The sequence below is a fragment of the Pedobacter sp. NJ-S-72 genome (genome assembly GCF_053890575.1).
The window spans coordinates 5,634,713-5,746,339 of record NZ_CM132681.1; the positions used below are offsets into that span (position 1 = coordinate 5,634,713).

138 protein-coding genes, 1 tRNA gene, 1 other RNA gene and 9 pseudogenes (1 of these 149 running past the window's edge) are annotated in these 111,627 nt (G+C 37.4%); 95 read left to right on the forward strand and 54 right to left on the reverse strand.

The window, feature by feature from the left end:
- Positions 1–435, forward strand: partial view of a 3-oxoacyl-ACP synthase gene (locus tag ACWYN3_RS37030; RefSeq protein ID WP_456218657.1) — the 3' portion only. The gene continues 33 nt to the left of window position 1, outside the view; the window shows 435 of its 468 coding nt (coding positions 34–468); its start codon lies off the left edge, out of view; its stop codon occupies positions 433–435.
- A 95-nt stretch (positions 436–530) separates the two neighbouring features.
- On the opposite strand, the gene ACWYN3_RS37035 is transcribed toward ACWYN3_RS37030, so the two are convergent.
- Positions 531–1,418 (reverse strand): polysaccharide deacetylase family protein, encoded by an 888-nt coding sequence (locus ACWYN3_RS37035; RefSeq protein ID WP_456218658.1) that lies wholly within the window; start codon positions 1,416–1,418, stop codon positions 531–533.
- Between the two features lie 126 nt (positions 1,419–1,544).
- A complete protein-coding gene (locus ACWYN3_RS37040; protein WP_456218659.1) occupies positions 1,545–2,171 on the reverse strand; it encodes an outer membrane beta-barrel protein in 627 nt (208 codons plus the stop codon).
- A gap of 377 nt (positions 2,172–2,548) precedes the next feature.
- Between ACWYN3_RS37040 and ACWYN3_RS37045 the strand changes: the two genes are divergently transcribed.
- On the forward strand, positions 2,549–4,057 hold the full coding sequence (locus ACWYN3_RS37045) for a glycoside hydrolase family 130 protein (RefSeq protein ID WP_456218660.1): 1,509 nt from the start codon (positions 2,549–2,551) through the stop codon (positions 4,055–4,057).
- 5 nt (positions 4,058–4,062) lie between these two features.
- On the opposite strand, the gene ACWYN3_RS37050 is transcribed toward ACWYN3_RS37045, so the two are convergent.
- From ACWYN3_RS37050 to clpB, 8 genes and pseudogenes are all read right to left on the reverse strand, one after another.
- Positions 4,063–4,845, reverse strand: a complete 783-nt coding sequence (locus ACWYN3_RS37050) for a glycosyltransferase family 4 protein (RefSeq protein ID WP_456218661.1) — start codon at positions 4,843–4,845, stop codon at positions 4,063–4,065.
- Positions 4,797–5,063: a hypothetical protein gene (locus tag ACWYN3_RS37055; protein ID WP_456218662.1), complete on the reverse strand. Its 267-nt coding sequence runs from the start codon at positions 5,061–5,063 to the stop codon at positions 4,797–4,799. The genes ACWYN3_RS37050 and ACWYN3_RS37055 overlap by 49 nt, the downstream gene beginning before the upstream one ends.
- Positions 5,063–5,299, reverse strand: coding sequence for a hypothetical protein (locus tag ACWYN3_RS37060; protein ID WP_456218663.1), 237 nt, complete (start codon positions 5,297–5,299; stop codon positions 5,063–5,065). The genes ACWYN3_RS37055 and ACWYN3_RS37060 overlap by 1 nt, the downstream gene beginning before the upstream one ends.
- A gap of 14 nt (positions 5,300–5,313) precedes the next feature.
- Positions 5,314–6,258, reverse strand: a complete 945-nt coding sequence (locus tag ACWYN3_RS37065; RefSeq protein ID WP_456218664.1) for a hypothetical protein — start codon at positions 6,256–6,258, stop codon at positions 5,314–5,316.
- Between the two features lie 23 nt (positions 6,259–6,281).
- Positions 6,282–6,743, reverse strand: coding sequence for a glycosyltransferase (locus tag ACWYN3_RS37070; protein ID WP_456218665.1), 462 nt, complete (start codon positions 6,741–6,743; stop codon positions 6,282–6,284).
- 28 nt (positions 6,744–6,771) lie between these two features.
- Complete coding sequence (locus tag ACWYN3_RS37075) at positions 6,772–7,338, reverse strand: hypothetical protein (protein WP_456218666.1); 567 nt, start codon at positions 7,336–7,338, stop codon at positions 6,772–6,774.
- A gap of 449 nt (positions 7,339–7,787) precedes the next feature.
- Complete coding sequence (locus ACWYN3_RS37080) at positions 7,788–8,036, reverse strand: hypothetical protein (protein WP_456218667.1); 249 nt, start codon at positions 8,034–8,036, stop codon at positions 7,788–7,790.
- 141 nt (positions 8,037–8,177) lie between these two features.
- Positions 8,178–10,793 (reverse strand): annotated as a pseudogene (clpB, locus tag ACWYN3_RS37085) (ATP-dependent chaperone ClpB).
- Between the two features lie 278 nt (positions 10,794–11,071).
- On the opposite strand from clpB, the gene ACWYN3_RS37090 reads away from it, so the two are divergent.
- From ACWYN3_RS37090 to ACWYN3_RS37135, 10 genes are all read left to right on the forward strand, one after another.
- Entirely contained in the window at positions 11,072–11,443 is a 372-nt protein-coding gene (locus ACWYN3_RS37090; protein WP_456218668.1) for a hypothetical protein, read from the forward strand.
- Positions 11,433–11,984, forward strand: coding sequence for an EamA family transporter (locus tag ACWYN3_RS37095; protein WP_456218669.1), 552 nt, complete (start codon positions 11,433–11,435; stop codon positions 11,982–11,984). The genes ACWYN3_RS37090 and ACWYN3_RS37095 overlap by 11 nt, the downstream gene beginning before the upstream one ends.
- Before the next feature lie 42 nt (positions 11,985–12,026).
- Positions 12,027–12,827 (forward strand): endonuclease/exonuclease/phosphatase family protein, encoded by an 801-nt coding sequence (locus ACWYN3_RS37100; protein WP_456218670.1) that lies wholly within the window; start codon positions 12,027–12,029, stop codon positions 12,825–12,827.
- 208 nt (positions 12,828–13,035) lie between these two features.
- The gene (locus tag ACWYN3_RS37105) at positions 13,036–13,473 is read left to right on the forward strand and encodes an NUDIX domain-containing protein (RefSeq protein WP_456218671.1); all 438 of its coding nucleotides are present in this window, start codon (positions 13,036–13,038) and stop codon (positions 13,471–13,473) included.
- On the forward strand, positions 13,425–13,745 hold the full coding sequence (locus tag ACWYN3_RS37110) for an NUDIX hydrolase (protein ID WP_456218672.1): 321 nt from the start codon (positions 13,425–13,427) through the stop codon (positions 13,743–13,745). The genes ACWYN3_RS37105 and ACWYN3_RS37110 overlap by 49 nt, the downstream gene beginning before the upstream one ends.
- 114 nt (positions 13,746–13,859) lie before the next feature.
- Complete coding sequence (locus tag ACWYN3_RS37115; protein WP_456218673.1) at positions 13,860–14,366, forward strand: ribose-phosphate pyrophosphokinase-like domain-containing protein; 507 nt, start codon at positions 13,860–13,862, stop codon at positions 14,364–14,366.
- A 20-nt stretch (positions 14,367–14,386) separates the two neighbouring features.
- Positions 14,387–14,617, forward strand: coding sequence for a phosphoribosyltransferase family protein (locus tag ACWYN3_RS37120; RefSeq protein WP_456218674.1), 231 nt, complete (start codon positions 14,387–14,389; stop codon positions 14,615–14,617).
- A gap of 107 nt (positions 14,618–14,724) precedes the next feature.
- A complete protein-coding gene (locus ACWYN3_RS37125; RefSeq protein ID WP_456218675.1) occupies positions 14,725–14,838 on the forward strand; it encodes a nicotinamide phosphoribosyltransferase domain-containing protein in 114 nt (37 codons plus the stop codon).
- A 10-nt stretch (positions 14,839–14,848) separates the two neighbouring features.
- Positions 14,849–15,871 (forward strand): hypothetical protein, encoded by a 1,023-nt coding sequence (locus tag ACWYN3_RS37130; RefSeq protein WP_456218676.1) that lies wholly within the window; start codon positions 14,849–14,851, stop codon positions 15,869–15,871.
- Positions 15,865–16,179, forward strand: a complete 315-nt coding sequence (locus tag ACWYN3_RS37135) for a hypothetical protein (RefSeq protein ID WP_456223283.1) — start codon at positions 15,865–15,867, stop codon at positions 16,177–16,179. Before ACWYN3_RS37130 ends, ACWYN3_RS37135 begins: the two co-directional genes overlap by 7 nt.
- 96 nt (positions 16,180–16,275) lie before the next feature.
- Here ACWYN3_RS37135 and ACWYN3_RS37140 read toward each other — a convergent pair whose 3' ends face one another.
- Together ACWYN3_RS37140 and pyrE are read right to left on the reverse strand one after the other, a co-directional pair.
- Positions 16,276–16,674, reverse strand: coding sequence for an SRPBCC family protein (locus tag ACWYN3_RS37140; RefSeq protein ID WP_456218677.1), 399 nt, complete (start codon positions 16,672–16,674; stop codon positions 16,276–16,278).
- Between the two features lies 1 nt (position 16,675).
- On the reverse strand, positions 16,676–17,338 hold the full coding sequence (gene pyrE / locus ACWYN3_RS37145) for an orotate phosphoribosyltransferase (protein ID WP_456218678.1): 663 nt from the start codon (positions 17,336–17,338) through the stop codon (positions 16,676–16,678).
- Positions 17,339–17,867: 529 nt separating this feature from the next.
- Between pyrE and ACWYN3_RS37150 the strand changes: the two are divergent.
- Positions 17,868–18,200 (forward strand): annotated as a pseudogene (locus ACWYN3_RS37150) (NUDIX domain-containing protein); the annotation flags it as partial.
- Positions 18,201–18,311: 111 nt separating this feature from the next.
- On the opposite strand, the gene coaD reads toward ACWYN3_RS37150, so the two are convergent.
- From coaD to ACWYN3_RS37165, 3 genes are all read right to left on the reverse strand, one after another.
- Complete coding sequence (gene coaD / locus ACWYN3_RS37155) at positions 18,312–18,635, reverse strand: pantetheine-phosphate adenylyltransferase (RefSeq protein ID WP_456218679.1); 324 nt, start codon at positions 18,633–18,635, stop codon at positions 18,312–18,314.
- Positions 18,636–18,638: 3 nt separating this feature from the next.
- Positions 18,639–19,178: an RsmD family RNA methyltransferase gene (locus ACWYN3_RS37160; RefSeq protein WP_456218680.1), complete on the reverse strand. Its 540-nt coding sequence runs from the start codon at positions 19,176–19,178 to the stop codon at positions 18,639–18,641.
- Between the two features lie 157 nt (positions 19,179–19,335).
- Positions 19,336–20,001: a DUF3822 family protein gene (locus tag ACWYN3_RS37165; protein ID WP_456218681.1), complete on the reverse strand. Its 666-nt coding sequence runs from the start codon at positions 19,999–20,001 to the stop codon at positions 19,336–19,338.
- A 52-nt stretch (positions 20,002–20,053) separates the two neighbouring features.
- On the opposite strand from ACWYN3_RS37165, the gene ACWYN3_RS37170 reads away from it, so the two are divergent.
- Together ACWYN3_RS37170 and ACWYN3_RS37175 are read left to right on the forward strand one after the other, a co-directional pair.
- Entirely contained in the window at positions 20,054–20,869 is an 816-nt protein-coding gene (locus ACWYN3_RS37170) for an ATP-dependent DNA helicase (RefSeq protein ID WP_456218682.1), read from the forward strand.
- A gap of 95 nt (positions 20,870–20,964) precedes the next feature.
- Positions 20,965–21,510 (forward strand): ATP-binding domain-containing protein, encoded by a 546-nt coding sequence (locus tag ACWYN3_RS37175; RefSeq protein ID WP_456218683.1) that lies wholly within the window; start codon positions 20,965–20,967, stop codon positions 21,508–21,510.
- A gap of 17 nt (positions 21,511–21,527) precedes the next feature.
- Here the strand turns inward: ACWYN3_RS37175 and ACWYN3_RS37180 are convergent, their stop codons facing one another.
- On the reverse strand, positions 21,528–21,704 hold the full coding sequence (locus tag ACWYN3_RS37180; protein ID WP_456218684.1) for a hypothetical protein: 177 nt from the start codon (positions 21,702–21,704) through the stop codon (positions 21,528–21,530).
- A gap of 128 nt (positions 21,705–21,832) precedes the next feature.
- Positions 21,833–22,048: a hypothetical protein gene (locus tag ACWYN3_RS37185; protein WP_456218685.1), complete on the reverse strand. Its 216-nt coding sequence runs from the start codon at positions 22,046–22,048 to the stop codon at positions 21,833–21,835.
- A gap of 336 nt (positions 22,049–22,384) precedes the next feature.
- Here ACWYN3_RS37185 and ACWYN3_RS37190 point away from each other — a divergent pair, with 336 nt between their 5' ends.
- Both ACWYN3_RS37190 and ACWYN3_RS37195 read left to right on the forward strand, forming a co-directional pair.
- Positions 22,385–22,543, forward strand: a complete 159-nt coding sequence (locus tag ACWYN3_RS37190) for a hypothetical protein (protein ID WP_456218686.1) — start codon at positions 22,385–22,387, stop codon at positions 22,541–22,543.
- Positions 22,544–22,592: 49 nt separating this feature from the next.
- Positions 22,593–23,231, forward strand: coding sequence for a hypothetical protein (locus ACWYN3_RS37195; protein WP_456218687.1), 639 nt, complete (start codon positions 22,593–22,595; stop codon positions 23,229–23,231).
- A gap of 23 nt (positions 23,232–23,254) precedes the next feature.
- Here the strand turns inward: ACWYN3_RS37195 and ACWYN3_RS37200 are convergent, their stop codons facing one another.
- Entirely contained in the window at positions 23,255–23,653 is a 399-nt protein-coding gene (locus ACWYN3_RS37200) for a nuclear transport factor 2 family protein (RefSeq protein ID WP_456218688.1), read from the reverse strand.
- 154 nt (positions 23,654–23,807) lie between these two features.
- Here ACWYN3_RS37200 and ACWYN3_RS37205 point away from each other — a divergent pair, with 154 nt between their 5' ends.
- Positions 23,808–24,815, forward strand: a complete 1,008-nt coding sequence (locus ACWYN3_RS37205) for an AraC family transcriptional regulator ligand-binding domain-containing protein (RefSeq protein WP_456218689.1) — start codon at positions 23,808–23,810, stop codon at positions 24,813–24,815.
- Here the strand turns inward: ACWYN3_RS37205 and ACWYN3_RS37210 are convergent.
- The 4 genes from ACWYN3_RS37210 to ACWYN3_RS37225 are packed head-to-tail and all read right to left on the reverse strand — an operon-like array spanning position 24,812 to position 27,230.
- Positions 24,812–25,846, reverse strand: coding sequence for an outer membrane beta-barrel family protein (locus tag ACWYN3_RS37210; RefSeq protein ID WP_456218690.1), 1,035 nt, complete (start codon positions 25,844–25,846; stop codon positions 24,812–24,814). The two genes, ACWYN3_RS37205 and ACWYN3_RS37210, sit on opposite strands and share 4 nt — an antisense overlap.
- A complete protein-coding gene (locus ACWYN3_RS37215) occupies positions 25,830–26,390 on the reverse strand; it encodes an outer membrane beta-barrel protein (protein ID WP_456218691.1) in 561 nt (186 codons plus the stop codon). The genes ACWYN3_RS37210 and ACWYN3_RS37215 overlap by 17 nt, the downstream gene beginning before the upstream one ends.
- Positions 26,308–26,850, reverse strand: coding sequence for a hypothetical protein (locus ACWYN3_RS37220; protein WP_456218692.1), 543 nt, complete (start codon positions 26,848–26,850; stop codon positions 26,308–26,310). The genes ACWYN3_RS37215 and ACWYN3_RS37220 overlap by 83 nt, the downstream gene beginning before the upstream one ends.
- On the reverse strand, positions 26,808–27,230 hold the full coding sequence (locus tag ACWYN3_RS37225) for a carboxypeptidase regulatory-like domain-containing protein (RefSeq protein WP_456218693.1): 423 nt from the start codon (positions 27,228–27,230) through the stop codon (positions 26,808–26,810). Before ACWYN3_RS37225 ends, ACWYN3_RS37220 begins: the two co-directional genes overlap by 43 nt.
- Before the next feature lie 201 nt (positions 27,231–27,431).
- Between ACWYN3_RS37225 and ACWYN3_RS37230 the strand changes: the two genes are divergently transcribed.
- The 4 genes from ACWYN3_RS37230 to ACWYN3_RS37245 all read left to right on the forward strand — a co-directional run bounded on the left by ACWYN3_RS37230 (position 27,432) and on the right by ACWYN3_RS37245 (position 29,473).
- Positions 27,432–27,797, forward strand: coding sequence for a VOC family protein (locus tag ACWYN3_RS37230; RefSeq protein ID WP_456218694.1), 366 nt, complete (start codon positions 27,432–27,434; stop codon positions 27,795–27,797).
- A 143-nt stretch (positions 27,798–27,940) separates the two neighbouring features.
- Positions 27,941–28,234 carry a hypothetical protein gene (locus ACWYN3_RS37235; RefSeq protein ID WP_456218695.1) on the forward strand — a complete coding sequence of 98 codons (294 nt, stop codon included), beginning with the start codon at positions 27,941–27,943 and terminating at the stop codon, positions 28,232–28,234.
- 185 nt (positions 28,235–28,419) lie between these two features.
- Entirely contained in the window at positions 28,420–28,632 is a 213-nt protein-coding gene (locus ACWYN3_RS37240; protein WP_456218696.1) for a hypothetical protein, read from the forward strand.
- A gap of 34 nt (positions 28,633–28,666) precedes the next feature.
- Positions 28,667–29,473 (forward strand): acetolactate decarboxylase, encoded by an 807-nt coding sequence (locus ACWYN3_RS37245; RefSeq protein ID WP_456218697.1) that lies wholly within the window; start codon positions 28,667–28,669, stop codon positions 29,471–29,473.
- A 41-nt stretch (positions 29,474–29,514) separates the two neighbouring features.
- On the opposite strand, the gene ACWYN3_RS37250 is transcribed toward ACWYN3_RS37245, so the two are convergent.
- From ACWYN3_RS37250 to ACWYN3_RS37265, 4 genes are all read right to left on the reverse strand, one after another.
- Positions 29,515–29,760, reverse strand: a complete 246-nt coding sequence (locus tag ACWYN3_RS37250; protein ID WP_456218698.1) for a hypothetical protein — start codon at positions 29,758–29,760, stop codon at positions 29,515–29,517.
- A 79-nt stretch (positions 29,761–29,839) separates the two neighbouring features.
- The gene (locus tag ACWYN3_RS37255; RefSeq protein ID WP_456218699.1) at positions 29,840–30,013 is read right to left on the reverse strand and encodes a hypothetical protein; all 174 of its coding nucleotides are present in this window, start codon (positions 30,011–30,013) and stop codon (positions 29,840–29,842) included.
- A gap of 31 nt (positions 30,014–30,044) precedes the next feature.
- Entirely contained in the window at positions 30,045–30,554 is a 510-nt protein-coding gene (locus ACWYN3_RS37260; protein ID WP_456218700.1) for a GNAT family N-acetyltransferase, read from the reverse strand.
- A gap of 177 nt (positions 30,555–30,731) precedes the next feature.
- Complete coding sequence (locus ACWYN3_RS37265) at positions 30,732–30,950, reverse strand: hypothetical protein (RefSeq protein WP_456218701.1); 219 nt, start codon at positions 30,948–30,950, stop codon at positions 30,732–30,734.
- A gap of 497 nt (positions 30,951–31,447) precedes the next feature.
- Here ACWYN3_RS37265 and ACWYN3_RS37270 point away from each other — a divergent pair, with 497 nt between their 5' ends.
- Positions 31,448–32,362 carry an ATP-binding protein gene (locus tag ACWYN3_RS37270; protein WP_456218702.1) on the forward strand — a complete coding sequence of 305 codons (915 nt, stop codon included), beginning with the start codon at positions 31,448–31,450 and terminating at the stop codon, positions 32,360–32,362.
- 495 nt (positions 32,363–32,857) lie between these two features.
- Here the strand turns inward: ACWYN3_RS37270 and ACWYN3_RS37275 are convergent, their stop codons facing one another.
- Positions 32,858–33,169 carry a hypothetical protein gene (locus ACWYN3_RS37275; RefSeq protein ID WP_456218703.1) on the reverse strand — a complete coding sequence of 104 codons (312 nt, stop codon included), beginning with the start codon at positions 33,167–33,169 and terminating at the stop codon, positions 32,858–32,860.
- Between the two features lie 108 nt (positions 33,170–33,277).
- Positions 33,278–33,642: a transfer-messenger RNA gene (ssrA, locus tag ACWYN3_RS37280) on the reverse strand.
- Between the two features lie 553 nt (positions 33,643–34,195).
- Between ssrA and ACWYN3_RS37285 the strand changes: the two are divergent.
- From ACWYN3_RS37285 to ACWYN3_RS37295, 3 genes and pseudogenes are all read left to right on the forward strand, one after another.
- A pseudogene (locus ACWYN3_RS37285) lies at positions 34,196–35,366 on the forward strand (peroxidase family protein).
- 5 nt (positions 35,367–35,371) lie between these two features.
- Positions 35,372–35,866 (forward strand): peroxidase family protein, encoded by a 495-nt coding sequence (locus tag ACWYN3_RS37290; protein ID WP_456223284.1) that lies wholly within the window; start codon positions 35,372–35,374, stop codon positions 35,864–35,866.
- The gene (locus ACWYN3_RS37295) at positions 35,856–36,161 is read left to right on the forward strand and encodes a hypothetical protein (protein WP_456218704.1); all 306 of its coding nucleotides are present in this window, start codon (positions 35,856–35,858) and stop codon (positions 36,159–36,161) included. Before ACWYN3_RS37290 ends, ACWYN3_RS37295 begins: the two co-directional genes overlap by 11 nt.
- A gap of 138 nt (positions 36,162–36,299) precedes the next feature.
- Here ACWYN3_RS37295 and ACWYN3_RS37300 read toward each other — a convergent pair whose 3' ends face one another.
- Both ACWYN3_RS37300 and ACWYN3_RS37305 read right to left on the reverse strand, forming a co-directional pair.
- Complete coding sequence (locus ACWYN3_RS37300) at positions 36,300–36,704, reverse strand: SRPBCC family protein (RefSeq protein ID WP_456218705.1); 405 nt, start codon at positions 36,702–36,704, stop codon at positions 36,300–36,302.
- 147 nt (positions 36,705–36,851) lie between these two features.
- Positions 36,852–37,070, reverse strand: a complete 219-nt coding sequence (locus tag ACWYN3_RS37305; protein ID WP_456218706.1) for an ArsR/SmtB family transcription factor — start codon at positions 37,068–37,070, stop codon at positions 36,852–36,854.
- Positions 37,071–37,235: 165 nt separating this feature from the next.
- Here ACWYN3_RS37305 and ACWYN3_RS37310 point away from each other — a divergent pair, with 165 nt between their 5' ends.
- The 5 genes from ACWYN3_RS37310 (at position 37,236) to ACWYN3_RS37330 (ending at position 40,387) form a co-directional block, all read left to right on the forward strand.
- Positions 37,236–37,391 carry a hypothetical protein gene (locus ACWYN3_RS37310; RefSeq protein WP_456218707.1) on the forward strand — a complete coding sequence of 52 codons (156 nt, stop codon included), beginning with the start codon at positions 37,236–37,238 and terminating at the stop codon, positions 37,389–37,391.
- Between the two features lie 4 nt (positions 37,392–37,395).
- A complete protein-coding gene (locus tag ACWYN3_RS37315) occupies positions 37,396–37,908 on the forward strand; it encodes a response regulator transcription factor (RefSeq protein WP_456218708.1) in 513 nt (170 codons plus the stop codon).
- 19 nt (positions 37,909–37,927) lie between these two features.
- On the forward strand, positions 37,928–39,211 hold the full coding sequence (locus ACWYN3_RS37320; protein ID WP_456218709.1) for a sensor histidine kinase: 1,284 nt from the start codon (positions 37,928–37,930) through the stop codon (positions 39,209–39,211).
- Positions 39,212–39,284: 73 nt separating this feature from the next.
- On the forward strand, positions 39,285–39,884 hold the full coding sequence (locus ACWYN3_RS37325) for an MFS transporter (protein ID WP_456218710.1): 600 nt from the start codon (positions 39,285–39,287) through the stop codon (positions 39,882–39,884).
- Positions 39,885–39,922: 38 nt separating this feature from the next.
- Positions 39,923–40,387, forward strand: coding sequence for an MFS transporter (locus ACWYN3_RS37330; RefSeq protein WP_456223285.1), 465 nt, complete (start codon positions 39,923–39,925; stop codon positions 40,385–40,387).
- 370 nt (positions 40,388–40,757) lie between these two features.
- Here the strand turns inward: ACWYN3_RS37330 and ACWYN3_RS37335 are convergent, their stop codons facing one another.
- Positions 40,758–41,648: a DUF3078 domain-containing protein gene (locus ACWYN3_RS37335; protein ID WP_456218711.1), complete on the reverse strand. Its 891-nt coding sequence runs from the start codon at positions 41,646–41,648 to the stop codon at positions 40,758–40,760.
- Between the two features lie 299 nt (positions 41,649–41,947).
- Here ACWYN3_RS37335 and ACWYN3_RS37340 point away from each other — a divergent pair, with 299 nt between their 5' ends.
- The 21 genes from ACWYN3_RS37340 (at position 41,948) to ACWYN3_RS37440 (ending at position 56,725) form a co-directional block, all read left to right on the forward strand.
- Entirely contained in the window at positions 41,948–42,469 is a 522-nt protein-coding gene (locus ACWYN3_RS37340) for an RNA polymerase sigma factor (RefSeq protein ID WP_456218712.1), read from the forward strand.
- A gap of 136 nt (positions 42,470–42,605) precedes the next feature.
- Positions 42,606–43,412, forward strand: coding sequence for a FecR family protein (locus ACWYN3_RS37345; protein ID WP_456218713.1), 807 nt, complete (start codon positions 42,606–42,608; stop codon positions 43,410–43,412).
- Positions 43,366–43,809 carry a FecR family protein gene (locus ACWYN3_RS37350; protein WP_456218714.1) on the forward strand — a complete coding sequence of 148 codons (444 nt, stop codon included), beginning with the start codon at positions 43,366–43,368 and terminating at the stop codon, positions 43,807–43,809. The genes ACWYN3_RS37345 and ACWYN3_RS37350 overlap by 47 nt, the downstream gene beginning before the upstream one ends.
- A gap of 234 nt (positions 43,810–44,043) precedes the next feature.
- Positions 44,044–44,418, forward strand: coding sequence for a hypothetical protein (locus ACWYN3_RS37355; protein ID WP_456218715.1), 375 nt, complete (start codon positions 44,044–44,046; stop codon positions 44,416–44,418).
- A 37-nt stretch (positions 44,419–44,455) separates the two neighbouring features.
- On the forward strand, positions 44,456–45,937 hold the full coding sequence (locus ACWYN3_RS37360; protein WP_456223286.1) for a SusC/RagA family TonB-linked outer membrane protein: 1,482 nt from the start codon (positions 44,456–44,458) through the stop codon (positions 45,935–45,937).
- Positions 45,882–47,504: a SusC/RagA family TonB-linked outer membrane protein gene (locus ACWYN3_RS37365; RefSeq protein WP_456218716.1), complete on the forward strand. Its 1,623-nt coding sequence runs from the start codon at positions 45,882–45,884 to the stop codon at positions 47,502–47,504. Before ACWYN3_RS37360 ends, ACWYN3_RS37365 begins: the two co-directional genes overlap by 56 nt.
- A gap of 23 nt (positions 47,505–47,527) precedes the next feature.
- Positions 47,528–48,427 (forward strand): RagB/SusD family nutrient uptake outer membrane protein, encoded by a 900-nt coding sequence (locus ACWYN3_RS37370; RefSeq protein ID WP_456218717.1) that lies wholly within the window; start codon positions 47,528–47,530, stop codon positions 48,425–48,427.
- Positions 48,391–49,032, forward strand: coding sequence for a RagB/SusD family nutrient uptake outer membrane protein (locus ACWYN3_RS37375; protein ID WP_456218718.1), 642 nt, complete (start codon positions 48,391–48,393; stop codon positions 49,030–49,032). Before ACWYN3_RS37370 ends, ACWYN3_RS37375 begins: the two co-directional genes overlap by 37 nt.
- Before the next feature lie 52 nt (positions 49,033–49,084).
- On the forward strand, positions 49,085–49,432 hold the full coding sequence (locus tag ACWYN3_RS37380; RefSeq protein ID WP_456218719.1) for a fibronectin type III domain-containing protein: 348 nt from the start codon (positions 49,085–49,087) through the stop codon (positions 49,430–49,432).
- A complete protein-coding gene (locus ACWYN3_RS37385; RefSeq protein ID WP_456218720.1) occupies positions 49,405–50,673 on the forward strand; it encodes a glycoside hydrolase family 16 protein in 1,269 nt (422 codons plus the stop codon). Before ACWYN3_RS37380 ends, ACWYN3_RS37385 begins: the two co-directional genes overlap by 28 nt.
- Positions 50,670–51,974, forward strand: a complete 1,305-nt coding sequence (locus ACWYN3_RS37390) for an alpha-N-acetylglucosaminidase (RefSeq protein ID WP_456218721.1) — start codon at positions 50,670–50,672, stop codon at positions 51,972–51,974. The genes ACWYN3_RS37385 and ACWYN3_RS37390 overlap by 4 nt, the downstream gene beginning before the upstream one ends.
- Entirely contained in the window at positions 51,962–52,429 is a 468-nt protein-coding gene (locus ACWYN3_RS37395; RefSeq protein WP_456218722.1) for an alpha-N-acetylglucosaminidase C-terminal domain-containing protein, read from the forward strand. Before ACWYN3_RS37390 ends, ACWYN3_RS37395 begins: the two co-directional genes overlap by 13 nt.
- Before the next feature lie 13 nt (positions 52,430–52,442).
- Entirely contained in the window at positions 52,443–52,820 is a 378-nt protein-coding gene (locus ACWYN3_RS37400) for an alpha-N-acetylglucosaminidase C-terminal domain-containing protein (protein WP_456223287.1), read from the forward strand.
- 136 nt (positions 52,821–52,956) lie between these two features.
- Positions 52,957–53,349 carry a hypothetical protein gene (locus ACWYN3_RS37405; RefSeq protein ID WP_456218723.1) on the forward strand — a complete coding sequence of 131 codons (393 nt, stop codon included), beginning with the start codon at positions 52,957–52,959 and terminating at the stop codon, positions 53,347–53,349.
- Between the two features lie 50 nt (positions 53,350–53,399).
- A complete protein-coding gene (locus ACWYN3_RS37410; RefSeq protein WP_456218724.1) occupies positions 53,400–53,927 on the forward strand; it encodes a penicillin-binding protein activator LpoB in 528 nt (175 codons plus the stop codon).
- Between the two features lie 10 nt (positions 53,928–53,937).
- The gene (locus ACWYN3_RS37415; RefSeq protein ID WP_456223288.1) at positions 53,938–54,000 is read left to right on the forward strand and encodes a hypothetical protein; all 63 of its coding nucleotides are present in this window, start codon (positions 53,938–53,940) and stop codon (positions 53,998–54,000) included.
- 111 nt (positions 54,001–54,111) lie between these two features.
- On the forward strand, positions 54,112–54,438 hold the full coding sequence (locus tag ACWYN3_RS37420) for a hypothetical protein (protein WP_456218725.1): 327 nt from the start codon (positions 54,112–54,114) through the stop codon (positions 54,436–54,438).
- Positions 54,435–55,448 carry a COG3014 family protein gene (locus tag ACWYN3_RS37425; protein ID WP_456218726.1) on the forward strand — a complete coding sequence of 338 codons (1,014 nt, stop codon included), beginning with the start codon at positions 54,435–54,437 and terminating at the stop codon, positions 55,446–55,448. Before ACWYN3_RS37420 ends, ACWYN3_RS37425 begins: the two co-directional genes overlap by 4 nt.
- A 49-nt stretch (positions 55,449–55,497) precedes the next feature.
- Positions 55,498–55,914 carry a hypothetical protein gene (locus ACWYN3_RS37430; RefSeq protein ID WP_456218727.1) on the forward strand — a complete coding sequence of 139 codons (417 nt, stop codon included), beginning with the start codon at positions 55,498–55,500 and terminating at the stop codon, positions 55,912–55,914.
- A gap of 85 nt (positions 55,915–55,999) precedes the next feature.
- Positions 56,000–56,170, forward strand: coding sequence for a hypothetical protein (locus ACWYN3_RS37435; RefSeq protein ID WP_456218728.1), 171 nt, complete (start codon positions 56,000–56,002; stop codon positions 56,168–56,170).
- A gap of 306 nt (positions 56,171–56,476) precedes the next feature.
- Positions 56,477–56,725, forward strand: a complete 249-nt coding sequence (locus ACWYN3_RS37440) for a GNAT family N-acetyltransferase (RefSeq protein WP_456218729.1) — start codon at positions 56,477–56,479, stop codon at positions 56,723–56,725.
- A gap of 59 nt (positions 56,726–56,784) precedes the next feature.
- Here the strand turns inward: ACWYN3_RS37440 and ACWYN3_RS37445 are convergent, their stop codons facing one another.
- Positions 56,785–57,384, reverse strand: coding sequence for a class I SAM-dependent methyltransferase (locus tag ACWYN3_RS37445; protein ID WP_456218730.1), 600 nt, complete (start codon positions 57,382–57,384; stop codon positions 56,785–56,787).
- A gap of 216 nt (positions 57,385–57,600) precedes the next feature.
- Between ACWYN3_RS37445 and ACWYN3_RS37450 the strand changes: the two genes are divergently transcribed.
- On the forward strand, positions 57,601–58,485 hold the full coding sequence (locus ACWYN3_RS37450; protein ID WP_456218731.1) for a LysR family transcriptional regulator: 885 nt from the start codon (positions 57,601–57,603) through the stop codon (positions 58,483–58,485).
- 107 nt (positions 58,486–58,592) lie between these two features.
- On the opposite strand, the pseudogene ACWYN3_RS37455 reads toward ACWYN3_RS37450, so the two are convergent.
- Together ACWYN3_RS37455 and ACWYN3_RS37460 are read right to left on the reverse strand one after the other, a co-directional pair.
- A pseudogene (locus tag ACWYN3_RS37455) lies at positions 58,593–59,793 on the reverse strand (pyridoxal phosphate-dependent aminotransferase).
- 69 nt (positions 59,794–59,862) lie between these two features.
- Positions 59,863–60,249, reverse strand: coding sequence for a DUF1573 domain-containing protein (locus tag ACWYN3_RS37460; protein ID WP_456218732.1), 387 nt, complete (start codon positions 60,247–60,249; stop codon positions 59,863–59,865).
- Between the two features lie 130 nt (positions 60,250–60,379).
- Between ACWYN3_RS37460 and ACWYN3_RS37465 the strand changes: the two are divergent.
- Positions 60,380–62,808: pseudogene (locus ACWYN3_RS37465) on the forward strand (alpha-ketoacid dehydrogenase subunit alpha/beta).
- Between the two features lie 79 nt (positions 62,809–62,887).
- Here ACWYN3_RS37465 and ACWYN3_RS37470 read toward each other — a convergent pair.
- The 9 genes and pseudogenes from ACWYN3_RS37470 to ACWYN3_RS37510 all read right to left on the reverse strand — a co-directional run bounded on the left by ACWYN3_RS37470 (position 62,888) and on the right by ACWYN3_RS37510 (position 71,671).
- Complete coding sequence (locus ACWYN3_RS37470) at positions 62,888–64,519, reverse strand: S8/S53 family peptidase (RefSeq protein ID WP_456218733.1); 1,632 nt, start codon at positions 64,517–64,519, stop codon at positions 62,888–62,890.
- A 166-nt stretch (positions 64,520–64,685) separates the two neighbouring features.
- Positions 64,686–65,780 (reverse strand): annotated as a pseudogene (aroC, locus tag ACWYN3_RS37475) (chorismate synthase).
- A 105-nt stretch (positions 65,781–65,885) separates the two neighbouring features.
- A complete protein-coding gene (locus ACWYN3_RS37480; protein ID WP_456218734.1) occupies positions 65,886–67,067 on the reverse strand; it encodes a 3-phosphoshikimate 1-carboxyvinyltransferase in 1,182 nt (393 codons plus the stop codon).
- Between the two features lie 70 nt (positions 67,068–67,137).
- Positions 67,138–68,280, reverse strand: a complete 1,143-nt coding sequence (locus ACWYN3_RS37485; protein WP_456218735.1) for a chorismate mutase — start codon at positions 68,278–68,280, stop codon at positions 67,138–67,140.
- Between the two features lie 62 nt (positions 68,281–68,342).
- A complete protein-coding gene (locus tag ACWYN3_RS37490; RefSeq protein WP_456218736.1) occupies positions 68,343–69,176 on the reverse strand; it encodes a prephenate dehydratase in 834 nt (277 codons plus the stop codon).
- A 328-nt stretch (positions 69,177–69,504) separates the two neighbouring features.
- Complete coding sequence (locus ACWYN3_RS37495) at positions 69,505–70,410, reverse strand: sterol desaturase family protein (protein WP_456218737.1); 906 nt, start codon at positions 70,408–70,410, stop codon at positions 69,505–69,507.
- A complete protein-coding gene (locus tag ACWYN3_RS37500) occupies positions 70,400–70,933 on the reverse strand; it encodes a 3-dehydroquinate synthase family protein (protein ID WP_456218738.1) in 534 nt (177 codons plus the stop codon). Before ACWYN3_RS37500 ends, ACWYN3_RS37495 begins: the two co-directional genes overlap by 11 nt.
- Positions 70,926–71,465, reverse strand: coding sequence for a 3-dehydroquinate synthase (locus tag ACWYN3_RS37505; RefSeq protein WP_456218739.1), 540 nt, complete (start codon positions 71,463–71,465; stop codon positions 70,926–70,928). Before ACWYN3_RS37505 ends, ACWYN3_RS37500 begins: the two co-directional genes overlap by 8 nt.
- Positions 71,465–71,671: an RNA-binding S4 domain-containing protein gene (locus tag ACWYN3_RS37510; protein WP_068402357.1), complete on the reverse strand. Its 207-nt coding sequence runs from the start codon at positions 71,669–71,671 to the stop codon at positions 71,465–71,467. The genes ACWYN3_RS37505 and ACWYN3_RS37510 overlap by 1 nt, the downstream gene beginning before the upstream one ends.
- Positions 71,672–71,871: 200 nt before the next feature.
- Between ACWYN3_RS37510 and ACWYN3_RS37515 the strand changes: the two genes are divergently transcribed.
- Complete coding sequence (locus ACWYN3_RS37515) at positions 71,872–72,504, forward strand: proline dehydrogenase family protein (protein ID WP_456218740.1); 633 nt, start codon at positions 71,872–71,874, stop codon at positions 72,502–72,504.
- Complete coding sequence (locus tag ACWYN3_RS37520) at positions 72,467–72,952, forward strand: proline dehydrogenase family protein (protein WP_456218741.1); 486 nt, start codon at positions 72,467–72,469, stop codon at positions 72,950–72,952. Before ACWYN3_RS37515 ends, ACWYN3_RS37520 begins: the two co-directional genes overlap by 38 nt.
- Positions 72,953–73,302: 350 nt before the next feature.
- Here the strand turns inward: ACWYN3_RS37520 and ACWYN3_RS37525 are convergent.
- The 4 genes and pseudogenes from ACWYN3_RS37525 to ACWYN3_RS37540 form a co-directional block, all read right to left on the reverse strand.
- Positions 73,303–74,822 (reverse strand): annotated as a pseudogene (locus ACWYN3_RS37525) (catalase).
- Between the two features lie 116 nt (positions 74,823–74,938).
- Positions 74,939–75,274: an Mpo1-like protein gene (locus tag ACWYN3_RS37530; protein WP_456218742.1), complete on the reverse strand. Its 336-nt coding sequence runs from the start codon at positions 75,272–75,274 to the stop codon at positions 74,939–74,941.
- Positions 75,275–75,436: a hypothetical protein gene (locus ACWYN3_RS37535; RefSeq protein ID WP_456218743.1), complete on the reverse strand. Its 162-nt coding sequence runs from the start codon at positions 75,434–75,436 to the stop codon at positions 75,275–75,277. It lies immediately after the preceding gene.
- Entirely contained in the window at positions 75,415–75,915 is a 501-nt protein-coding gene (locus ACWYN3_RS37540) for an HAD family hydrolase (protein WP_456218744.1), read from the reverse strand. Before ACWYN3_RS37540 ends, ACWYN3_RS37535 begins: the two co-directional genes overlap by 22 nt.
- Positions 75,916–75,981: 66 nt before the next feature.
- On the opposite strand from ACWYN3_RS37540, the gene ACWYN3_RS37545 reads away from it, so the two are divergent.
- The 7 genes from ACWYN3_RS37545 to ACWYN3_RS37575 all read left to right on the forward strand — a co-directional run bounded on the left by ACWYN3_RS37545 (position 75,982) and on the right by ACWYN3_RS37575 (position 79,968).
- A tRNA-Ile gene (locus ACWYN3_RS37545) sits at positions 75,982–76,055 on the forward strand.
- Between the two features lie 231 nt (positions 76,056–76,286).
- On the forward strand, positions 76,287–76,499 hold the full coding sequence (locus ACWYN3_RS37550) for an AAA family ATPase (protein ID WP_456218745.1): 213 nt from the start codon (positions 76,287–76,289) through the stop codon (positions 76,497–76,499).
- 5 nt (positions 76,500–76,504) lie between these two features.
- On the forward strand, positions 76,505–76,951 hold the full coding sequence (locus ACWYN3_RS37555) for an AAA family ATPase (protein WP_456218746.1): 447 nt from the start codon (positions 76,505–76,507) through the stop codon (positions 76,949–76,951).
- Entirely contained in the window at positions 76,917–77,645 is a 729-nt protein-coding gene (locus ACWYN3_RS37560) for a DUF4143 domain-containing protein (RefSeq protein WP_456218747.1), read from the forward strand. The genes ACWYN3_RS37555 and ACWYN3_RS37560 overlap by 35 nt, the downstream gene beginning before the upstream one ends.
- 229 nt (positions 77,646–77,874) lie before the next feature.
- The gene (locus tag ACWYN3_RS37565; protein WP_456218748.1) at positions 77,875–79,002 is read left to right on the forward strand and encodes a helix-turn-helix domain-containing protein; all 1,128 of its coding nucleotides are present in this window, start codon (positions 77,875–77,877) and stop codon (positions 79,000–79,002) included.
- A gap of 133 nt (positions 79,003–79,135) precedes the next feature.
- The gene (locus tag ACWYN3_RS37570) at positions 79,136–79,480 is read left to right on the forward strand and encodes a hypothetical protein (RefSeq protein ID WP_456218749.1); all 345 of its coding nucleotides are present in this window, start codon (positions 79,136–79,138) and stop codon (positions 79,478–79,480) included.
- A gap of 47 nt (positions 79,481–79,527) precedes the next feature.
- Positions 79,528–79,968: an alpha/beta fold hydrolase gene (locus tag ACWYN3_RS37575; RefSeq protein ID WP_456223289.1), complete on the forward strand. Its 441-nt coding sequence runs from the start codon at positions 79,528–79,530 to the stop codon at positions 79,966–79,968.
- 287 nt (positions 79,969–80,255) lie between these two features.
- Here the strand turns inward: ACWYN3_RS37575 and ACWYN3_RS37580 are convergent, their stop codons facing one another.
- A complete protein-coding gene (locus ACWYN3_RS37580; protein WP_456218750.1) occupies positions 80,256–80,432 on the reverse strand; it encodes a winged helix-turn-helix transcriptional regulator in 177 nt (58 codons plus the stop codon).
- Positions 80,390–80,650, reverse strand: a complete 261-nt coding sequence (locus ACWYN3_RS37585) for a hypothetical protein (protein WP_456223347.1) — start codon at positions 80,648–80,650, stop codon at positions 80,390–80,392. The genes ACWYN3_RS37580 and ACWYN3_RS37585 overlap by 43 nt, the downstream gene beginning before the upstream one ends.
- 67 nt (positions 80,651–80,717) lie before the next feature.
- On the opposite strand from ACWYN3_RS37585, the gene ACWYN3_RS37590 reads away from it, so the two are divergent.
- A complete protein-coding gene (locus ACWYN3_RS37590) occupies positions 80,718–81,575 on the forward strand; it encodes an enoyl-CoA hydratase/isomerase family protein (protein ID WP_456218751.1) in 858 nt (285 codons plus the stop codon).
- 361 nt (positions 81,576–81,936) lie between these two features.
- Here the strand turns inward: ACWYN3_RS37590 and ACWYN3_RS37595 are convergent, their stop codons facing one another.
- Together ACWYN3_RS37595 and ACWYN3_RS37600 are read right to left on the reverse strand one after the other, a co-directional pair.
- Positions 81,937–82,599 (reverse strand): hypothetical protein, encoded by a 663-nt coding sequence (locus ACWYN3_RS37595; RefSeq protein WP_456218752.1) that lies wholly within the window; start codon positions 82,597–82,599, stop codon positions 81,937–81,939.
- Between the two features lie 70 nt (positions 82,600–82,669).
- Positions 82,670–83,649, reverse strand: a pseudogene (locus ACWYN3_RS37600) (GlxA family transcriptional regulator).
- A gap of 139 nt (positions 83,650–83,788) precedes the next feature.
- On the opposite strand from ACWYN3_RS37600, the pseudogene ACWYN3_RS37605 reads away from it, so the two are divergent.
- From ACWYN3_RS37605 to ACWYN3_RS37615, 3 genes and pseudogenes are all read left to right on the forward strand, one after another.
- Positions 83,789–84,210: pseudogene (locus tag ACWYN3_RS37605) on the forward strand (SRPBCC domain-containing protein).
- A 23-nt stretch (positions 84,211–84,233) separates the two neighbouring features.
- On the forward strand, positions 84,234–84,605 hold the full coding sequence (locus ACWYN3_RS37610; protein ID WP_456218753.1) for a DoxX family protein: 372 nt from the start codon (positions 84,234–84,236) through the stop codon (positions 84,603–84,605).
- Positions 84,606–84,616: 11 nt separating this feature from the next.
- Positions 84,617–84,907 carry a hypothetical protein gene (locus ACWYN3_RS37615; protein ID WP_456218754.1) on the forward strand — a complete coding sequence of 97 codons (291 nt, stop codon included), beginning with the start codon at positions 84,617–84,619 and terminating at the stop codon, positions 84,905–84,907.
- A gap of 285 nt (positions 84,908–85,192) precedes the next feature.
- On the opposite strand, the gene ACWYN3_RS37620 is transcribed toward ACWYN3_RS37615, so the two are convergent.
- Positions 85,193–85,900 (reverse strand): hypothetical protein, encoded by a 708-nt coding sequence (locus ACWYN3_RS37620; protein WP_456218755.1) that lies wholly within the window; start codon positions 85,898–85,900, stop codon positions 85,193–85,195.
- A 757-nt stretch (positions 85,901–86,657) separates the two neighbouring features.
- Here ACWYN3_RS37620 and ACWYN3_RS37625 point away from each other — a divergent pair.
- The 28 genes from ACWYN3_RS37625 to ACWYN3_RS37760 all read left to right on the forward strand — a co-directional run bounded on the left by ACWYN3_RS37625 (position 86,658) and on the right by ACWYN3_RS37760 (position 110,454).
- Positions 86,658–87,614, forward strand: coding sequence for an N-acetylmuramoyl-L-alanine amidase (locus ACWYN3_RS37625; protein ID WP_456223290.1), 957 nt, complete (start codon positions 86,658–86,660; stop codon positions 87,612–87,614).
- 158 nt (positions 87,615–87,772) lie between these two features.
- Positions 87,773–89,056, forward strand: a complete 1,284-nt coding sequence (locus tag ACWYN3_RS37630; protein WP_456218756.1) for a DUF5977 domain-containing protein — start codon at positions 87,773–87,775, stop codon at positions 89,054–89,056.
- Between the two features lie 125 nt (positions 89,057–89,181).
- On the forward strand, positions 89,182–89,817 hold the full coding sequence (locus ACWYN3_RS37635; RefSeq protein WP_456218757.1) for a hypothetical protein: 636 nt from the start codon (positions 89,182–89,184) through the stop codon (positions 89,815–89,817).
- A gap of 7 nt (positions 89,818–89,824) precedes the next feature.
- Positions 89,825–89,995 carry a hypothetical protein gene (locus tag ACWYN3_RS37640; RefSeq protein ID WP_456218758.1) on the forward strand — a complete coding sequence of 57 codons (171 nt, stop codon included), beginning with the start codon at positions 89,825–89,827 and terminating at the stop codon, positions 89,993–89,995.
- Positions 89,955–90,494: a DUF5977 domain-containing protein gene (locus ACWYN3_RS37645; protein ID WP_456218759.1), complete on the forward strand. Its 540-nt coding sequence runs from the start codon at positions 89,955–89,957 to the stop codon at positions 90,492–90,494. The genes ACWYN3_RS37640 and ACWYN3_RS37645 overlap by 41 nt, the downstream gene beginning before the upstream one ends.
- Entirely contained in the window at positions 90,470–91,003 is a 534-nt protein-coding gene (locus ACWYN3_RS37650; RefSeq protein WP_456218760.1) for a hypothetical protein, read from the forward strand. The genes ACWYN3_RS37645 and ACWYN3_RS37650 overlap by 25 nt, the downstream gene beginning before the upstream one ends.
- 102 nt (positions 91,004–91,105) lie before the next feature.
- On the forward strand, positions 91,106–92,371 hold the full coding sequence (locus ACWYN3_RS37655) for a hypothetical protein (protein WP_456218761.1): 1,266 nt from the start codon (positions 91,106–91,108) through the stop codon (positions 92,369–92,371).
- A 36-nt stretch (positions 92,372–92,407) separates the two neighbouring features.
- Positions 92,408–93,547 carry a hypothetical protein gene (locus tag ACWYN3_RS37660; protein WP_456218762.1) on the forward strand — a complete coding sequence of 380 codons (1,140 nt, stop codon included), beginning with the start codon at positions 92,408–92,410 and terminating at the stop codon, positions 93,545–93,547.
- Positions 93,520–93,828: a hypothetical protein gene (locus tag ACWYN3_RS37665; RefSeq protein ID WP_456218763.1), complete on the forward strand. Its 309-nt coding sequence runs from the start codon at positions 93,520–93,522 to the stop codon at positions 93,826–93,828. Before ACWYN3_RS37660 ends, ACWYN3_RS37665 begins: the two co-directional genes overlap by 28 nt.
- Positions 93,795–94,547: a hypothetical protein gene (locus ACWYN3_RS37670; protein WP_456218764.1), complete on the forward strand. Its 753-nt coding sequence runs from the start codon at positions 93,795–93,797 to the stop codon at positions 94,545–94,547. The genes ACWYN3_RS37665 and ACWYN3_RS37670 overlap by 34 nt, the downstream gene beginning before the upstream one ends.
- Positions 94,548–94,551: 4 nt before the next feature.
- Positions 94,552–95,508: a hypothetical protein gene (locus ACWYN3_RS37675; RefSeq protein WP_456218765.1), complete on the forward strand. Its 957-nt coding sequence runs from the start codon at positions 94,552–94,554 to the stop codon at positions 95,506–95,508.
- Positions 95,509–95,611: 103 nt separating this feature from the next.
- Positions 95,612–95,995 (forward strand): hypothetical protein, encoded by a 384-nt coding sequence (locus tag ACWYN3_RS37680; protein ID WP_456218766.1) that lies wholly within the window; start codon positions 95,612–95,614, stop codon positions 95,993–95,995.
- Between the two features lie 49 nt (positions 95,996–96,044).
- Positions 96,045–96,557 carry a hypothetical protein gene (locus ACWYN3_RS37685; protein WP_456218767.1) on the forward strand — a complete coding sequence of 171 codons (513 nt, stop codon included), beginning with the start codon at positions 96,045–96,047 and terminating at the stop codon, positions 96,555–96,557.
- Positions 96,527–97,000, forward strand: a complete 474-nt coding sequence (locus tag ACWYN3_RS37690; protein WP_456218768.1) for a hypothetical protein — start codon at positions 96,527–96,529, stop codon at positions 96,998–97,000. Before ACWYN3_RS37685 ends, ACWYN3_RS37690 begins: the two co-directional genes overlap by 31 nt.
- Positions 96,997–97,371 carry a hypothetical protein gene (locus ACWYN3_RS37695; RefSeq protein ID WP_456218769.1) on the forward strand — a complete coding sequence of 125 codons (375 nt, stop codon included), beginning with the start codon at positions 96,997–96,999 and terminating at the stop codon, positions 97,369–97,371. The genes ACWYN3_RS37690 and ACWYN3_RS37695 overlap by 4 nt, the downstream gene beginning before the upstream one ends.
- A 9-nt stretch (positions 97,372–97,380) precedes the next feature.
- The gene (locus ACWYN3_RS37700) at positions 97,381–97,875 is read left to right on the forward strand and encodes a hypothetical protein (RefSeq protein WP_456218770.1); all 495 of its coding nucleotides are present in this window, start codon (positions 97,381–97,383) and stop codon (positions 97,873–97,875) included.
- 172 nt (positions 97,876–98,047) lie between these two features.
- Complete coding sequence (locus tag ACWYN3_RS37705; RefSeq protein ID WP_456218771.1) at positions 98,048–100,015, forward strand: hypothetical protein; 1,968 nt, start codon at positions 98,048–98,050, stop codon at positions 100,013–100,015.
- Positions 100,016–100,074: 59 nt separating this feature from the next.
- A complete protein-coding gene (locus ACWYN3_RS37710; protein WP_456218772.1) occupies positions 100,075–100,503 on the forward strand; it encodes a hypothetical protein in 429 nt (142 codons plus the stop codon).
- Complete coding sequence (locus ACWYN3_RS37715; RefSeq protein ID WP_456218773.1) at positions 100,475–104,029, forward strand: hypothetical protein; 3,555 nt, start codon at positions 100,475–100,477, stop codon at positions 104,027–104,029. The genes ACWYN3_RS37710 and ACWYN3_RS37715 overlap by 29 nt, the downstream gene beginning before the upstream one ends.
- Before the next feature lie 34 nt (positions 104,030–104,063).
- Positions 104,064–104,396 carry a hypothetical protein gene (locus ACWYN3_RS37720; RefSeq protein WP_456218774.1) on the forward strand — a complete coding sequence of 111 codons (333 nt, stop codon included), beginning with the start codon at positions 104,064–104,066 and terminating at the stop codon, positions 104,394–104,396.
- 188 nt (positions 104,397–104,584) lie between these two features.
- On the forward strand, positions 104,585–105,001 hold the full coding sequence (locus ACWYN3_RS37725) for a hypothetical protein (protein WP_456218775.1): 417 nt from the start codon (positions 104,585–104,587) through the stop codon (positions 104,999–105,001).
- 5 nt (positions 105,002–105,006) lie between these two features.
- Complete coding sequence (locus ACWYN3_RS37730; RefSeq protein WP_456218776.1) at positions 105,007–105,381, forward strand: hypothetical protein; 375 nt, start codon at positions 105,007–105,009, stop codon at positions 105,379–105,381.
- A 110-nt stretch (positions 105,382–105,491) separates the two neighbouring features.
- Complete coding sequence (locus ACWYN3_RS37735; protein ID WP_456218777.1) at positions 105,492–106,070, forward strand: hypothetical protein; 579 nt, start codon at positions 105,492–105,494, stop codon at positions 106,068–106,070.
- A 20-nt stretch (positions 106,071–106,090) separates the two neighbouring features.
- Positions 106,091–106,543 carry a hypothetical protein gene (locus tag ACWYN3_RS37740; RefSeq protein WP_456218778.1) on the forward strand — a complete coding sequence of 151 codons (453 nt, stop codon included), beginning with the start codon at positions 106,091–106,093 and terminating at the stop codon, positions 106,541–106,543.
- A 95-nt stretch (positions 106,544–106,638) separates the two neighbouring features.
- Entirely contained in the window at positions 106,639–107,013 is a 375-nt protein-coding gene (locus ACWYN3_RS37745; protein WP_456218779.1) for a hypothetical protein, read from the forward strand.
- A gap of 25 nt (positions 107,014–107,038) precedes the next feature.
- Entirely contained in the window at positions 107,039–109,495 is a 2,457-nt protein-coding gene (locus ACWYN3_RS37750; protein ID WP_456218780.1) for a hypothetical protein, read from the forward strand.
- A gap of 18 nt (positions 109,496–109,513) precedes the next feature.
- Positions 109,514–109,909, forward strand: coding sequence for a hypothetical protein (locus tag ACWYN3_RS37755; RefSeq protein WP_456218781.1), 396 nt, complete (start codon positions 109,514–109,516; stop codon positions 109,907–109,909).
- 71 nt (positions 109,910–109,980) lie between these two features.
- Positions 109,981–110,454: a hypothetical protein gene (locus ACWYN3_RS37760; protein WP_456218782.1), complete on the forward strand. Its 474-nt coding sequence runs from the start codon at positions 109,981–109,983 to the stop codon at positions 110,452–110,454.
- Positions 110,455–110,636: 182 nt separating this feature from the next.
- Here the strand turns inward: ACWYN3_RS37760 and ACWYN3_RS37765 are convergent, their stop codons facing one another.
- Both ACWYN3_RS37765 and ACWYN3_RS37770 read right to left on the reverse strand, forming a co-directional pair.
- Positions 110,637–110,993, reverse strand: coding sequence for a hypothetical protein (locus ACWYN3_RS37765; protein ID WP_456218783.1), 357 nt, complete (start codon positions 110,991–110,993; stop codon positions 110,637–110,639).
- Positions 110,990–111,379, reverse strand: coding sequence for a DJ-1/PfpI family protein (locus ACWYN3_RS37770; RefSeq protein WP_456218784.1), 390 nt, complete (start codon positions 111,377–111,379; stop codon positions 110,990–110,992). The genes ACWYN3_RS37765 and ACWYN3_RS37770 overlap by 4 nt, the downstream gene beginning before the upstream one ends.
- Positions 111,380–111,627: the final 248 nt, after the last annotated feature.

Below are 111,627 nucleotides of genomic sequence, written 5' to 3' on the forward strand. Positions count from 1 at the left end.
TATCAGTCTTGTATGGATTTTATCATGCAAAGAATAAATACTGCAGAAACTGCTTTACAGCAAGCACAGGAAGCAAGTAATGATGATACGAAGAGCAGTGCGGGAGATAAGTTCGAAACGACTCGTGAGATGATGCAGCAGGATATAGCAAGGAATAAAAACCTTTTGCTTGATGCGAAGCAGAACTTACAATTGTTAACTTCACTGGAAGAAGCTGTCCATAGTGATGTGGTTAGAAACGGTGCGCTTGTGTATACATCTAACGGGATATTTTATATCTGTATCAGTGCAGGACAATTGAAGGCAGATGATCAGTGGTATTTGCTATTTCGGCAGTTTCTCCGATCGGACAATTGCTGGTGGGTAAAAAAGCCGGAGAGTCTTTCAGTTTTAATAAAAACGAGTATACGATCAAAAAGATCGACTAGTTTTTAAATTGTTAATCAGGATCTAAGAATATAGCTAATCTGATAAAAAGGAAGCCGCGCCATATTAATATGACGCGGCTTCCCTTTTATCAGATTTTTTGTTTAGAAACTATTCTTAATGCTGTTACTTAATGTTTTTGGTGTCCAGTAACCACTGGCGATAATTCTTCTGATTGTGAACAGTGGATCTTTCTCATCGCGTTTAGTAGATAGAATAAAGGCACTTTTAAATCCTCTTTTCTTTAATTCCGGGATAGCCTCTGGGTTCCATAAACCAAATGGGTAAGCAAAATGGTGGATATTTTTCCCGGTAATTGCTTCAAGGGTTTTGGTTGGTTTGTCAATTTGAATTTCCCAGTCTTTACCCTGATATTTTTTCACGTTGTGGTGATCCCAGGTATGCGAACCAATATCATTTCCTTTATCTGAAAGATCTTTTACCTGAGCTTTGCTCATATAATTTGGTCTGCCCAAAGAAACAGTCATTACAAAGAACGCACCTTTGAAACCATATTTTTTCATGGTCGGTTCAGCAATAGTGTATTGATCAAGGTCTGTATCATCAAAAGTTAACAGGATAGGTTTTGATGGAAGAGGAGTACCATTGTTCAAATAATCATATAACTGATCAAGCAGGATGGTATGGTAACCGCTATCTGCAAGCATTTTCATATGTCCCTTAAATACATCAATTGGTATGATATAATCTTTAGCGGCTTTTGAATCTTTTGGTCTCCAGTCACGGATCTGATGATAACATAATACCGGAACCTGTTTACGGGCCAGAATTGTTTTTGCATCAGCTACTTTGATTTTTGAAATATCTACCGCTTTATTAGGAGTAGAAGGGCCGGTTGATGCAGTGGTGGTTAAAGTTAAAGTTGTTGTGTCTTTAACGTCGTCTTCCTTTTTATTGTTTTGGGATTTGGATTGGCAGCCGGCACTTAAAAACAGTGCAGCAGCAGTCAGGGTTAAGATATAGTGTTTCATTCGGGCATTTTATGTGTCGGTTGCTAAATTAGGAAATCAACTGACATTTTTTTTATTAAATACAAAAAAGGCCAGACAATATTGCCTGGCCTTTTTTGTATAAAAATTATGTAAAGTATCTACATACTATAAGTAGAACTGAACACCGATTTTTGGAGCAAAGAAATTAGCTGCAACATTGAACTCTTTGTTACCACCAATTTTATTGTCATTGTTGTCTTTTATAGTGATGTCGTTGTAGTTGATACCTCTAACAGAGAATTCTATACCGAATTTTTTGCTTGGGAAGAAAGCGAAACCTGGAGATAAAGCAACACCTATTTCAGTAGATTTACTAACTTTAGCGTAGTTGTTACCATCGTTATCACCTAATTTGTTGTTACCGAATGCCATTGGAACTGATTTGTCCGAAAAAAATTTGAACTGCTCAGTGATACCTTTGTAGTAACGTGCGAATGGAGCAACTACAAATGCTTGTTTTTTTGTAGTGAAACCTGCAACTGTACCAGCTACATCTACATGGTTTTTTGAAGTTTGGAAACCAACACCAGTACCGATTGCTAAGTTGTCAGTTACAAAGTAACCTACACTTGGAACGATATTGAAAGTAGTGTTTGCTTTGCTTGCGCCATTTGCTTTATTTGAATCAAATTCAACGTTACCACCTAACATGAATTTACCTTTTTCAGTTTGTGCCTGAGTTGTGAATGCTAATGCAGAAACTGCGATTAATGATAATAATAATTTTTTCATTTTGTTGCTTTTTTAATTAATACTAAGCCAGAATTTTTGTTTTTAGTATCTGACTATGTTTGGCATATAGTCAATACCGGTGCCAAACAAATATTTGTCATACAAACAGGAAATGGCGTTTTTTGTAAATGCTTATCTGATAGTGAGATAAATTGTTTTAGGTTTTTCTTTATTATTTTGTGATGACAATTAACAAAATGCTCACATTAAATTAACATTAAAATGAATAAGACAATTTGACTTTCTTTGTTAGAATGTCAGTTTTTTTATTGCCATTTCTGTCAGTTTTCAGGACAGTTGAGACAGTTGTTAGTTATTTCATTAAAAAAAAACTAAATTCATTAAACCTTTATGTGTGTTTAAAACGTTATTTAATTATGAGACTATTAATAGAACGCAAACCGATAAAAGTTTATCCTGATCCTAAACGTGTCATTGCCAGATTCTTTTTTAATGGAGAGGAGAGAGCTAAAGAAGTTATTAAGAGGGTTTTGGAATTATCCGATAAAGATGTTTTTGGTCTGATCTCGCCAATTTTGCAGGAATATTCAAAAAGACACAGGAATATCACCAAGATCCTGGCACGTCACTGTAAAAAGATAAAGGACTATATAGATGAGATGGAGATCGATTATGAGTCTCTGAGCAAATATCGGCGTCTTCTGTTAGGATCATATTTTACACACGAATATTCTATCGAGTCTGCCGCGTTTTTCAACCCATCAGTAGTCGAAGACCCGGATCAATCAGAACTTGTAGAGGGCGAGAAAAGATTAATCATCAGTTTCAGGGCAGTAGGAGAAGGACATATTTCGTCTGTGGTCTTCAGGAGAGCCCTGATAGACAGCAATGGAAACATCACGGTTAATCCTTCAGGAAACTATATTGATGAGGCAGAGGTAGTCAGGAATGCGGTATATAATAAAAAATTATTCCTCAAGAGGGCAGCGGATGCGATGATCGACCTGAATATTCTGAATGAGGTAGATTTAAAGCTGGATGAGAAATTTGATTATGCCGTTCTTAGAAGGATTATTATAGATTCTAAAAACCTCCAGTCAGATGATTTGAAGAAACTGGAATATGATAAAATTCTCTGGCTTTCGGATACTTACCATGAAATAAGTTTTTCAAGAGACACAGATATTTCTGACCGTGTTATCTTTCCGATATCAGAATTTGAACGCAAAGGAATAGAAGACGCACGTTTTGTCCGTTTTATTAAAGAAGATGGAACCGTTATTTATTATGCTACCTATACCGCATTTGATGGCGCTATGATTCTTCCTAAATTATTACAGACAACCGATTTTTATGATTTTAAAGTAAGCCCGCTTCACGGAGCCGGGGCACAAAATAAGAACTTAGCCTTGTTCCCACGTAAGATTAACGGAAAGTATGCCATGATGTCAAGAATAGACGGGTGGAACAATTACCTCATGTATTCAGATAAACTTACGGTATGGGATCACCCGGTTAAATTACAACAGCCACAATTTCCATGGGAATTTATTCAGATTGGTAATTGCGGGTCTCCGATAGAAACAGAAGCTGGCTGGTTAATCATTACTCATGGTGTAGGGCCAATGCGCAGATATTGTCTGGGCGCTAGTTTACTGGATCTGGAAGATCCTTCTAAAGAAATCGGAAGGCTTACAGAGCCTTTGGTAATCCCTAATAATGATGAAAGAGAAGGTTATGTACCAAACGTATTGTACTCTTGTGGTTCAATTATCCATAATGGGGAATTGATTATCCCTTATGGGCTATCTGACTATTGCTCTTCTTTTGCTTCAGTGAAAATTGACTTGTTACTGGCCAAGCTGTTAAGTTCAGCGAGTGAACGCGAAGAAACATCTGGCAGTAAAGACGAAAATAATATATAGTGTATTTATAAAATACGATGGTAGAGGTTTAGATAATCCTTTACCATCTTTTCTTTGGAGAACCTCTGTTTGGCCCAGTTGTGACAATGGAGTCTGTCAATCCCTGATATTTGTGTAACTGCCTCTGTAGCTTCTTCGACGTTGCTTACCAGGAAACCCGTTTTCTCATGTTGAATTAATTCTGGCATTGAACCCCTGTTAAAAGCAATTACAGGAGTGCCACATAATAAAGCTTCAGCCACGCTTAATCCAAATGGCTCTTCAAAACTGATAGGATGGAGTAAAGCCAATGCTCCGCTCAGCAATTCATTACGCTTCTTTGGCCCTGCAGAGCCCAGAAAAACAATTTCTTCATTCAAATAAGGTTCCACTGCCTCTTTATAGTAACGTTCATCCTGAATGATCCCGGCAATTAATAGTTTTTTCTTACTTTTCAATGCAATTTGTATAGCCTCCGCTGTTCCTTTATCCGGATGTATCCTTCCAAAAAACAAGAGATAGTCATCAGCGGATGCATTAAACTGAAAATCTTTAGTATTTAGCCCATTATATACTGTCCCGAGGTAATTGAGTAATGGATGACGGTTTGCATCGCTGATCGCTGCATAATGGTTATGCCGGTTATACCGTTGATAAACCTGGACAATTTTTTCTGATGAAAACCCATGAATAGTAGTTAACACCGGAGTTTTAATCAACCCCGAATAACTTAGTGGCAGGAAGTCAAAATGATTATGGATCAAATCGAAGTCGTCGGCCTGCTCCTCAGGTTGCTGATATGAAGACACTCTATAACTTTTGCATCCTGATTGCGGTCTTCCTCATAACCAGTTTTAACCACGCTTCTTAATTTTGCTGAAGTGACAGAATCGCCGGTGGCAAATAAAGTCACTTCTATTCCTGCTTCATGTAAACCTTCAGTTAAATTAGAGGCCATTTGTTCCCAGGGGCCATAATGGCGCGGTGGCGTTCTCCATGCCACGGGCGATAAAACAGCTATCTTCATTATAGTGCCTCTTCTTTAACTGGTACGACGTCCGGTTTAACACTATATTCATACTCGAATTCCAATGATTTCAGTATTACCAAATGTGAAATCCAATAAGCTAACGTACTTTCTGCTCCCTGGTTTCTATTCACACCATAATTTTGCAATCCATCTCCACAACCTTTAGTTTCATAATCATATAATGGAAGTCTGAGGCTATTCTCGCCTAAGAACCATTGATAACTTAAATACATTTGTCTGATGTATTTTAAATCGTGGTAATCTCATAAGCTTTGAAATATAACAGAACCATAGCCATAGTCTCAATAGCCTGCTGATCGTATAAAGCCATATCTTTACCATTGAATAACCAGCCATCATTGCCCACCGGGTTTAAATAACCCTTATCGAGCGTTTTGGAGGTAAGAAATTCCATAGTTTCGAGTCCTATGGCCAGAGAATCCTGATCCTGAGTGGTCTCATAATGACAAAGAAGAGCTAAAGGTAGAATAGCATTGTCATAGGTCATTTTTTCTTCAAACCAACTCCACTGCTCCCCTTTATTTGCCTGATAGGCGGTTTTCAATGGTACTGCCAGTTTATTGAGTTCATCAATGATATGTTCATCATAAGGGTGAGCTTTTAAAAAACTGCTTAGCCCAATCATTGTATTGGCCAAACCTCTTAAGTGTTTAAGCTTGCTGAAATGGGGGATAGATTTGATAAACAGCTCAGTAGCAAACTCTCTGTAAGAATTGTTTGGAGCATTGTTAATCAGATAACCCAATGCCCAGATCGTTCTGCCAAATGAGTCTTCTGAACCCACCTCATCGAGATATTCTCTTTTGAAACTTAAGAAGTTTCTGAAATTACCGTCATCGCACTGCATGTACTGGATATAACTCAGGTAGACGGGTAATAATTCCAGCGCAGTTTTATTCTTGTTTTGCTGCCAGGCCAGAATAACCATAATCAGGGCACGGGCATTGTCATCCAGACAGTATCCTTCTTTTAGATTTGGAATGCCATATTTTGCATGCTGAACAATTCCTGTATCATCTGTTAATCTTTTAATATGGGCCATGCTAAAAGCAGGCATCATATCAGGATCGATAATAGGCCTGATTTCTTCTTTAGCCTGGTTAGCATCGAGTATAGCCTCTTCTAAAGTCTCAATAAAAACATTACCTGTCGTTGGCCAGCGTAAATGCAAACCATAATTATAGGCGTTATCTTTTAGTTCTTTGAGTTGCTGCTGATTTGAAAATAAGTCATTACAGTTTCTGATAAAGTATCTGAATCTTTGAAATCGAATAGCTTTCCGCGGTTGTCAGCCAGTAATTCCTGGGCATGCCAGTAGGGAGTAGAGATGACCGCAGCTCCGGCACCTATAGCATAGGATAATGTTCCGCTGGTAATTTGTGCTTCGTTCAGATATGGAGTAATATACATATCTGACGCTGTCAGGTAGTCATATAATTCTTCTTCTGAAACAAATTTATTGATAAAAAGAAGATGGTTTTCTACGTCTAGTTTTTTTGCAAGGCGTTTCAGACTGTCCCTGTATTCTTCTCCTGAATTCCTGATTACACCAGGATGTGTAGTACCTAATATAGCATAAAGTACATCAGGATTTTTCTCCACTATTTTGGGTAATGCTTCAATAACAGTTTCTAAACCTTTATTTCTGCTGATCAAACCAAAGGTAAATAGTACCTTTCTATTTTTAAAAGCAGGTGAATTTTTGATTTGATTGTTGTCTTTTGGTTCCAGATTGGTACACCATGTTCAATAAGTTTTTTATTTTATCTTCTGATATACCATAGATAGTGGTCAGAAAGGTTACAGCCCTGTTACTCATCACCACAATTTTTGAGGAGTACTTTGCAATTTCCCTGATAATGGTCAGTTGCATGTAGGATGGATCTTTAAGAATAGTATGGAGAATTGTGATCAGGGGCTTTTGTAAACGGGCGATCAGGGGTAAAATATATACACCATTGTCTCCCCCATAAATGCCAAATTCATGTTCTAAAATGCATACATCCGTCAGACTAATATTAATATAGTCTGCTGCCCTTGCATAATCTTTTTGATTGTCCTGTCTGATGATATACTGAACTTCCGGAGGGTATTCATAAGTAGTCAGATCTTCAGAATCCGTCATTGCTACTACGAAGCTTTCTTTAGATACTGCTTCTGTATGGTGACCTATTGCTTTTAAAAGATTATTATTGAATGTAGCGATACCACATTCGCGCGGAGGATAAGTCGATATATATGCTATTTTCATCTGTAGATAATTGTTTTTAATTTACTGGGCCATTGTAAGATTCGGTTTTTAATGTTTTTATAAAAAAAAAAGAGTTATCTGGTACAGATTGCTGAACAAAAACACGGAATAAAAAGTTTTTGTTTAATTTTTGCTTTTATGGGGACAGATTTCTCGTATAAAAGAAGAACCTACGCTCTTTACTCTCTTATAAAGCAAAATTTAGAGTTATTGTTTTGAATATTTTTTGCGGTTGATCAAATTAAACAGTAATGTGACACCCAAGGCGACAAGGCAACCAGCAACAACGCAGGATACCCGCTCTAATGCTACATACCAGTGTTTTTTCGTGTTCTTCTTGCAACGTTATAATTACAACAGCAGCTAAAGCTGTTTTTAGGGTATTGGTCATGCGAAGAGAGATGCCAATGAAGATCGTTAAGGCCACACCCAGGCATAAGATAACTATGTTAGGCAGCGGAAACGGATAGAGACAAATACCAGCCACAACCAATCATATTAGCTTTCATCCGGTCGTAAGCAAGCGTGTTACTGTTATCAGGAGAAAGTGATACGACTACAGAAACCAGCGACCAGTAAAAGGGATATTGAGGGAAATATTTATAAAGCGCATAGCAAATGATAACCCCGGTCAGACATTTTAATAAATAGATGAAATTGGTAGCATATGCATCCGTGTTTATCTCTATTTTGCTCATTAACCCTGATCTTTGTTTGAATCAATTGTAAATGCAATTTAACAAAAAAAGAATGCTGATCCCGTATGCTGCAGCCTGCAAAATTGCAGAATATAGAATATAAGACCAGCATTCCCTGGTTTTAATTATTTACTGGAAACCTTATGAAGCAGGTGTTTCCTTTTTTGTATTGATGAATACGAATTTATTATCGAACATATCCAGCTTGATTTTACTGTCTTTATCAATTTTTCCAGCTAGTATCTCTTTTGATAACTCATTCAGGACACGTTTTTGAATTACTCTTTTTAATGGACGGGCACCAAACTGAGGATCATATCCCAGTTCTGCCAGCCAATCCAATGCTTCAGGAGAGGCTTCGATCTCAACACCCATTTCAGCTAATGTTTCCTGCACATGTCTGAACTGCAATTCTGCAATATTTCGTACTTCGCTGCGGTTTAAAGGAGTGAACATAATCAATTCATCGATCCTGTTTAAAAACTCTGGTCTGATGGTTTGTTTCAGCAACTCAAACAGCTCATTTTTAGTTTTAGCAATGACTTCATCTCTATTGGAGTCGTCAAGATCCTTAAAGTTCTCCTGAATCAGGTGTGATCCGATATTTGAAGTCATAATAATGATCGTATTCTTAAAGTTGACTAAGCGGCCTTTATTATCTGTTAAACGTCCATCATCCAGTACTTGCAATAATATGTTAAACACGTCGGGGTGCGCTTTTTCAATCTCATCCAATAAGACTACAGAATAAGGTTTACGACGAACTGCTTCAGTAAGCTGTCCACCTTCATCATCATAACCTACATATCCCGGAGGCGCTCCGATTAATCTTGAAACAGAGTGTCTTTCCTGGTATTCACTCATATCAATACGCGTTAAAGCGTTATCATCATTAAACAGGAATTCTGCCAGAGCCTTAGCCAGCTCAGTTTTACCCACACCAGTTGTACCTAAAAAGATAAAGGAACCGATAGGTTTGCGTTTATCCTGTAAACCAGCACGGGAACGACGAATAGCATCAGATATCGCTTCAATTGCTTCATCCTGACCAGCTACACGTTTATGCAGCTCATCTTCCAGGTTCAGTAATTTTTCACGTTCACTGGCCACTAATTTCGTTACTGGAATTCCTGTCCAGCGCGCTACTACACCAGCGATATCATCAGCAGTAACCTCTTCTTTCAGCATACGGCCTTCGCCCTGCTGACTTTCCAGTGTTACTTTTAATTTCTCAACTTTATCCTGTGCCTCTTTAATTTTACCATAACGGATCTCAGCTACTTTTCCATAATCACCCGCACGTTCTGCCTGATCAGCTTCCAGTTTATAATTCTCTATTTGCTCAAGCTCAGTGTTAATACCATCAACCACATCTTTTTCACCCTGCCATTTTGCTTTCAGTTCATCGCGTTCAGCAGAAAGATTTGCAATTTCTTCACCAAGAGATTTTACTTTTTTATCATCATTTTCTCTTCTTATTGCTTCCCGTTCAATCTCTAACTGCATAATTTTACGATCCAGCTCATCCACATTTTCGGGAACACTGTCCATCTCCAAACGTAATTTAGAAGCGGCTTCGTCCATTAAGTCGATAGCTTTATCCGGCAGAAAACGATCACTGATATAACGTTGTGACAGTTCTACAGCTGCAATGATTGCCTCATCTCTGATCCTTACTTTATGATGGGTTTCATATCTTTCTTTTAAGCCTCTTAAGATGGAAATTGCATCCTGTGTATCAGGTTCATTAACTACCACCTTTTGAAAACGACGCTCCAGAGCCTATTTTTCCAGGTATTTCTGATATTCATTTAAGGTTGTTGCACCAATAGCGCGCAGTTCACCACGGGCTAAAGCAGGCTTCAGGATATTTGCAGCATCCATTGCACCTTCGCCACCACCAGCACCTACCAAAGTGTGGATCTCATCAATAAACAGGATAATATCACCTTCACTCTGTGTTACCTCTTTCACTACGGCTTTTAAACGCTCTTCGAATTCGCCTTTATATTTTGCACCAGCGATCAGAGAACCCATATCCAGAGAGAAAACAGTTTTTGTTTTTAGGTTTTCTGGTACGTCTCCCTTGATAATTCTGAAAGCGATACCTTCTGCAATGGCAGTTTTACCTACCCCAGGTTCACCAATCAGAATAGGGTTGTTTTTTGTTCTCCGGGAAAGAATCTGAATCACCCGCCTGATTTCTTCATCTCTGCCGATAACAGGGTCAAGTTTTCCGGACTCAGCGTATTCATTTAAATTTCTTGCGTATTTATTTAAAGCATTATAACTTGCTTCTTCAGCATTCTGATCAGTTACTCTATTGTCACCACGTAAAGCTGAAATAGCTTTTTTCAAATCTTTTTCGGTTACACCCTGATCTTTTAACAGTTTAGAAGTATTGTCGTTAACGGATAAAATCCCTAACAAAAGATGCTCTACAGAAACAAACTCGTCCTTAAATTCTTTCAGGTAAGATTGTGCTTTTTGCAGGACAGAATTAGCTCCGGATGATAAGTATCCGTTACTTCCGCTTACTTTTGGGAATTTAGCGATTTGCTCATCCAGATGCTGATTGAGCGTATTTAAATTTACATTTAGCTTCTTTAAAACATAAGAAACTACATTTTCATCAACAGTAAGCAGCCCTTTAAGCAGATGGGCCGTTTCAATAGCCTGTTGCTGGTTGCCCTGGGCTATTTCGGAAGCCTGTTGAACGGCTTCCTGGGCTTTTATAGTAAAGTTGTTAAAGTTCATGCAAATGTCCGAACAAAAGAAATGCCATAAGCCAGTATCTCCCAGGATCGGAAATTATGTCGCTAAAAGATATTTTTTACTGAATAAATGTCTGGTATTTAACGGGTTGTGCTGAATTTTTGTCTGAATTTAATAAAAAATTGCGATTGATTACCGGGTTTGTCCTTATTTTGGAATACCAGACCTTTATTCAGGATTCTAGTATCTTTCCACAAATATGACGCGTTTTTAGTTTTGAATGAGTTTCTTTGCATCAAAATTATTACGAATACAATATAATGGAGAAAAACTTACTAAAAGGTGCCTTATTAGTCGGACTTGGCGCCTCAAGTTATGGTGCGTTGGCAACAGTGGTTAAGATGGCTTATGAACATGGATTCAATACTGCGGAGGTAACAACTTCCCAGTTTACTATTGGATTTACAGGCATGCTTTTATTAAATATACTGATCAAAAATAAATCAAAAGCAAAAGAAGAAGCTCAGCAGGAAAAGGGGGCTATCTGGAAATTGATGCTTGGCGGAACCTCTCTGGGGACTGACCAGTGTGTTCTACTATTTTGCAGTAAAGTTTATTCCGGTATCAGTAGGAATAGTACTGTTAATGCAATCTGTCTGGATGGGTTTATTACTGGAAGCTGTGTTAGATAAAAAGATGCCTTCAGGCAGGAAAATTGTGGCTACAGTGATCGTTTTAATGGGAACTGCATTGGCAACAAATATATTTTCTGACGTACATGAACTGGATTGGAGAGGAGTAGCCTGGGGATTAGCCGCTGGTGTATCCTATACCATATCATTGTATTCTTCTAACAGTATCGCGACACATATGCGTCCGCTGAAAAGAAGTCTATGGTTACTTGCAGGTGGATTAGTTGCTATTATACTGATTTTCTGTACCAATTCTTACTCGAATTTTAACTTTGGTATTTTCTGGCCATGGGGCTTGTTCCTTGCTTTTTTCGGAACTATTCTTCCTCCGCTGCTTTTTACCAGCGGGATGCCGCATACAGGAATCAGTCTGGGTACAATTGTAGCCTCTGTAGAGTTGCCTGTATCTGTAATGTTCGCTTATATCCTGTTAAGAGAACCTGTTAATCTGCTTCAGTGGATAGGAATTTTAATGATCATCAGTGCCATTGTATTAATGAATGTGCAGAATTTAAAAAAGAAGCCGGTACCAGTAATTTAGACGCTGTTTATATTTTAAACAGCCATTAGAGATAGCTACGATTTGAAAAGATTTACAATTGTGGTTTTCCTTCTTTTTGCGTTTTCAGCATTTGGACAGACTATAACTGTCTGTTCGTGGAACCTAAAAGATTTTGGAAAATCAAAGACCGATATACAAATAGACTTTATTGCTCAAACCCTGAAAAAATGTGATGTAATTGCAATTCAGGAAGTGGTAGCAGGGCCCGGAGGCCCAATGGCAGTTGCGCGTTTAAATGATGCGCTGAACCGGACAGGGGCCAAATGGGATTATACCATTAGTCATGGTACTTCCAGTGACAGATACAGTAAAGAGCGTTATGCTTTTATGTGGAAAACCAGCAGAACCGAAAAGATAGGAGAGGCATGGCTGGAAAAAAAATATAATCTGGAAATTACCAGAGAGCCTTACTTTGCAAGATTCAGATTAGGCAAAAAACAGTTTACTCTGGTGACTATGCATGCGATCCCAAAATCGAAGCAACCGGAAACTGAAATTAAATACCTGAAATACCTGCCGGAAAATTATGCTTCTGATGTACTGATTTTTTGCGGTGATTTCAATTTGCCTGAATCTCATTCGGTATTTAATCCTTTAAAGAATGCAGGGTATCCACCTGCTTTTACTAATCAGAAGACCTCATTAAGACAAAAATGTGTAAATGGTGATTGTCTTGCTTCTGCTTATGATAACTTTTTCTACAATCAGTCGAAGGTCAATTGTATCAATGCTGGTATTATTCCTTTTTATACTGCGTTTGATGAGCTGAAGGAAGCCAGAAAGATTTCTGATCATGTACCCATTTTTCTGAAGTTTTCGTGATGTAACAGGAAAGCCCAGCTGTTGTTTAACATGCGTAAGGGATTTATGTTGGAAGGGGGTTGGTAGGGCGATTAGCCCTACCAACCCCCTTCCAACATAAATGACCTCCCGGCCACAACCCGGTTCGTAACTTATCTTGACCCGCTATTGCGACAATCTTTCTCAATTGATAGATTAATGTTATTACTTTGTAGCAAAATCTGTTTAAATGAATAAAGTTACGCCTAACATCAACCAGGACATTAAAGTTACTGTTGATGCCATTGTTTTTGGATATAATCAGGAAAATGGTATCTCTGTACTGCTGATTAAGCGTAAGATTGAACCTTTTTTAAACGAATGGGCGCTCCCGGGTGGATTTGTACTGAACCACGAAACGCTGGAAGAAGCCGTGGAAAGGGAATTACTCGAAGAAGCAGGCGTTTCGATAAACTATCTGGAGCAGCTATTCACTTTCGGTAAACCGTCACGTGACCCACGCATGCGCATTATTTCTGTGTGGCTTATTTCGGGCTGGTCAAATCTGCTGACTTTAGCTTGTTTGCTTCCACAGATGCGTCTGAAGCAGCATGGTTTAACATCTATGATCTTCCACTATTGGCTTTTGACCATAAGGAGGTCGTTGAAAAAGCTATTGCCCGCCTAAGAGCAAAAATCACCTATGAACCAATCGGTTTTGAACTGCTTGATCCTAAATTTCTTTTCTCTCATCTTGAGCAATTATACATGGAATTATTAGGCCATGAGATTGACCGTCGTAATTTTAAACGTAAGGTGATGTCTTTAGGCCTGGTTATTGAACTAGATGAAAAGGCACCTGTTTTAACGGCAGGAAGGCCAGGAAAACTTTACTCTTTTGACAAAGAGAAATATAAGCAGCTTAAAGTCAATGGTTTTGATCTTAATAAACTCCTTTAGTATCAGTTGTTTAGCATTGTATTTTTAATTTGCGTTAAAATAACGCAAATTAAATTTGTATAAGAAAAAAAATAAAGACTTTAATTTGTGTCATTCATTATAACGCAAATAGATATGAAAGTATTAAATTTATCAAACGGATTTAAACCCTTCAACTCCTCTTTAGAGGAAATAGAAAGTAAAAGCTTTTTATTTAGCGGTGGGGAAGTACACATCAAACTACAAGGTCATGCAGAAGAGGTCATGATTTCAGCCAGACTAAATGACTCTAATGAGGTTATGAAGTTGTTATTGGCCACAGATGCATTACGCCGTAACGGCAGTAAAAATATCAGCGTGTTTATACCTTATTTACCTTATGCCCGTCAGGATAGGGTGATGGTTGGCGGAGAGCCATTATCTATTAAGGTAATGTGTAACCTGATCAATAGCTGCGGTTTTGATAAGGTATATATTTTTGATGTACACTCAGAAGTGTCCCTGGCTTTGCTTGACAATTGTGAACTGATCAGTAATTCAAGCCTGGCTAAACAAGTACTCCATGAACGAACTGATTATCTGTTGGTTTCTCCGGATGCTGGTGCGCTTAAAAAAAAATATATAAACTGGCAGAAGCTTTAGTATATACCAGTGATATCGTTTTGTGTAACAAGGTTAGAGATGTAAGCAATGGAAAGATCAAACAGATTACTGTTGATCAGGATGATCTTGGAGGCAAAGATTGTTTTATCATTGATGATATTTGTGACGGTGGTGCCACCTTCATCGGTGTAGCCAAAGAATTAAAGAAACGTAATGCTGGTAAAGTTAGTCTGATTGTTTTTCTCATGGCATCATGTCTCATGGAGAAACAGAACTTACAGAATGGATAGATCATATCTATACCACAGACTCCATTAAAGATAGTGAATCGGCGTTAATCACCAGGATTCCACTTGCAGATTTAATCGAATTATAACACCTACAAAAACTTATTAAGATGAATAATATCCTACTTCAAACCGACGTATATAAAATGGGACATATGGAGCAATATGCTCCAGGATGTAATAAAGTATATTCTTATTTAACTGCCAGAAGCGATAAGAATTGATGATGAAACTGTGTTTTTTGGACTTCAGTATTATATCAAACAATATCTGTCTGAACCAATCACCAAAGAAATGGGTGAAGAATTCCTGACTTACCGTAAACTGATTTTAGGAAGTAACTCTCCGGAGGTTGAAACTAAAATCAGGGCACTTTGTGAATTGGGTTATCTGCCAATCGAAATTAAAGCTGTTGAAGAAGGTACAATTATGCCTGTCCAAAATGTGCTGATGACCATTACCAATACCCATCCTGATTTTTACTGGGTAGTAGGATTTATGGAAAGTCTGCTGTTAAAATTATGGTACACTATTACTGTGGCTACCTGTAGTCATCAGTACCGTAAAATTGTAACCCGTTATTTCAATGAAACCGATGAAGTGGAAATGGAAGGAGCGAAAGACTTCCAGGTACATGATTTTGGTTACCGTGGAGATGCTTCAGAAGAAGGGGCTGCTATTAGTGGAGTAGCCCACTTATTATCTTTCCTGGGCAGCGATAATGTACCAGCTCTGCCTTGTGCAGTAGAATATTATAATGCAGATATCAACGGAGCTCCTATTATGCTTTCTGTACCAGCTAGTGAACATAGTGTAATGTGTTCTTTTGGAAGAGAAGATGAGATCGGTGCTTTCCGTCATATGCTGGAGTTATATCCAACGGGAATAGTATCTATAGTTTCTGATACTTTTGATGTATATAAAGTATTGACAGAATTTGCTGAGATCCTTAAAGAAGAGATTCTGAAAAGAGATGGTAAAGTTGTCTTCAGACCAGATAGTGGAAACCCTGAATATATTATATGTGGTAATCCTGATGCACAGCCTGGAAGTAATGAATGGAAAGGTGCAATCCGTTTACTGGACGAGAAATTCGGGTCATCTTTAAATAGCAAAGGGTATAAAGTGTTAAATCCAAAAGTAGGTTTGATCTACGGAGATGGAATGTACCTGGAAAGATATATAAGAACGCTTGACCGTTTGAAAGATATGGGCTATGCAGCAGCAACCTGGTCATTGGTGTTGGTGGTATTTTAAGAAATCATAGCCGAGATACTTTAGGTTTTGCGATCAAAGCAACTTATGTGGAGGTTAACGGAGAGCCAAGAGAAATCGAGAAAGATCCGATTACTGACCATAAAAAGAAATCACTGAAAGGAATGCTTTGTTTGAAAAAAAAAGAGGGTAATCATTACATTACTAAAGATCAATGCAGGGTAGCAGAAGAAGAAGAATCTTTGCTTCAAGTAGTGTACAGAGACGGAAAACTTATGAAAGAAACCAGTTTATCTGCTATTAGACAATTGGTTAAAGCACAGAAAGAGGTTTTAATAGCACAGTTATAACACCAATACTACAAAATTCTATATTATAAAAAGAGCAAATAACTTATTCAGCTATTTGCTCTTTATCGGAAATACCTTCTTAAAGGAGGTATTTCCTTATTTTAAAATCTCGCTTAAACGTTCAGTCTGATGATCTGCAAGTTTCTTTAAAGGTCCTCCTGCCAGCATTTTCATCATCATATTCAAATCCGCTGAAATGATATGAGAAGCTGTAGTTGTACCATCACCATTATCCGCAACTGTCCATTTCAATTCTAAATCGAAAGGAGCTTTCTCAGAAGGAATAGCAACCAGTTCCTGGTTCTCAACACGGCTGGAAATCTTAATTGCCAGTTTTGCCATGTTTTGGATGGTAAAATTAGCATCATCTGTTGTAGAAGTCCAGTTATAAATATTTTCAGGCATCAATTGCTGATGATTGTTCATATCGGCTAAAAAAGCATAAACTTTCTCTACCGGCTGGTTTACTGTGGTGGTACTTTCAATAACGGTCATTTTATACTGGGTTTTGGTCAAAATTTTGTCCCCATTCAGATGGGTTTCTGCGCCATTGGTTAAGTATATCCACATCACTTTGTGCGATAAAACTATTTTCAGCAGCGTACTGTATTAAGGTATTGTAGTTAGATAACGTTGCAAAACGACATTTAGCCTCTTTAAAGTTTTCTTCAGCAATGTCAAAGCCATAAGTGAAGATAGAAACTAAACCTGCAACAGATAAACCTGCGTCTTTTAACGCATGTACCGCCTGTAAACTACTTTTGCCAGTAGAAACTAAATCTTCTACCACTACTACACGCTGACCTTCAATGATCTCTCCTTCAATTAAGCTACCCGTTCCATGTTCTTTAGCTTTCGCTCTTACATAAACAAATGGTAATCCTAATTCCTGAGCTACTAATACACCCTGAGGAATACCTGCGGTTGCAACTCCTGCAATTACATCAACAGAACCAAATTCTTCCTGTATCAGCTGCGTAAGTTTTTGCCTGATGTATGTTCGTACTGACGGATGGGAGAGCGTTATCCTATTATCGCAATAAATTGGAGATTTCCAGCCTGAAGCCCAGGTAAAGGGGTTATTCGGCTGTAATTTTATTGCTTTAATTTGAAGTAAAAATTCAGCTACCTTTAATTCAATATCACTTTTATTATACATGCTCCAAAATTACTCAAAATAATACCTTTATTCCACAAAGGATTTGTCCTTTTTTTGCCACCAATTGATACTCAATGTGATAATTAGAAAGAAGGGCGATTAAAACTAAATAATATTAGATTCCTCTTTGTATAGTACATAATTTTTATACTTTTATTTCCGAAAAACCACTCGAGAGTAGCTTTTATGAAGCTAGCTTATTAATGATCAGACCAATGAAAACGTACAATATCTACATAAACGATAATACCCTGCTAATTGCGAACAAATTGCCGTCGCATACAGAGCCCGTAGAACTGCTGGAAGAAAATCAATTTAACTTTGAAGTCTTCTATGAGGGGCTGAGTAAATCATCTGCAAAACAATATGCATTGATTACTACAGACCCAAAAGCACTTTTTCAGCAGATAAAATCAGGCTTGACTGTAATTAAAGCGGCGGGCGGTTTAGTGATGAATGCCAAAGAAGAGTACTTGTTTATTTTTTTAGAAATAAAAAATGGGACCTCCCAAAAGGTAAGGTTGAAAAAGGCGAAGGCATTAAGGACGCAGGCAGACGTGAAGTCGAAGAAGAATGCGGCGTTAAAATCAGTACGAATGATGAGCGCTTATGTAAAACTTATCATGTTTATGAGATGGGCACAAAATTAGTACTGAAGAGAACAAACTGGTACAGTATGACTGTTAAAGGCAGTCCTAAGCTTATTCCACAGAAAGAAGAAGGCATTACCAAAGCAGAATGGCTTACAGCTGCTGAGCTTAAACCGGTGCTTAAGAATACCTATCCCTCTATCATTGATGTACTGAAAGCAGGCAAATTGATTAAAGAAAAAGTATCTAAAGAAAAAATAAAGCTTCCTTAGGAAGGAAAGGCGTCACATCACCATGGTTACGGAGAATATCCCTGACTATGGTGGAGCTGATTGCTGAATATTCTGGTTTACTCAGAATAAATATCGTTTCCATTTCCGGCATCATCGTCTGATTGATCTGTGCAATAGCCTTTCATATTCAAAATCACCAACCGAACGGATTCCACGGATCATATAGGTTGCTTTGATTTTTCTGCAAAAATCTACTGTTAAGCCTTCATAAGATTGAACTTCAATATTGTCATAATCTGCAAAAACAGCTTTTACAATTTCTTCGCGGACCTGTCCTGATAAGAAACTTTGTTTTGAACTGTTTAAGCCTATACCAACAACTACTTTGTCGAATAATGGAAGTGCACGTTTCAGAATATCCGCATGTGCGATTGTCAATGGGTCAAATGAACCGGGGAAGAGGGCTATCTTCATAATCTATGGTGTGTATTCAAAAAAACTGAAAGAAGAATTACCATAACGGCGGGTTTCTTTATAGCCTGGCTGATCTTTTAATTTTAATAACGAAGGATGTTCTACAACCAATAATCCGTTTTCAGTCAGCAGCTTATTTTTCGCTACTAATTGCGGGATAAGTGGAATATTAGTTAAATCGTAGGGAGGATCTGCAAAGATGATCTGGTAATTTTTAGTGTGTGATTCCAGAAATTTGAATACATCAGCTTTTTGCAGACTGATTTGATTCAGCTCATATTTTTCGATAACTGATTTAAGCCAGAATATACAGCCTGAATGTTTGTCCACAGCTGTAACTTCCTGTATCCCGCGTGAAGCGAATTCAATACTGATGTTTCCGGTGCCGCTGAATAAATCAAGTACTCTGCAACTATCAAAATCGTAAGTATTATAAAGAATATTAAAAAGGGCTTCTTTAGCCATGTCTGTAGTAGGTCTTACAGGAAGACTGGCAGGCGCATTCATGCGGATACCTTTTAATTTACCGCCGATTATACGCATAAGTCAAGAGCTAATAAGCTGCTGTAATAATGGGCAGGCATATCGTCTAAGATAGCATGATCAATATCATCAGCAGGAGGAAGGTTAAAATGGATGTGATTAAAATATTTATGCAGACAGGTATGAAATTCATCGTTCTGATGAATAATCCCGCTGATTAAACAGGTGTGGTTGCCGGATCTAATTTTAGTTCCTGGATCAGTAAAACCAGGTAATAGTTGAATTCTTCAGAATTCTCCATTTGACAGGTATTCTGAAAACGCATTTTGCCTTCATCCAGCAATAATGCATTAAAAGAGCCGGCTGTGAAATCAAGTAATAAAGATGTTTCCTGTACAGTTGATGCCAATGCTAAAACTGGTGCATTTTGCTCATAGCGCGCGGCACTGGCCAGAAAAGTATTTAAAGTCTGTTCTGTGAATTTCTCCAGGTTGAATACAGAGGTAAAACCAAAGCGGGCAAAAGCACGGGTATATAAAGTACCTGATTGATCTTCGCTGAAAAAATTAGTGTAAGCATTTAAATCCTGCGTGCAGAAAAATTCATTGGGTACAGCAATAGTATTTGGCGTATAAACAGAAACCTTAATCTCTTTGAAAGGAAGTTTAAGATAGCTGTTTTTTTTTAAAATAGCAGCCAGATCAGCACTGATGTCTTCACATTCCTGCTGGTCAAAAACAGCCTTTAACTGCCGGGTGTTTTTATCAATTATGGCATAAGAAAAACTATCACCAGTAATTTTTAACAACAAATTACAGTCTGAGGCAGTATTAGGATCAAATTCCGGATCCACTAATAAAATGCTGTTTTTACGATTGTTCATCTTAGCAAAATTAATTCTTTTTTCTATAACAACACCATTGCATATTTGTAAAATGGATAAAGCCTCAATTATTGCCCAGTCTTACCAATTTCAACCTACTGCTGAACAGTTAATTTTTTGTCAGCAAATGGCCGATTTTCTGTCTGGAGAGCTGGATAACAGGTGTTTCATCCTCAGAGGGTATGCTGGAACAGGTAAAACTACATCCGTTGCTGCGCTTGTAAAGGTTTTGCCGAAATTTAAGCTCAGATCGATTTTACTCGCTCCAACAGGTCGTGCGGCGAAGGTAATGACAAGTTATTCGGGCAGAACAGCATTAACTATTCACAAAAAAATCTATAGAAAACGCTCGGCGGTGTCTACTGATATGTCTTTTCAGCTGGCGCCAAATCTGGCAGAGCACACTTTATTTATTATTGATGAAGCCTCGATGATTGCTGATGAATGGAATACCCGGAACGGGTCGTCTTTTTTGAAGGATGTCATGGAGTTTATTTATAATCGTAAAAATTGCGCTGTACTTTTTGTTGGGGATACTGCTCAGCTGCCTCCTGTTGGCAGCCTTGATTCTCCGGCATTAAATAAAGCTTACATCGCGCAAAATTTTGGGTTGCAGGTAACAGAGACAGAACTTAGAGAAGTTGTGCGTCAGGGGCGTGAATCAGGGATATTAGCTAATGCTTCTATGTTACGTGATTTGATTAATACACATATAGAAACTATAGCAGAGGGAAGTGGAGACGAGAAAGTAAATTTACCGCAGTTTTTCACTAAGGGGTATAAAGATATTTTCAGAATGACAGGTTTGAAACTTGTCGAAGGACTAGAGTATGCTTACGGAAATTTGATATTGAAAACTCGCTTGTAGTTTGCAGATCTAATAAATCTGCTAATGTTTATAATCAACAGATCCGTGCCCGGCTTTTATACCGTGAAGAAGAGCTGACTGGTGGTGATCAGATTATGGTCGTAAGAAATAATTATTTCTGGCTGCCTGATAATGAGTCAACCTCTTTTATTGCCAATGGCGATATGGCCAGGATTGTAAGGGTAAGAAATGAAGAAGAACGTTATGGGTTCAGGTTTTCTGAAGTACAGCTTGAATTTCTTGATTATCCAGAGGCCGGTCAGGTTACTTGTAAGGTGATGCTGGATACCTTGCAGGCAGAAACACCGAACTTACCTTATGAGGACAGCAAAAAATTGTTTGAAGGTGTAGCTGAAGATTATGAACACATCACGAACAAAAGAGAGCGTATGCTGGCTATTAAGGAAGATCCTTATTATAATGCGCTTCAAATTAAATTTGCCTATGCTGTTACCTGTCATAAAGCGCAGGGCGGGCAATGGGATGCTGTATTCGTAGATCAGGGGTATCTGACCGATGAAATGGTAGATCTTGAATTTCTGCGCTGGTTGTATACTGCCATTACCAGGGCTAAACAGGAATTATTCCTGGTTAACTTTGCGCAGAATTTATTTAGAGATCCATCCGAAGAGCAGTATTGAGTTTCTAAAGAAACAGATTAGTGTTTTGCCCCACCATCAGCAGTATCGGCAGGTTTTCTAAGAAAAGAAAAGTAAATTGCCGTTGTAGCGATAATGATGCATAAAGCAAGAACAATGAACGTAACTTCTTTAGTTCCTAAACGTTCTGGTTGTGCTAATAGTTCGTGATTTTCTAAAACTGTGCAAATAGTCATATTTTTTTTTTTTGGTGAAGGTAATAAATATAAATTATTACCCTGTTATAAATAATGCAATATGGGTATTATGGAGAACAAACTGGGAAAGAAAGTCAACGTTATGTGGTTGATTAAGATTTAGTTCACTATCCTAATTTTTCTTCTATTGCTCTTCCAATCGGGGCAACCGGTAAGGTAACCGACTTATTTGTTTGTATCAGGACCTTCCATTCTCCAGTATATCTTGTCCTTGTAATCTCAAATGAACCCTTTGGATGGATAATTTTGTAAAGATTAATAGTAGAGATAGGGTGCAATATACTGTATACATCGTCTTCGATATTGATTTTTAAACTTCTCATAGAGTTTTGTTAAAAAGTTGATTCCCATAGATATATGCAGGAACCTTGCCATGATCAGATTTCTTAATATGACCGCTACAGTATATTAGTATTAATTTGCGCATTTTTGTTACGAGTATTGGAGAGCTATAATGTTTTAGCTTTTTCGATTTAATTATAATCCTGTTAAGCATATATAAAACTAGAAAGATAAATTGAAATTTTCTCAAATGTTACCACTCCTATGAATAAGAAATTATACTTCCTCCTTTTTATCCTGTTAAGCCCTGTTTTTAATCAGGCTTACGCAAAAATCAGAGTTCTTTTAAAGTAATTCCGCTGGGTACTAAGGGCGGATTGGATGAAAGTAACCTGTCTGCCTATATGATAGCTCCCGCAGGGAGTGAGAATTTCATTAGTGCTGATGCCGGGACAATAAGACATGGGATAGATGTGGCGATCGGTAATCAATTGTTTAAAGGCCCCGCAGATGAAGTTCTAAAAAAAAAATATTAAAGGTTATCTGGTTTCACATGCCCATTTAGATCATGTTGCCGGGTTGATTATGAATTCTCCTGACGATTCAAAAAAGAATATTTATGCGATCCCTTCTGTGATTGAAGTTTTGAGGGATAAATATTTTACCTGGAAAGCCTGGGCTAATTTTGCCAATGAAGGCGATTTACCGCGTTTGAGCAAATATACTTATGCTCCGTTGCAGGAAAGTGTGAAAAGGGATCTTGAAGGCACTGAAATGCAGGTTACACCGTATATATTAAGTCATGGCCCGGGCTATGAAAGCACAGCTTTTTTAATCGGACATGAGGATGCTTACCTGTTGTATCTTGGAGATACAGGGGCAGACGAAAAAAAAAAAAACACACAGCTTGAAAAACTATGGAAACAAGTAGCTCCGCTTGTGACTAAAAATCAGCTGAAAGCTATATTTATTGAAACATCTTTTTCAAATAAACAGCCTGAAAATCAATTGTTCGGACACTTAACGCCACGTTTGCTAATGGTAGAATTAAACAAGCTGAGTAAATTGAGCGGGATAAAGGCTTTACAAAAAGTAGCTGTGGTAATTACCCATATGAAAGCCTGGGGGCAGGATGAAGAATATTTAGTCAATGAACTCAAGCAGGTAAATTCGCTTGGTTTGAAGCTTGTTTTTCCTGAACAGGGGAAGCTGCTGGAGTTTTAATCCAGCAGCTATTTGCGAATTAATTAATTTCCCCAAAACTCATCTTCTTGTGCCTGATCTGCGGTGAAGACTTCGGCAGTGATAATTTTCCCATCTTCAACAGTGTAAACATCGATGTTTTCTACATCGAGAACTTTACCGGAAGGGCTGGTTCCATTCCATTGCAGCAGACAAGCTACACTGTTACCATTTACACTAATCGATTTTATAGCTGTTAACCTGATGGTATTGGCTGATAATTCAAACATTTTTCCAACCATTTGAAATACTTCTCCGCTGGATTTTTTCAGGCCGGATAACTGGTTGGTTCCAGGTTGAATCCATTCTACGTCAGGATGTAATAACTGGCCTAATTTTTCTGTGTTAACTTGTTGAACTGCATTTAAGAATTCAGTAACTACTTCTTGAGCTTGATTTTTCATAATCTTAATATTTTGATTTTCTGATTGTTGTTAAACAAATGTCCCTCTAAATCATAGTTTAGATCTTACCTTTTGACGCCATTGATTTACCTTATTGCGCCAATCTTTCTTTTCTGATTAGTTTACTGTTACCTTTAGTTTATAACCAAAAAACATGAAAGATCAATTGAAGAAACTAGTATTGAGTATACTTGCTTATGCCGTACAAAGGGATGTCCCGGCTGTGACTTTATGCAGGTTGTCAAATATCACACTGGAAGAATTACAGGATGACAGCCAGCCATTAAGCTCCAAACAAGCAGGGGATTTATGGCTGAATGTTATTCATTTGAGTAAGGACTCTTCGTTTGGTCTTCATTTTGGAGAATCATTGCAATTATCAGCTTTAGGGATAGTTGGTGAACTCATCAAAACGAGTGAGACGGTTGGTGATGCATTAACTGTGGCTGCTTCATTAACGCATTTGATTACTGCTGCATTTAAGCTGGAAGTGGTTAAATACGAACATAGTTTTACGGTGCAGTTTATTCCTCTTCTACCTGATTGGGAAAATTCAGTTGCAGCAAAACAGACACTCGATTTATTGATGGTGTTTGTAATCCATGAACTTGATGGGCTATTGCTAAAAAAAATAAAACCTTTATCAGTTGCATATAGTGGTGTAATAACCGATCTGGATGAATATACACGTATTATGCGCTGCATGCCGGTTATGAGTTCAACTGAGAATGCTATTGTATTTGATATGAGTTATTGGGATGAAAAAATTATCACAGCCAATTATGAGCTACAGCATATTTTGCTCCAAAAGGTAACACCTGAAGTTATGCCTGCAATGGAAAAACAGAGCCTCCATAGCCGTATTACCAGTTATTTACTGGCCAATTCTTATTTGGGTATTGTTTCATTAGAGGATATCGCTGCAAATTTTAATGTGAGTGCACGTACTTTGCAGCGCAAATTAAAAGAAGAAGGGATCAATTTTCAGCAGCTGGCTGATGATGTACGCAAGACCTTAGCTATCAATTATCTCAAATCAGGAACCTACCAGGTAAAAGAGATTTCTTACCTGTTAGGTTATAATGAATTAAGTGCATTTACCCGGACGTTTAAGCGCTGGACAGGAATCACGCCCGGGGTATATCAGAAAAGTAATAATTAATGATTTCTTCCCCGCTCGTCTTCATTACCGGTTTCACGGGTTTTAGTTGGTTTACTTCCAAAGCGATAGCTCATACTTAGCTGGGCATAACGGTTAATCTGGAAGTTTGTAAATTTTTGTTTGATTCCATTCACATAAGTAGTTACAGAAGTCGCACTGCTTCTGAAAACATCATTTACGTTGAAAGTGATATTCAGGTTCTTTTTAAGTGCAAGGGCAGTAACACCTAAGTCTAATTTATAAGTTGTTCCTGACCTGCCTATATGATCAATCTCAGGAAACTGATACCAGAAATTAGCTGCCACGGCAAAGGTTTTTGCTGTATTCAAATAGATTGTGTTGTTAGTGGCCAGATACATTCCATAGCCTTTAATGTTATTGAAACTACTGTTGCTGGAATTGGCATTGGTATGATAAAATGTAGCCTGATTATTGTTTTCTAACCATGGAAATAGTTTTAAAGAATAACTTTCTGAAATACCAAATCTATACGTTTTAAGAAAGTTTATCGGGGTAGTATAAACAACAAGGTTAGTATCGGCTTTGGCGATGATAACATTGTTAAAGCCATTTTCGGTTATATTTAAGAATATGGAAGAAGTCAGATTACTTTTATAGGTATGGGACAATTCGAAATTGTTGTTGTATTCAGGTTGTAAATAGGGATTGCCCTGACCATAGCTATAAGCAGTATATAGTGATTTAAATGGATTGAGGCTCCAGAAGGTAGGTCTGTTGATTCTTCTTCCAAACGTAAATGAGAAACTATCATCCTGATCTGCCTGATAAGAAATAAGGAAGGACGGAAAAAGTTTAACATAGCTGTTCTTCGTAGTTTGATTTATTGTATAGGAATAGCCCTTAGTTTGTGTTAATTCTGCTCTAAGCCCTCCCTGATACTTCCATTTGCCACTTTCTTTACTCAGGTTCGCATATAATGATTGTGTGTTCTCCTTATAGTTGAACTCATTGCTGAGGTTGGTATTGTAAACCAAATCCTTCTCATTAATTTTATTATAGTAAAAGGGCATTGCTATAATTATCAATAAAACTCAGTTTACCACCAAATGATAAAGCTCCATACCTGGTAGGCAGTTCTGCGTCTGCCTTAAAGGTATAGATATTGATATCTTGTTTATTAGTGTCAAAGTACCGCGTATTGTTTACCGCATTGTTAAGCCCGGGTAAATAGCTGTTACTTTCAAAATCAGAACGGTCTGTGCGGTAATAACTGTAATAGTCAGCATTTAAGGAAAGCTTTTTCCCTGTAGTATCAAAATTGATAATCGTATGCATATTAATAGAGTTACTCACTGCGACAGGATGATAAGTTGCATAAGTTTTTAGCGTTGAATCCAGCTTTCCAGTATTGTTATAGATAGGATTATTTACATGATCAGATCCGTCATAGACGTTCCGCCCACCCAGATAAGACAACCCTATAGTCGTTTTGGAGCTGAGTTTATAATCTGCACCTGCAATAAGGTTAATATTACGATAGGTGTAGTCCCCGGTATCTGTTTGTAACCAGGTTTGTTTTTTTAGGATAGTACAAATCAGTTTGAAATCCTTCAAGATGATGATCTTTATCCAGGTTAAGACTGCTGTAAACAGAAAGCTTTTCAGCATTATAGTTAAGACTGGCACTGCCGTTTAGTGCATAAAAGTTACTGGTTCCGTAAACGGTCTTTTGGTCATGTATCCAGTGTTTACCATTGAATTGTACGTTTCCGGAATACCCTTGTTTTTTACTCTGTTTAGTCACAATGTTGATGAGACCAGCATTTCCATCGGCATCAAAACTAGCAGAGGGGTTCTTAATGAGTTCTATTTTTGAAATCTGATTGGCTGACATAGATTTTAAGTATCTCATTAAATCTAAACCAGCAAGCTGAATTGTTTGCCCGTTGACCATGACTTTAAGCTGTCCTTTACCTGCACTGGTGATCTCATTACCGCTAACTTTTACACCGGGAATCTGGCTTACTGCCGTTAATCCATCGGTTCCGGTCGCGGTAACGCTGTTTTGAAACATTGTAAGTAAGTTAGTTTCTCTGTGTTGTTGACCAGCGTAGTTTTTCCAGCTGTAACGGTAACTTCACTTAGCTGATTATTTGATGATTGTAACACTATTTTTATAGAAGTGTCGGCCAGAATTACGAGATCGACACTGATTTTTTGAAAACCAGTGTATGATGTGGTGAGCTGGTACTTGCCTGGTTTTAAGTTCTTAAAGCTGAAGTAACCAGTGCTGTCTGTGGTTGTTGTCTGATGACCAGATAGATTTGATAATGTTAAGCCTGAATAGGGCAGGGGCAGTTTTTGATTGTCATTTACAGTACCTGTAAGTTTAAACTGTGCGATAAGGCTGCTATTTATAAGTAATAAAAGGGCAACGGAAAGTATATATTTCAAGAGAGTTAATATTTGGTTTTTAATCAATAAAAATTAAATATATAAAAAAAAGGCAAATTAATTGTCCCGGTTGCACCCGGATTTTGCCTCATCCGCACCCTTGAAATTTTAGTGATTAACGCTAATTTTTTATTTATAGTGCTGGTTCAGATTTATTATCTGAATTTAATGGGTCATAAATTTATTCTAAATCATAAAACGATGAACAGAGTCACACATTTTGAAATACCTTCTAATCATCCGGAGACAACTATGAAGTTTTTTGCAGACGTGTTTGACTGGAAATTCCAGCAATTCTGTGAAGAGCAATACTGGCTTGCCATTTCGGGCGATGAGACAACTCCCGGGATCAATGGGGCGATTATGAAACCAGTTGAAATTAATCAACCTCTTTGCAATACAATCACGGTAGCAAATCTGGAAGAAACGATTCAGAAGATTGAAAAGGCGGGCGGAAAGATTGTTAAACCTAAATTTGCGATTCCTGCTTACGGATGGTTGGCATTTTTTATGGATCCCGACGGAAATTGTCATGGGATACTGGAAGAAGATAAAGCTGCAAAGTAAATTAGAGAATCATTTGCAAAATGCTGTAATATAGGTGTTAACAATAATTAACACTATGGTTAAATAGTGTTAATTATTGTAAAATATTTTCCTCCTGTGCTTATTTTTGGGTTATGAGGCGAAATTTTAAGCGGCTATTACTGATGAGTGTATTTATAATGCTTTTTATAGCAGTGAAAGGGCAATCTCAGCAAATGCTGAAAGGAGTCATATTTGAAGAAGGGACAAAGACCAGGCTGGGGAGTGCTGCTGTTCATAATAAAAGAACAGGTTATACTAATACAACCAATAATTTTGGTTTGTTTGATATTCTTGCTCAGGAGGGGGATACACTTCAAATTTCAATGGATGGATATTTAAACAAGGAATTGCACGTAAGTAATTTAAAAGATCTGATCATTTATCTTCGGGTTGGGTCCAATCAAAAAAAGAAGTAAAGATAACCAGCCAGTCTTTACTGCAAAATCTTAGGGAAAATCAGGCAGCTTTCAGAGATAAGGGGATTTTTTACAATGGAAAACCACCTATAGGGGCATTATCGCCATTAGGTGGCAGTCCGCTTACTTTTTTATATGAAACTTTTAGCCAGGATGGAAAACGGGCCAGAAGACTGGGGAGATTCATGGAACGTGAATCTAATTATACTGAAGTGGCCAGCAGATTCAATAAGGAAAAGATTAAAGGGGCTGTTCCGATTAAAGAAGAAGATATAGAAGAATTTAAATCTGCTTACTGGCCAAAGAACGAGGACATCAGGAAATGGGCAGATTATGACCTTCATAATTATATCAAGAAATCTTTCGAAGAATTTAAAAAGACTAAAGGCTATATGTAGTTCTGTTTGTACATTTACCGAAAATGTAAATCTGATGCGTATCAATAGTTTAACTGCCATTTTTATACTAATTACTGGCTTAATTACTTTAGTGGGCAGTCCTTCTGTTAGTTTAGCAAACAAACCTTTTCAGGATAGTATACCTCGTACGTTATTCACAGTTGGTATAGGCGGTGGACTCATTGGTGGGCTTTATGATGGTTTTTATCCTTATAAACAGCTTAAAAAACATGGGAATTTTGGTCTTGGGGCGCCTGATAAACTTGATGGTGAGATTATGGTGTTCCAGGGGAAAGTTTACAAAACACAACATACCGGTAAGACTATACCAGTAGACGATAATGATCTGACTTCTTTTTCAATGGTTAATTTTTTTCATGCTGACAGGACGATTACTCCTCCTAAGGGTTTGAATAAAGCGGCTCTTTTTCATTACCTGGATAGTGTGTTGACTAATGTAAATGGAATGTACGCCATCCATATCAAAGGGAAATTCAAAACAGTTAAGACGAGAGCTTTTCCACCAGTCAAAGCACATCAGCATACACCATTGGCTGAAATGCTGGATCTGCAGCAGTTTTTTAATCATCAGGATTGTAAGGGAGATCTGATAGGGTACCGTTTGCCATATTTTATGGATAACACGAATATCTCAGGTTATCATTTTCATTATTTATCTGATCAGAAAGATGCTGGTGGCCATATCATTGATCTGCTAAGGATGATGATATTATTATTGAAATTAATGTACTGGACAGTTATACCATACAGCCCGCCGCAACCAAAGACTTTGAACATTTTGATTTTAGAAAGAACCGGGAAGAAGATATTAAAAGTGTAGAGCGTGGAGGAAAGAATTGATTAATAGCCTATCAGGAAGATTTAGTGTTTGAAATAAGTGGTAGTATAGATTTCTGTTGTTATCCCCGCAGGATAAGGTAAAGAATACAAAGAGGTTGAGGTAAGGATCAATTTATTTTTATCTGCTTTAACCTTGCTATGAGGGAAAAAATAATAGGTCTGACCACCTGCATATAATTGCAGGCTAGTAAAGAGCAATTGCATTTCATTTTTATAATCCCAGGTTGATTCGATTGAATTGAGCCAGTCTTTATAAGTTAACTTCACTTTTAAGTTTTTATCAAATGTTAAAATAGCACCATTTACTGTGTTTTCTTTGATTATGTGATCAGGTATAGTATTTAATTCATTTTTTTTTAGTTATCTGATGAAAAGTCGTTGTTGAATAATCTTCTACCCATGTTCCGGTACAGAGCAAACTTTCTATTGTTTCAACAGGAGCGGGCTCATCTTTCTCTTTTTTACAGGACAGGATAAAGAGAAGAAAGGTAATGGCTAATAAATAGGAGGTGCGTTTCATTTATATACGAATTGCTGCGAAATTAATAAAACTATCCTGTTATTTTATAGATTAAACTATAGGGTTTACCCGGTACGTCGTCAAGTGCATCTATGTTAAGCATACCAATTTTTTTTAGAACCTTTATTGAAGCAGTATTTTCGGGACGGACAACTGCATAAACAACTGATTGTTTGAGCTGCTGGAAAGCATAGTCAAGATTTGCTAAACACATTTCTGTTGCATATCCTTTTCCCCATGCTGTTGTGGCAAAGCGATAACCGAGATTAAGCCGTTCTTTAATGCCGTATTTTTTTAATGATAAGCCTCCAAAACCTATGATAGAATCGGGATCTTCTTTTAAAGATATTGCCCACGTTCCAAATCCTTGTGTGTTCCAATGGGCGATCCATTTTTGTAATACCTTTTCTGCTTCTTCTAAGCTTGTTAACGGACCCGCAGGATTGCTTAAATTAGTTTCTGGATCACCATAAATATCAAATAAGCTTTGCAGGTCATCGGCTGTTGCCCGTCTTAACAGAAGTCTTTGAGTCTCTAACATATTTTGCAATTTTCGAATCTGCGTAAAACAAAGGAAATATTATTAATTAGAGAAATGTCGCAGGAAATTAATAAGATATAAATCAAAATACAATAATCAGCCAGATCAAATTATTTGTGACTGGTTAAAAACTGCTGATAATTCTTTTCATTTGCAAAATAGGCAACATTTCCTTCTTCAATGAGCCATTTGAACAATGAAATCTGGATTTTCTATATTCATCTGATCTGTAAAGGCTGATAAACGCTCTATACCGTCATGCATGATGTCGTGATGGAGATCGGCAATAACTCCAAATCTGATTGTTTTATTTTGTGGTTCTAATTCCGGGTAACGCGTAAGTAGAATTGCACCTCCTGCAAGCCCCGTTTTTGATAAAAACTCTTTTCTATCCATGTTTTAATTTATGTATGGTGGCGGTTAGGATTTAGCATGGCCGAAGGGAATTTCTTCTCTTACCAATGGAATGCGTTGATGGAGCTAAATTAATTATTTATAAATACTAAACAAATGTTTAATTGTTTTTGGTTGGATAATTTAGAGGGGCGTTAATAAGGAAAATGTTTTGGGAAAAGAGTAAATTGAATATTGAGCAGTTTAGAAGGTAAGCGGGATTATATCAAACACATATTTTTAAAATGTATCTTCTTTTCAAGCTCTTTCTTACTAGGTAGCTCTGTCCAATATTCCGCCACCATAATATATTATGGGCATTTCGGCAAAAGAAGTCGCGCGTTCCGCATTTAAACTGGTAATTGTCAGAAACATCTTTTGATTAAAACTTTTCAAATGGTTGAATGAGATTGCAAGATCAGTATATAAACAAAAAACGTTCTGATTGAAGAACGTTTTTGTTTATTTTTGTTATATTAGTATTACGAAATGAAACAGGAATGGAAAAGCTAAGAGAAAAATCTGCCATATTGGTTAGCCAGCAAACATTAGAATTTGAAAGATACCTTTTAAAAGAAATCAATTGGAAAAATAGATTGATCTGTATTCTTGGCGCTAGAGGTACTGGGAAAACTACTACTTTATTGCAAAGGTTAAAAATAATGGCTTCAGCACCAGATGAATCTTTGTATATCAGTCTTGATGATATTTATTTTTCTACGCATAGTCTAATAGAAACAGCCGAGGCCTTCAGACAGCAAGGTGGAAAGTATCTTTTTATCGATGAAGTACATAAATATCCTGGATGGGCTAGAGAGATAAAAAATTGCTATGATTTTTATAAAGATTTGAATATTGTAATCACTGGATCATCAATTATCGAAATGCTTGGTCTTGAAGTCGATTTGAGCAGGAGGGCCAGGGTTTATGAGTTAAACGGCTTATCGTTCAGGGAATTTCTCTCATATAACCAGAATGTAATTCATCCGGTTGTTAAACTGGATGATGTGCTAAAAAATCATACAGAAATTGCTAGTGGGCTTAATCACATTAAGCCCATTAAAGCGTTCAAAGAATACCTTAATTTTGGTTATTACCCGTTTTTTAAGGAAGATCCTGAAAGTTATTTTATACAATTAACACAAGTGGTAAATCTGATTATTGGATACGACCTTGCTTTTATACAAAGTGTTGACAAGCATCAGATTAGAAAAATATATCAGCTTCTAGGCATTTTAGCAGCTCAGGTTCCTTTTAAGCCAAATATTACCAGCCTGGCCAATACATTAGAGATGGGTAGGGCCACACTAATCCAATGCCTGCATTATTTGGAAAAAGCAAAATTGATACAACAGGTTTATTTAGAAGGTAAGGGAATGGGGGCTCTGGAAAAACCTTCAAAACTATTACGATAATCCAAATCTATTTGATGCGCTTTCATCAAATCCGGCAAATGAAGGTAGTAGAAGGGAGTGCTTTTTTGTAAATCAACTGAGAAATACTGGTCATCAGGTCAGCCTTGCTAAAGCAGGTGATTTCATTGTTGATGGGCGGTATGTTTTTGAAGTTGGTGGGGCTAAAAAGAAATTTGACCAGATTGCAGGTCTTTCAAACGGATTTATAGCGGCAGATGATATCGAAATTGGAGCTGGAAATCGGATTCCTTTATGGATACTTGGTTTAATGTACTAATAATAGGCTTACGTTTTACAGATTTTTTTTTTTTTTTTTTTCATTTTTTATTGCGAATAATAAGCGGATTTCTTGATAATTTGAGGTCGCTTGTCGAACCCTTCAATATTACCTGTTTTAATATGTACTATATTGAAGGGATTTGTATCAGAATGAAATATCCAAAATCCTTGAGCCCAACTATGAAAGAGGAGTGTTTGATAGACACCTTGGATTAATCAAAGGGGAAAAGTAGAATAGGGTAAAGAATAGAGCTTCAAATCATGAAGCATATTTTTAGCTTTAGAATATTCAGAAGTAATATCTCTATTTTTGTTAGCTGAATTTCTATCTGAACTCTTAACTCTGCAGTTTTTCAAATTCCAGTCATCTTTTGCACACCGCGTTATAACTTTCTTTATCTTTTTATCATCTATTGTGTACATAAGTATCACAGGATGAGTGTTATCTGTGTAAATCTTTGATGTGTATAAGTGGACCCGAATGTTGATTTTCATAGTGTGCAGCTTTAACTTTAGAGTGGTGTGCATAATGTTGCACACTTTTAGTGTGGAGGATTGTTACTGATAGTGGTTGTTTGATTTAAAAATAGTCTTTAAATAGCAAAGGAGCGACAATTGCCACTCCTTGCTTTTAATCCGTGGAGCCGAAGGGGTTCGAACCCTTGTCCAGTTGCGTGGCAAATTATGCCTTCTACATGCTTATTTTCCACTCTATTTTCGGATCAGACGGGCCGGAAACCTACCTTGCCTTTCTCCTTAGGTATTTTATCTTACAACTGTACCATACCTTACAATTGCCAGCGTAATTATTTCGATGCCCCTGATTCCGGCCTAAAAACGCAGCAGCCAGAGGGACAAAAGCTATTTAATTCTAAATTAAGCAGCTAAGGCGTAGTTATTTTCGCCAATCAAAGTGTGAACGTTCACTTTTAAGTGCTCCCCGTACAACGCACTGCATGCTAACATACGTACCTCCGCCCTGTCAAATCCAAAACGGCCCCAATACGTACAAATATTTGTGGTTAACTACTCCTTTTCAAATATCCGTTGCGAATTTACGAAATATTATGCCAATTTCTATATAAAAGAGTCATTTAAGCCATTAATCGAGAATTCGGTTAATAATCAGTAGCTTACATTATAGATTTTAACTATTTAATATAGAAATAATTGATTGTGATTATTTCATTCAATATCCTAAATTTATGGTGCTTTGATTATCGAGGCGTAAGAATTATTTGATATATAAACTTATAAAATATGGAAAGTGAATCAAATGACATCAGCAAATGTCCATTTCATAATGGCAGCATGAAGCATAATGTTGGCGGTGGCGGCACCCGGAATAACGATTGGTGGCCCAACCAGTTAAAGCTGAGTATCCTGCGTCAGCATTCTTCTTTATCAAATCCGATGGGTGAAGATTTTAATTATGCCGAAGCTTTTAAAAGCCTCGACCTTGCAGCTGTGAAAAAAGACCTTCATGTGCTCATGACAGATTCACAAGACTGGTGGCCTGCAGACTTTGGTCACTATGGTGGTTTGTTTATACGCATGGCATGGCATAGTGCGGGAACTTATCGTGTGGGTGATGGACGTGGAGGTGCTGGTGCAGGGCTACAGCGTTTTGCTCCGCTTAACAGCTGGCCCGATAACGTAAGTCTGGATAAAGCCCGCAGATTACTCTGGCCAATTAAACAAAAATATGGCCGTAAAATTTTCATGGGCTGATCTGATGATCCTCACCGGTAACATCGCACTTGAATCAATGGGGTTTAAGACCTTTGGCTTTGCCGGTGGACGTGAAGATGTCTGGGAAGCAGACGAGTCTGTGTATTGGGGCAATGAGACCACCTGGCTGGGTGGCGACCTGCGTTATGCACATGGTTCACCCGGTGTGGATGGGCATGGAGTATTAGTGTCAGAAGACGATGCTGATGGTGACATCCACTCCCGCAATCTGGAAAAACCACTTGCTGCTGTACAAATGGGGTTAATCTATGTGAACCCTGAGGGGCCCGATGGTAATCCTGATCCTATAGCTGCGGCCAAAGATATCCGCGATACATTTGGCAGGATGGCCATGAATGATGAGGAAACGGTAGCACTAATAGCTGGTGGCCATAGCTTTGGGAAAACTCATGGCGCAGCGTCTGCTGATCATGTAGGCAAAGAGCCTGAAGCTGTTGATACTGAAATGCAGGGCTTAGGCTGGAGCAACAACAGTTATGGTTCTGGTAAAGGTGCAGATGCGATTACCAGCGGACTGGAAGTAATATGGACTAAAACACCCACTCAATGGAGCAATAATTTTTTCGAAAATCTGTTTGGCTTTGAATGGAAATTGTCTAAAAGTCCGGCTGGTGCACACCAATGGGTGGCTAAAGACGCAGAAGCTATTATTCCTGATGCGTTTGATAGCTCAAAAAGACATCTGCCGACTATGCTTACTACCGACCTTGCTTTAAGGCTTGATCCGGTTTACGAAAAAATATCGCGTCGCTTTTTCGAAAATCCTGAAGAGTTTGCAGATGCTTTTTCGCGTGCATGGTATAAATTAACGCACCGTGATATGGGGCCTATTGCACGTTATCTGGGGCCGGATGTGCCACAGGAGGAATTGCTTTGGCAGGATCCTATTCCAGCGGTTGATCATATACTGATAAATGAAAATGATATTGCAGCATTAAAAGCAAAAGTATTGGAATCAGGTTTAAGCATATAGCTGAGCTGGTTTCCACAGCATGGGCTTCGGCTTCCACCTTCCGTGGTTCTGACAAACGTGGTGGTGCCAATGGTGCCCGCATTCGCCTTGCTCCACAGAAATACTGGCAGGTGAATAATCCGGCACAATTACAAAAAGTATTGGATATCCTGGAAGGTATTCAGAAGGAATTTAATGCCGCACAGACAGATAATAAAAAAGTTTCGCTAGCAGATTTGATCGTACTGGCAGGTTGTGCGGGTGTTGAAAAAGCAGGGAATGGCATTAAGGTTCCTTTTACACCCGGCCGTATGGATGCCTCGCAGGAACAAACTGATGTAGAATCATTTGGTTACCTGGAGCCTGCTGCTGACGGTTTCCGTAACTACCGTAAATCTAAAATACCTGTATCTACCGAAGAACTACTGATAGATAAGGCTCATCTGCTCACACTTACAGCACCTGAATTAACCGTGCTAGTGGGGGGGATGCGTGTACTTAACACTAATTTTGAGATCTGAATATGGTGTTTTCACATCACGTCCGGGTCAGCTTACCAACGATTTCTTTGTAAATCTGCTCGACATGGGCACAGTATGGAAAGCAGTATCAGAGGATAGAGAACTTTATCAAGGCAGCGACCGTACCACTGGTGAAATGAAATGGAAAGGTACCCGTGCGGATCTTGTTTTCGGTTCTAATTCAGAATTGAGAGCTGTTGCTGAAATATATGGAAGCGCAGATGCTCAGGACAAATTTGCGGCGGACTTTGTGGCCGCGTGGAATAAATTGATGAATCTGGACAGATTTGATTAATAATAAAAAAGGCACCGGATTACGGTGCCTTTTTTATTCTGTTGAGTGGAGCCGAAGGGGTTCGGACCCTTGTCCAGCTCATACGTAAATTGTGCTAATTGATAATCAAACCTTACGCACCCTTCTCCACATACTCTTTCAAAGATTTGCCAATAATTCCAGTCCATCCTGCAGCAAAACTTTCCTTAGCAAAAGAAGGTTGTTTTGTGGGAAGGTTTCCAATCCTTCATGAGTAAGTTTTAATCTTGTCTGATCTCCCTCAGGAAATAACTCAAAACTAACATGTGAATCACCGTGGTAATCTTTATATTTCCAGCTATAACTCAGTTTCTTATTAGGTATAACCTCCGTTATTTTACACAAATGTGTGTACAGTTTGCCTTTATCTCCGGCATCAAAAGTAAACTCAAAACCTTTTTCAAGCTTAAATTCTGACAGATCAAAATACCACTGCTTCATCTCATTTTTGTCAGTAATGGCTTTCCAGACTTTTTCTACAGGTGCATTATAAGTCCTTTCAATTACAAATGGTTGGTTTTTCATGTTATTGATTTTTAGATTTATTTTTGTTTTTAGTTTTATCTGATTCAATAGGAGCAGAGGATATATCCTTCGCTAAGAAAGTTCCCAGAGCATCCAGTTTTGCTGTCCAGAATACGCGGTACTGCTCAATCCACTCAGAAACTTCATTCAGTTTTCCAGTTTTGCTTCACAGATTCTTTCTCTTCCCTGCTGTTTGATGGAAACCAGTCCGCATTCTGTCAATATTTTTATATGTTTTGAAATTGCAGGACGGCTAATTTCAAAATTATCAGCTACTGCATTCAGATTTAAAGACTGATTTGCAATCATGTTCAAAATCTCTCTGCGCGTAGGGTCGGCAATTGCCTGGAAAACATCTCTTCTCATTGGTGTTTGATTAATTATGTAATCGTTCGGTTACAAATATAAATGAAACCTTTTGGTTACGCAAGTAATAAGATGAAAAAATAAATGTTATATGATAACCTGTAAGTTATTAATTGATACTTCTCTGTTTATTTTTCTTATGTTGCGATTAGAGATCATTTGCATATGAAATTATTATTGGTGGAAGACACATCTGAGCTTGCAAAAAGTATAGCCGATTACCTCAAACAAGAAAATTATATCTGTGAGATTGCAAAAACTTTTGATCAGGCCAGAGAAAAGCTGGTGCTTTTTTTTTACTTACGACTGCATTATACTTGATATTATGCTGCCCGATGGGAACGGAATTAACCTGCTTAAACTGATCAAAAAAGAAGGTATCGAGAGTAGTGTAATTATCATTTCTGCACAGAATGCACTTGATTTTAAAATTACCGGGCTTGATGAGGGGGCTGATGACTATATCACAAAACCTTTTCCTTTACCAGAATTACATAGCCGGATAAAAGCTGTAATGCGCAGAAAAGTTCCGGGAAAGAATCACCAGCTTACATTTGCAGAAATCACAGTTGATCTTCAATTATTGGAATGTCAGGTCAATGAGACCCCAATTAGCTTAACAAAAAAAGAAATAAATCTTCTAATCTACTTGATTAATAATCAAGGGAGAGTACTTACCCGTCAGGCAATAGCTGAGCATTTATGGGGTGATTATACGGATAACCTTGATAGCGTAGATTTTGTTTATCAGCATATCAAAAACCTCCGTAAAAAAATTACTGATGCAGGTGGCGTTGATTATATATCAGTACAGTTTATGGCTTTGGCTACAAGTTGAATCCGCGTAAAACTTAAACATGAAAATCAATTATAAATATACAATAGCCTATACAGTTATCACCTTTGTGGTGTTAAATATAGGGTTTGCTATTGTGTATTCAGCCATTCGTCGTGGAGCAGTCCAGTCTGTTGCGGGTAAATTGGAAAACCTCAACCAGATTATTGCGCGGCATATGGGACAGCAAAGTGTACCTCTTGATTTCGTTCCCGGGAAAAATGTAAAGATTAAACTTTTTGCTGTTCAGGATTCATTAACTAATCCTGAATCGGTAAAGATTCAAAAAGAGTGGAGTGATGAAGTAGAAGCTATAGTTCCTATGGTTTATTTTTCCTCTTACCCAATGGTTAATGGAAAACAGTATACAATTTCCAGCAAGGCAATGCTTGTAGAACCGGATGATATCTATCTTACGGGTATTATTCTTGTCTTTGCCTGGACTTTCGTTTTTTTTTTAATAGCATTAGTTATCCTTCTTAGTGAATTGATATCATGGCATATATTAAAACCTTTCAATGATACCCTTGATGCTATTCAGCAATTTGAAATCGATCAGGAAAATACAATTAATATACAGGAAACGCAGACAACGGAGTTTCGTGAACTCAATAATTTCCTGGTTAAAATGTCTGGTAAAGCGAAGAACAGTTATATTGCACTTAAGGAATTTTCAGAAAATGCGTCTCATGAACTTCAAACGCCAATAGCGACTATGAAGGCCAAAATAGAATTACTCATGGAGTCTGAGTTAGAAGAAATGCAGGCTGCAATGCTTTCAGACATCCATGATGAGCTGGAAAAACTGGCCAAAATAAACCATTCACTAACCTTACTGGCAAAATTAGAAAACTACAATTCCGATTTAAGCAGCCGGATTGATCTGAGTGCTATCCTATCCGGGAAAATTATAGGGTTCACTGATTGGATGGAAATGAGAGAAATTAATCTGGAAATAGCTATCGAACCTCAGGTGACAATTGCTTTGGATGAGTCGCTCGCTGTATTAATGCTCAATAATCTGATTAGTAACTCAATCCGTCATAATGTCCCTTCTGGTAAAATTGTAATCCAGTTAACTTCAACAGAACTGAAGATCAAAAATACTGGTAAAGCACCCGGGATTCCTATCAGTGAATTATTCGGACGATTCAAAAAAGGGAATAGCGAACGCGATTCTATAGGTATTGGACTGGCTATCGTTAAAAAGATATGTGAGTTGTATGGTCATCAGATTAGTTATGAATATGCAGGTGGATGGCATTCTCTCACTTTAGTATTCAATCAAATTTCAAAGGTTTTATAAGTTTTCTTCAAAATTTCTATAAAATCATTGCTTTACTTTATATGGTAAACCATACTACTAAAAATATTAACCTATGAAACGACAGACCGATTTACCAGCTATCAAACAATTAACTGATGAAAATCAGGAATCTCCTAAAATTTCGAAACAAAGATTGAAAGCTATTTTCGGTGGTTCTGTAGGAAACCTGGTTGAATGGTATGACTGGTACGCTTATTCTGCATTCGCAATATATTTTTCTTCCTCCTTTTTTCCTTCCGGTAGTTCAACTGCACAGTTATTAAACACTGCGGGCATTTTTGCCCTGGGTTTTCTAATGCGCCCGATAGGCGGATGGATGTTTGGTCGTATTGCTGATAAAGTGGGTCGTAAACAAAGTATGACACTATCCGTATTACTGATGTCTTTAGGATCATTACTGATTGCATTGACTCCCACATTCAAAACAATAGGGCTTTTAGCGCCGGTATTATTATTGGTGGCGAGATTATTACAAGGATTGAGTGTTGGTGGTGAATACGGGGTGTCCGCAACGTACCTGAGTGAAATGGCAACTAAAAACAGACGTGGCTTCTATTCCAGTTTCCAGTATGTTACGCTAATTGGCGGACAGCTTATTGCATTAGGTATACAGATCATCCTTCAAAGAATAATACTTACGAAGAACAGCTGATTTCATGGGGATGGCGCATTCCTTTTGTCATTGGGGCGATACTTTCTGTAGTCGCTTTATATCTTCGTAAAAGTCTGCATGAAACAAAAGCGTTTGAAGCGCAGAAGAGTAAAAAGGATGATAGCAGCGGAACAATCAGAGAGTTGTTGAAACATCCTAAAGCTATATTTACTGTAATAGGGCTTACACTGGGAGGAACACTTGCATTTTATACTTACACAACTTACATGCAGAAATTCTTAGTCAATACCGTGCATCTTTCCAAAGGAGAAGCTACATTACTATCTTTTTTCTCCCTATTTATCTTTGCAGTATTACAACCTTTATTTGGTAGTCTTTCTGATCGTATTGGCCGTAAACCATTACTGATTGGTTTTGGTGTTCTGGGGACTATTTTTACTGTGCCTTTACTGACAACGCTTAGCCATACAACTTCACAATGGGGGGCCTTCTTTCTTTTATTGGCAGCATTGATTATTGTAAGGGATATATACAAGTATTAATGCAATTGTGAAAGCAGAGTTGTTTCCGGCACAGATCAGGGCGCTGGGAGTAGGATTACCTTATGGGATTACGGTAGCCATATTTGGAGGTACAGTTGAGTATTTAGCCTTATGGTAAAAAAAGATAGGACATGAACCTTACTTCTACTGGTATATTACTGGTTGTATATTTATGTCACTGGTCGTTTATGTATTTATGAAGGATTCAAAAGAAACATCAAAATTGAACGAGGATCAGGATGGCTAAATAAATACTAACCTATTTTGTGTGGGTCAGATGTATAAAAAAGGTGCTGTCTTTAAAAGACAGCACCTTTTTTTTTTATACATCTGACCAGTTTTCTGAGATCGGAATTTATGTTGTAATATCTTAGAATTTATAAGTTACCCCAGCTCCAAAAATCTGTTTTACCTGTAAAGCTTTTTTGTCTCTCTTTACTCCATTGTCAAGATAAGGGATTTTAGTTTTATCATCATAGATCAATTGTACACCCGCATTAACAGTTACAAATTTGTTCACTTTCATAAAAAGATTAGCGGTATAATCAGTATAAATATTTCCTGGTTTATCTAAGTAATCAGAATATAGTTTTAAAGTGTTTTCTAAACTGATGTTCTCAAGCAGATTTACTTTATAGTAAGCATCTAATGAGGCACCAAATTGGAATTTGCTCTTTTTACCAGGGTCAACACCAAAAGCACCAGCGTTAGAAAGGCTATCATTTTGAACAATAATCACACGTGCAGCAGCAGGCGAAATATTAACTCTGAAATTATCAGAACGTTTATAAGCAAAACCAGGCCCGAAGGTCAGGTAAGCAGGTGCAAGAAAATCAGAGATTATACTTCTTGAATTTCCTGTATAATTATACCCCTTTGCAAACTGAGTCTGGAAATTCGCATAAAAAGTATACAACCAATATTTAGATGCCTGACGCCCCAGCAAACTATTCAAAATGATTCTGTCATCATTTTTACGTGTACCAATATCCTGTTGTTTACTCAGCCCGTAACCTAAAATCACTTTGTTATCCCAACTCCAGACATCCTTTTTATAATTGAAATCATAGTTAAACAGAATATTTCCTGCAACTGAATTTACACCACCAGAAGACCAGTTAGAGAAGGAACTCTGATTAATTAATAGTGTATTTTCCCCATGAATAGTCCACGTTTTTGTGGTATCAATTTTAGGGGCGACCTGTGCGTAGCCAATCAGACTGATGCCAGCAAATGCTAATGATAGGATAAGTTTTTTCATGATGCAGATTTAATTTTTGAAATTATTATATGTAATAGATGGGCCAAATATCACTATTTATTATTATTTCTCCCAATCAGCCAATGTTTTGAACAATTTGGATAGGTTGAAATGGATGTTGATGAAATAAATATTCTAATTATATAACTTATAATCTTAATTACTAAATCGAATTTTAAAGACTCCGTTATGTTCCTTAAAATTTCAATCATCAACGCTTCAATTTTTTTTTTTTGATAGAAATTTCCATTAGATTGCTTCTAATTGGTTGTCGAAATCAATCTGCTGTTTTTATTATAATGTCTGACACAACTCTTATTATATCCTTTCAAAATGGAGATAGAAATGCCTTCAAGCATTTCTATGATTCATTTTACAAGCATCTGTGCCTTTTTGCAACTGGTATAACAAATGATGAAATTGCAGAGGATATCGTACAGGATTCTTTTGTTAAGTTATGGGAGCGAAGAGAGAAATTTGAAACTCAGGATGCTATTAAAGCTTTTTTTTTTTTATATCTCACTACAAAAAATGCCTGTATTAATAGCTATAAACATCAGCAGGTAATACACAAACACCAGGAGTCAATTCCAGATGATATAGAACATATTAATATTTCTCATCGGATAATTGAAGCAGAAGTCCTGTATGAAATTCAGACCGCAATAAATCAATTACCAGAAGGGTATAGAAAGGTCATCTATTTGGGTTATTATAAAGGAATGAGTAATCAAGAAAATAGCAGACCATTTAAAAGTATCAATCAATACCGTGAAAACCCAAAAAGTTCGGGGTCTAAGGATTCTGAGAAATATACTTAAGAATCCATTCTGCTGGCTTTTTCTGCTGGAAAGACTCCGATAATCTATCTTTTTTTTTTTATAATTTATTTCTATAAGCTGTCACCCGTTTGGAGTGTGATGCTGTTTGTATAACAAATCAACCAATATAAGCCCAATGGAAACAAACGAATATGATTCTCATATCGCCATATTAATCAGTAAACTTTTAAAAGGTGAAATCACACCTGATGAAAATGTATTGCTGGGAAATTGGGTAAATAATCAAGATGAAAACCGTCAGCTTTTTAATAAACTTTTAAACCCGGAATATCTTCAGGCACAGCTTGACCATACAGCTCTCATTGATACTAAGACTGCCTGGAATAAGATAGAAGATAAAATAGAAAACAAAGTAAAAGATCAGCTCTCTGTAAATAAACCATATTCAAGATTACTTAAATATGCAGCTGTAATTTTCCCATTTCTTTTAGTTACCGCTTTGTTATTTTATGTAAATAATAAAAAGCAAGAGCAATTGAAAAATGGCCGTGACCAGCAAACGGTTCAGGTTCCTCAAATTCAACCAGGTGGTAAACATGCAGTTTTGATATTGAGCAATGGAAGGAAAGTCGAGCTAGGATCAGAGAATAAACAAACTATCAAAGAAGAAGATGGGACATCTCTAAATAATAGAAATGAGATTCTTGCTTACAACGGGAGACATGAGCCTGTTGCAAATCGTAAAATATTGTTCAATACGATCGCTATTCCCAGAGGAGGAGAATATCAACTCATTTTAGAAGACGGAACTAAAGTCTGGTTGAATTCTTCATCATCACTCCGTTATCCTACAAAATTTACCAAAACTGACCGTATCGTTTATTTAACCGGTGAAGCTTATTTTGAGGTCGCTAAAAACAAGTCTGCTCCTTTCCTTGTCAAAACCAGTAGAACGTGTACAAGTATTAGGTACTCACTTTAACGTTGCAGCTTATGATGATGAGCCTGTGGTTAAAACGACTTTACTGGAAGGTTCAGTAAAGTTAAGAAGTCAAAATACTTCGGGCTTATTGAAACCCGGTGAGCAGGGGAGTATTAATGCTAATGGAGAACTCAAAGTGATCCAGAGAGTTGATCTGGAAGAGGTAACTGCATGGAAGAATGGCTTCTTTCAGTTTGAAAATGCAAATATTGTGCAGATTATGACTAAAGCAGCCCGCTGGTATGATATCAATGTTAAATATGAAGGTAAAATTCCAACTACACTGCTTTCTGGAAAAGTATCAAGGAATGTAGACTTGTCCGGACTAATCAATATCATGCAATTCGAGGGGATTCACTTCAGAATTGAAAAGAATAATATTACAATTATCAATTGATAGAAATGCTCATGAAACAAGGCTAGTCTATCGAAAAAAGAATCAACAAAACCAGTTATAAACCTAAACCAAAGTCCATGAAAAGAAAACTACTACCAGTCCGCTAAAATTTCCGGGTGCTCTTAAATAAAAAAAACCGGGAGGTGTTCTCAGCACTTTCCCGGCTAAAATCTGGGCTCCCTAATAAAGGAATGACGAATTAGAACTCACGTTTAACCCAAACTTCACGAAATTATGAAATTTAAATCTAAGTCTACGGCTGTGGAATGGCCCGGCGTACCTAAAATTTTACTGGCTATGAAATTACTTGCTATTATAATGTTTTTAGCGCTTACACAAGTGAGTGCCAAAAGCTATAGCCAAAATATCACACTCAATGAAAAAGATGTAAACATTGGGAAGATTATACATCTTATAGAAAAGCAAAGTGGTTATCATTTTATATATGATAATAAACTTGACCTGGTGAAATTAAGAGTATCCAAAATATTTCTCCAGAGTACTTCGATAGATAAAGTCCTTGATGCATGTTTTGCAGATCTGCCTATAAGCTATAAAATAATTCAGAACACCATTGCTCTGAAAATGAAAGAAAGAAGAAGTAGTTGATCGAGAGATAGTCCGGATAAAAAAGATTACAGGAGTTATAACTGATAATAAAGGACAAGGTATTCCCGGTGTAAGTGTGAAGGTCAAGGGAACTACTACTGTCGCTGTTACAGATAGCAAAGGGTTATATGCTATTAATGTCCCTGATGTTTCCAGCGTACTTGTTTTTACTTATATAGGTTTTACTGCTCAGGAACTCATTGTAGGGAACAAATCGGAAATTAATGTTGTGCTGCAAGAGTCCCAGGTTGCATTGGATGATGTGGTAGTGGTCGGTTATGGAACAACCAAACAAAGAAACCTGACTACAGCAGTTGTTAGAGTGAAATCTGAAGATCTGAATACCAGTACGGCGTCTAATTTTCAACAAAGTTTACAAGGTAAAGCCGCAGGGGTTCAGGTTATACAAGCAACCGGCCAACCGGGAGCAGGAGTTGCTGTTCAGATACGTAGTAATCCTTCTAAAGCAAATGCAGGCGTATTATATGTGATTGATGGTGTGCCAGTTAATGATGCTGCAGAAACACCAAATGGTGTTGGTTATTATGGAAAGGGAGGGGTAGATCAGTCTCCGCTTAACTTCATCAACCCAAATGATATCGAATCCATTGATTTCCTGAAAGATGCAAGTTCTGCTTCTATCTATGGTGCCCGGGCAGGTGCTGGTGTGGTTTTAATTACGACAAAAAAAGGTAAAGAAGGTAAAACGAGAGTTGATTACTCTGTATCGTATGGTATACAGAATGTCGATAAGATGTACAAAGTCCTGAATGCAAAAGATTATATGAATCAACGTAATCTTCTTGCTGAAGAGGTATGGTACAGAACAAATAAAATAGCGCCTTATTATGGTACAGTAGATCCTGCATCTGTGACTCCTTTTAAACAGCTGTACTCCGCCTCAGAAATTGCTGCGACAGTAAATGGAAAGTCAGCACCTGATGCCATTACAAGGGGAGGATATACAGAACAGCAGCATAACCTATCTATTTCTGGCGGGACTAATAAAACCAGTTACTTATTATCTGCAAATTATTTCAATCAGAAAGGCGTAGTTATAGGTAGTGATTATAAAAGATATAATGGGCGCTTAAATCTTGAGCAAAGTGTATCTGATAAAATTAAAGTCGGTGGGAATGTGATCATCTCTAATTCTACGACTGGTAATGTGATTACCGGTGGGGAAAATGAGGGAGGAGGTATTCTTACAGCAGCTATTTACTGGCCGGCAAATTTGCCTTTAAGAGACGAAAATGGGGGATATCCGCTAAATCCATTTTATAAAAAAAACATACCTAATCCATTATCTTATGAAACAGTAACTGATAACACAGATGCACTACGTTTACTGGCAAATGGGTATGCAGAATGGAGTATTCTGCCGGAGTTAAAGGCCAGGATGAATGCTAGTTTTGATCAGTCAAATTCCAAAAGATCGGCCTATTTGCCTATCACATTTTTATATGGGAGTACTGCCAATGGGCGATGCGAGCATAACACAGACCTCTGCCAAAACTAAACTATTTGAATATACCTTAAATTACAATAAGGTGTTTGGAGAAAGACACAGTTTTGGTGCTCTTGCAGGGTATTCTTATAATAATACAGTTTGGCAGGGCTTTAGTGCAGGCAATAAGTCGTTCTTTTCTGATGTACAGAAGTATTATAATCTAGGCGCAGGCCAAGCCGCTCAGCCAACGGTCGGTTCTTCACAAAAAGAAAAAACCTGGGCCTCTTATTTTGCCCGGATAAATTATACCCTGGATAGTAAATACTCCGTACAGGCTTCTATTCGTCAGGATGGTGCGTCGAATTTTGCAGACAATAAAAAATGGGGTTATTTTCCTTCTGTTTCGGCGAGCTGGTTAATTTCTGAAGAAGATTTCATTAAGCCTATTCATCAAATTACTTCCATAAAGCTTCGTGCAGGATATGGAGAGACAGGAAACAGTAATTTTGATGGTTCAGCTTTTCAGCAATATGGAACGGCATTAACGGGATATTTTGGTCAGGGTGTACCAGTTACCGGCGTTAATATATCCCAGGCAGCGAATCCTAATCTGACATGGGAAACTGTAGGTGAATTTAATATTGGTTTAGACCTTGGTCTATTTAATAACCGAATTACAGGCTCAGTAGATTATTTCAATAAATCTATCAGAAACATAATCTCATTTGTTTCCTATCCATCTGATTTTATCATTGGAGGGGTTTACGCCAACTCTGGAACTACTAAATCTGTAGGGTATGAATTCGGCTTACAAACAAAAAACATTGTTTCAGCGGATAGAGGTTTTACCTGGTCTACAAATCTGAACTTCTCTCACTACTTAAATTACTGGAAAAAAAGAGCCGATATAGCTTTAAAAACATTACCTAAATATCTTCCGGTTTCGGGTAAAGATGCTTTATTTAATGCAATTGAAGGATATCAGGCTGGCGGTTTATTTACTGGCAAATACGGTACTGCACCAGCATGGATGCCAGGAATGCTGCCGGGAGGAATAATCCTGAATGATACTAATGGCTTTGATACCAGTGGAAACCTGACCGGAAAGCCGGATGGTTTAATATCTGCTGCTGACCTATCCATTATAGGAAACTTAGACCCGAAATTTAGTTTTGGAATAGGAAATACTTTCACTTACCGGAATTTCGACTTAAGTATTTTCATGTCCGGTGCTAAACAAATGAAATATTCGCCCTATGCAAGCGCAAATGCCGATTTAGAGAAGTCGTTATTCTCTTTTGGCTGGAACACGATGCCTGTAGTAGCAGAACGATGGAGTGTTAATAATCCTGATGGTAATTTTCCAACAGCTTTATCAGATAGCTATAAGCATCAGGAAAATACTTATTGGCTGGTTGATGCTACCTATTTACGATGCAGAAATATAACACTAGGGTATAAAATGCCTCAAAGTCTGATTGCGAGACAAAAAATAGTATCAAGTATCAGATTATCATTTGATGTGCAAAATGCATTCACTATTACTAAATACCCAGGTTTAGATCCTGAATTAGATGCGAAGAATCTATACCCATTAGTGAAAAGTTATGTTTTTGGTCTAAGTGCTTCATTTTAATTTAATTAACCATGAAAAAATATATGAATAAAAGAGGTCCGGCTTTTTTACTGTCACTCTTTATAGTTTTAGGCGCTACCTTGTTTTCTGGCTGTAAAAAACAATTGGATAACGTAGTTTACGGGGATTTATCATCTACGGTTACCACCCCTCAGTTTGCCAATGCCACAGTCGTTGCAGCCTATACAGGTTTAGTCGGTGGAGATGCCTGGCAAGGCGGATGGGGGGCTGCTTATCCAGGTTGGAGAGTTCAGGCTATGGAAATGACAGATGAAGGGGTTTGTGCATGGGGGCCTACCTGGGGAAGATTAAATAATCTGGATATGGACCCTGACTTTGATTGGGTACAGACACCATACCTGGCATTAATGCCTTATTTATCCAGAATTACTATTGGAATTGATCAGGTACAGAAAATCAGCATGGATGAAAGTCTGAAGAAACAATATATTGCTGAAATGAAGGCGCTGAGAGCTAATTACGCACAGACCTTATATTTGATTTACGGCCCTTTAACTATAAAAACAGATCCGGCTATTGCAATTAACCCTGACGCTCCGGCTACAGCAAGACCTTCGAATGCAGACATGGTTAAACAGATTATAGCGGACTATACTGATGCTATTGATATATTACCAGTTAAATTTTCCGGGAACGATTATGGAAGATTTACAAAAGGGGCTGCTTTAACAGGGCTGATGAAATTGTATATGCAGGAAAAAAGATGGGGTGAGGCGGTAACAACTGGCGAAAAAATAAAAGCTTTAGGTTATAGCCTGACCCCAAACTACGAAGATGTTTTTAGCATGAAAGCAAAAAATGGGGCAAACGCTGAAATTATCGCAGCAGTAGTCTGCAGTTCAAAACCTAATAACTATACAAAAATATGTGGCTTGCACATGTCTTGCCTGGTGATTATATAGACCCATCCGGTACTGCATTAATGGCATGGGGAGGCTATAAAATGCCATGGAAAACTTATGATAAGTTTGATCAGAATGATAAAAGATTAAAAGTATTATTAAGTAAGTATCCGATAGGCAAAGATGCGCAGGGGAATATCATTTATAAAGATGCGAGGGCAGCTGGTGATCTTGGTGCTATACCGATGAAATATAATCCTGATGGATGGAAAGAAAATAGTCAGAACGGGACTACCGATTATCCGGTTTACCGTTACGCAGATGTTTTGTTAATGCTGGCAGAAGCAAGAAATGAAGTTAGTGGCGGGCCAGTTCCGGCAGCTTATGAGGAGATAAATGCAGTCAGGACAAGAGCAGGATTACCAAATTTACCTCAAGGACTTAGTAAAGACGATTTCTTGAAAAAAATTCAGAATGAAAGACTGTTTGAACTTTGGTCAGAAGGCACAAGAAGAGATGATTTGATCCGTTGGGGGCTATTTATTAAAAGAGCTCAGGATGATGGATCTGCTTTTGCTACGCCCAATAAAGTCCTGTATCCTTTGCCAAGGTCAGTAGTCAATCAGAGTAACGGTGTAATTGTACAAAACCAAGGTTATAACTAATATTTTTCAGGGAGGATTATTTATCTTCCCTGATTTTTAATCCTCATTATATATGAAGTTTTTTACGGCTTTTTCTTTATACATGCTGCTTACACTTACGGCATTTTCCAAATCCGTACCTTTTCAGTTAAAGACCGTTGCTACCAGAAGCTGGATACGGTTATGCTGGAATGATAATTCAAATGTTAAAGAATATAAAATTTACTGGTCAGCTAAGAATATCAAACCCAAAAATGCTAATATTACTCTTCACGGTTATCAAACCCGATATTATATACAAGGCGTAAAACCAGAGACCAATTATTATGTTTGGTTAACTGCAATCAATAAAACGGCCGCTACCAAAATCATATCCGTAACTGCTTTTCAAAAGTGTTCACCTCTAAAAAGTGGAAACTAGATCAGGATGAGGTCAATCACCTTTCAATACCTTCTTCAGTAGCCGTCCCCGAAGGAATGAAGTTATTCTGGCATGATGAATTTAATGATGCCGTGCTGAATAAAAATAAGTGGTTTACCCAATACTATTCGAATCTGGATTACGTAGAAAAATACAATTGGACAGCCTTTAAAGCAGATACGCTGCCGGAACCTGGATTAATATTTAATGGTAATACCTTACATCTTGTCACCAATGATTCTATTCCTGTAAAACCTTACTGGACATCGGGGCGAAAAATATCGTCCATACAAACTTATGATTGGAACAGTAATGAAAATCTGCTGGACAACAAACGCGGTGGTTATTTCGAAGTCAGAGTTAAAAGAAAAGCATCAAAGAATGCTGAACTTGTGAATACAGCCTATTGGTTTGATTCACCGGGCCCGAAACCAAAATACTACATTGAAGATGGCTATCTGGCAAAAGATGTTACTGGTATTAGACCACATGGTCAGGTATTTGAAATAGATGTGTTTGAAAACCTGAATTCCGAAGTTGTTTTACATGGTAATGTAGATTCTACAGGTAAGTTTTTGCATAACATAGGGCAGCATGATGTTAAAGACGTCGTTTTTTTTGATCAATGGGTAACACATGGACTATTATGGACACCAGCCGGGTTAAAATTCTATGTAAATGGAGAACTAAAAAAGGAGTGGAGCGATCCCGCTGATATCAAGTCTCCTGATCATTTCATGAATCTGCTGTTAGGTACTTATGGTAAAAATGGAGAGGTAGATATGGAAGTAGATTATGTGAGGGGTTATCAGTGGCCCGTAGAAAAAGGTAATGAACTTGCCAATTCATCATTTGAATTTAAGCAATTGTTTCCGTGGACTGGTACAGCACAGTTAACCAGCTCAGCAAGAAGAACCGGTAATCAAGGGTTATCAATTACTCCCGGACAAGTTATTGTACAATATTTGTATTTGGAACCACAAACACCTTATAAATTAATGTACTGGAGCAAAGGCAAAGGAAGTCTTCAAATGAATATAGACAACCTTGTCCCTGTAAGTGGAAAGGTCGAAAAGGGAGTTCAGGAAATAAATAAGGCGGGACAAAGTTTCACCGGACACACCATAGATTTTTTAACCACTACGGGTAAGCCTGGTCAGATGAAAACTGTTCGTGTCAGGTTCATCAACAATAGCTCAGAAGAAGTAATTATAGACGATATCAAATTACACAAGAAATGAAAAAAAGTATCATTATCCTTTTCCTGATTTATCAGGCGTTACAGGTAAAGGCAGACGGTTTTAATGGCGTAAAAGAGCTGGTTGATAGAAGAATTGGATGGTTAGCACCGCATATAGAATTTAAGGAGCTTAAAAAAGAGGCCGGAGCTGAAGATATTTTTACGCTTCAAACTCAAAATAACACTTTACATGTAGGTGCTACGTCGCCCAGCGCTGCGGCAATGGCAGTAAACTGGTATTTGAAATATTACTGTCATCAATCTTTATCACTGCAAAGCAGTAATATTAAACCCTTAAAAACAATCCCGGTAATTCTAAAAGAGATCAGACAGCAAACCCCCTTTAAATACAGGTATAGTTTGAATTACTGTACAATTAGTTATACGATGTCTTTTTATAAATCTGGTCAATGGGATTATTTACTGGATTGGCTCGCTTTGAATGGAGTAAATATGGCCCTTACTCCAGTTGGGAATGAAAAAGTATGGGACTTAACTTTAAAGGATTTTGATTTCAATAAACAAGATCGCGAAACTTTCATTGCCGGCCCTGCTTTTTCGGCCTGGTGGTTAATGGGTAATTTAGAAGGTTGGGGAGGTCCTATGAGTGAAGGGATGATGAATCAGCAGGCAGACCTGCAAAAAGGTATTCTCAATAGAATGAAAGAACTGGGGATCCAGCCTGTGATGCAGGGTTTTTATGGTATGGTTCCTAATAGTTTAAAACAGAAATATCCGAATGCGAAGATTATTGATCAGGGACGATGGGCGGGAGACTTTAAACGTCCAGCGATATTATCACCTTTAGACCCACTGTTTGAAAAAATGGCAGCTAGTTTTTACAAAAACATGAAAACACTATATGGAACTGATTTTCTCTTTTTTGGGGGCGATCCTTTCCATGAGGGTGGGATTTCAAAAGGTGTAGCGCTAGACTCCGCAGGCTTGAACATCTATACGATGATGAATAAATCATTCCCTGAATCCGCCTGGGTTTTGCAGGGATGGGGAGGGAATCCGAGTGATCACATTATCTCTAAAATACCTGCAGATAAAGTGCTGATCCTGGATTTAATGGGGGAAAGTAATGAAAATTGGGTCAAGAGAAATGGATATAACGGGCATCAGTGGATTTTAGGGTCTGTTAACAATTTTGGGGAGAACTCTGGCCTTTATGGTAAACTGGAAAGGCTGGCAAATCAGCCCTTTGATGTATTAAAGAGTCCTTATGGTCAAAAAGTCTTTCTGGAATTGGGGAAATTCCTGAAGGTTATTATAATAATCCTGTTTTGTATGATTTGATTTACGATGCGGCATGGCAAAAGCAACCCTTTAATGTTAGTAGCTGGTTAAATAGCTATGCTGATTTCAGATATGGGAAAGCTGACGCTAATATTAAAGCAGCATGGCAGGGATTTTTGAAAACTATTTACAATAGCAATAAAAGTGATTTTCAGGGTGCACCAGAAAGTGTATTTTGTGCAAGACCTTCTTTAAATGCTGAACATGCAAGAACATGGGGTGGCTTAAAACGAAACTACGATACTAAAGCTTTTGAACAAGCAGTACGGCAATTTTCTAAATCGGCCGCTGTGTACCGGCAAAATGAGAATTATCAATATGATCTTGTTGATTTGGTCAGACAGGTATTAAGTAATAAAGGGCAGGATCTATATCAGCAAATGGTTCAATCCTATCAGGCAGCTGATCAAAAAGAATTTAAAAAAAGATGTTACTCAATTTCTGGACCTGATTAGGCTACAGGATGAGCTGCTCCAGACACATCCTTCTTTCCGTCTGGATACATGGGTTAGAAGTGCTGCTGATTTTGGGCAGACACCTGCGGATAAAACACAAGCAGTCTGGAATGCTAAAACACAGATTTCCTATTGGGGGCCGGATAACGCGAAAACAGACCTGCATGAATATGCCAATAAAGAGTGGGGTGGGTTAATGGGAACTTTATATCTAAACCGCTGGGAAGTTTATACTGCTTATTTAAGCAGAAAATTAAAGGGTGAAAACCCTGCTGAACCAGATTTCTTTGAGATGGAAAAGAAATGGGCAAATGCTGCTGAAGTCCCTGAAAAACCAATAACGAAAAATGCGGTGACAATGGCTTTAAGTATCCTTGAAATGAAACGCTGACGAAATAAGAGATCAATTTAATGTCAATTATCAAAGTTTCGTTAAAAAACGTTAAATTAACTCAAACATGGCAGTAGATTTGTAGTACACCTAATCTTAAAATTGCTTATTTTTGTTATACTTTAAATTTAAGGTCATGAAAAGGAATCTAATCGTTATCTCAAGCCTGTTGTTCGGTGCGCTACACGCTGGAACAGCAAGTGCACAGCAATCTGGCCTGGCTCCGGATCAGAACCCAAGGTATAAAGAAAGCCAGGAGAAATATTTTAGAGTTGCAGACTCTCTGATTAGTCAGCATGGAACCACTGTACAGAATACATATAAAGCGTATGACTGGTATGAAGCGAAACTAGAACGCCGCCGTCAAAGACGGGAGTGGAGACATGAAGAAAGAATGAATGGCTATTATGGTGATTTTTATCCTTCGCTGAGCCTTGGTGTTGGTTATAATCCTTTTGGCGGCTATAACTACGGAAACTATTATGGCGGCCGCTACGGTGGACGCAGCAATTTTTGGTTTGGCTGGTAACAATTCCTGAAAATACGATCTAACAATTATAAAAAAACAGAATAACACAGATGAAATTCATAAATTATTATTTACGGTTTACTGCGCTTGCCGCTTCAGGAATGATGATTGCATCATGCTCATCCAGACAAGTAACACGTGTGAGTACAGATCAAACAATAGATGTCAGCGGTTCATGGAATAACAGTGATTCCAGAATGGCAGCAGATGAACTGACTAAGAACATTTTGAATGCAGGCTGGATAGGTACTTACCAGGAAGAGCATCAGGGTAAAAAACCAGTAGTGATTGTTGGATTTGTTCAGAATAAAAGTCATGAGCATATTGAAGCTGAAACTTTCGTGAAAGACATAGAAAGTGCTTTTGTTCAAACACAAAGAGTACGTTTAGTACAAGGGGGTAAAAAACGTGAAGAATTACGTGCAGAAAAAGCTGATCAGCAGACTAACTCTTCTACTTCAACTATCAAAAAATTCGGTTTGGAAAATGGAGCTGATTTTATCCTTCAGGGATCTATAAACTCTATCGTTGATGCACACAAACGTCAGAAAGTAGTTTATTACCCAGATCAATCTTGAACTGACTAATATCCAGACCAACGAAATCGTTTGGATCGGTGAAAAGAAAATAGCCAAGTACGTTAAAAACTAATCCCGTAATTTCCCATTGCCCTGAAGATCATATTCTTGATGTTCAGGGTAGTTTATAACTCATATGACAACCATTCGTACGTATATTCTTCGGGCATCAGTTGTAGGATTGATGCTTTTTTTATTTGGTTGCGCAAGTTATAACGACCGTATTACTCCTTACTATAAGAATATTTCTACAGGAAATTACAAGGAGGCACAAATTGAACTCGATAAAAACAGCCTGATCCAGAAACCGAGAAATAAACTGCTTTTCCTGATGGAAAAGGGAAGGATCAGTCATTTGCTTGGAGAATACGAAAATAGTAACAGGTATTTTAATGAGGCCGATCAGATGCTGGAAATAGGTTTGACGGGTACATTGGACGCGACTGTTGGCGTATTGGTTAACCCGATGACACAGCGTTATAAAGGAGAAGATTTTTTGAGAAATTTATGATCCATTATTACAAGGCGCTTAATTACCTTTATCTTCATGATACAGAAGAGGCTGTAGTAGAAGCCAGACGTATCACTTTGCAAGCACAGGAACAGGGAGATAAATTCAATAATAAGGATAAACGTTATGCTCAGGATGCCTTCTCTTTAACCTTGCAGGGCATGATTTATGAGAGTAATAATGATGTGAACAATGCCTTTATCTCTTATCGGAATGCAGTAGAAATTTATCAGAAAAGTCCGGATAAGACTTATTATGGTACACAAATGCCTTTAGGCCTTCAAAAGGATGTAATCAGAACTGCTTATTTAAATGGCTTTACTTCTGAAGCGGTGCAGTTTGAAATTGCATTTGGTATCAAATACAAACCTGAAAAAACTCCGGAAGGTGGTGAACTGATTTTCTTTTGGGAGAATGGTTTAGCACCGGTAAAAAAACAAGAAGATTTATTTTTCACCTTAACCAGAGGTGTTGGTGGAAACCTGTTTTTTAGTAATGTAGCTGGTGGTTTACTGATCCCATTTAATTATAGTGGTGATCGTGATAAATTGAACATCAATGCGGTTGAGAGTTTAAGAGCAGCCTTTCCTAAATATGTTGCACAACCTTCCTACTATTCCAGCGCTGTAATTAATAGCACGCAGGGCGATGTTACATTAGAGAAAACGGAAGATATTAACGAACTTGCTTTTAGAACGTTACAGCAGCGTACATTAAAGGAGATGAGTAAAGTGCTTTCCAGATTGGCAGTGAAGAAAATTGCAGAGTATGCTTTACGTGAAAGTGCCAAAAGAGATAATCAGAAAAATAATACTTTACTTGAAGGTCTTGGATATGGTATGCAACTTTATAGTCTGCTGTCAGAGAAGGCAGATACACGTAACTGGCAATCCTTACCAAGTAGTATTTCCTATGCGCGTATTCCATTGAAGATGGGGGAGAATGAAGTTACTATAACGCTTAAGAATGCTCAGGAACAGAATGAGATGAAACCAAAACTATTAAAGTGAATGGGAGTGGGAAGATTCAGTTTTATAATTACTCAACACTGCGCTAAAGATGATGAATTTAACAGCTATAGATCTTAAAACGAAAGCGTCCAAATGGACGCTCGTCGTTTTATTGTTTATAAGTCTGTTTACTATTTCCGGCGGATTGGGGCACAGCCCGATAACTGATCAGAAAACCACCACAAGTAAACTAGCGGGTAAAACGGATGCTGTTCGCCGCACCCAGATCTTCTACAAAAGTTTTATTCAGAAAATAAGGGCTGTAAACTTTCTGCATATCTTTCTATCCTGTTCAAATAACTTATTGCTTTTAATAAAAAGCATGCTCGTACAAATACAGTTTAGCCTCAGTTTAATGAGGATGCTGGTTATTCTTCCAATCGGGTATTTATTCGTTAGAACTACCCTTAATTATAACAGGAGAAGGTTAAACTCTCTGCTGGCTCCGATATATATTAAACAATAGCGTTTTTAATATAATCCCTATATAATTATACTTATTTCTTCACGAAAGCCGGAGCTGAAAATGCTATGGCTTATGATCATTTTATATGCAACGCATCAAGAAAGTATTGCGCCTGATCAGTATGATATTACTGATCGGATTAGCATGTTTTGGACTTGGTATTAGTGGCCCTCCACCTGTCCCGGCACGGAGAGAAAAATACCCGTCAGAGAATGTAGAAACTAAAGAAGAGAAAGACGAAGATTTGAAGCCTTAAAGATTTGAATTGCACTTCATCTGCTTATTGCTCTGTTTCGGTTGTAACAATAAACGATTCGGGCATCTAAACTTAAATGGCTCTCTGCATTTTCTTAATTTTAATTTATTATGCCAGTTTTATATCAAATAGATGTTCCAAACGAGTCAGAATTCTCTCAGATGGGTGAATTATGGGAAGCGTCAGTCAGAGCCACTCACCATTTCTTAAATGAACAGGATATCGCTTTTTTTAAGTCATTATTACTAAAACGAATATTTTAAACTGGTTGAACTGTTTTGTATCAGAGATCAGGAAGGTCTGATTATGGGTTTTATGGGGATAGAAAGTGATAAGCTGGAAATGCTGTTTATACATCCTGCGGCTATGGGAAAGGGGATAGGGAAAAACCTTCTGGAACATGCGATACAAGCTTTTAAAGTGAGCAAAGTTGATGTTAATGAAGATAACCGGCAGGCTGTAGGATTTTATGAGAAGATGGGTTTCAAAACCATCAGTCGTTCTGCACTGGACGGTATGGGGAAACCTTTTCCAATACTCCATATTACAATTTAAGTAACAATGAGCCCGGTTTGATTTCGGGCTCATTGTCGTTTAGTCTATGAATAGCATTGTTACTTTATTCCTCCAAAAGCTGCGAAGCAGGAGTTTTTATGTAGAATTTCAGTCTCTTTAAAGCCTGCTTTTTTTAACAAATCCAGCTGGTAACTTATGGAGCGCGGTGTATCCTCATATTCGATATAATCAAATACTTTTTGTCCATATTCCGGGCCACCCAGCGTTTCAAGATATATTCTGTATTTGTCTTGAAAAAGTTTACTGATCAGTTTGGAATCATGCGTAATTAAGTCAGAAATCCAAATACTCCCACCAGGTTTCAGTGCTTTGTATACTTTGGTGAAAACAAGATTCCAGTCATCATCAGTACGTAAGTGATGGAATGTAGCAGCGGCCAGTACAATGTCAAAATGATTATCAGGTAAATCAAGGTTACGCATATCATCTTGTATGATTGTTATCTTGCCATTGGTTTTTGCAGATACTCTTTCTTTTGCTCTGATTAGCATTGGCATACTTAAATCATTCAGGGTACAATTCAATCCGGGAATTTTACTTAGCATTTTCAATGAATAATTACCGGCACCACAACCTATATCAAGTAATTCTGTTGCATTGGGGGTAATGTATTTTGCAGCCTCAGTGCATAATTCCATGGTAAGTGGAGCATCTATTGTTGTTTGTTGCCCGGTCAAGATTTGAAAAGCGTTTCTACATCATTATCGAATCTTGTCTTGATCTCTTCATTAGTGGCTTTTTGTGGGGATTCAGTATTCATGTTTTCATATTTATTTTGTCAAAACTAATTGCTTTTATCATATTTGAAAAATACCATTTTTATCAATTTATGATACTTAATAGCTATTATACTTATGGAGCTTAGACATCTTTTATATTTTAAAACTGTTGCAGAAGAATTGCATTTTACAAGGGCTGCGGCAAAACTTTTTATTTCTCAGCCCCCGTTAAGCCGCCAGATTAAAGAATTGGAAGAGGAATTAAATGTGCAATTATTTGCACGCAATAATAAACGTGTTGCATTGACGGATGCAGGGAAATATTTCAAAACTGAAGTGGATGCGATTCTCTCCAGATTAGAAGAAAGTAAAAGTATAGCCCGTCAAATTCACTTAAGTGTCAGTGGAGAATTAAAGATAGGTTATATAAGTTCAGTATATCAATCTTACCTGGCGGAGATTTTAAAATTGATGCGGAAAGAATTTCCTTACGTAAAAACCGGTTTATTTGAAATGCCAACTATAACTCAAATAGAAGCATTAGAGCAGGGGAAATTAGATGTAGGTATTTTAAGGGCACCTGTCCTTTCTGAAAAACTAGTTGTTGAGACCTTGTTTTTTGATCCCTTCGTTGTTGTTATTCCTCTTTCAGAGCAAAAATTCAAGACAAGTGAGGAATTGGCTGATTTATTAAAGAAGAGTCCATTTATCTTTTTTAATAAGGAATTTGCACCCCATTATAACAATAAACTGATTGAAATTTGCAAACGTATGCAGTTTACACCTGATATTACGCATGAGGCTAATAATGTACACTCCATATTACAGTTAGTGGAAGCAGGTCTTGGTGTATCTATATTGCCTTTATCACTTAAAAAACAGTACGATTATTTAAAAATTTCATTTATTGAATTAGATGATATTCCTGTAAATACTGAAGTCGTGGTAGCTTATAAACACGCCAATAGAAATCCAGCATTGAAATGGTTTGTTGATAATTATAGTAATACAAGTAACTAATTAATTTCAGCTTCATGGTTTTTGTTCATAAAAATGCCTCCAAATAGTGTCTGACTTTTTGGAGGCATAGTCGTATAGATTGAAGTGCTTTTCTCTATTAAAAGATACTAGTTCGTTTTACCAGGATATTGTTTCAAGGCTAACGTTAAGCAATCCATTGCTTTGTTTAAATCATCAGTGTTTAATACATAAGCCATTCTCACTTCATCTTTACCAGAGCCAGGGCTTGAGTAAAAACCAGTTGCAGGAGCCATCATTACGGTTTCTCCATTATTGTCAAAACTTTCCAGCATCCATTGGCAAAATACATCTGCATCGTCAATTGGGAATTTTGCAACCACATAGAAAGCGCCGCCCGGATTAGGGCAGAAAACACCATCAATAGCATTTAACCTTGATACTAAAGTATCTCTGCGCAAAGTATATTCTTTGTTTTACTTCTTCAAAATAACTATCAGGAGTATCGACAGCAGCAGTTCCAGCAATTTGTTCAACCATTCCAGGACTTAATCTTGCTTGTGCAAACTTTAATCCGGACTTGATCACTTCTTTGTTTTTAGTGATTAAACAACCTAAACGAGCTCCACAAGCACTGTATCTTTTAGAAACAGTATCCATGATAACCACATTTTCTTCTAAACCATCAAAGTGCATTGGAGAAATGAACGCTCTGCCATCATAGCAGAATTCACGATATGCCTCATCAGAGAATAAGAATAAGTCATATTTCAGACATAAGTCTTTCAACGCCTGTAACTCTTCTCTTGAGTAAAGGTATCCCGTAGGGTTATTTGGGTTACAGATAATGATAGCTTTTGTTTTATCAGTGATCAGTTTCTCAAACTCTGCAATCGCTGGTAAAGCAAAACCATTCTCAATATGAGATAAAATTGGTTTTACAACTACATTACTCATGCAGGCAAATCCATTGTAGTTAGCATAAAAAGGTTCAGGAATGATAATTTCATCACCTTCATTTACACAAGTTTGCATAGCAATTGTAATTGCTTCTGACCCACCTACAGTGACTAATATATCTTCAGGAGTGATATTGTACCCCAATTTATTATAATATTCAGTAAGTTTTGTTCTGTAGCTTAATGTTCCTTCAGATGGGGTATAAGCCCAAACATTGAAATCAATATTTTTAATTGCATTTAACATGCCCTCTGGAGTGGCAATGTCCGGCTGGCCGATATTTAAATGATAAACTTTTTTACCGTCCTTTTTTGCTTTGTCTGCAAATGGAGTTAGTTTTCTTATAGGCGATGCGGGCATTTGTACCCCTTTTTCTGAAATATGTGGCATGGGTCAAAAATAAAAAAAAACCTCGTTGATTTAACGAGGTTTAGTTGATAATAATATTTTTTTTGCAGATTATTTACCTGATACAGTTTCTCCTTTAATGTATAACACTTTAGTAGGTGTTTTAGCATTAGAATTGATTGTGATGCTTTTGCTGAAAGGCAATGGTGAACCTGCAGGAGTGTAAGTAACTTTAATTAAGCCAGACTCTCCTTTTTTAATAGGTGTTTGTGTATAGGTAGGTACAGTACATCCGCAAGTTGTTTCAACTTTTGTTAAAATCAATGGCTCATCACCAACGTTTGTAAACTTGAATTCTACTGAAACAGGTGCAGTCAATGGAATTTTTCCAAAGTCATACGTCTCTTTTTCGAATTTAAATTCAGCTGGTTTGCTCTGTGCAAATGAAGTAACTGTAACACCTAAGACAAAGGTTAATAGTATAATTAGCTTTTTCATATTTCAATCTTTTGAACAAATTTAATCTTTTCATTAACATTTCAAAGTCAAAAGCTAATATATATATTACACAGTGTTAAGGGACGGAAATTAGAAAATACGTATATTTGCCCAATAAACTTTTGTGCTTATGATGCTAAATAACAAACTTACGACGAACCCCATCGATGCCTCAGAATTAAGTTTTGACGACTTCAAAACTATAGTAATCGATGATTACAGGATTGCTTTCGAGAGCAGACAGGCTAGTTTACTAGGCCGTAAAGAGGTTTTAACAGGTAAGGCTAAGTTTGGCATTTTTGGTGACGGGAAGGAACTTCCTCAGATTGCAATGGCTAAAGCTTTTAAAAATGGCGACTGGCGTTCGGGTTATTATCGTGATCAGACCTTCGCTTTTGCTACAGGAATATGTACCATTAAAGAATTTTTTGCCCAGTTATATGCAAATCCAAGTGTAGAAGCAGATCCTGCTTCTGCGGGCCGTCAGATGAATTGCCATTTTTCCACACGTTCACTAAACGAGGACGGTTCATGGAAAAATTTAACAGAGATGAAGAATTCTTCTTCTGATATCGCACCAACCGGCGGCCAGATGGCACGTTTGGTAGGTTTAGCCTATGCTTCTAAATTATACAGACAAAATCCTGAATTAAATTATCTGAAAAACTTCTCCGTTAACGGAAACGAAGTTGGTTTTGGCACAATCGGAAACGCTTCAACTTCTGAAGGTGTGTTTTTTGAGGCTATCAATGCAGCAGGTGTTTTACAGATTCCTATGGCAATGTCTGTTTGGGATGATGCTTACGGAATTTCTGTTCCGGCTAAATATCAGACTACTAAAGAAGATATTTCAGAGATATTAAAAGGTTTCCAGCGAGATGAGAATAATCCTGGTTACGAAATATATAAAGTAAGAGGCTGGGATTATCCTGCCCTTTGTGAAACTTATCAGCAGGCCATTCAGATCTGCCGTGACGAACATGTACCTGTATTAATCCATGTGACTGAGGTTACACAGCCACAGGGACACTCTACTTCGGGTTCACATGAGCGTTATAAAGACAAAGCAAGACTGGAGTGGGAGAAGGAATTTGACTGTATCCGCCAGATGCGTATCTGGATGCTTGAATCTGCTATTGTTACTGAAGAAGAGCTTGCTGTATTAGAAGATACTGCTGCTAAAAAACTTGTTCGTGAAGCACAAAAAGAAGCATGGAATGAATTCCTTGGAGATATTAAAATAGAAAAAGACGAGGTGATCAGTTTGATCAATAACCTTTCTGATACGAATCAGGCTTTATCAAAAATTGCTGGTACGCTTGCCGGAACACCGGATGCACAGCGTAAAGAGGTAGTTTCTTCTGCAAGAAAAGCGCTTCGTATAACTTTGAATAAACCTTCTGATGCAAGAACCCAGTTATTAAACTGGTATGCAAGAGAGAAAGCAAACAATGAAGAACGTTATAATTCCAAACTGTTTACAGATGGAAACGAAAGCCCTTCTTTGGTCAACATCATACCGGCATCTTACCAGGATAACAGTAAAATGGTAGATGGCCGTGAATTGCTGAATGCTTGTTTCGACGCTAACTTTGCACGTGACCAGCGTTTAGTCGCATTTGGTGAAGACTTAGGAAGCATCGGTGATGTAAACCAGGGATTTGCAGGCTTACAGGCTAAATATGGTGAACTAAGAATTACTGATACAGGTATCAGGGAGATGACCATTGCAGGACAGGGGATAGGATTGGCTTTGCGTGGTTTAAGACCAATTGCAGAGATTCAATATCTCGATTACCTGTTATATGCATTGAATGTTCTAAGTGATGATCTGGCAAGTTTGTCATACCGTACCAAAGGCGGACAAAAAGCACCAGTGATTATCAGAACACGCGGACACCGTTTAGAAGGAGTTTGGCATTCAGGCTCACCAATCGGTATGATCTTAGGCTCATTACGCGGATTACACCTTTGTGTGCCACGTAATATGACTCAGGCTGCAGGAATGTACAATACGTTGTTCAGAGCTGATGAACCTGCTTTAATGATCGAGTGCCTGAATGGATACCGCTTAAAAGAGATGTTGCCTGATAATGTAGGGGAATATACAGTGCCTTTAGGAAAAGCTGAAATCATCAGAGAGGGATCAGATATTACCGTTGTTTCTTATATGGTTCAACACTAAGAATTGTAGAAGAAGCGGCAGAAGAACTGGCAGCTTACGGAATCTCAGTAGAGATTATTGATCCGCAAACTTTACTTCCGTTTGATACGGATCATTTATGCGTGTCTTCTTTACAGAAAACAAATAAATTATTAGTGGTAGATGAGGATGTTCCGGGTGGTGGAACAGCCTATATCCTGCAACAGATTTTAGAAGTTCAGGGTGGATATTACCATTTAGATGCACAGCCACAAACTTTATCTGCGAAAGCCCATCGTCCTCCTTATGGATCTGACGGAGATTATTTCACTAAACCATCTGTAGATGATGTAATAGAAATGATTTATCAGATGATGAATGTACATAACGAAGCAAAATATCCTGCGATTTTCTAGTTAGCGGATTGTATTTTAAAGACAAAGCCTGGTTCTCTTGAAGAACCAGGCTTTGTCTTTTTCAGGGTGAAATCAGGCCTTAAGGTTGTACTGCCTTTAAAACATTGATTGGTCCATAACCCAGTTTTGAATCTTTGTTAGGGTATAGCTTTGCGGATTCTACCATTCTCTGTAATACCTGTTTGCTATTCCAGCTTGGGTGAGCAGACCATACCAATGCCGCAATACCTGCATTAATTGCTGTCGCTGCAGAAGAAGATCCTGAGAAACCATATTTACCGGGTGTTTCATTATAAACCGGTACAGCGTTATTCACACCTGGCGAAGTAGCTGTAGTACTTGTAAAATAAACTTTATCTCCTTCATGACACTCTTTACAGCTTACCAGTTTTCCGGTTTCGTTGTAATCTGTACCAGTAACAGCTACTGTTTCACTCATTGAAGCTGGAAATATAACACCAACACTTTTAGGGATATCAATAACGATGAAGCCCAGATCAATTGGTTTGATAGAAGTTCCGGCAGCAGCGAAAATCAGTTTGCCTTTACCTTTAGCATATTTTACCGCATCTGCCAAAACAGATATGTCGAAAATCCAGCCATTTGACATGGATATAATCTTTACCTGATCATTATCTGCTAATTTAGTCAGGGCACTAGCAACACCTTGTTGTTGTTTTGAACTCCATAAAGCCACAAAATCTGTTCCTCTATAGCTGATCAGATTACAGCTATAAGCAATCCCTACAGGAAGTTTCGCTTTTTTCGGTGCAGAAATTAGAGTAGCCATACCTGTACCATGACCGATAGTCATATCATCTGAGGTTGCATAAACACCATCGTTTGAACCCGATGAATTGCCCTTGAACGTACCAAATAGTGAAATACTTCTTCCCGAACCAAATTCAGTTGAGGTAAATGCTGTTTGTGACTGATAAATACCATTGTCAATTAAGCCGATAGTAATCCCTTTACCCGTACTTACTTTCCAGGCTTCAGGAATCTTCTGATCACCATAACTTTTAGGAATTAATGGTTCTCCGCTGCCCTGAATGAACCAGCCTGGAAGTTCAGCAGGGTCGCCACCACCAGAGCTCAGACTTTCTGTTTTAGCAGTTGTACTCTTTATTAAGTTCCTATTATATTCAGCTGGTTCTGCATAACGGATTGCTTTTGATTTACGCAGATCCTGGAGTGTGCTTAATTTGCCTATTTTGATCACCATATTAGTTAGTACGGGACTTTCATATTGCAGTACATCCTTATAAGACTCAGTAGTAACAGCATTGGATTTAATTCCTTCATCGTTTCTTACCTGCTGTAAGATTTCCGTTTTGATACCATCAATATTTACACCAGCTCTTCTGGCTTCTGATAAACTGATATTGGTTAATTGTGGTTCGGAATTAATACTTTCGGTATTGGTGTTGCTATTGGTCTGCGGATTTCCATAGCCTACAGAAACTAAACTATCTCCATGCATGATCGCGCTGAATAATAGCTCATCACTTTGTTCCTGCCAGTTAAACCTGCCATTTTTTTTTTGCAGACTGGATTGAATTACTGCATTAATCTCCTGCACGGTATACAGTTTGTCTTTTTGGTGAGCAGGATCCTGATTGTTGTTAGAGAGGTTATCCTTGCGACAGGATGCCAGAGCGACTAATAATGTGGCGCATAGGATCGCCATTTTGCTTGTTTTGGTTTTCATAGTTTTTGTTTTATAGATTAGATGGTACTTAATAGATAACTGTAAAATAGAAATAAATATTCATTTAATTTAAATTAAGGTAGTTAAAGTGAAAGATTTAACATAAAAAAAACGCCCTGTTATTTTTTAGATAACAGGGCGTTTGAATTAGAGTAGATTTATTAACTTATAACCTGGTCGATTTATTTCTGAGTAACTGATCAGCAAGTACTAAAGCTGCCATCGCTTCAACAATAACTACTGCTCTTGGCACCACACATGGATCATGTCTTCCTTTTCCTTTAATCTCTGCTGCTTCACCTGCTGCATTTACGGTTTGCTGATTATGCATAATGGTCGCTACCGGTTTAAAAGCTACAGTAAAGTTAATTTCCATACCATTAGAAATTCCTCCTTGTATACCACCAGAGAAAATTGGTCAGTGTTTTTGGCCCTTTGTCTCCATCAGTCAGGAAGATATCATTATGTGCTGATCCCCTCATCTCACTTCCTGAAAATCCTGAGCCATATTCAAAGCCATGTACCGCGTTGATGCTTAACATGGCTTTGCCTAAATCAGCATGCAGTTTATCAAAAACTGGTTCCCCTAATCCCGGTGGGCAGTTATGAATGATGCAACTGATTTTTCCACCTACTGTATCGCCGTCTTTTCTAACGCTGTCAATAAATTCAATCATTTCATTTGCTGTAGCCGGGTCTGCACAACGTACGATATTCTCTTCACGCTGAGCTAATAATTCAGCAATAGGTAATGCTTCCAGGTTAGGTGCATTAATTGTACCTACAGCAGATACATGGGCGAAAATGCCGATACCATAATGCGCAAGTAATAACTTGGCAATAGCACCTGCCGCTACCCGTGCAGCAGTTTCTCTGGCTGATGAACGCCCGCCTCCGCGGTGATCGCGCGGATACCATATTTAGCATCATAAGTATAATCTGCATGCGAAGGACGATAAACAGTTTTATTGTGCTCATAATCTTTAGAACGGTGATCTTCGTTCGGGATTAAAAGTGCAATCGGTGTACCAGTACTTTGTCCTTCAAAAATTCCTGATAAGATTTGTACCGTGTCACTTTCTTTGCGTTGCGTAGTGATTTTTGATTGTCCCGGACGACGTTTATCTAATTCCGACTGGATAAATTCCAGATCAATGGGCAGTCCGGCAGGACAGCCATCTACGATAACACCAATAGCCTCACCATGTGATTCTCCAAAAGTTGAGATCCTGAATAAATGTCCGAAGGTATTCCCTGCCATATTTTTAATTTAAATGGTGTATGTTATAATTCCTGAACTGTGAAACCTGCTTTTTGCAAATGTTTCCAGAAATCAGGATATGACTTCTCAACAACCTGAAAATCTTCAATTTCTACTTCTTTGATCAGTAAACTTAACGGCGCAAATGCCATAGCCAGCCATCCTGTGGTCATCATAAGTTTCAAAACATACCTTTTCAGGGAAGTTTAATCCTTCACAATTTAAAGTATATACCTCGTTTTCTTCATTTAAAATAACGCCAATTTTAGCCAGTTCATTCTGTAAAGCCAGAATTCTGTTGGTTTCTTTGATTTTAAGCGTTTCCAGACCAGTGAAAGCAAGGTTCAGCCCTTTCGCTGCTGCGCAAACAATAATAGTTTGGGCGAGATCAGGACAGTCTTTTAAGTTTAGGATTTCTTTAGGTTGTGGTTCATTTTTACTGGCTAATAAAGCTATGCCATCAGCTGTCCTTTGTGTATTTACACCAAGGGCAACCATGATTTCCTGGATTTTGCTATCACCCTGCAGGCTTTCTTCTTTCAGGTTAGGCAGTTCAATAGCTGCCTGATCTGCCAGCGCAGCAATGCTGTACCAGTAAGAAGCAGCGCTCCAGTCAGGTTCTACTGTCAAAGTAGCTTCCTGATATTGTTGTGGGCCTATATAGATATTATCACCTTTCCAGCTATGTGAAACTCCTGCCGAAGCTAATAAAGCCAGCGTCATTTCTACATAAGGTCTTGAAGTTAATCCGCCTTCGATATTCAGCGAAAGACCAGCAAGCAGTTTTGGTGCAACAATCAGCAAGGCCGATAAATACTGACTGCTTACATTTCCTTTGATGGAAACTTCGGCACGTACATTATTTAAACCTCCATTGATCAACAAGGGAGGAAAACCTTCGTTTTTTGCGTACGAAATATCCGCACCCAGACTTTTTAAAGCATCTACTAAGATTCCGATAGGGCGTTCCTGCATCCTGGATGAACCAGTAAGCAAAAACTGCTGAGGAATAGTAGACAGATAAGCTGTCAGAAAGCGCATTGCAGTACCGGCATGGCCTACATCTACAGTCTTTCTTTCTTCTTTGTTAGCATTGTTTAAATCGGCAAGAATTCTGTTTAATGTTACTGTATCAGCAGCGTCAGACAGGTTATTCACCTTCACCAACCCTTTACTTATTGCAGCAATAATCAAAGCCCTGTTGCTCTCACTTTTAGAACCCGTCAGGTTAATAGTTGCATGGATATCCTTTTGTCCCTTAAAGGAAACAACTGCATTCTTTCTCATTAGTATTTATGTTTTTGAATTCAGGATTTACGGGAGAATTTCTTAGAAAATCTCCCGTAAATACTAATGATTAAGATTTTACAGCTGCTGAAGCTTCAACGATTTCCTCTTCAGTTTTACCTTCGTTCATAATCTCAGTTTGTTTTCTGATTGATTCACCGTGAACCAGTTCTAAGAATTTCTCTGTGAAACCAAGATCTAATTTAAGTGCTTTTGCAAAAGCAGTTCCTTTTTTAAGGATCTCATCCCAACGGTTAACCTGCAGGATGGTTACTTTACTATCTCTTTTGTACTGACCGATTTTCTCAACGATAGCCATACGCTCACTTAATTTCTGAAGCATAACATCATCGATTTTATCAATTTGTTTACGTAATAATTCAGCTAATTTATCAGCAAAGGCTTCGTTGTTAGATTCTGGATCACGTAAGCTTAATTTAGCAATCAACTCTTCTAAAGCAGCAGGAGTAACCTGTTGTTTAGCGTCAGTCCATGCTACAGAAGGGTCAATATGTGACTCAATCATTAATCCCTGCATGTCAAGATCAAGCGCTTTTTGTGCGATGTAAGGGATCAGTTCACGGTTTCCACAGATATGTGAAGGGTCGTTAATGATTGGTAATTCAGGGCAAAGTGTTTTTAACTGGATAGCCAGTTCCCACATTGGTTCGTTACGGAAAGAGCTTTTTTCGTATGAAGAGAAACCACGGTGAATTGCACCTAATTTAGTGATACCTGCATTGTTGATACGCTCTAAAGCACCAATCCATAAAGAAATATCTGGATTTACAGGGTTTTTAACCAATACAGGGATGTCAACACCTTTTAAAGCGTCAGCAATTTCCTGTACTGTGAACGGGTTAGCTGTTGATCTTGCACCGATCCATAAAAAAATGTCTACGCCAGCTGCTAATGCTTCTTCAACATGTTTAGCGTTAGCTACTTCTACTGCTGTTGGTAATCCGGTTTCGGCTTTAGCTTTTTTCAACCATTCTAAACCAATACTTCCGATTCCTTCGAATTCTCCCGGACGGGTACGTGGTTTCCAGATTCCTGCTCTTAACACAGATACTTTACCTGTTGCAGCTAATAAATGTGCTGTAGATAATAATTGATCTTCAGTTTCTGCGCTACATGGTCCAGAGATGATTAGTGGCTCGTTTTTCACGTTGATCCAGCTCGATAATGGCTGAATGTTTAAGTTTAATTTCATGATGAGGGGGATTTTAATGTGGGTATGTGTTAAATATTTTATATAGTTATTTTTGTTGTAATCTAGGCGATGTCATTTTTTAGATATTCGCCCATTATGTTAAAGTTTACTGTGTATTTCAGTGCTTTACGGATTGCGATGTCATACTTTTCATTTTCTGTCCATTCCATATCTACATAGAAATAATACTCACTTCTTTTGCCTAAAACTGGCATAGACTGGATCTTGCTTAAATTCACATTCTGTTCTGCGAAGATGTTCAGTACTTTAGATAGTGCGCCTACATGGTTGCCGACCTGGAAACAGATGGAAGCTTTGTTGATATCGGTCAAATCTTCAGTTTTATCGTTTTTAAGAATCAAAAAGCGGGTGTAATTCTTTTTGTTGGATTCAATTCTTCTCTCTATTATATTTAAGCCATAAAGCTCGGCAGCTAATGTATTTGCAATGGCAACTGTATCAGTTAATTGTTCGTCTCTGATCTTTTTTGCACAAGCAGCTGTATCAACACTTTCCACTACTTTAAGATGAGGAAACTCGTCAAAGAAATCAATGCACTGACGGATGGCAATAGGGTGAGAAGTAACAAATTTTACATCTTCCAGTTTTACACCCGGCAGGGCCATTAAGTGCAATTGTATAGGTAAATAAACTTCTCCTGTAACTGCAAAATTGTATTCTCTGATCAGCGTGTAGTTTGGTAAAAGACTACCGGCAATAGAGTTTTCAATAGCCATCACTACGTAGTCAACCTCCCGTGCTTCAAGCACTTCACATGTTTGTTTAAAGGAATTGCATTCGACAGTTTTAATGTCAGTACCAAAGAATTTGAAAGCAGCTTCTTCATGAAAGGAGGCTTTGATACCTTGTATTGCGACTCTTGTTACTTTTTTCATCTTATTAATCTTCTGCGTTAATTTTTGCTTTAAAAAAAAAAAAAAGTCCCGGCAGGATGCCGGGACTTTTCATATACAATTTATGTTGTTTCTTTTGATTGCATATCAGTCCCGGCTCTTACTAAAGTAGTAGAAGTAGCTAAACCAATATGTAGTGATGTTTCTCATTTTTTTATGTGGTGGATGCTGAAAACAGAATCCTGTATTTTTATTATTTGTTTTTTCAAATGTAGCAACAAAATTTAATTTGTCAAATTTAATTTAAAAAATTATTTATTGTGGCTCAGGCATCTGGAATGGGCATGCGGAACAATAAGGCGGCGTGATTTTAGCCTGCTTTTTGATGTTGTTCGGCATCTTTTAATTCCTTTTGCATCACTTTAGCGATCTGTGTACTTCCATCATGGCTCCATCCCGGAGGATTAAACATATACCTGAGTTTATTTTTTAACCCTGGTGCGCGTTTCATATCGGCTGTCATGGCTTTAAATTCGTGAAATACAATATTTAAAGGCCCTGTGTCTTCTGGTTGATGAGTCAGGCCATATACAATCTCATCCTCAGGCAGTTCTTCCTGAAAAGTACCAAACATCCTGTCCCAGATAATGAGGACCATACCCATGTTTTTATCCAGATAGCGGATATTACTGGCATGGTGTACCCGGTGATGAGAAGGGGTAACCAGGAAATATTCTATGATCGGATGTAATTTTCCGACCGCTTGTGTATGTACCAGGTTTCCATATAATTGTGTAACCAGATAGGCAAACAATATATCTATAGCCGTGAAACCCATAAATGCCAGTGGCAGATAAAAGAATACACGATATAGCGGTTCAAACACAGTAGACCGGAATCCTGTAGTCAGGTTAAACAATGGAGATGAATGATGTGTGACATGCATCGCCCAGAAAAACCTGATATAATGACCTGAAGTATGGAGTATCCAGTACAACAGGTCTTGAGCAAATACCAGAACTATCCAGTAAACAAATATATTTTTGATTTCGAATAACCGGAACTGATAACAGTAATTCAGCAAAAAAAAAGTTGCTGTTTTTGTTGATATATTGATTAAAAAGGCTAACCCCATCAGGTATACGTTAGTCCACGTATCTTTTTTGGCATATAGCTTCCTGTCATGCATGTAGCTGATATACATTTCCACGATGGAGATGAGAATCAACAGGCCGAACAGGAGTGAAAGGGTTATATTTCTAGGATCATTTAGCATAAGTTAAATTGTAATATTCCAAACTCCCGACGATGTCGCTTTCTGAAACCCTACAGTTATAGGTGCATTTTCCAATGCTTTGCAATAATGAGAACAGTACATTACCATGTTCATTTTTCTTATCGCTCTGCATTAATACAGAAAGTTGGGCGAACGATTTCTCTTTAATTTTATAAGCAGGGTATACTTTGGAAATATACTGACGTATTTCTTCCAGTTCTTCTGCTGTAAGCGTACTGTTTTTATGAGAAAGATAAGCTTCACATATCATCCCTATGGCAATTGCTTCACCATGGGTCAGTGGTTTTTTATCTTTGCTCAATGAATAACTCTCTACAGCATGCCCGATCGTATGACCAAAGTTTAAGATCTTGCGTAAACCTTTTTCCTGCGGATCGGCGGTTACAACCTCATTTTTGATCTCTACTGAACGATGTATTGCAGCAGTTGTAATGTTTTTATAGTCCGCTGCCTTTAATTGCTGATAGTATTCCTGATCTACAATTAATCCGTGTTTAATCATTTCTGAAATCTGAAAGCAGTTCCCTTTGTGGTAAGGTTTTCAAAAATTCTGCTTCAATGAATACAGCTTGTGGTAAACTGAAAGTACCGACCATATTTTTTACATTATCGATGTCAATACCAGTTTTTCCACCTACAGAGGCATCAACCTGTGATAACAAAGTAGTTGGGATATTAATGAAATCCACCCCGCGTTTATACGTAGAGGCAACAAATCCACCCATATCCGTAATCACACCACCACCTAAATTAATCACCAGGCATTTGCGGTCTGCTCCAAAATCAAGTAAAGTTTTCCAGATGCCGATACAAAAATCAATGTTTTTGTTCTCTTCACCAGGATCAGTCTCGATCAGGTCAAATCCGCTGAAATCATCAAGCATCTCTCTGAATACAGGTAAACATAGTTCAGCCGTATTCCTGTCTGCGAAAACAAATACATTGCTGTATTTTCCGTTTTCGATGATTTCTGCTAATGGTGCTAACCTGGTATCAAAATATATATTGTGACCAGCACTTTCCAGTTTATTCATTATACTATTTTAATTTGGTTGCCCATAAAATCAACAACGTCACCGATGCGTACTTTCAGACGCTTCCGGTAATCTACATTGCCATTATATTTAACCAGACCGTCTTCTACTACTGTTTGCGCTTCACCACCACTTTGAACAAGTCCGGTAGCTTTTAACAAAGAAATAAGGGGAATAAATTCGCCTTCTAATTTAAATTCTATCATTGTACTGCAAATTTACAATTATTTATAAAGGGTTTAGCAAATGATAGTCCCGGAATTTATATTTTTGCGTCCGTTTGACTAATATATCAATCCAAATGCAAGTATCCCCAGGGAAAAAACTAAATTTTGACAATACGGAGATAGCTTTTCGTAATAAATCGAAATCAGAACTAAACAGCGCATACTGGTTATTCAAAATAATGAGTAGCAATTTTTTGACTCAGGTGGGGCCACCTGTGACAAATTTATTCCTGAACATCGGACTACCGATTCAGGGAATTATCAAAGCAACAATCTTCAAACAATTTTGCGGTGGCGAGACTATTGCCGAATGCGAGCATACTGTCGCTCTGCTGGCCGATGGTAAAGTAGGTACGATCTTAGATTACTCTGTTGAGGGGGAAGATGAGGAACATGTATTTGATTTTACCTGTGCTGAGATTATCAGAACGATAGATCGTGCAGCAGGAGATAAGCGTGTACCTATTACTGTTTTTAAAGTTACAGGTATCGGACGTTTCGCTTTACTGGAAAAAATGGATGCTAAAGCTGAGCTTTCGGCTGACGAGCAAAAAGAGTTTGAAAGGGTAAAACACCGTTGTGAGCGTATTTGCAGGACAGCATTTGAAAAAAATGTACCTGTGATGATTGATGCAGAAGAGACCTGGATTCAGGATACTATTGATGCTTTGGCTTTAGACATGATGATTCTGTTTAATAAAGAGAAACTGATTGTATATAATACTTATCAATTATACCGCCATGATAAATTTTGCTCATTTAAAGGCCGACCATTTGGTAGCTGCAAAAGCAGGATTTATTCTGGGTACTAAGATTGTTCGTGGTGCTTATATGGAAAAGGAACGTAAAAGAGCAGCCGAAAGAGGTTATGCTTCGCCGATCCAGCCAGATAAAGAGGCTACAGACAGAGACTACGATGAGGCAATTACTTACTGTGTAGCTCATATTGAGCAGATTGGTGTAGTTTGTGGTACGCATAATGAAGCAAGCTGCCGGGTTTTAGCAGAATTGCTTGATACACATCAGATTAATCATAATCATCCTCATGTTTATTTTGCCCAGTTATTGGGAATGAGTGATAATTTAAGTTTCAATTTATCTGATGCAGGATATAATGTAGCTAAATATGTGCCTTATGGGCCTATTAAGTCTGTTATGCCGTATTTATTCAGACGTGCACAAGAGAATACATCAGTAGCAGGACAAACCAGCAGAGAGCTTGATTTGATTACAAGAGAAAAACAGAGAAGAAACGGATAGTTTTCCGGAATTATATAGAGAAACCGCCTTACTAATTAATGTAGGGCGGTTTTTCTTTTATAAAGGATTCTGTTTAATCATATGTTAATCCTGTAAGGTAGCTATATACCGACTGAGTCTGAAGCGGGTTTGATACGGGTTTGATACGGGTCTGATACGGGTCAACCCGTTTCAGACCCGTATCAGACCCGCTTGAGATGCGTTTCAAAGAGAGGTTGTATACAGCCTTTGATATAGCTTCTTATAGGATTTACATCAGGTTAATCCATATTCATCTATAACTAAAAACCCCCTGTTTAACTCAATAAACAGGGGGTTAGAAAAAAAAAACTAATTAATATATTATAAAGCTAAATTTTAGCCTGGTGTTTCTGTTGTTGCATTGCCTGATTGGCGTCAATGCCTAATCCGCTTGCAATCGCCATGCCTAAGCCAATATCGGCTCTGAACCAATGGCAAAGCTGCAGGTTGATAATCTGATCTCTTCTGGGGCCGCTAATGCCGCTCATCGCACCAACAATATTGCTGATTAGATTTTTACGATCATCTTCGCTTAATACTTTACGATAAAGATCGCCTGGTTGTGTATAGTGGTCATTATCGCCTTCGCCTTCATTCCTGTCGTACCAGTCTGCAACATTAGATTCTAATTCCCATGCTGGTTCTTTATAACTTTGATCAGGTATTACATCCCCAAAGCTATTTGGATAGTAATTAGGTTCTTCATTTCCGTTATCATCTATTCGCATCTGGCCGTCGCGGTGATAATTGTTCACCATGAAAGGGCATGCATTTACAGGAATCTGTTCATAATTTACACCTAAACGATGGCGGTGAGCATCAGCATAGGATAATATGCGTCCCTGTAACATCTTGTCAGGAGAGAAACCAATTCCGTCAATCAGGTTAGAAGGTGCAAACGCAGCCTGCTCCACATGTGCGAAATAGTTTCTGGGTACCTGGTTTAATTCAATTTCACCTACTTCTATCAATGGGAATTCTCCATGTGGCCATATTTTAGAAAGATCAAAAGGATTCCATCTGAAGGTTTTAGCTTCTTCTTCTGTCATCACCTGGATTTTTATGGTCCATTTTGGGAATTCTTTATTGTCGATCGCTTCTACTAAATCACGTTGTGAGTGATCCATATCCTGCGTACGCATGGCATCTGCTTCTGGTCCTGTAAAGTTTTTAATTCCCTGCTGAGTTTTAAAATGGAATTTAACCCATACACGTTCGTTGTCAGCATTGATCATGGAATAAGTATGGCTACCAAATCCATCCATATGGCGATAAGAGAAAGGTGTACCTCTGTCAGACATCAAAATCATTACCTGGTGAAGACTTTCGGGGTTGAGTGACCAGAAATCCCACATCATTGTTGGGCTTTTCAGGTTACTTCTCGGATCGCGTTTTTGGGTATGAATGAAATCACTAAACTTTTTAGGGTCTTTGATAAAGAAGACAGGCGTGTTGTTACCTACCAAATCCAGTTACCATCTTCGGTGTAAAATTTAAGTGCGAAGCCACGAGGATCTCTTTCAGAGTCGGCGCTTCCTTTTTCACCACCTACAGTAGAAAAGCGCAAAAACATTTTACAGGTATTACCTATTTTATTGAAGATTTTTGCTTTTGTATACTTTGATATATCATGGGTGATCGTCAGGGTGCCGTATGCGCCTGTTCCTTTGGCATGTACCACTCTTTCGGGGATACGTTCACGGTTAAAATGAGCCATTTTCTCATGTAAGACAAAGTCTTGTAATAATAATGGACCTCTTTTACCTACAGACTGAGTGTTTTCATGTTCAGCGTAAGGCCTGCCGGATGCTGTCGTTAATTTGCGCGTTGGTTTGTTCGTTTCTTCCATGGTTATTTCGTTTTGCTTTTATAAAAGTAGAGAGTATTAACATGGTATCCCAACACCTAATTTCTATAGTGATATAGAGATTATCTATGATGATCTATAAGTAATATCAATATCAGCTATTTAACTTTGAAAGGTTGTCTTCCCATCATTAAATCACCAAACAATAAAAAATCACTTGCAAGGCTAAACAAGGGGTGTTTAAAGGTTGCTGGTTTATTTTTCTCAAAAAAGAAATGTCCTGTCCATGCAAATCCATACCCTACAACTGGTATTAAAGCGAAGAAAATGAAGTCATGGAAGAGCATAGCGGTAATAAAGCATAGGCCGATAAGGCCGGTACCTACGAAATGTAATATCCTATTGGTGGTATTCTGATGTTCCTGCAGGTAAAACGGGTAAAATTCTTTTAAAGTTTTGTATTTCTGATGTTGCATTTGCTGATTATCGTTCATTTATGCTAATATACCGTTACTTTTTAAGAAGGCTCCAAGGTTTTCAGGCTTCTCTGTCATCAATAAAGTTTGCAGCCCTGTCTTTTTCGCACCTTCCAGGTGACCTGGGGTGTCATCTATAAACAACGTCTCTGCGGGGTTTAGATTGTTTTCTTTAAGCACTTGTTCAAAAAATTTTCTACATGTGGCTTACGAAGCTTCATTAACTGGGAATAATAAGCTTTTTCAAATAAATGGTCATTGTTGGGTACGTCATGTTCTTTTTGAAGGTAATCCATGATGTAGTCGTAGTGGATCTGATTGGTGTTACTCAAAAGGAAGGTTCTGTAGTTTTTCTTTGTTTCCAGTAAGACTTTATGTGTATCCGGGTGTACACCGATCAATAAACTGTTCCAGGCAGCGTCAATTTGTGTATCGGTAAGCGCTGAATTTTGTGCGATTTCTCTGATTCCGTCTCTAAATTGGGCAGGAGTGATGGCTCCGGTCTCTAAATCGTTAAATAAATTATGGTGTCCTGAGTGTCCGAAAAAAGTTTCTATATTTGGTATACCTAATTGCTTTAGAGAGTTTTGCGTAATTCTGAAATCAATTTCAAAGATGACATTTCCGTAATCGAAGATTATATTTTTAATTTTTTGCATAAAGTATTTTTAAAATTCGATACAAATATGTAACATTGCACTCGCAAAATCTAATAGATTTTACGCGGGCCATTAGCTCAGCTGGTTAGAGTAGAAGACTCATAATCTTTTGGTCGATGGTTCGAGCCCATCATGGCCCACTGCTTAAAAAGCCGCTTTTCTGTAAAGAGAAGCGGCTTTTTTCGTTTCTAAGTATTATTGGTCGGCTGTAAGATTTATGTTTTTCTATACCTAAAACCGTAACAAACATGTAACTGTATTTTAACTGAGTTTGGTTTGTTACGAAATACGAGACAATATGACTTTGTTTTGTTACATTATTTAAGTAAATTTGGGTTGGTTTTATTACGAAATAAAAAATCATCCCTGTAATGTCATTTAAAAGAAACATTGAAAATTATCTTAATAGCTGGAAATTAAGGGATAGTCGTAAACCGCTCATCATTAGAGGAGCACGTCAGGTTGGGAAAACTACACTGATACGAGATTTTGCTCAAGCTTATCAGCATAGAATTATACTCAATCTGAAAAGCCTGGCGATCGACGTTATTTTGAAGACTTTGACGATGTTCAAACGATTTTAGAAGCGTTGTTTTTAGCTCATGCCATACCTTCATCTGCTATGGCTAATACGCTTCTTTTCATCGATGAAATTCAGGAAAGTCCAAAAGCCATCCAGTTATTACGGTATTTTTATGAAGAGTTGCCGGAGCTTCATGTGATCAGTGCTGGTTCTCTTTTAGAGTTTGCAATGCAAAAGGTGCAAAGCTTCCCGGTGGGAAGAGTAGAATTTCTATACCTCCATCCATTAAATTTCCAGGAATATCTGGAAGCCGTAGGTAAACAAGAGCTCTTAGGATATTTGCAGTCTGTTCCAATAAAACCAGTTGCTCATAAGTTGTTAATGGATGCTTTTCATCGTTATGCAATTATTGGTGGAATGCCAGAAATAATAAAAATGGATGTTCAGGAGCAGAGCCTTTCAGATTTACCTAGGATATATGAAAGTATTTGGGGGACTTATAAAAATGAATGATGTAGAGAAGTATACATCTAATGATACGGAAAGGAAAATTATTAAACATCTGATGGATACCGCCCCATTGTATCTCGACGAACGTGTGAAGTTTCAGGGTTTTGGAAATTCCAGCTACCGATCAAGGGAGGTAGGAGAAGCATTTAGAACACTTGATGATGCAAAAATCATACGGTTGATTTATCCTACAACAGATTTGCAACCTCCTGTAAAAACAGATCTAAAGAAGTCGCCACGTCTACAGTTTCTAGATACTGGTTTAGTCAATTATTCTCTTGGTATCCAATTAGAAATGCTCGCTATGGATGATTTGAATAGAGCTTACAAAGGTGCTGTTATACCTCATTTAGTAACACAGGAGCTTATATCTCTTCAAAGTATTTCAGCGCATAAGCCTAATTTTTGGGTTAGGGAAAAATCTCAATCGAATGCAGAAGTTGATTTACTTTTTACCCACCAGGATTTGGTTATTCCCATTGAAATAAAATCAGGGAGCACAGGGAGTCTGAAATCACTTCACCAGTTCATAGATGCTTCAGATCATCCTTATGCTATACGTATGTATGCTGGTACTTTCAACATTGAGAAAGCGATCACACCGAGTCAAAAACCATATTTACTCATGAATTTGCCTTACTATGCCGGTACTTCTCTGCCGCAGTATGTGGAGTGGTTTGTTCGGCAGGAACTTTAAATCCTATATATCATTTGTCAGCCAAATCGCTGATTAAACATAAATCAGACAGGAAATGGTTCGAGAAGCACCCAGTAGGGCCCACAAAAAGTTAAAAAGCCATTTTTCGATGAGAAAAGTGGCTTTTTTTCGTATTTTGGAGCTGATTTTAATCAGTGAAGCTACCCAAAGTTCTTACTTTTGATGCTTACTTCTTTTTCTTTTATAACCCGCAACTTGAGTTAATTATATGAACTCTATAATTGAAGCGCTTCTTATTGGGCCAACATTGATGGTCGCACTATTAATTTTTGCTAATTTTCAACAGGTAAACTTAAAGGCCAGCAGATGGCTGAGTGTTTTTGTTCTCCTCATTTTTATCGTTCAGATAGGGGTTCTAAGTGAAGATACCCACGCATTTGTCGACAATTCACCTATTCTTGAGCTAATTTACCTGGCAAACTATATGATCGCACCAGTATTTTACTTAAGTACTATTTATTATATCGAACCTGACTATAAATGGCGAAGGCGAGATAACCTACATTTTTTATTTGTTGGGTTGATGATGTTTTTAACTATCCTTTCTTTTTTTCTACCGGCAGATCAATCGGATACCCCTAATCAAAAGGAAATGTTGGCAAAAACGGTGTTGTTATTTAATTCTATTTTTTGTTTACAAGTGCTTAGCTATTGTTTTGCCGCCTTTTATAGCATAATAAAGTATCAAAAAAATCTTCCGATATACGTGTCCAACATACAGTATACTAACCTGCATTGGTTAAAAAAGATAGTAATATGCGTACTGCTTGTTGCAGTGTTATGGTTAGCTGATGGCCTATTTAAAATCTCAGCAGGTTCTGTGATATTTGACTACACCTCCACCATACTGTATTTTATTGGCGTTTACTATATCGCTCACCATGCCTTGCAGCAAAAAGAATTATTTCCATTTCGAAGCGAAGAAAAACAACAGCTTGAAACCATTATAGCTGAATCTGAATTATCGATCAAAAAGAAGCTTCTCTCCGATGAGCAGTTGGCAGAGCATGTTCAGTTGCTTAAGCAGTTGATGGATGCAGAAAAACCCTATGTTGATTATGAGGTCAGCTTGATACGATTGGCGCAGCAATTTAAAACTTCTCCACATCTGCTTTCCTATATTATCAATACAGGTTTCAGGGAAAACTTTTTTCAGTTCATCAACAGGTATAGGGTGGAAGAAGCCAGGAAAATGATTCTCGATCCGAAAATGAATCGCCTAAACCTAATCGGCATCGCTTATGAGTCGGGCTTTAAATCTAAAACGGTTTTCAACACTAACTTTAAAAAAAAAAATTACCGGCCAAACCCCCTCCGAGTTCAAGAAAAAAAATAACTGATCGATCTTCAATCAAAATTATGGTGTTCGGATTTATAAGTTAGAACAATAAACCTCCTGATTCATTGCAACTTTGCTTGGCGATCCCAATAAGGTATACCATCTATAGGGACAATTAAAAATAAGGTTTATGCAAAAAAAAATAATGTTGTTATTTAGTGCCTTTTTACTTTTTTCATGCAAGAAAGACAAAGAAATTAGTCCCCGAGAAGTCAAAGAAACCTATGTAAATGTCGGTACGCATAGTCTCGCTACCTACCGTGTAATCAAAAACTCAAAATATCTTGTAGTATTTGAATCGGGTATGGGTGATAGTCATCAATCATGGATCCCGACAGGCAAAAATGCCGATATTCTGGTGCTGGCGAACAACATTCAATCGGATGTTTTGCTGTATGACAGGGGCGGCTATGGAAAATCCGGCAGTGGAACAACCCCTAGAGATATCAACTGCGAACTGAACTTGAAAAGATAATCAATCAAATATCCGACGGAAGAAAAGTAGTATTAGTCGGACATTCGATTGGCGGCATTATTGTCAGAGATTATGCCATCAAAAACCCTGAAAAAACAGCTGGTCTGCTGCTGGTTGATCCGAGCCATGAAAATTTTAATCAACCCACACAGGCTATTGAAGACCATTTATATAGTTTAGCTTCCTCTAATTTCGGTTTCCAATCTGGTGCTGCTACTGAGTGCCGAGAACTGATAGAGGATATGCAATATGCTGCCAAATTACCTAACTTGCCCAATATCCCGGTCATCGTGCTCACCAGTATGAAAAATGACAATGCTATCTACGGCAAAAGCCCACAGGATTGGTATAATGCACACGAGCTTTTAAAAAATGGCGTTACAGATTTTACGCATGTTGCAACGATCAATTCCAGCCATTTTATTCATCAGGAAGAACCAGCTTTTTTCTTAAAAAACTTAAAGCTTTTACTATCAAAACTACCATAGGAGTGTTGTTGTGAAACTGCAATACTCATATTGGTTCAATTATTGCTAGTTGGCACATTTACCGCCTAAGCATATCTATTAGGCAAACTAAACGTTGATTTCTGCACTTTGTGCGAATCCAGTCCGTAAAGAGGGGTTTGTTTTTTGCCGGAAAAATTATCGTCCTTAATAGTAGTTTAGAGGCTGTTTTATGATTTGAGGCCAATAGGTTTTTGTATTCTGCCTGGACTTCCGACTGGGTTCTTAACAACATGGTCGTTTATTTGATACGAAAAATACTGCCAGTTTTAAATTGCAATCACCTTCCTATGTTGCTTTCCCCAATCAATTAAGCTTTCAATAAGCGGATAAAGTGACTGGCAATATACTGAAAGAGTATATTTTACATCCTTAGAAAAATCGGGATCCTCTGTTCGTATAATTAGTTTATTAAGTTCCATTGATTCCAATTCTCTGGAAAGCATAGCGAAAGCGAAAGTAATTCCAGATATATATTTTTGGCAATCTCCCTATAACGATGGTGACCATTGTAAATAGCAACGATCACATACATACGCCATTTCCCGCTGAGAACATATAAAGTATCTGTAGCAAATTTAATATCTTCTTTATCCTTATAAGTGCACAGATACGGTTTAATGATTTTGTTTTCTTCCATAATATGTGCTGTGCTATGATGCATTATAGCATCTCCGGTATTGATGACTTATCGCTCTACATTTGAAGTAAAATTAAACATAAATTTCATTATGACACAGATTGAAAATATAGAATTTAAAGGTAAAAGCTATAGGACATTACACATAAATGTATCAAACAGCGTAGTCAATGTCTCTTTGGACAACGCACCGGTAAATGCTTTAAGCGGTAAGATGATGAAGGAACTGCAACAATTACTTAAAGATCTTTCTGAGGATGCTTTGATCAAAGTAATTGTATTTGAGAGCAAAAACCCTGTTTTTTTTATTGCACACGTAGATATCAATATTATTCTCAACGAGAAGGATGTATTAGAGGATTTGGCCAATGATGCGGATGAAGGGCTGAACATTTTTCAGAATTTGGGCGAAGTGCTCAGAAATCAACCACAGATTACTATTGTAAAGTTAAAAGGTATTGCAAGGGGTGGAGGTGCTGAATTCGTTGCAGCTGCAGATATGAGTTTTGCATCTCTGGAAAATGGAAAAATTTCCCAGTGCGAAGCACTCATGGGTATAATTCCTGGAGGTGGCGCCACACAGTATCTTTCATCTAAAATGCCTCGCGGACGCGTGCTCGAAATTATTTTGGGCTCGGATCTTTTTGACGCAGAGACTGCTGAACGTTATGGTTGGATAAACCGTGCAATAAAAGATTCAGAAATAGATACATTCGTTTCCCGACTGGCAGAAAATATTGCTTCCTTACCTGAGCATGTAATGCAAACGGTGAAAGCTGTACTACCCCCTGAGCGTTTTACGACGGGTTTTAAAACTGAGAATGATGGCTGGCCCAAGTTAGCATTTACCTCCAAAGTAGCCGGGATTATGAGTCTCGCAATGCAAAACGGAGCGCAGACGATTGATGGGGAATTGAAAATTGAGGAAATATTGCGGCGATTAGTCTGATAGTTTATTCCCAAAAATGCTTGTAATACATTAGCGTTACAAGCGCTTAAGTTCAATATCAACTACGACACCTTTAAAAGACTGTAAACAGGTATGGAAACTAAGGTTACTTATTACGAGTTCTATACAGTCTTTTTTGCTAAATCCTCAATTAAATGTAAGTCAGATAAGAAATGATTTGAGAAGCACCAAGTTGAGGTCACTGCTTAAAAAGCCGCTCTTCTGTAAAGTGAAGCGGCTTTTTTCGCTTTTAAACAAAAAATAAATTACTTCGCCTCCAAATTTTTAGTTCTAAGAGTATTTAGGTAAAGATCCATTTTTGGAATTACCCCATATCAGATTACTAAATTTTTCTTCTATTTTATAAATGGTTTTTCGAATTGCCCAAATATTTTGAAAAAATACCATTGGTAATGGCAAATAAAAAACTTGAATAAAAAATAAAAGAGCCGGGAATCATGATGTAAGGATGCCAAAAATACAGATACCGCCAACCATAGCCATGGCTTTCATTTATATAGCTATAAACCAATATTCCTGCTGCCAAAGCAATCAATAGTAGCAGCCCAATCACATTAAGCACTATGGTTTTGGCATTCGATTTCACCATCTGCCCCTCTATTCCAATGAATGGAGGTTTCAGTTCTCTGTCCGGCACAATCCTAGTGGTATTGCCCACTTCAAAGAGGCGTTGATACTGTTTTGAGTCCATAAACTCAAACTCTTCCGAAACCGTTCCTTTTCTTTTTTCATCATGCTCCAGCAAACTAATAATGTCATTTTTTTTCAAAAGAGGATTAATCAAAAATTGCTTGATGTAATAAATAAATACGATGAACCAAAGTGCCGTGCCCGCGCCAAGCAAAACGAATGCTTCGCTGGCAGATGATGTGTTAATCATCTCAAAATCACTTAGGTGAAGATTTCCTGCGTAATGGAGAATGAGTGGCAGTCCAATCGCAAAAAACAACAAATAGGTGATCCAAAATATATTAAAACCTTTCCAAAATTTCATAGAAACCATTTTTTCAGAGATTAAAGTAACGTTTCACGTTACTTTGTTAAAGATAGGTAAATGATTCGGGAAGAAATAGTTACACTTCGTTCGTTACTCTTGCAAACTTATTTCTATACTCAATTGGAGTAAGCCCTGTAATCTTTTTAAATATATCTCTAAATGCTTTTGTATCCGTATAGCCTACGTCAAACATTATTTCTGATATGTTTTTTCTTGATGCTTCAAAAGATTTTTTGGCCGCTTCTATTCTTACCCTTTGTATATACTCTATGGATGTATTGTTGGTAGCTTCTTTAAATCTCCTTTCGAATGTTCTACGGCTTATATTAATTAGTGTTGCCAGTGATTCTATTGTTATTTTATTTTCATAGTTTTTTTCAATATGATCCTGTACTTTTTGAATTTCCACATCACCATGGTTTCTTTGTCCTTTGAACATTGCGAATTGAGATTGGCTGTCTCTGCCAATATCTAAAGCAAAGTATTTAGAAATCATAACCGCTGTTTCTCTATCAGCAAACTTTTCGATAAGATATAAGATTAAATTCCATAAACTACTTGCTCCGCCACTACTATAAATATTATCATGTTCTGTTATTATAGCTCCATCTTCTACCTCCACCTCCGGATATCTTTCTCTAAATTCATTTATATGAGCCCAATGTGTAGAGCATTTTTTACCATTGAGCAAACCTGTCTCAGCCAATAAAAAAGCACCTATACACAAGCTGGCAAGACTTGAACCATTCTTATATAGCTTTTTAAAATAGGGTATGGCTTCTGCATTGGCTTCTATTCCTTTTATGGTATTGCCAAAGGTAGGGGGGATAATCAGCAAGTCTGTTTCAGTAACATCTTTGAGACCTATCTATCGGTCTTAATCATATACTCACCATTGTTCGCCGGCACATGCTCGTTTAAGCCTACATATTCTACCTCAAAAATTGGTTTTTTACCGAACGTGATTAAAAACTCATTGGCAGTATGGAAGCTTCTATAGGGCGGAGTTATGGCTTCAATTACCCCATACTCAGGCACAAAGACTGAAATTCGCATATTAGTTATACATTAAGATACTAAGCTACGAAAATAGTTTTGTCATAATTCACCCTGAAAATTGTCATTTTCACAATAGGTCTGATCTTATGCGCCAATGTATCTTTGAATAGTAAAATTTAACAAACAAAAAATAATTATGGCACAGGCAATAAGAATTACGGTTGGAGCAACAGCAAATGTTCTCGTAGCAAAAGTTTGGAAAGCGTGGAATACTCCAGATGACATTATCCAATGGAATACTCCAGACTCAGGCTGGCATACTCCGAGCAGTGAAAACAATCTAACTGTAGGAGGTAAATTTAAGTATAAATGGAAGCCAAAGACGGTAGCTTCGGTTTTGACTTTGAGGGTATTTATGACGAAGTTGAATTACATAAGGAAATTGCGTATACTCTGGGTGACGAAAGAAAGGTCATTACTCTGTTTGCGGAACAAGATGGAAAAACCACTATAACAACCACATTTGATGCTGAAACAGAAAATGACCCTGAATTTCAGAAGCAAGGATGGCAAGCTATCCTGAACAACTTTGTGAAATATGTTGAATCAATGAATTAATCCAGCACTAATTATTTAATATTATGAAAAGGAATAAAATAATTTTTTGGCTGGCAACTGGTATCATAGTACTTTGGGAGGGCATAATGCCACTGGCTACTATGCTATTTGCCCCAGAGTATGTGAATGCAGGCACGAAGCCTCTGGGCTATCCAGATTACTTTGCCCATACACTTATCATCTGTAAAGTACTCGGCATTTTTGCTATTTCTTATTCTAAAACACCAGCTAAAATAAGAGAATGGGCCTATGCAGGTCTTACATTTAATTTAATCTTTGCTTTCATCAGTCATGCCTGTGTAGATAAAAATATTTGGTTTATGCTACTGCCACTCATAGTACTTGGTATACTTGCTGTTTCTTATGTGTATAGAGATAAAATTTCTGCCGCTTAATTTATGAAACCATGATTGAGTATAACCACGATAAATTTAGAAGTGTGGTCTTCGTAACATTTTCAGGGAATTGTAAAAAAGCACTTAGTTTCTATCAAAGCTGTTTTGGAGGACTATTGCAAATTGAAACTTTTGAAAAAGAACTATCTGGTTACATTGAAAAGCCTGTTGTTAGCGGATCATTGGTTTCTGATAGGATAATTATTCATGGTTCGGACCTGGTACATAACGAAGGACGAAAATTAGGGAATTATATTTCTATTTTTTTTACTGTAAAAACACCAATGAAAGGAAAGAGCTAATCAAAAAAATGGAATCGGATAAAAGAAGTTTTTCAGTAAATAATGATGATGACCAAAAACTAATTGAATTAACTGATGATTTCGATGTGAGGTGGATACTAAGCGTTTAGCAGGTGGTAATATTTGAAATCGTTTACAAAGAAAAATTTTTGATAAGGATTCTTATCCATAAATCTTTATCAAAAATTGCCATTTTAAAGAAATAAGTCACTTCAAATACACATTACTTCTTGCTTCAAAATAATCTGTTGGTGTTATACTTCAATAAATCAGTTCGAACAGACGTTAAAAAGAATCATCGACAATAGTTCCTGCCCTTGAATCAATAACCTCTATCTCTCCGTGGAAAACCAGGTTTCTTAGTTTGGTTACCCGATTGAATTTATTGACTTGATCTCGGGTTAAAATTCCTCCATGAGACAGTTCTTTTATGACCAGTTGAAAAGGGATAAACTGTCGGGATCGGCTGGCATCAGCTCTCAAACTCTGATTTTTGGTCAAAATGTCTCGTGCCGTTTTCTCCAATGCAGTAAATCTTCTCAGGAACCCACTTCTTGATATCATATGAGAACTCTTATTATCAAAAGACTCTTTATCATTTTCAATCAATTTATCGGCTGTATTTTCAATTTTAGAAGGGTTCACAATAAATATTACGAATAACATTGCCTGGACAATTGTAAAAGTATTAAGTGCACCCACGATTATTATAAGGATTATTGAATACACCCCTAAATCAAATCCATTAAGATAGACGAGGGCCAAACTTGAAATTATGGATAGCCCGGTAAGCCACAGTAAAGATTTGAGTCTCGAGAAGTATTGTTTTTTAATATCAGTATAGATTTCTATAAGGGTTTCATCCTTTTCTACTTCTCTATCCATTCTTTCGTGGATAAAGAAAAATCCTGCTGCAAGAAAGCCGATTAACGCCGCAATGGCCTGTGCGGAGGAACTAAATGTCCAATAAATATTTTCTTCTGCCTTGTACATTACATTGATGGAATTATATGAAAATGAAAGTTGTCAAAAATCATTAATATTCAGATATGGGTTAACTAAGCTTATTCCTTAAGTAACTAATATAGACAGAAAGCCGGGCTAGCCCAAATCTGTCAAAAATGTTTTATTGTCGTTAAAATCCTTCACTTGCATTCGGTTTTAAAAGCTTCTCTTTGGAATGGAAAGTTGTTCCGCAAAACTAATGGGCTGGCCAATGGCAGTTGATTACTGGTATAATGATAATTTAAAATTGATGGCACTTCCATTTAGCCAAATTGGTCTGCTACTGTCTGGCCAATCTCAGGATAGATCTGATAAAACCGTCTGAACAACTTTAAGTTTGTCATTGGTATCCCGTTGATATGGATAAGTTTTTCGGCCAGGTTCTTTAATACCAGAGGAATTTATACTGTTCAACATTTGGTTCAATTTATTAGATGTTTATAGTTGTTGTATATAGCTTTCTATTTATAATGGATATGTTTTTAATCTTTTTGATTGTGTTTGTTTCTTTAATTGTAATTTATGATTTTTTACAAAGAAAAATAAAGGATGGTTTTTTGCTTTTAATATATGAATAATGAACTTTTGATCTGCTTAAATCATTTTTATATTAACAAAATGTAGTTATTTATTTCTTTGTAAATATATTTATGTTACCTTGTTTTAAATTTGTCTATTTAATACTTTAAAATATGGGTCTTTAATGAAACCAATCAATATGATGACGAAAATAGGTTTTGCAAAAATGGATATCTCCGAATTTGAACAATGGATATCAAAATTAAAAGTCGCAAAAACAATGTTATACATCCAGCAGCATCATACCTGGAACCCAAGTTATGTCTCATTTACTGGGGATAATCATTTCGAGATTCAAAAAGGTATGAAAGATTATCATATCAACAATAACGGATGGATGAATATTGCGCAGCATTTTACGACATTTCCAGATGGAAGCATATTGACAGGCCGCAGTCTGGAAAACTCTCCTGCCTGTATTTATGGTTTTAATGCTAATGCGGTTTGCATTGAAAACATGGGGAATTTCGATATAGGTAAAGACGTTATGACCGATGCACACAAAAATACAATCATCAGGATGACAGCAGCATTATGCAAGAAATTTGGTATAGTGGTTAGTAGTAATAAAATAGTCTATCACCATTGGTTTAATCTATCCACGGGCGAAAGAAATAATGGGATAAAAAACAATAAAAGCTGTCCTGGAACCAATTTTTTTGGTGGTAATAAGGTAATTCAATGTGAGCAAAATTTTCTTCCTTTAATAAGCATGGCGCTGAAGGGGCAAAATACTTCTGTAAATGCACAAGTCTTAAAATATGCTTGTGTTACTACTGATGCTTTAAATATTAGGGTTGCACCAGATGCTATTAGTGATATGGTGAAAAATAGAGATAAGCCAACTTTTGGAGCGATACTTAGAGTTTACGAAATAATAAATGGATGGTATAGAATATCTAATTCGGCTCAGCACTGGGTAGATGCATTACAAACGCAAGATGTTGTCCGTTATCTTGTAAACACTGATGTTTTTTTAAATATAAGGAGTGGACCAGGTACTGAATATCCCAAAGTAGGATCCATTAAAAAAAATCAGGATGTTTTTGGTATTGAGGAAAAAAATGGATGGATTAAGCTTGTTTTGTCTAACCAGTGGATAAAAAAAGAGTTACTTTTGTGAAAGTTATACGTTGAATTTCTCAAAAATAAAAAAAAACTGGATAATTGTATTAATTTGTTAACATATAAATAATGTATGTTCAATAAAATAAGTCTACCTTACTTTAGTTCTCTAGACAAAAAATAAACCAATTATAATCGCCCCATCAAATAAAGCTAATGAGTAGTAATTCTCAAAATATTCAAAGCAATTGCATTATAGGCCCTGCTTTTTCTTTAGCAGGTGCAGCTTATTTTATTGATACAACTGTTAATTTCCAGGCAGTCTTTAGTAATCCTCAGGATCAACAAAGTATTTTGGCATACCAATGGTATTTAAACTCTGTATTGGTTATTGACGAACGCAGAGATTTTAGCGGAAAAATATATTGCGGTCAGCATGCTATTGGCTTAAGATTGTTAAGTAAGGAGGGTTGGTCGGGTATAAAGACTCTTTTATTTACTACTTGTAAAGTACCCATTTCGACCCTTATACAAGGACCTGATGTTATAAATGAGGGTGATTCTGCTATCTATCAAATAGTACAGGTCTTTTCTGATGGAACGGCCGAAGATTTAACCAGTAAATATATTTTTAGCACAACCAAGGGGGCTACTTTTACTGGAAATACACTCCAAACTATTAGAGATGATCATGATTTTAATGACCAGACGCTAACCATTACGGCTACCCTGTCTGGTAGCAGCCCGATTACCAAACAGGTAGTTGTAAAAAATACATCTCCTTATTTATCAGCAGAAATAGCAGAGAATGTTATCCGTAATAATTGCCAGGTGGGTTTTGAGGGGACAAGTGTACTTTACAAAATAGCTGCTGGTGCTTTCAACTCTAGAATAAGTCAGGCAGATGCAGACAATAAGGCAAGGGCTTTATTTGATCAAAACAAACAGGAATACGCAAATGCAAATGGCACCTGTATTCAGACTAAATTCTGGAACACGGTACAGAGTCAAACTTTTATGCGTAATAACTGTAATTTAGAATTTACTGGAAGCACAGTTATTTACAAAGTTGCTGCCTATACTTATACTGCTAATACTCAGGATGCGGCGAATCAGTTAGCTTTAAATGATATTTTAGCTAATGGGCAAAATTATGCCAATACACAAGGAATCTGTACGGTTTCGCCGGTTGAGTACGAATGGATTGGAGATAAGACCACAAGTTATTGTGAAACCACTATTCAGGAAGAAACTGTCTTCACTGGATTTGCGTCACCTGCCAATCCGGCTGTATCAAAAGACAATATGTTATTCTATTTTGACTCAACACTAAATGGAGTGATATGGTTTAATCCAGTTACCTTAACTAATGGAACAAACGCAACGCTAATTCCAATACCTGCACAAGTGGAGGTGCATCAAGGCCATCCGGTGCTTATTATCATCAGTCAACTGATAAGCTCTATATTAATTCGTTTTATGGAGGTGGACTATCGGTAATTGATTGCGGGACAAAAAAGCTACTCAGGACAATTGCATATGGTGCTAATGGAACCTATCAAAGAGGAAATTTATTCTATATAGGAACCCGTAATGAAATCTGGGCATTTGGTAGCAGTGGTTTTTTGATTATTGATGCAGATACCGAGGCTGTAAAATCTACTCCAAGTGACTTCAGTATAACCGGTGCAGTCTATATCAGTTCTGCTAATGGTAAAATATTTATCTTTTACGATTATTATGGCAATAAGGTAGATATCTATAACAGTGACTTAACCCTTGTCAGTAGTATTTCTGGTTTATGTGTTAACAGTTCTCCTGGTGGTTCAGCGACATCAAGGGGCTATTATAACGATATTGCCAATAATAAAATCTATGTAGGTGAAACATCAACCACAGGTGGTATTATTGTTATTGATACGCAAAGTAATACAATAATCAAAAGAATAAATCTTGATAAAGAAGGAAAATCTTTCGTCGGACCTGGTGTTATTAATTTCCATCCGTTAAGGAACATGATTTATATTGGCGGTAGTGTTTTTAATGATGCTACAAAAGACTCGATAGCTAAACTGTGGGCATTTGACGTGAACACACTTACAGTTACTCAAACATTTTCTCCATCTGCAAATATTGGTATTAGTGGTATTATTCATTACATACCCAACAATTCTGTATACATAAGCAGTGCAGGCCTGGTACCTGAAAGCGCTCCAAATGCCGGGCAGGAAACAGATGGTATAATCTTCAAATTTAATTAGGATAGAAATGGAAGAAATAAATGCAAGCAATGGTGTCAGAATAAATACAGGCAGAGAGATTGTGAAAACTTTGCTAAAAGTGCGATCTGATATTAAGGATGCCAATAACCCTTTGTACAGAGAGCCTTTAGATGTGAATGGCACCTACAAGGTTATCAGGATTACCGCAGGCCTCTAAATTAAATACATCGGCAGAGCCTGAATTTATTGCTCCGTTTCAAAACTTAGATAAGTGCCCTATAAATCCGGCTTATAAATACGAGAAGACGGCAGGTTTTGTGAAAAATGATTGTTTGTCAGGACAAGGAAGTTCTGTGGTGTTTAGTAAGAGTTATTTTTCCAATGTAAGTGATACAGATGCCAAATTAAAGGGCGATCAGGACCAGGTGAATTTTGATGCTTTGGGTCAATTAAATGCAAATGAAAATGGTGTATGTGATACGCAAACTTTATTGAAGGCATCCCTGAAAATTATTAATACTATAGATGAAACGAATACAACACTGAGCAAATCCATTTCGATTAACAATGTAGATAAATCTGAACCAATATTATTTGGTGAAGAAAATAATGAGATCATATTTAAAATGAACAAAGATGATGTTAATGTTAAACTTTATCTTAAAAAACCATTAAGTTTCCATTTTGGAGGATGGCTAGGGTTATTAGTTATCTGAATAATAAAAAAGATTCGCAAAACTTTTTTGCTACCCTTGAATCAACAGTAATTAACAAGGCGTTTAGCAAAAATATTAGGCCAAACGATATTGCTAAAATAGAAATAAATGAAACAGCTGGTTGTGGCCTAAGTTGTGTAATTACGGCTAAGTCGCCTTATCAAGGAGGAATTTCAATTAGTATTCGTAGTATAAATGGAGCTAAACCTGATAGAAATGCAGGTGTGTCAACAGTTGAGGGATCCTCTAGTTATGGTGGTGGTATTGGTTTTATACTTCCTGATACGGAAGATTTTATATATCCATATACTTTTAATATGATGGTAAACTACCAGATTACAGGTTCCAACTATTATGGTAAACAAAGGAGAATACAACTTTTTGTGAGAAAGGATTATAATAAACCCTCTGATCTGGAAAATATTTTTGATCAGATATACCCTGCTGTGACGCAAAATGAGACCAGAGACAGACATTCCGATTTCAGTGCTAATACCAGTCGGTTATAATTTTCCTGAGATTATAGCCTGGATAACTATTGTTGACTGACAGAAAAGAAGAAATAACAGGTATTAAAATCGTATTAATTACACAAGCGCAATCAAATTATCATGCCCATTTTAGGAACTAAAAAATTTTGGCTGCCTGCAGCAGGAATGTCTACAACACAAAAAGAAAATCAGGTTTTAAAAAATGCTGGCTACATTAACCTGCAGTTATACACAGTTAACTATATGAGCAAGGGTAATTTTTGGCAAGATACTTTTGGTGGAAAGGATAGAATTGCCGTAGCGACTAGTATAAAGTACCAAAAAAGAGATGAGCTGATTGAATCAGCAGCTGTGCAAGATATGCGGGTTATAAAAGTAAACCAGAATTATAATTTAGGAATACAACGCAACCTGGCTGTTAAAATACCTGCAAATGCCGATTCTATTGCTTTAGAGGTTAAAATAACCGCCGTAAAAGATGATCAGCTGCAAGCCAAATTTGATATGCTTAATCAGGCAGAATACCAATCAGCTTTGCAGTTAGCACCAGGTATTGTCGGTCAGGTATTCACGGTAACCTCACTGGTTAAAAAGTTATTTGCCGATGCACAGCCCGAAGCCCAGTTGGAGGCAAGTTATGCTGGTATTATTAGTCTGCAGGCAGAGGAAAACCCTGTAAGTGCCGGAAAATTAACCAAAGGTATGCTTGTAATGATTTCGACAAATGACGGGGATGATTTTAGTAATGCAGACCCAAATGATTTAAAGCTTGAAGGTGACACCTTGTTATACAAGAATAAGGAGGTAGAAAATACTTATATCATCTTTAATGTCTCTTTTGAACCTTTAAAAGGTGATGACGAGGAGGCAAATTGGTTTAAGAAATATGTGGAATCACTTAATATCCTGGATAAAATTCAGCTAACAGAAGATAAACAGGAGATTGTAAAAATATATGCGGATTCGAAAGCCCTGTGGATTGAAGGAAATACCTTAATTGATGCCGACCGGACTTACATTAATAAGGAAAAATTGCAGATAAAAAATGCTGCTATAGTGGCTATACAGGAAAAGTATAAAGCACTGTTGCCAGAGACTGAGTTAAATCTCATGGTAAATACATCCGGTGTTTTAAAAAGTTTAGCAGGAATAAGTTCTTTTAATACAATTACTCAGGCTTTGCCGGCAACAGGTGAATTTTTGAAACATACGTTTACAATCAACCCTAGTCAACCGCTTCAAAATGATGTGTTTAATGAAGTTGAAAATACTGTAAAACTTAATAACTTAATGAACCAGGATAAAAGCAGCTACATGCAGAGCCTTGGAGAAAATGATCTGAGTTTTAACATTTTTAGTCGAACAAACACAAGAATATCAGGGTAAAAGAACCGATAAATAAAATACAAACATAGAGCAAGTATGATCTCATTCACTCCAGATTCGCATTTTTTTACTGCTACTAATGGCTTAAGTCAATCTGCAGAACAAGCATTTGGCCCCATATCTGAAAACGATTTTAATATCACTGCCAAGTTTAGCAGTACCGGGGCTAAAGCTTTCGCTATTTGCAAGGGCGTAATTCTGGTGCAACCTCAAACTGAAAATAGTGATGTCGTTAACTTAATCTTGCGCCCTTATTCACAGCCTATTACTGGTTTTAATATTCGGTACTTTATTTACCGGGGACTTAAAAAGAGTGATTTCTTTTCGGGCGATAACGTATTACCGGCTTCTACAGGAACATCCGATTTTATCAATAAAGTTAACAAAAGCTTTAGTGCTTATTATGACAATGGCAATGTGCCTCCTTTTTTGGCCAGATACATGGGCTTCGATCCGGCAAATCAGCCTGTAAATTTATCTCTGGATCAGTTCTTTTTTAAAGATTCTGAATATGTAGACAGCAGCGGCCAGTTTGTAGAGAAAACTGAGATTGCTTTTGAGCTGCCTATGATTCAAAAAGGTGCATGGTTAGGTAATTTTAATTTTATTAATGGAGAATGCGGGATTGATGTAGTATTAAATTATGGTGATTATAAATTGCCTTTGCCCAACAATGAGTTCCTATTTGATTTAACCTATGCAAGAGCCAAAAGTGCATCAATTAACCTTGCTTCGGTAACAGACTCATTCCAGAAAAAACTAAAGAAAGAACAGATTTTTCAGTTCTTAGATGTGGCTGCCTATTATGGCTTTCATGCAGGCAAGGGTACGATACAGCTAGAGGGCAAAAAATATAAAGACCAGGAAATTTATGACCAATTGGTCTCGAAGTTTTATAGTAAGAACAGACTTTACCTGTACATTCAAAGCGACCGAGGGCGATCATATAATTTTTATGGCAATTATTTAGTAAGTAGTACGGACACTAAAAATTTAAAGACAGGTACTTCAGGAGATGCCTTGACTGATGCAACTTACCAAACCAGAGGCTGGCCACTACTGATTGATGAGAGTACACAAAGCAAGGGCAACACTAAGAATAAAATAAACTTTATTTGCAATTGCTTACTGATGGTACTGCAAATACTATGTTATATGGTCAGGCGGCTGAGATAGAAGGAGCTAAGAACAATTTTATAGCGGCAAGCCAACTTAACCCTGACCAGATGACCGGCAATAGTGGCCTTGGTTATACCCAGTCTGTTGTTTTATTAAATACAGCTGTTACAGCAGGGAATACCAGCTTAAATATGGCGAGTTTTAACGTTTTGATATATCAAGGTAATGCCTATCAATATACATTGGAGCAGCAGGGGAGTGTTGGAGATCCGGAAATGTCACAAGCCATTTTTTTTTTGATGATGTGTTTGACTTGCTTAATGCCACTCCATTATTAAAAGCAACTGAGAACAGTGACTACTCTATCCTGTCTTCACAAAAGCTGAAACTTATTAATCACTCTTTTAACCGTACTGCGATAGGTATTTCAGCAGTGCAAACTTTAAATGTAACTGATGTAATTGATACCGGGGTGGATGCAGCATCAGGCTTAAAACGTGTAACCTATCTAAGCGAAACGGTAGATTTATTAAACTATGTTACTGCTATAACCGGAAGTGTTACGGCTGATACCAGATCGTATCCTTCGGTATCTGGTGCGGTGTCGAGTACTAAAACCTACCAGTTGCCTGATGCTTATTACTATAGCTTGCAGTTATTTAGAGATGATACCCAAAGTATTAACGGTCTACTGTTAAAGGCAAAGGATGGCAGTACACCAAATAAAATTATTCTTGGCCTTACCCAAACCGAAAATGACTTATTAAAAGCTTTGGTTGACACCAATAGTTTAATTAATGCGAGGCTTTTTCTAGTTGATCTTTTCGGGGATGACAACGAGCTCATCTCGCCCGAAAAAATCACCTACCAGAAATATAAATTGGGTTTAGTAGCGGAAAATGGGACAGGCGAACTAAAATTATATATACCGGCTACCGATGTGATAGTGTATTCTTTAGATAGGAAATGTCATTTTACAAGTGGGTATAGCAGTAGGTATGTGAAAGAGGAAATAGAAGGATTAAGTGCTGATGCTGACAACGAAATAATACATTAAGATTATGAGTGATTACGCTGTAGTTTTTCAAAAAAACAATTTAGTATACAAAGCATCAAACTTTGGAGGTGTTGACAATATTTTTTTCACTAAAGATGGAAAAGTAGCCGAGTTTATCTATGCCGGAAGAACCTATTATGCTATTTATCAATACAATTCGACTGTATTCTTAGACTACGTAGACAAAGAAAAGTTTGAAATATTGATGGTTAATGAAAAGAAGAGGGAAAAGGATAAATACCATGGTGTAGATATGAGCGTCTGGAAGAATATCGTGTTCATCATTAAAGACCATCCAGAATTAACAGAAGCGGTGATAAATGATGATATATATGGTGTTTTAAGAGATGAGACAGGGCTATGTTTTTATTTTTATACCTGGAAATATACCAGTGACTATAAGGGACCCAATAATCCCAAAAATGCATATGATGATCAACCACGTAAAGTGCCATATTATGTATGCGAAGACTTTACGGACAATCCGACCGCAAAAACATTTTATGATATTTTAAAGGACAAAGAATTTTATGATTTAGAAACTAAAACATCAAAGTCTGATGCCAGATTGGTAGCAGAAGTTGCTTCTTTAATAAAAACAGTTAATTCTCAAATGCTTGAAGCATTTAATCAATTTACAACAATAGTCGGTACGCATGGAGAATTTAAAATCATTGATAATCCTACTAATACTTTTTATAAAGATAACCTGATAAGTTATAGAGATGGTCTGAAAAAATGGTTGCAAATTTATGCGAAGTACAAAAATGAGTTAAAAAACCTGAACGACTCAGCACAATTATATGTTATATGCGATATATTGTATCGATACAATATGCTTGGTACATTATCGGTTGATCAAAAAATATCCATCTTAATAACTTTTTGTAAAATGCCTTTAATGGATTGGTATTTTTCTTTTACAAAAGAGCTTTCAACAGAGAGAGACTATAATTATTAGAGTAATAGAATCAGTTACGAATGATCAGGCGAAAGACTTTCTGGAAAAACTTATTAGCAATAAAATAGAATCGCTTAAACCTAACTATTACTTATTCCCTTTATTGCCCTCTGGATCTGGTATACTGAATAATAAGCAGGAATTTATTGAGACAAGCTTATATAGGGTTTTGTTTGATAAAATTGACGATTACTTTGGTGCTGACAATTTTACAACATTTATTAAGACTCTACAACGACTTGTACTGGCAAAGAATGGAATCGTATTACCGCCTGAGGTAAATAAGATAGACTATACTTTGCAAGAGCTAAAGAAAAAGACAGATACACTTTTTGTATGGGGCAACATAAGAAATGAAAATAAAGTAAAATACACTATTGAGAAAAAGGATAATGAAAACATATTTTTTGTAGAAAAGATATGTTCTAAAATTAATAAGGTTGAGGTTCAGAACACAAATAGTTTGGGAATTCCAACCAACCAATAGTAGCTATACGGTTGCAATTTGTGCAAGCTATGAAGAGACAAAGATAAAAGTGGGACATTTTGATTTAGTGGGTATATATTTTTATGATAATCCTTCTTTTATTGATTTAGGTGAAACAACCAGCTTTGTAGATAAGTCTTTTTTAACATTTGGTGGATTTGTGGATTATCTCTTACAAAAAGAGGAAACCAAACTTGTCGAAAAGATTATTGTTGCAGGTCTTACTGCATTATCTATGGCAGTTGGCCTGGGGGAGGTCGTTGCTTTTATACGTGGTGCTAGTTACCTCAGATTAATAGCCGGGATTGGTATGGTAGCTGGAGATACTAGTGCCTATTTGGCGCAGGATAGTGCGTTCCGAAACTATATTATACAAAGGTATCCTAAAGATCATGATACTATTTTAACATTAATGATGTATGGAGGTGCCGCTTTGAGTTTGGGTAGCTCTTCAGTTGTCGGATCGGGAATACTTAAAACATATTCGGCTAAAAAGATGCAGCAGAATTTATTGGTATTGGAAAGCAAGTGTTGGCAGATGCAGAAGCCTTATCAAAATTGACGATTAATGAAAGAAATATTCTTGAGAATGGAATAAAGATATTTGAAAATGGCCTATATAGAATTAGGTATGACACTGAAGTCGCTAAATTTTCGAATAGGACGAAGGCTGCGATTAAGTTTTATGATGGTGCAGCGCTAAGAACTGAAATTTTTGCGTTGGAGGAAGTTAATAAGTTAAATTTTTTGGACAGTTTTAGTTCTGTTCCTGGTGAATTTGCGTTGAATTTGAAAAGAAATTCTGATTTCGTAAGGTATTGGAATGAACTTTCGGATGTAGAGAAGGTTGCTTTTAATGTAAATAAACTTGATGGATTTAATAAATGGTATGCATCAAAAGTTGTTAGACTTGCTGAAACACTAAGAGCAGGTAACATATGGGTGGACATCAGAACTACCAGAAAATATGCACAACATGAGTTAGAAACACTTGTGTGGAGATGAATATTAAATATGAAGCGAATTTAAGACCGAATTTGATAAACGAGGCTGGTGATGCTATTGCAACAACAGGAACTGAAACAGGTAAAAGCTTTGATGTTATGGGTACTCCCCAAATAGCTTTTAAGAGTAATAGATGGATACATCAGTACGACGATTCTTGTGAACAATTAATTAATTCAATTGATGGGCATTTTTTAAAAATTGCCTCCCCAAAATCAGGATTACCAGCATTAGATAAACTAATACTGGATCTTAAAAACTATGATGAATTTAATCCTAAACTAAGAATCGATATATTAAACCACATTAACAATCCAAATTATGTATATAAAGATTTGGTGAATTCTATTCACTTTGAAATAATTAATTAAAAAATAAGTATGGCAAGAGAAGCATATATTAAATATGAAGGTAAAGGATTTTGGATTCCTGAAAGTTTTATTGAAGTCTTGAGTGACTTCATTTGTAATACCTACGAAAATTTGGGGCTTAATACATTTTCTCAAAGTCTTCAAAAGATCTATTATGAATGTTATTATAATAGAAATGGGGAAAATATTGGTGTCGTAAATATATTGTTGGATAATCACATTTCGAATCAAACTGATAAGAATAGTTTGATTAATATTTTTGAACAAACAAAAATTCTGATTCTATCAAAAGGAATTGAGCTTAGCATAGCAGATTTAAACGCATTTGAAAACCGAAAGGCAGATGACTATTTTAAATCTGAATGGCGTTATCCTATCAAAACACAAAGTTTAGTGAAGACTATAGATATTATGATCCAATTATTAAACGGTACATGGCAATCGTCTAATTATGGTGTTTACTTTGTTGGTTTCCCAAAACCAGATGGTATGGAAGAAATATAATAAGAGTTGATGTAGTACAAAGAAATTAAATATTTTGATGTGGAATTTAATCTTTTCTATTGCATGCATGTCGTGTGTGGAAAAAAGACGAGATGATAATAAGAAATGAGAATTTTTGTAATAGAAATAAAAAAAGGATAAACGGTCCATTAAAAAGCATAAATACAATAACATGCCAGCTACCAAACCTATAACAAAAAGATATTATCCGGCACTATCAGAAGTGATCACTACAGATGATTTGCCAGAGTTTTTGCATTTTGCCGAGGATGGATTAAACCTGTTACTGGATAAAATCCATTATAAGAATCTGCAATACTCTAAAAGTCAAAGAGGTGATTCAGCTTTTTATAGCCTGGATATTGTAACTGGCAACATTGGTTTAAATTTGCCTTTTGGATTGCGTTTGGTATTAAATCCTGACGTGGATGGCGATTCTACGATCTCTTCATTTCCGGTTTCACTGGAATACCAATGGGAGATGCTGGCTTTTTTACGTTCTTTTAAAATAGAAAACTTCGCTTACACGCCAGAGGCCTTTTACGACTTAGGTTTAAGAATCTTTAAAATAAATGAAGATGAGGTACTGGCTCATGTGCTTAATTATTTTATTGAAAGTGATGATGAGACACAAAGCAAATTTCAAATCTTAATAAACGATGTTAATGGCTTATATCCGAAAGCGAAATTGACACTCGCTCAAAATCAAGAGCCTACAGTAGATGCGGTAGTTGTTTTAATTAATAAGAATGTAAACATCCCTAAAAGCATTTCGGCCCTGCTGTTTTCACTTTATATATTTAATGACGATTTAAATATTGCCAAAACGCGCCTGCAAACTTTTTATAACCGCATTGTGCCTAATGGTATAGAGGATTACATCAGGCAATTGATTACGCCTAAAATTAAGGCCACTTTAAATTTATCTGCCGGTGTAGAGTTTCCAATAAATATATTGAAGCCTGTTAACGCAGACGGTACTCCAATTCCTGATCGTAAGACGTTGTTTAAATTTGTGGAGGCTACCTTTTTTGTCGATACAGAATCTGGTATTGGTACGGAGCTTGAGTTTGCCGGATCGCTCATACCAGAATATTCCGAAATAGGTAATACAGGTTTAATAATCGGGTTTACTAATGCAAAGCTCGATTTAAGTCGTCAGAAAAACATTCCTGAAGCTGATGCCGCAGGTTACGGCCCAGACTTTACAGGCTTATACGTACAAAAAGCAACTATAGGCTTTAATAAATTTGGCAAAGAGACTATAGGTAAAGCTAGCGCTGCACTTATAGGAGAAAGTCTGTTAATTGGTACTGGAGGAATATCAGGCAAAATAACTTTAGCGGCTAATGGGGTATTATATCGTGACTTTGGTAGTTTTGCTGCTGAGCTGAATGCTTTTTCGTTAACTTTTAGACATGGTTCCATTACAGAATCAGCTATTGCCGGTAAACTCAGAATAGGTAATTTTACCAGTGGAAATGGACCCGCATTTATTGACATTGCAGCACAGATTAAAGATAATGGTGATTTTTTAGTTACTGCAAAACCCGAGGCAGGTTTGTTCCCACTTACTTTGCCTAAAGTTTTCACCTTAAATGTAAGAGAATTTAGCCTTGCAAAAGAAGCTCGTGGTTTTTATATCCAGGTATCAGGAAAACTTGATTTTATAGCTGATATTCCTGGACTTGGCAAGGTATTGCCTACTAATATCGATATTGAAAGGTTGCGTATTTGGGATGATGGAGACATTGAGTTTGAAGGTGGCAGTTTTACCATTCCAAAAGCATTTAAACTAAAAGTTGGCCCGGTTAATCTGGAGGTTAGCCAAATCTCTTTTGGAGCCTACCATAAAAATTTAAATGGTGTAGAACGTAAATATCGTTTCTTTGGTTTTGATGGAATGATCAATACCGGAAGCGCAGGTGTAAATGCGACTGGTAATGGTATTAAATATTATTTTACTGTTGACAATAACGATAGTGATAAACCTTTCGATAGTTTTACCAGTATAGATGGAATTGGTATAGATTTAGTGATTCCTGGAAATGCGACGAAAGAAGAAGCTCTGTTTATATTAAACGGGTATTTAAGCATGAGTAATCCTGATCCTAAATTATTGGATCAAGTGCTGGTGTAGAATATACAGGTTCTGTATCGTTCTCTTTACCAAAGCTGAGATTAGCAGGGTCAGCAGCTATGAGGCTTCAGCCTAGTGTACCCTCATTTTTGGTTGATATAGGTATGGAATTACCAGGTCCGGTACCCTTGGGTGCAACCGGGCTGGGTATTTATGGTTTCAGAGGTCTAATAGGGCAACACTATATGGCCTCTAAATCGGCCGCTACCCCCCCATTATCTGAGGATGCCAGGTGGTGGGAATATTACAAAGCAAAGAGTAAAGTAACCGGCAGAGAAGGGATAGAGATTGATAAATTTGCAAATAAACCGGGCTATTCAGTTGGCGCGGGGGTTTCAATTGCGACTGCCTTTGATAAAGGAACAATATTTTCTACCAAACTATTTTTATACCTGGGTTTACCAGGAGTATTTTTACTGGAAGGACAAGCGGGCGTATTACGATCGAGAATTGGCCTGAATGAAAACGTTGATCCCATTTCCATTTAGCGCCTTTATTGCTATTAGTAACAGTTCTTTTGAAGCTGGTCTTGGTGTTAATTATCGCTTACCTGAAGGAGGTTCCTGGGATGGTTTTATTTTTAGCTTACAGGGTAAACTGGAATTAGCATTTTTCTTTAATAACGCTTCGGGCTGGTATCTCAATATAGGTAAAGATCAGCCCGAAAGTGAAAGAATCAGGGCGAGTATTTTAACGCTATTCAGGGGATATGCTTACCTGATGATTTCTACCCGCGGATTTAAAGCAGGGGCAGGAGCTAAATTTGATTTTAACAAACGCTTTGGACCCGTTTCTTTTGGTATAGGTGCGTTTCTTGATTTAGGAGGTTCGGTTAGCTTTAAACCAGTTCAGATTGGTGGATATATTCAATTTGGTGGATATGCGTATCTGAAAATTTTCTTTATACGAATGGGCTTATCGGTAACGGTAGCTTTAGGAGTAGAAGCACCACATCCATTTAACATCTATGGATCGTTAGAAATTGCTTTAAAACTTCCATGGCCAATTAAAAGAGTGCGCTTTAAATTGGAAGTCAGCTGGAGAATTAATGGCAATAATGAACCACTAAAAGAACAAATCCAGGTATTGCGTTTACCTGATCCTGCAACAGGATATATGCCAGCAGCGGCCACGAATATTTTATCAAACGAAAGTTTCCCTATCAATTATGTAAATTATGAAATTACGGGTGCTGGGGTAAGTATTCCTGCACCAGGAGATGGTGCATGGAAATATAATTTTGTGGATAAAACTGCCGTAATGCAGGTAACGATTCCAATGGATAGTTTTATTGATATTGATTTACTAAAGCCAGTTATTCCAGGTAAAACTCGTATTGGCGGAGCATCGGGCCAATTGCCAGGAGGTTATCTGGAGCTTTTGCCTCCGCAAAAGGGTATTAGTAATCAGGTCCGTCACCAATTTGAATTGGTTGGGTTAGAAATTTATGCGTGGCAGGAAAGCGGTCCGGGTACTGGCAGCTGGAAACCTTATAATGTGTATGAAGCTGTTACTGCTATTGTTGCAGAAAATACGGGTCCCGGAGCAATTGATCTGAGTACCATGAATAATGGCTACTGGCAGTTTAATGAGCCAGACAGATATAATAGAATTCGGTTACTTTCTCAAAATATGTTTAGCTGTAAAAATGAGCTGACTAGTACAGCTTCCGATCTGGATGCAAATAATTTTGGGCGAAAAGACCTGTTCTGCTACGAAAAAGTGTTGAAACACAACATCGTGAACTGGACATTAGAACCTTTGAATACAAAGTACAACAAGGGTGAAAGATTTTATATCAAAGAGGTTGCTTTTACATTTTTTGATAACAATGGAACCGTTAAAACCAATGTCGACTTTGGAAAGAATACGCTATATATAGAGAAAAATGGAGGGAGGCTGGATATTGTTTTGCCAGAACCCGTTACCTTTTTAAAGCTTGACTTTGGCTTGAACCAAAATGATATTCTTATAGAATATATCAAAAACACTTACAGACCGGGTTTTTTTGGAGGTAGAAGTAGATTGATACCAGTGTATATGAAATCAGTATTCTTATCTAAAACTGATCAGAATGCAAGTGCCACTTACGACGATCTGCAAAACCCTATTCACAGGGTTTCTATCAGTTTCAAAAATACAGACGCTTTAGATTTTAGTGCAGATTTATGGATTGGTGGTCACTTTTCACTACCAGCCGAGTACATCACGGCTTCACCTAAGCTTGATGCACAACATGAAGTTGAGGCGGATAAATCGCTGATGTTTGTGACTTTATTTAATAAGAGTTTTAATGAGCAGGAAGTGTTAAGCTTGCAATACAGAGACTCTTTGGGTACTGTAGCGAAATGGCCGCTGGATACCCGATTGGATTCAGCTGGCAACAATAATGCTTTGATTACTGGTGATCCCGATTTGATACCCGGATTTTATGAACAAACAAGCAGTAAAGAGTTACAACTCCATCAGGCTTATTCTTTTACGGCCAATGCTGATGCACTTTTTGTACCTTATTCCCCTGAGCTTAAAATAGAAAACGAAAGTTTTTCCTTTGAGGTTACGGCAATTTTCGATCCAGTCACATCTGGTATCAGTACACTTTTATCAAAGGTTGTAGAAGATCCTGTGAGTGGTCATAAAAAAGGTTTTGCCTTGCATTTGTACCAGGATCACACAGGTCTGGCCGGGCAAACTTATAGCAGTGCTGATAGTATTCCTTCTTTTGACATCTGGTTCACCTGCTATCAGGATGTCACCCATTCTGGGATTAAGGCATCAGAAAAATATAGTCTGGATTGTTTAACCGGCAAGCTGGAAGAAAAGCAGTATAAACACTTGTTGGTATCAGTGAATCGAAACACTGGCAAAGTGGAAATCTTTATTGATCGGGTGCTGAAAATTTCAACAGCTATTCCTCTTGAATTAAATCTGCCTGTCGTAGCCGGGGCAGTTACGAGTTTAAACCAGTTAACCTATATTTTAACCGAAGTTGTACAGCGCCGTCAACAGGATAACACAATTACCAAAGAGGGTTTTATTAACGAAGCTAAAATACTGAACAACAATCTGAATAAAGCGGTTCAACCTGTTTGGAGACCGAACACCATTTTTGCTGTTGTAGTTAAAACCAGGGATGTTGTCGATGGAAATGTCAATGCCTCCGTACAAAAAAATCATATCTATGGGTTTAAAACGGGTGGTCCTATCGGACATTTCCAAAACGAAAATGCTATATACAATGCACTAGCAGCTAAAGATAAAGCGAGCGAATTTAAACTGGCAAATCTTAAATATTATATTGACTATGAGCGATCTTTTCCAGATGCACAAAGCCGTTATGATTTAAGTAAACCGGTATTCTATCACGACCCAAAAGTATCCTTGCTTTTTAATAAACCCTATATAAATGCAATGTTTAACAATTGGGATGGTTATCTGGGACTTGGAGCGGTAAAAAGTGTATTGGAAATTCAGCTTTTAGATCCTTATGGTTCGGCAAGTAGTCCGCAATTGATCTGGGAACAGTTGCCGGACGAGGAGATCAATGCGAATAATTTTACTAAACTGCCTATCGATCAACAGATTTTATATTTGATGAACCGTGCAGCATTGGAAGACTCTTGTAACGAAAATCCGATCTCAATTAAAAAACGGAAAAAACAAGGTTCATTCCATTTTGCTGATCTTGAACCTAACCGATTATACACCGCTCTGTTCAATGCTGTTTACCAGCCAGCCGGTGAGCCTGAACGCCGAACAGAAGTTCATCGCTTTAATTTTAAAACGTCGCGTTTTGCTTCTTTCCAGCAGCAGGCGAAGAGCTTTATTTTAAATGAAACTGTTGGAGCAGAAAAATATGCTGTTTATCCGCTAAACCTAATCTTTACAACAACTCAGATAGATGGAGTTATCAAGAAACTTATTGACGATGATACTGAAAATGATGGTGACAGTGTTAGCCGTTATGCTCTTAAGTTTGATCGTTCGTTTGGTTTATGGAGGCTTAGCCATTAATAATTTGGAGCCAATAGAAAAGTCGGTTATACACTTGGTAATCAATACAGACCCGGCGGGACCTAAACGATTATTAGGCATATTAATCAGAAACCCTGAGCCTTTTAACAACCCTAAATTACCTGTCGAACTGTTATCGGATACGGTTGAGTTATCGTTGACTCTTCCTGATCAAAGCGTACAGCTGCCTCAAACATTTATATACATTCATTCGCGGGATACTTCTGCGGTGTTTATAACAAATACTGCTATGAATCTACCAGCAGGCGATATTAAATTGCATTTCAGGAATAAGATTTTTAATGGAAACGATTACCTGACCGAGCATACCGATTATACCAGTCCGGTCATTCCGATTAAGATATAGTCCATACCAAAATAACCAGAATTTCTAAGCGAGCGATGTTTAATAACTATAAAATATTTTCAAATGATATCAGGACCCATTTTTAATGCCTTCTCTTTGGATACAAGGATGTAGCACTTTGCTTATCTGCTATTCGCACTTCACAGGAAAAGGGGCTGTTTGACAATGATGCGGAGTTTTTAAGATTATTGCGTCTTTTTGAAAAGGATTTACTGAAAAAACTTTACTTCCGTACTGTTAAGGTATTGTTTGGGTTGAATAACGCTGGCAATAATCCAACTACTACCTATATAGGAGGTGATTTTAGTGAGAAAAATTTCTCAGAGAAAGATTTTCATGTTGGCTATCCGATAGTGCGTCCTCCTGTGCATGATGACTATTTTTTTGGTGATTTTGTTGGGGATGATTTTTTTGACAAAGACTTTTATCTGGGATATCTTGTTACCATTGGTAAAGATTACAGTGTTATTTTTCTAAGCATATTAAATATGTTTGATGAAATAAACACCCATAATCCGGATAAGATAAGTGATGAGGATAAACAGGCGTTAAATGAAGCTTTAGAAGCTGTTTTGGCTGCCTTTAGAGAACTGCAGGATTATTAAATAAAATGGGAATTAACCCATGTAATGTTAGTTCAGTTGAAGAATATAAGAACAATACTCCAGGGGTTTATCTCCAGGTAGCAGGTGCTGATGGTATTGATGGCATTGCGGAGGGCTTTCATTTACGTTGGAGTTTAACTGATGCGCTTGGCAGTAACCATTTGCCAAAGGGCAATTATTATAATAGTTCTGGTGGAAATGTTTCGGGCTTTAACAAGCCAGATGATTATATCCGTATAAGCCGTATTCCATATACAAATCCAGTAAGCTTTAATATTAATTTTGAGCAGGAAAAGCCCATTGTGAATTTTAGTACAAAAACATGGAACTATACGATTAACCAGCAGGTAAATAAAAAAAAAACTCACCAACCAGGTTAAGCTAAAGTTTAACGACGAAAAAGCTTATATAAAATTAGCTAAAACCATTGATCCTAAAGTAGAGTTTTTTAAATTTTTAAACCTGTACGATGGGATAATTACGATACAAATTGCCCATAAAAAAGGCTTTCTCAGTTGGTTTTGATTTTGGTAAAAAAGGGACGAAATTGGCCATTTTAAAGGCGGAAGGACGCTCTGGAGCCGGAAAGGATGCTAATCCTGAAGAAATGCAAGTGGTAAGAAATACCATTTTATTAGAAGGCAGTCAAAATCAAAAAGATACTTTAATTAAAGGAGAAAATCTAACTGAACTGCGAATAAAGAAAACGGCAAACGGGTACCTGCAAGCTTTTTCTTTTGAAACATACCATGATTTTATCAGCACCCGAAATGCTGCTGACTGGAGTATAATCGGACAGAATTTTGGTCTCTCATTAGATGACAATCAGGTGTTTGGCCGTTTAGAAAATAATACCTATCCTATAGATAACCGCTGGCCGCAATATAACCAGGGAACAAAGGTAAGAGTTTCAAACTACCAGAAAAAGTGGAGCAATACATATGTTAACGAACCTTCGTTGAAAGATATGCTTTCCAAGTACCTCAGTTTAAGCAACAATCGGACCCGCGTGCTGAATACGTCTTTAAAAATGATGATGCGAATGGAGAGGATCCGGGGTTATCGTTAAGCTATCTGGATATAATCAATATGCAGGCACTGGATTATCACATCGCAAGAATGCTGGGACTGGGCTTTATTGATACCCCCGCTAGTGTTGGGATGAATGATCAGTTTATTTATCAGCTTAGCTATACCAACCGCAAAAGTCTGGATGATTCAAAGCAAATTGACTACACTTATACCAGCTTGCCAATATCCAAGGCCGAAAAACTAGCCCCGGAAAAGCCTAAAATGAGGCCCTTACTGTATAAATTTTTAGGCGGTGACGAAGGAATCAATACTTCTCTTGATGAAAATGGTTATTCCAAAGTGGATAATGTACGGATTGTAAATATCGGGAGAGTGGCTGATACTGATGAAATGACTGATTACGATTTCTTTTCTGATCTTACCCAAATAGAAAACTTAAACGTATTTGAACATCCGAAATCTTTTTTTATGGTCTGGAATACCGTTCTGCAAATCAATCTTCTTATGTAAAACCAGAGATTACACACGATAAATCTACTGGTGGCGTAGTTTATAATGCTTATGATGATCAATATGTTGACGGTGTATTAGAAACGGTTCCGCTGATGGACAACCCAATCAGTTTATATACACACTTTGAGAGACAAAAGGGGATACATTTTTATGCGATTTATGGAATTAACTGGTTTGCCAGGGCTTCTGTTTTAAGCGATGAGTTCTCTACAGATGAAACAATTTTTAAATCTGTAAACACATTATTGCCGCCGGCCGATGTTGCTGTTCAGTACATACAAAAGGAAAGTAGTTTAGTGTTTACCACCACAACAGAACAAAGCTGGTTGGCGGGACGATCGGAAACTTTTAAAGGTCAGGATATTAACTTTACACGGGTTACTTTTAATTGGCTTGATGTCTTGGATGTTAGTCGATTAAATAATACTACTGCGGCTGAGCTTTCTACTATGGGTAAAGGCGGATAGTGTTAAGGCTTATTTTAACCCTGGTTTGCCACTTGGAGTGGTTGGAGTGATTAATAATGTTATTGCGATTCCGGGATCAGAAGATTTGCTTAAACTGGTTATTTCCAGTTATAAGCAAATAGATGGAACATCTGTTGATCCGACTTTGGCTAGGGAAGATTTTTTTAGGTTTTCAAATAGTTTGTTATCGACCCCGGCAGGTCAGTTCAGGATACATAGTATTGAAGCAGGATCACAGTGGCCGGTTATTACAATAGAAAGAATTGCCCATGTAGAAGTTATTGATGATGCAGAAGATCAAGGGGTATATGGAACCCAAAAATCCTATACTTCACCAGAAATCGGGAGCCGGTTTACCATTACAGAAAATCTAAGCAACCCTGAAAACTGGAAACCTATTGAATCACAGATTTCATTAAAAAGTTTTGCCGATATAGATAATCCTAAACTGGAGCGGCTGATAGATTCGGAAGGAAACCCAACTACTTATTGGGTTGGAGGTTTACACAACAATGCAACGGTTAGTCCATTATTTGGACACGCTAATGACGCAGATAATTTACTTGGCTATTATAGGATTAGTTTTGATGGGGAAGGTGTTTTAGCACCACATCCCCAGATCAACTTACCTTTCGATCCCAGCAATGCCAACAAAAATTCGCCTGATCAAATCAGGCAGGCACATGTAGAATGGTATAAAGGATGGGTTAGGATACCTGTTTTAAGTGGAGATAAGGATCTGAAGCAATTACAGGTTTTACGAATAGAGCAAACTAACCCTGTGGTTTTGTATGTGTATGACCCTACCTATACCGAAGATCCAATCTTGACTTCTAACAGTCCAGAGGTACGTGTCCCCCTGAATTTTCATCCAGGTTACAGAGCTTACTTGTTCCCTGAGACTGTCGTTAATCACACTTTTAACGGGGCTAATATTTTACCTGCCGACGAGGCTAATGATAGGAAAACCTTATTAGGACTACAGGCTGCTGACACCAGACCTGATAATGGCGCATTCGTTTCAAGAATATCTGTTCCGGCGGTTCTGCTTGCCCGGAAAATTGAAGAACCTGTACAATTTGAAGTACCAAATGCAGCTGGACTTAAAGTCAGGCCAGATGCTACGGCAAAAGCGGCCTTTACTTTTGATGTTAAAATTTCACCTTCTAAAAATGGGAAATTAAGGAATCCGTTTGGCTTTTTGTTTTATAGAACAACCAGTGAAGATATTTTGGATGCACTGTATTCGCCAGTGACTGTAAATCAAATTTTTGCTGATCTGGGCAAACTCACAAAAGATTCGTACTACAACCAGCGGTATCTTGAATTGGCTAATCTTATTTTTGATCCTGTCCAGCCTGGTGCATTTAGAATATTTGAGGCAAGTCCTACTCCTTATGGTTTTCCATTGCCTGATAAGAATGATCTTACCGAGGCAGGGGATAGCCTGGCGCTGAAAAAGGTCAAGTATACCGATGCCATTCATCAAACACTATTGCCATTAACAGAGCAACCTGTTATATTTACATACCTTAAACAAGGTTTTCAAACCGAAAATAAAGTGCCGGTTATTCGTAATCTTGATGGACAACTTTTAAGCTCATCAAATCCTGATTTTAATCCATTTCCTATGGTCAGGAAATATCGGCTGGACAAAGAACCAAACACGACTTATATCAGATTTACCGATTATTTTTTAAGTGGAGCATCCAGAAAATTGTATTTTTTTGCTGGAACTGAATTAACCAATCAGTTAGAACCGGGGCTGATCAGTCCCTTTGCAGGGCCTGTAGAAATTTTGCAAACTTTAGCCTCAGCACCACCTTTAGTTACCGGTACAAGCATTAATTTAGATACTGTTTTAGTTGAAAGTGGTGCGTCAATTACGTTTAAAATAGCTCCCCTTTCTCCTGTTAGCCACATCTCCAAAATAAGGATTTACCGTACGACGCACGAATCGGATGCCCTGAGTCTGCATACTATGGATAGCCATTTTGATCAGAAGTTAGAGATTGATCAACCACTGGGTTATGAACTGACAGATAGCTTCGAGAACTTGACCTCGGTACCATTGGGTCAAACCATTTATTATCGTTTGGTGGGGATCAGAACAATTATTAATGAGAAAGAAGAAGTTGAGGATGTGCTATCACTACCAACAGCAGTGATAGCCATTAAACTTGCTGATAACCGGAATCCTGATGCGCCAGATTTGAATTATAATGATGCTGAAAACAAGCTAAGCTGGAAGGCTACAGCAAACAATAGCACTTATTATGTATATAAGCAAAATAAGCAGGGTAATTGGGAACGGGTTTATACCGTTGAGCCACCAAAGTCTGAATTGAAAATGGAATACGCATTACCAGCATCTTTGGTACCACTTGATGAGAATGGCGATAAACTCTATTATCGTTTTAAAGTGCAGGTACAAAATTCTTCAGGCTTATTCAATATTACAGATAAAGAAATAACGATTTAAGAAAAATAAATAAATATTATGTCGCAAATACCACCGATTGAAGATGCCTACATTGATGAGATCATTAAGGCACAAGACGCTTATAACCCATCGCTGAATAAGACTCAGGGGATAAAGTTGAGAGAATTAATTAAGAAATTGCGTGATCGGTTGGAGCAGGAGATTGCCGAAGCTGCTTCGGCCAATGTGGAGGATGCTACGGTGCTGGTAAAAGGGAAGATCAAGCTTGCTGGTGACCTTGGCGGTACCGCTGATGTGCCAACTGTTCCTGGATTATCTGGTAAAGTTGATAAAATTAATGGTAAAGGTTTATCTACAGAAGATTATACCACTACTGAAAAAAAAAGAAGTTATCTGGAATTCAAACAGGAGCAACAGCAAACAGAGCTGATGATGCAACTGATCTTTTATTAAGAAAAAAAGCGGATTTAACTACCGAAAATTCCTTCCAGGAAAACCAAATATTCAACAAGAAGGTTACTGTATTGGGAGCCTTCGATACCGGTCCTATTTTTGTAAATAGTGTAAGAACATACAATGGGCTTATCTATGATAAAGTAGGGCACAGCGGTTTCCAGGGTACTTTAGATCCCTATCCACTAACAGCAGATCGTGCCTGGTTTTTGCCTGATGGAACAGGTCTACTTGCTTTAAAATCGGATGTCCCTGATATTAATATTGTTACGATTTCGGCGACAGGGGATGGCGTAAAATATGAATTTATAATTAGACATAACTTTGGTCGTAGGCCTACTTCGATTGTAGTGACTGGAAATAGTACTGATACCATAACTGCTCCAATCCCTTCTACGGAGGGGATTGTTCTGCTTTGTAGTTATGCGGTGCCTATTGATGAAAATAATAAAAAAATTATTTGTATGGGACAAACTCCAGGCGGGGTAATAATAGGGCCCAGGGCGGGCTCAAATAATTTAGCCTGGACCTTGGTTTTTAAGTAGTGTTTGAGAACCTTAGCCGAATGGTAGTATTCAGAAAACTGTGTAAATAAATTGGGGGGTTCAGATACATGATGCTAATCATTTAACCCTAGAAAATTTTTAAAAAATATTGCTTATTTCAGCACTTTTTTTAACAGAAACGTTGATTTTTACACCTGATATACTAAAAGAGTCTATAAAACTTATAATCTTTTGGTTGATGGTTCGAGCCCATCATGGCCCACCCGAGTGGGCAAGCACGTTTCGACGTCGTTTGCCCACTTTTTTTCACCTTCTAATTTGCTGGAAATCGGGCATATTGCTGAGATGACTTCATTTGTATTGTTGGTAGCTTCTTTAAATCTCCTTTCGAATGTTCTACGGCTTATATTAATTAGTGTTGCCAGTGATTCTATTGTTATTTTATTTTCATAGTTTTTTTCAATATGATCCTGTACTTTTTGAATTTCCACATCACCATGGTTTCTTTGTCCTTTGAACATTGCGAATTGAGATTGGCTGTCTCTGCCAATATCTAAAGCAAAGTATTTAGAAATCATAACCGCTGTTCTCTATCAGCAAACTTTTCGATAAGATATAAGATTAAATTCCATAAACTACTTGCTCCGCCACTACTGTAAATATTATCATGTTCTGTTATTATAGCTCCATCTTCTACCTCCACCTCCGGATATCTTTCTCTAAATTCATTTATATGAGCCCAATGTGTAGAGCATTTTTTACCATTGAGCAAACCTGTCTCAGCCAATAAAAAAGCACCTATACACAAGCTGGCAAGACTTGAACCATTCTTATATAGCTTTTTAAAATAGGGTATGGCTTCTGCATTGGCTTCTATTCCTTTTATGGTATTGCCAAAGGTAGGGGGGATAATCAGCAAGTCTGTTTCAGTAACATCTTTGAGCAACCTATCGGTCTTAATCATATACTCACCATTGTTCGCCGGCACATGCTCGTTTAAGCCTACATATTCTACCTCAAAAATTGGTTTTTTACCGAACGTGATTAAAAACTCATTGGCAGTATGGAAGCTTCTATAGGGCGGAGTTATATGGCTTCAATTACCCCATACTCAGGCACAAAGACTGAAATTCGCATATTAGTTATACATTAAGATACTAAGCTACGAAAATAGTTTTGTCATAATTCACCCTGAAAATTGTCATTTTCACA

What these genes read in the sequence shown, in the direction of transcription:
- ACWYN3_RS37035 (WP_456218658.1), bottom strand. Translation starts at nt 1,418, where the DNA reads ATGAAACACTATATCTTAACCCTGACTGCTGCTGCACTGTTTTTAAGT.
- ACWYN3_RS37040 (WP_456218659.1), bottom strand. Translation starts at nt 2,171, where the DNA reads ATGAAAAAATTATTATTATCATTAATCGCAGTTTCTGCATTAGCATTC.
- ACWYN3_RS37045 (WP_456218660.1), top strand. Translation starts at nt 2,549, where the DNA reads ATGAGACTATTAATAGAACGCAAACCGATAAAAGTTTATCCTGATCCT.
- ACWYN3_RS37055 (WP_456218662.1), bottom strand. Translation starts at nt 5,063, where the DNA reads ATGAAGATAGCTGTTTTATCGCCCGTGGCATGGAGAACGCCACCGCGC.
- ACWYN3_RS37060 (WP_456218663.1), bottom strand. Translation starts at nt 5,299, where the DNA reads ATGTATTTAAGTTATCAATGGTTCTTAGGCGAGAATAGCCTCAGACTT.
- ACWYN3_RS37075 (WP_456218666.1), bottom strand. Translation starts at nt 7,338, where the DNA reads ATGAAAATAGCATATATATCGACTTATCCTCCGCGCGAATGTGGTATC.
- ACWYN3_RS37080 (WP_456218667.1), bottom strand. Translation starts at nt 8,036, where the DNA reads ATGAGCAAAATAGAGATAAACACGGATGCATATGCTACCAATTTCATC.
- ACWYN3_RS37090 (WP_456218668.1), top strand. Translation starts at nt 11,072, where the DNA reads ATGGAGAAAAACTTACTAAAAGGTGCCTTATTAGTCGGACTTGGCGCC.
- ACWYN3_RS37105 (WP_456218671.1), top strand. Translation starts at nt 13,036, where the DNA reads ATGAATAAAGTTACGCCTAACATCAACCAGGACATTAAAGTTACTGTT.
- ACWYN3_RS37115 (WP_456218673.1), top strand. Translation starts at nt 13,860, where the DNA reads ATGAAAGTATTAAATTTATCAAACGGATTTAAACCCTTCAACTCCTCT.
- ACWYN3_RS37125 (WP_456218675.1), top strand. Translation starts at nt 14,725, where the DNA reads ATGAATAATATCCTACTTCAAACCGACGTATATAAAATGGGACATATG.
- ACWYN3_RS37140 (WP_456218677.1), bottom strand. Translation starts at nt 16,674, where the DNA reads ATGACCGTTATTGAAAGTACCACCACAGTAAACCAGCCGGTAGAGAAA.
- pyrE (WP_456218678.1), bottom strand. Translation starts at nt 17,338, where the DNA reads ATGTATAATAAAAGTGATATTGAATTAAAGGTAGCTGAATTTTTACTT.
- coaD (WP_456218679.1), bottom strand. Translation starts at nt 18,635, where the DNA reads ATGAAGATAGCCCTCTTCCCCGGTTCATTTGACCCATTGACAATCGCA.
- ACWYN3_RS37160 (WP_456218680.1), bottom strand. Translation starts at nt 19,178, where the DNA reads ATGCGTATAATCGGCGGTAAATTAAAAGGTATCCGCATGAATGCGCCT.
- ACWYN3_RS37165 (WP_456218681.1), bottom strand. Translation starts at nt 20,001, where the DNA reads ATGAACAATCGTAAAAACAGCATTTTATTAGTGGATCCGGAATTTGAT.
- ACWYN3_RS37170 (WP_456218682.1), top strand. Translation starts at nt 20,054, where the DNA reads ATGGATAAAGCCTCAATTATTGCCCAGTCTTACCAATTTCAACCTACT.
- ACWYN3_RS37175 (WP_456218683.1), top strand. Translation starts at nt 20,965, where the DNA reads ATGGTCGTAAGAAATAATTATTTCTGGCTGCCTGATAATGAGTCAACC.
- ACWYN3_RS37180 (WP_456218684.1), bottom strand. Translation starts at nt 21,704, where the DNA reads ATGACTATTTGCACAGTTTTAGAAAATCACGAACTATTAGCACAACCA.
- ACWYN3_RS37185 (WP_456218685.1), bottom strand. Translation starts at nt 22,048, where the DNA reads ATGAGAAGTTTAAAAATCAATATCGAAGACGATGTATACAGTATATTG.
- ACWYN3_RS37195 (WP_456218687.1), top strand. Translation starts at nt 22,593, where the DNA reads ATGAATTCTCCTGACGATTCAAAAAAGAATATTTATGCGATCCCTTCT.
- ACWYN3_RS37200 (WP_456218688.1), bottom strand. Translation starts at nt 23,653, where the DNA reads ATGAAAAATCAAGCTCAAGAAGTAGTTACTGAATTCTTAAATGCAGTT.
- ACWYN3_RS37205 (WP_456218689.1), top strand. Translation starts at nt 23,808, where the DNA reads ATGAAAGATCAATTGAAGAAACTAGTATTGAGTATACTTGCTTATGCC.
- ACWYN3_RS37210 (WP_456218690.1), bottom strand. Translation starts at nt 25,846, where the DNA reads ATGCCCTTTTACTATAATAAAATTAATGAGAAGGATTTGGTTTACAAT.
- ACWYN3_RS37220 (WP_456218692.1), bottom strand. Translation starts at nt 26,850, where the DNA reads ATGTTTCAAAACAGCGTTACCGCGACCGGAACCGATGGATTAACGGCA.
- ACWYN3_RS37230 (WP_456218694.1), top strand. Translation starts at nt 27,432, where the DNA reads ATGAACAGAGTCACACATTTTGAAATACCTTCTAATCATCCGGAGACA.
- ACWYN3_RS37235 (WP_456218695.1), top strand. Translation starts at nt 27,941, where the DNA reads ATGAGTGTATTTATAATGCTTTTTATAGCAGTGAAAGGGCAATCTCAG.
- ACWYN3_RS37240 (WP_456218696.1), top strand. Translation starts at nt 28,420, where the DNA reads ATGGAACGTGAATCTAATTATACTGAAGTGGCCAGCAGATTCAATAAG.
- ACWYN3_RS37245 (WP_456218697.1), top strand. Translation starts at nt 28,667, where the DNA reads ATGCGTATCAATAGTTTAACTGCCATTTTTATACTAATTACTGGCTTA.
- ACWYN3_RS37255 (WP_456218699.1), bottom strand. Translation starts at nt 30,013, where the DNA reads ATGAAACGCACCTCCTATTTATTAGCCATTACCTTTCTTCTCTTTATC.
- ACWYN3_RS37260 (WP_456218700.1), bottom strand. Translation starts at nt 30,554, where the DNA reads ATGTTAGAGACTCAAAGACTTCTGTTAAGACGGGCAACAGCCGATGAC.
- ACWYN3_RS37265 (WP_456218701.1), bottom strand. Translation starts at nt 30,950, where the DNA reads ATGGATAGAAAAGAGTTTTTATCAAAAACGGGGCTTGCAGGAGGTGCA.
- ACWYN3_RS37270 (WP_456218702.1), top strand. Translation starts at nt 31,448, where the DNA reads ATGGAAAAGCTAAGAGAAAAATCTGCCATATTGGTTAGCCAGCAAACA.
- ACWYN3_RS37275 (WP_456218703.1), bottom strand. Translation starts at nt 33,169, where the DNA reads ATGCACACCACTCTAAAGTTAAAGCTGCACACTATGAAAATCAACATT.
- ACWYN3_RS37300 (WP_456218705.1), bottom strand. Translation starts at nt 36,704, where the DNA reads ATGAAAAACCAACCATTTGTAATTGAAAGGACTTATAATGCACCTGTA.
- ACWYN3_RS37305 (WP_456218706.1), bottom strand. Translation starts at nt 37,070, where the DNA reads ATGAGAAGAGATGTTTTCCAGGCAATTGCCGACCCTACGCGCAGAGAG.
- ACWYN3_RS37310 (WP_456218707.1), top strand. Translation starts at nt 37,236, where the DNA reads ATGAAATTATTATTGGTGGAAGACACATCTGAGCTTGCAAAAAGTATA.
- ACWYN3_RS37315 (WP_456218708.1), top strand. Translation starts at nt 37,396, where the DNA reads ATGCTGCCCGATGGGAACGGAATTAACCTGCTTAAACTGATCAAAAAA.
- ACWYN3_RS37320 (WP_456218709.1), top strand. Translation starts at nt 37,928, where the DNA reads ATGAAAATCAATTATAAATATACAATAGCCTATACAGTTATCACCTTT.
- ACWYN3_RS37325 (WP_456218710.1), top strand. Translation starts at nt 39,285, where the DNA reads ATGAAACGACAGACCGATTTACCAGCTATCAAACAATTAACTGATGAA.
- ACWYN3_RS37335 (WP_456218711.1), bottom strand. Translation starts at nt 41,648, where the DNA reads ATGAAAAAACTTATCCTATCATTAGCATTTGCTGGCATCAGTCTGATT.
- ACWYN3_RS37340 (WP_456218712.1), top strand. Translation starts at nt 41,948, where the DNA reads ATGTCTGACACAACTCTTATTATATCCTTTCAAAATGGAGATAGAAAT.
- ACWYN3_RS37345 (WP_456218713.1), top strand. Translation starts at nt 42,606, where the DNA reads ATGGAAACAAACGAATATGATTCTCATATCGCCATATTAATCAGTAAA.
- ACWYN3_RS37355 (WP_456218715.1), top strand. Translation starts at nt 44,044, where the DNA reads ATGAAATTTAAATCTAAGTCTACGGCTGTGGAATGGCCCGGCGTACCT.
- ACWYN3_RS37365 (WP_456218716.1), top strand. Translation starts at nt 45,882, where the DNA reads ATGGGAGTACTGCCAATGGGCGATGCGAGCATAACACAGACCTCTGCC.
- ACWYN3_RS37370 (WP_456218717.1), top strand. Translation starts at nt 47,528, where the DNA reads ATGAATAAAAGAGGTCCGGCTTTTTTACTGTCACTCTTTATAGTTTTA.
- ACWYN3_RS37375 (WP_456218718.1), top strand. Translation starts at nt 48,391, where the DNA reads ATGTGGCTTGCACATGTCTTGCCTGGTGATTATATAGACCCATCCGGT.
- ACWYN3_RS37380 (WP_456218719.1), top strand. Translation starts at nt 49,085, where the DNA reads ATGAAGTTTTTTACGGCTTTTTCTTTATACATGCTGCTTACACTTACG.
- ACWYN3_RS37390 (WP_456218721.1), top strand. Translation starts at nt 50,670, where the DNA reads ATGAAAAAAAGTATCATTATCCTTTTCCTGATTTATCAGGCGTTACAG.
- ACWYN3_RS37405 (WP_456218723.1), top strand. Translation starts at nt 52,957, where the DNA reads ATGAAAAGGAATCTAATCGTTATCTCAAGCCTGTTGTTCGGTGCGCTA.
- ACWYN3_RS37410 (WP_456218724.1), top strand. Translation starts at nt 53,400, where the DNA reads ATGAAATTCATAAATTATTATTTACGGTTTACTGCGCTTGCCGCTTCA.
- ACWYN3_RS37420 (WP_456218725.1), top strand. Translation starts at nt 54,112, where the DNA reads ATGCTTTTTTTATTTGGTTGCGCAAGTTATAACGACCGTATTACTCCT.
- ACWYN3_RS37425 (WP_456218726.1), top strand. Translation starts at nt 54,435, where the DNA reads ATGATCCATTATTACAAGGCGCTTAATTACCTTTATCTTCATGATACA.
- ACWYN3_RS37430 (WP_456218727.1), top strand. Translation starts at nt 55,498, where the DNA reads ATGATGAATTTAACAGCTATAGATCTTAAAACGAAAGCGTCCAAATGG.
- ACWYN3_RS37435 (WP_456218728.1), top strand. Translation starts at nt 56,000, where the DNA reads ATGCAACGCATCAAGAAAGTATTGCGCCTGATCAGTATGATATTACTG.
- ACWYN3_RS37440 (WP_456218729.1), top strand. Translation starts at nt 56,477, where the DNA reads ATGGGTTTTATGGGGATAGAAAGTGATAAGCTGGAAATGCTGTTTATA.
- ACWYN3_RS37445 (WP_456218730.1), bottom strand. Translation starts at nt 57,384, where the DNA reads ATGGAATTATGCACTGAGGCTGCAAAATACATTACCCCCAATGCAACA.
- ACWYN3_RS37450 (WP_456218731.1), top strand. Translation starts at nt 57,601, where the DNA reads ATGGAGCTTAGACATCTTTTATATTTTAAAACTGTTGCAGAAGAATTG.
- ACWYN3_RS37460 (WP_456218732.1), bottom strand. Translation starts at nt 60,249, where the DNA reads ATGAAAAAGCTAATTATACTATTAACCTTTGTCTTAGGTGTTACAGTT.
- ACWYN3_RS37470 (WP_456218733.1), bottom strand. Translation starts at nt 64,519, where the DNA reads ATGAAAACCAAAACAAGCAAAATGGCGATCCTATGCGCCACATTATTA.
- ACWYN3_RS37480 (WP_456218734.1), bottom strand. Translation starts at nt 67,067, where the DNA reads ATGAGAAAGAATGCAGTTGTTTCCTTTAAGGGACAAAAGGATATCCAT.
- ACWYN3_RS37485 (WP_456218735.1), bottom strand. Translation starts at nt 68,280, where the DNA reads ATGAAATTAAACTTAAACATTCAGCCATTATCGAGCTGGATCAACGTG.
- ACWYN3_RS37490 (WP_456218736.1), bottom strand. Translation starts at nt 69,176, where the DNA reads ATGAAAAAAGTAACAAGAGTCGCAATACAAGGTATCAAAGCCTCCTTT.
- ACWYN3_RS37495 (WP_456218737.1), bottom strand. Translation starts at nt 70,410, where the DNA reads ATGCTAAATGATCCTAGAAATATAACCCTTTCACTCCTGTTCGGCCTG.
- ACWYN3_RS37500 (WP_456218738.1), bottom strand. Translation starts at nt 70,933, where the DNA reads ATGATTAAACACGGATTAATTGTAGATCAGGAATACTATCAGCAATTA.
- ACWYN3_RS37505 (WP_456218739.1), bottom strand. Translation starts at nt 71,465, where the DNA reads ATGAATAAACTGGAAAGTGCTGGTCACAATATATATTTTGATACCAGG.
- ACWYN3_RS37510 (WP_068402357.1), bottom strand. Translation starts at nt 71,671, where the DNA reads ATGATAGAATTTAAATTAGAAGGCGAATTTATTCCCCTTATTTCTTTG.
- ACWYN3_RS37515 (WP_456218740.1), top strand. Translation starts at nt 71,872, where the DNA reads ATGAGTAGCAATTTTTTGACTCAGGTGGGGCCACCTGTGACAAATTTA.
- ACWYN3_RS37530 (WP_456218742.1), bottom strand. Translation starts at nt 75,274, where the DNA reads ATGAACGATAATCAGCAAATGCAACATCAGAAATACAAAACTTTAAAA.
- ACWYN3_RS37540 (WP_456218744.1), bottom strand. Translation starts at nt 75,915, where the DNA reads ATGCAAAAAATTAAAAATATAATCTTCGATTACGGAAATGTCATCTTT.
- ACWYN3_RS37550 (WP_456218745.1), top strand. Translation starts at nt 76,287, where the DNA reads ATGTCATTTAAAAGAAACATTGAAAATTATCTTAATAGCTGGAAATTA.
- ACWYN3_RS37560 (WP_456218747.1), top strand. Translation starts at nt 76,917, where the DNA reads ATGAAAGTATTTGGGGGACTTATAAAAATGAATGATGTAGAGAAGTAT.
- ACWYN3_RS37565 (WP_456218748.1), top strand. Translation starts at nt 77,875, where the DNA reads ATGAACTCTATAATTGAAGCGCTTCTTATTGGGCCAACATTGATGGTC.
- ACWYN3_RS37570 (WP_456218749.1), top strand. Translation starts at nt 79,136, where the DNA reads ATGCAAAAAAAAATAATGTTGTTATTTAGTGCCTTTTTACTTTTTTCA.
- ACWYN3_RS37580 (WP_456218750.1), bottom strand. Translation starts at nt 80,432, where the DNA reads ATGCTTTCCAGAGAATTGGAATCAATGGAACTTAATAAACTAATTATA.
- ACWYN3_RS37585 (WP_456223347.1), bottom strand. Translation starts at nt 80,650, where the DNA reads ATGCATCATAGCACAGCACATATTATGGAAGAAAACAAAATCATTAAA.
- ACWYN3_RS37590 (WP_456218751.1), top strand. Translation starts at nt 80,718, where the DNA reads ATGACACAGATTGAAAATATAGAATTTAAAGGTAAAAGCTATAGGACA.
- ACWYN3_RS37595 (WP_456218752.1), bottom strand. Translation starts at nt 82,599, where the DNA reads ATGGTTTCTATGAAATTTTGGAAAGGTTTTAATATATTTTGGATCACC.
- ACWYN3_RS37610 (WP_456218753.1), top strand. Translation starts at nt 84,234, where the DNA reads ATGAAAAGGAATAAAATAATTTTTTGGCTGGCAACTGGTATCATAGTA.
- ACWYN3_RS37615 (WP_456218754.1), top strand. Translation starts at nt 84,617, where the DNA reads ATGATTGAGTATAACCACGATAAATTTAGAAGTGTGGTCTTCGTAACA.
- ACWYN3_RS37620 (WP_456218755.1), bottom strand. Translation starts at nt 85,900, where the DNA reads ATGTACAAGGCAGAAGAAAATATTTATTGGACATTTAGTTCCTCCGCA.
- ACWYN3_RS37625 (WP_456223290.1), top strand. Translation starts at nt 86,658, where the DNA reads ATGGATATCTCCGAATTTGAACAATGGATATCAAAATTAAAAGTCGCA.
- ACWYN3_RS37630 (WP_456218756.1), top strand. Translation starts at nt 87,773, where the DNA reads ATGAGTAGTAATTCTCAAAATATTCAAAGCAATTGCATTATAGGCCCT.
- ACWYN3_RS37640 (WP_456218758.1), top strand. Translation starts at nt 89,825, where the DNA reads ATGGAAGAAATAAATGCAAGCAATGGTGTCAGAATAAATACAGGCAGA.
- ACWYN3_RS37645 (WP_456218759.1), top strand. Translation starts at nt 89,955, where the DNA reads ATGGCACCTACAAGGTTATCAGGATTACCGCAGGCCTCTAAATTAAAT.
- ACWYN3_RS37650 (WP_456218760.1), top strand. Translation starts at nt 90,470, where the DNA reads ATGGCTAGGGTTATTAGTTATCTGAATAATAAAAAAGATTCGCAAAAC.
- ACWYN3_RS37655 (WP_456218761.1), top strand. Translation starts at nt 91,106, where the DNA reads ATGCCCATTTTAGGAACTAAAAAATTTTGGCTGCCTGCAGCAGGAATG.
- ACWYN3_RS37660 (WP_456218762.1), top strand. Translation starts at nt 92,408, where the DNA reads ATGATCTCATTCACTCCAGATTCGCATTTTTTTACTGCTACTAATGGC.
- ACWYN3_RS37665 (WP_456218763.1), top strand. Translation starts at nt 93,520, where the DNA reads ATGTTATATGGTCAGGCGGCTGAGATAGAAGGAGCTAAGAACAATTTT.
- ACWYN3_RS37675 (WP_456218765.1), top strand. Translation starts at nt 94,552, where the DNA reads ATGAGTGATTACGCTGTAGTTTTTCAAAAAAACAATTTAGTATACAAA.
- ACWYN3_RS37695 (WP_456218769.1), top strand. Translation starts at nt 96,997, where the DNA reads ATGAATATTAAATATGAAGCGAATTTAAGACCGAATTTGATAAACGAG.
- ACWYN3_RS37700 (WP_456218770.1), top strand. Translation starts at nt 97,381, where the DNA reads ATGGCAAGAGAAGCATATATTAAATATGAAGGTAAAGGATTTTGGATT.
- ACWYN3_RS37705 (WP_456218771.1), top strand. Translation starts at nt 98,048, where the DNA reads ATGCCAGCTACCAAACCTATAACAAAAAGATATTATCCGGCACTATCA.
- ACWYN3_RS37710 (WP_456218772.1), top strand. Translation starts at nt 100,075, where the DNA reads ATGAGGCTTCAGCCTAGTGTACCCTCATTTTTGGTTGATATAGGTATG.
- ACWYN3_RS37715 (WP_456218773.1), top strand. Translation starts at nt 100,475, where the DNA reads ATGAAAACGTTGATCCCATTTCCATTTAGCGCCTTTATTGCTATTAGT.
- ACWYN3_RS37730 (WP_456218776.1), top strand. Translation starts at nt 105,007, where the DNA reads ATGGGAATTAACCCATGTAATGTTAGTTCAGTTGAAGAATATAAGAAC.
- ACWYN3_RS37740 (WP_456218778.1), top strand. Translation starts at nt 106,091, where the DNA reads ATGCAGGCACTGGATTATCACATCGCAAGAATGCTGGGACTGGGCTTT.
- ACWYN3_RS37745 (WP_456218779.1), top strand. Translation starts at nt 106,639, where the DNA reads ATGGACAACCCAATCAGTTTATATACACACTTTGAGAGACAAAAGGGG.
- ACWYN3_RS37755 (WP_456218781.1), top strand. Translation starts at nt 109,514, where the DNA reads ATGTCGCAAATACCACCGATTGAAGATGCCTACATTGATGAGATCATT.
- ACWYN3_RS37765 (WP_456218783.1), bottom strand. Translation starts at nt 110,993, where the DNA reads ATGATTTCTAAATACTTTGCTTTAGATATTGGCAGAGACAGCCAATCT.
- ACWYN3_RS37770 (WP_456218784.1), bottom strand. Translation starts at nt 111,379, where the DNA reads ATGATTAAGACCGATAGGTTGCTCAAAGATGTTACTGAAACAGACTTG.